The following is a 111,072-nucleotide window of genomic DNA, read 5'->3' as shown; positions in this document are numbered from 1 at the left end:
GCATGATGCCCTCGGCACGGGCGCCCTGGCCGCGCACCAGGGCATCGAAGACCGCATGGTGCTGCAGATGGGCGAAGTTGAAGCGGCGGTATTCGCGCTCGAGATTGTCGGCATCCACCGCCAGGGCGCTCACCGAGGCGAAGGGCAGATGCTCGTGGCGGCCCAGGGCCAGGCCGATGGCCGGATTGCCGCTCGCCGCGACGATGGCCTGGTGGAAGGCCCGGTTGAGATCGTGGTACTCCTCCAGATCCTCCAGCAGCACATGCCCCTTGGCGAACAGCAGATCGCCCCGGCGCAGGCAGTCTTCCAGCCGGGCGCGCGTCGGCGCGTCCAGGCCACGCTCGGCGGCCTGACGCGCGGCCAGGCCCTCCAGCACCCCGCGCACCTCCACGGCGCCCTCCAGATCGGCACCGGTCAGCGCCCGCACCTGATAGCCGCGGGCACCGCTGCGCTCCAACAGGCCTTCCTCGGCCAGGGTGCGCAGGGCCAGGCGCACCGGCATGCGCGACACGGCAAAGCGTTCGGCGGTGGGAATCTCCGCCAGGCGTTCGCCCGCGCCCAGTTCGCCGGACAGGATCATCTGCCGCAGCGCGGCCAGTACCCGCTGTCCCGGCTTGCTCATGGCTGTCCCTCTCCTTCATTGATCTCGGCCAGCAGCCACTGCCGAAAGGCCTGCAGCGACGGCAGCCCCTCGTTGCGCGGCGGATAGACCAGGTAATAGCTGCGGCGACTGACCAGCGCCGGCCCACAGGCCAGCAACTCGCCCTGGGCCAGTTCGTCTTCCACCAGCACCCGCGGCACCAGGCCGATGCCGATGCCGGCGCGTACCGCCTGGATGAGGTGCGAGGTCAGCTCGAAACTCGGCCCCGGCCGCATCGCCCGATGCGGCAGTTCGTGATGCCGGAACCACTCGCCCCAGGCCTGGGGATTGTTGGCCACGCCCAGCAGCAGCTGGTCGGCCAGGGTGGCAGGCGTGGCGTCCGGCAATTCCGCCAGCGTCGCCGGGCTGGCGATCACCACCAGGTGCTCGGCTTGCAGCGGATGGGCACGCAGCCCCGGCCAGTCCCCGCTGCCGACGCTGATGGCGGCATCGATCTCGCTGGCGGCGAAGTCCACCGCCTGGATGCGCGAATGCAGGTGCACCAGCATGCCGGGGTGGGCGGCATAGAAGTCGCCCAGACGCGGCAGCAGCCACTTGGAACCAAAGGTCGGCAGCACCGCCAGGCGCAGGGTGCCCTGGCCGGAGGCGAAGGCCATGGCCTGCAGGGTCGCGCTGCGGATCTGCCCCAGGGCCAGGCCCAGCTCGCGACTGTAGGCGCGACCGACATCGGTAAGGACGATCTGCCGCCCCTCGCGGCGAAACAGCGTCAATCCCAGCAACTGTTCCAGGGCCTGCACCTGGCGACCGACGGCGCTCTGGGTCAGCGACAGCTCCTCGGCCGCCCGGGTATAGCTCTCATGGCGCGCTGCCGCCTCGAAAGCCAGCAGCAGCGACATGGAGGGCGTCAGGCGACGGTGATTCATTCAGGATCTTCCGGCATAGGCGGCGGAATCTTCGGTTGTGGCGCCGCCGCGCTGTGGTGAGAATGCCTACTATAGCCAGAAAAGGTCGACGCCATTCCTTCGCTCGCTGAAGGAAACGGCCGTCCGCCGCCAGAGAGCCCGCCTGATGAACATGATCGCCCGCCTGCCGGCCCCGGCGCCCCTCGCCGCCGCCTACACCGACTTCCTGACCACCCTGGCCGCCAGCGGCTTCCAGGGCGAGATCGCACTGGACCATGCCAGCCGCACGGTCATGGCCACCGACAACTCCATCTACCAGCGCCTGCCCCAGGCGGCGATCTTTCCCAAGGACAGCGCCGACGTCCAGCGCCTGGCCCAGCTGATGGGCGAGTCGCGCTTCCAGGGCGTGGTCCTGACCCCGCGCGGCGGCGGCACCGGCACCAACGGCCAGTCCCTCACCGATGGCATCGTGGTCGACCTCTCCCGCCACCTGAACCAGATCCTCGAGATCAACGTCGCCGAGGGCTGGGTGCGGGTCCAGGCCGGGGTGGTCAAGGACCAGCTCAACGCCGCGCTCCGGCCCCATGGCCTGTTCTTCGCCCCGGAGCTGTCCACCTCCAACCGCGCCACCATCGGCGGCATGATCAACACCGACGCCAGCGGCCAGGGCAGCGTGACCTACGGCAAGACCCGCAACCACGTGCTGGAGCTGGATGCCTACCTGATCGGCGGCGAGCGTTTGCAGAGTCGCCCGGTGGACAGCGCCGAGCTGGACGCCCTCTGTGCTCGCGACGACCGCACCGGCGCCGTCTATCGCTGCGCGCGGGATATCGCCGAGCAGCAGGCCGAACTGATCGAGGCGCGCTTTCCCAAGCTCAATCGCTGCCTGACCGGCTACGACCTGGCGCACCTGATCGAGGCAGACGGCCGCTTCAACCTCAACAGCGTGCTCTGCGGCGCCGAGGGCTCCCTGGCCTTTATCGCCGAGGCCAAACTCAACGTCTTGCCGATTCCCAAGTATTCGGTGCTGGTCAACGTTCGCTACGCCAGCTTCATGGATGCCCTGCGCGACGCACGCGCCCTGATCGAACTCAAGCCGCTATCCATCGAGACGGTGGATTCCAAGGTGCTCCTGCTGGCCATGCAGGACATCGTCTGGCACAGCGTGGCGGAGTATTTCCCCGAAGACGTCGCGCGTCCCACCCTGGGCATCAACCTGGTGGAATTCAGCGGCGACGATCCCGAGGAAGTGGATGCCCGCGTCCAGGGCTTCCTCGAGCACCTGCGCCAGGACCCTACCGTCGAGCGCCTCGGCCACACCCTGGCCGTCGGCCGCAATGCCGTGACCCGGGTCTACACCATGCGCAAGCGCGCGGTGGGCCTGCTCGGCAACGTCCAGGGCGAGATCCGCCCGCAGCCCTTCGTCGAAGACACCGCGGTACCGCCCGAGCGGCTGGCCGACTTCATCGCCGAATTCCGCGCCCTGCTCGACGGCCACAACCTGCAATACGGCATGTTCGGCCACGTCGACGCCGGGGTGCTGCACGTGCGTCCGGCGCTGGATCTCAAGGACCCGCGCCAGGCGGCGCTGGTCCGGCCGATCTCCGACCAGGTGGCCGCCCTGACGCAGAGATACGGCGGCCTGCTCTGGGGCGAACACGGCAAGGGCGTGCGCTCGGAATACGCGCCGGCCTTCTTCGGTGACCTCTACCCGGCCCTGCAGGCGCTCAAGGGCGCCTTCGATCCGCACAACCAGCTCAATCCGGGCAAGATCGCCACCCCGCTCGCCAGCGGCGCCGAGTTGCTCAAGGTCGATGGCGTGACCCTCCGCGGCGAACTGGACCGCACCCTCGACGAGCGCGTCTGGCAGAGCTACGGCACCGCCATGCACTGCAACGGCAACGGCGCCTGCTACAACTACGATCCCGACGACGCCATGTGCCCGTCCTGGAAGGCCACCCGCCAGCGCATCCATTCGCCCAAGGGCCGCGCCGCCCTGATCCGCGAATGGCTGCGCCTGCAGGGCCAGGCCGGCATCGATGTCCTGGCCCCGGCGCCGCGCGGTGCGCTGAACTGGCTCAAGGCCCTGCCGCAGCGCTGGCGCAATGGCCGCCAGGCCGAGGCGGATTTCTCCCACGAGGTCTATGACGCCATGGCCGGCTGCCTGGCGTGCAAGTCCTGCGCGGGCCAGTGCCCGATCAAGGTCAATGTGCCGGAATTCCGCTCGCGCTTTCTCGAACTCTATCACCGCCGCTATCTGCGCCCCGTCCGCGACTACCTGATCGGCTCCCTGGAATTCAGCCTGCCGCTGTTCGCCCGCGCCCCGGGCCTCTACAACGCGGTGATGGGTGCGACGCCGATCCAGCGGCTGTTCGCCGAGCGCATCGGCATGGTCGACAGTCCCCTGCTCAGCCGCTTCGACCTGGTGCCGGTCATGCATCGGTGGCAGGTGCAGATCGCCACGCCGGAGCGGCTGCTGGCGCTGAGCGAGGACGAGCGCGCCAGAACCGTAGTGGTGGTACAGGATGCCTTCACCCGCTACTTCGAGACGCCGCTCACCGCCGCCTTCCTCGAACTGGCGGCCCGGCTGGGCCAGCGGGTGTTCCTTGCGCCCTATCGCGCCAACGGCAAGCCGCTGCAGGTGCAGGGTTTTCTCGGCGCCTTCGAGCGCACCGCACGGCGCAACGCCGCCCAGCTCGCCAGCCTGGCCGGCTTCGGCGTCAAGCTGGTCGGCCTCGATCCGGCCATGACCCTGGTCTATCGCCAGGAATACCCCAAGGTCCCCGGCATCGCCCGGATGCCCGAGGTCCTGCTGCCCCAGGAGTGGCTGCTGCAGGTGCTGCCGAAAGAGCAGAAGGTAGTCGGCGACAAGGTCTATCGCCTGCTCGGCCATTGCACCGAGAAGACCAACGCCCCGGCCAGCGTCAGCCAGTGGCAGCAGGTGTTCGAACGCCTGGGTCTGGGCCTCAAGCCGGAAAGCACCGGCTGCTGCGGCATGTCCGGCACCTATGGTCACGAGGCACGCAACCTGGCGACCTCCAAGGTGATCTACGACCAGTCCTGGGCCCGCGCCCTGGCCGTCCCGGCGGACCAGGGCGAAGCCCTGGCCACCGGCTATTCCTGCCGCAGCCAGGTCAAGCGCATCGACGACCGCCGCCTGCGCCATCCGCTGGAAGCGGTGCTGGATGCGGTGCGGGGCTGAACGCTCCTGCCCTATCCCTGATCGCGGCCATGGGCCGCTCCTACAGCGGTATCCGTGCCTGTAGGAGCGGCCCATGGCCGCGATCAGAACCCTAATGCAGAAGCAGCCATATCGGCGGAGCACCGCGGCCATGATTAATCAGTAGCGTGGAAAACCGCGCAGCGTTTTCCACAGGCATGCGAACAGGCCGAAGGGCAAGAACCCTCGACCCAAGCAAGCTACATAGAGAAGGAAAAACCCGAGAAAGCCCGACCAGAAAAATCGCGCCCAAACGAAAAAGCGGCCACTAGGGCCGCTTCTCGATGGTTACTGGCGTTCAGGACCAGACAACCTTTGAATGGCGCAGCGGACGGGACTCGAACCCGCGACCCCCGGCGTGACAGGCCGGTATTCTAACCGACTGAACTACCGCTGCGCATTACCTCGAGTGGTGGGTGATGACGGGATCGAACCGCCGACCCTCTGCTTGTAAGGCAGATGCTCTCCCAGCTGAGCTAATCACCCGTTTGCTCTCGAAGTGGGGCGCATTCTACGGAGGGGTTTACGACCTGGCAACCCCTTTTTCAAAAAAATTTTCCCAGCACTTCCAAAGGCTTAGCGCTGCCCTCCCGCGCACCTAAGAAAGCGCGCATTCCCGACGACCATCGCGATCCGGGGTTGGCCTCCGGGGCGGGCGACGCGGATAATGCGCGCTTCGTTTTTGGGAGTGACACCATGTGGTTCCGTAATCTGCTCGTCTACCGTCTCACCCAGGAAGTCGCCTTCGAGACCGAAGCCCTCGAAGCCGCCCTCGCCGCCAAGCCGGCTCGTCCCTGCGCCAGCCAGGAATTGTCCACCTATGGATTCGTCGCCCCCTTCGGCAAGGGCCCGGACCTGCCGCTGGTGCACGAAAGCCAGGGCTTTTTCCTGATCGCCGCGCGCAAGGAAGAACGCATCCTGCCCAGCAGCGTGGTCAAGGAAGCCGTGCAGGAAAAGGTCGACGAGATCGAAAACCAGCAGATGCGCAAGGTCTACAAGAAGGAGAAGGAGCAGATCAAGGACGAGATCGTCCAGGCCTTCCTGCCGCGCGCCTTCATCCGGCGCCAGACCACCTATGCCGCCATCGATCCCAAGCAGGGCTGGATCCTGGTCGACGCCTCCAGCGCCAAGCGCGCCGAGGACCTGCTCTCCACCCTGCGCGATGCCCTGGGCTCGCTGCCGGTCCGCCCGCTGGGCGTCAAGCAGGCGCCGATGGCCACCTTCACCGACTGGGTCAAGGCCGGTGACGCCACCCATGGCCTCTACATCCTCGACGAGTGCGAACTGCGCGATGCCGGCGAAGACGGCGGCGTGGTGCGCTGCAAGGGTCAGGACCTGACCAGCGAAGAGATCCAGAACCACCTGGGCGCCGGCAAGCTGGTCACCAAGCTGGCCCTGGCCTGGCAGGACAAGCTGGCCCTGCTGCTGGACGACAAGGTCACCATCAAGCGCCTGAAGTTCGAGGACCTCCTGCAGGACCAGGCCGAACAGGACGGCGGCGAAGACGCCCTCGGCCAGCAGGACGCCAGCTTCGTGCTGATGATGATGACCCTGGCGGAATTCCTGCCACAGCTGATCGAAGCCCTGGGTGGTGAAGAATTGCCACAGGGGCTCTAAGCTCACCTCAAGGCCGGCGCAGACCGGCCTTTTTTCTGCCTATTGAAAAAGGAGTTTGCCATGCGTGCCCTGGCCGCCTTCAGCCGCTTCGTCGGCAATACCTTCGCCTTCTGGGTGCTGCTCGCCGCCCTGCTGGCGTTCTTCGCCCCCGCGGTGTTCAAGCCGCTGAGCGTGGCCATCGTGCCGCTGCTGGGGGTGATCATGTTCGGCATGGGCCTGACGCTCAAGATCGAGGATTTCGCCGCCGTCGGCCGTCACCCCTGGCGGGTGCTGCTGGGCGTGGTAGCCCACTTCGTCATCATGCCGGGGGTGGCCTGGGCGCTCTGTCAGCTGTTCCACCTGCCGCCGGAGATCGCCGTGGGCGTCATCCTGGTCGGCTGCTGCCCCAGCGGCACGGCGTCCAACGTCATGACCTGGCTGGCCAAGGGCGACCTGGCGCTGTCGGTGGCCATCGCCGCGGTGACCACCCTGCTCGCGCCCCTGCTGACCCCGGCGCTGATCTGGCTGCTGGCCTCCACCTGGCTGCCGATCTCCTTTGGCGGGCTGTTCTGGTCGATCCTGCAGGTGGTGCTGCTGCCCATCGCCCTGGGTCTGGTCGCCCAGCGTCTGCTCGGCCAGCGCGTCGGCGCCCTGGTCGAGGTGCTGCCGCTGGCTTCGGTGGTGAGCATCGTGGTGATCGTTGCCGCGGTGGTGGCCGCCAGCCAGGCGCGCATCGCGGAATCCGGGCTGCTGATCATGGCGGTGGTGATCCTGCACAACGGTTTCGGCTTCCTGCTCGGCTATCTCACCGGCAAGTTCTGCAAGCTTCCGGTGGCCCAGCGCAAATCCCTGGCACTGGAAGTCGGCATGCAGAATTCCGGGCTCGGCGCCGCCCTGGCCACGGCGCACTTCTCGCCGCTGGCCGCGGTCCCCAGCGCCCTGTTCAGCGTCTGGCACAACATCTCCGGGGCGCTACTGGCCACCCTCTTCCGCCGCTTCAAGGACGACGACGCGCGTCCCTGAAGTCTCGTGCCACACCTGCCGGAGCAGCGCCTGGCAGGTGTCCTCGGTGAAGGGCTGCGGCCGGGCGATGCCGTAGCCCTGGGCATAGTCGACCCCCAGGGCAGTCAGCGCCGCCACCACCGCCGGGTTCTCGGCGAACTCGGCGATGGTCTTCTTGCCGGTGAGATGGCCCAGCTGATTGATCGCCTCGACCATGGCGCTGTCCACGGCGTCTTCCAGCAGGTGGCGGACAAAGCTGCCGTCGATCTTCAGGTAGTCCACCGGCAGGTGCTTGAGGTAGGTGAAGGACGACATCCCGGCGCCGAAGTCGTCCAGCGAGAATCTCACCCCGAGGCCACGCAATTCGTCCATGAACAACCGCGCCGCATCCAGATTGGCCACGGCGCTGGTCTCGGTGATCTCGAAGCAGATGCGCGCCGGCGCGATCTGCCAGCGCTGCAGCTGCTGCCTGACGAAATCGGCCAGACCCGCCTCGCCCAGCGAGTGCCCGGACAGGTTGATGGCCAGGGTGTCGAGCAACCCGTCGGGCAGCTCGGCGAAGCGCGCCAGGGCCGCGGCGATCACCCAGCGATCCAGATCGGGCATCAGGCCATAACGCTCCGCGGCCGGGATGAAGGCGCCCGGCGCGATCAGCCGCTCGCCCTCTTCCAGTCGCATCAGCACCTCCACGTGGCGATCCGCGACGGTCTCCTGGCCCAGCCCCAGGATCGGCTGGAGATATAGCCGAAACCTGTCCTCGGCCAGCGCCCGGTGCAGGCGCTGCACCCAGGCCATCTCGCCATGGCGCTGATCCAGCTCCACATCGCCCGGGGCAAAGACCTGGATGCGATTGCGCCCCTTGTCCTTGGCCGCGTAGCAGGCCAGATCGGCCAGGCGCAGCGCCTCCTCGGGCGCCAGGGCCTGGCCTCCCAGGTGCACCACGCCGATGCTCAGGCCGACGCGAAAGCCCTGCCCGGCCGCTTCGAATTGCAGGCTACCGACGCAGCAGCGCAGGCGCTCGGCCACGGCCTCGACCTGCGCCGGCGTACGGCTTTCCAGCAGCACGCCGAATTCGTCGCCGCCCAGCCGCGCCAGGCAATCCTCTTCGCCCAGTTGCTGAGCGAGCAATTCGCACAGCTGGCGCAGCAGGCGATCGCCATGGAAATGCCCGGAGGTGTCGTTGACGATCTTGAACTGGTCCAGATCGATGAACAGCAGCGAGGCACAGGCCAGGTCCTCGCGGGCCAGCAGGCGCTCCAGCCGGGTCTCGAACTCGCGGCGATTGAGCAGCCCGGTCAGGGCATCGTGACTGGCCTGCCAGGCCAGATCCTGCAGAAAGGCGCGCTCGCGGGTCTGGTCGTGCATCACCAGCACCACCCCGGTGCCGGACTCGCCCCGCGGCAGGGAGGTCACCGTCAGGGCCACTGGCACCCGGGTACCGTCGATGCGCACCAGCTGATGGGCCAGGGGCTCGTTGCCCGCCAGCCAGTCCTGGCTGCGCAGGCGCTCGGCCAGCGGCTGGGTCGACGCCGGCTGGTCCTCGGTCTGGATGTCGAACAGGTGGGTGACGGGCGTACCCGCCGCCAGCCCCGGCCACGCCAGCAGGCGCTCCGCGGCCGGGTTGTGATAGAGCAGCCGACCCTGGGCATTCAGCGCCAGCACGGCATCGCCGAGGGACGCCAGGATGACCTGGATATGTTCCTTTTCGGCCTGCAGCGCCTGCTCGGAGCGCCAGCGCTGCTGCACCAGGCTGTGCATGCGCCAGATGGCCAGGAGCACCAGCAAGGCGCCGACCAGGACGTTGGCGATGAACAGGGCCGCCACCAGCTGCCGCGACGCCACCCCCAGGCGCTCCGAGAAGGCCACGGTTTCCGGCATCATCCGGTCGTGCAGATCGAGCAGCTGGCGTTTCAGCGGAATCAGCGCCGGTCCTGGTCCCCGCAGCTTGATCAACTCGAAGCCGGTGCGCGCCAGGGCCTGGAATTCGTCCATGTAGGGATCGGTGATCTGCCAGCGGGCGATCACCCCTTCGAAGGGTTCCACATGGCGAGCCATCTGGAAGAGCGCGATGAGGCCGTCGATGTCGTCCGGACTGTTGCCGGCCAGGCGCAGCAGCCGCGCCGCTTCGGCGCGGTCGCCGCCGCTATCGAGTTCCTGCCGCGCCGCCCGGTCGAGGTCGTTGACGCTGATGGACGCGAGGTAGGCGTGATAGAACTCGGGCCGTCCTTCGTCCAGGTAGGCGCCGAGCGCCAGCATGGCGTTGCCGAGGCTCTTGCTCCACAGGCTTTCCGCGGACACATAGGCGCGCACCGTCGACAGCAGTTGCAGGCTGACGATGGCGACCAGCGCCTGGCAGGACAGGATGATGACGAAGGGCCAGACGACCCGCAGCGTGCGCAGCGCAGAGGAAGGCGACAGTGAAGACATACAGCGATCCGCAAAAGGAGACGGGCGAATTCTTGCCATTGAGCAGGCATGTCGGCCGTTTTGCGGAAAACTGTTGGCCCGGGAAGACAGCTACGCTGGACTACCGGCGCCAGATAAGCGACGCAGAGGGGGTGCCGCCCTACCGCTGCCAGCGGCTGCCGACGAACGGTAGTCGAGGAGCCACCGCTAGTTAAAGGACGCCTCCAGGCGCGCCTTGACCTCGGGCCATTCGCGATCGGTGATGCTGTACATCAAGGTGTCGTCCAGACGTCCGTCGGCCAGGCGCCGATGATGGCGCAGCAGGCCTTCGCGGACCGCCCCCAGCTTCTCGATGGCGGCCTGGGACCGGAGATTGGTCGCGGCGGTCTTGAGCTGCACCCGCACCAGCTGCCAGTGCTCGAAGGCATGGCGCAGCATCAGGTACTTGATGTTGCCGTTGAGTCCGCTGCCATGCTGTTCGCTGTCGAGCCAGGTCCAGCCGATCTCGGCGGCGGGCAGCGCCGGCAGGAAGTCGGCGAAACGGGTGGTGCCCACCAGCCGGTCGGCGATGCGCACGGCAAAGGGCAAGGCGCGTCCTTCGCGCTGCTCGGCCAGGGCCTGGCGATACCAGTCCGGACGCAGGGGCCCGCTCAGGTAGTGCAGCGCTTCGCGATTGCGCTCGGCCAGGCTGACCAGCTCCAGCACGTCGCCTTCCGCCAGGGGGTCCAGGCGCAGCGCACCACGTTGCAGGGAAATGGGCTGCGCTTGGAACATGACGGTCTCTCGCTCTTGAATCAGCCCGCCAACCTAACAGGGCCGGCCGCCCGGCTCAACCCACTGGCATCCCCCAACGCACCAGAACTGACGTCTGGCACCCCAAGGTGCGACACTTTGTCCGGGCGCGATGGGCGCCTGGAATGTTTGGAGTCGCCATGTCCCTGCCCAGCGGACTGATCATCACCGTTACCCTCGGCTATCTGGCCCTGCTCTTCGCCATCGCCTTCTATGGCGATCGCCGGCCCCCGCTCAGGCCGCGCCTGCGGGCCTGGGTCTACAGCCTGTCGCTGGCCGTCTACTGCACCAGCTGGACCTTCTTCGGCGCGGTCGGCCAGGCCGCCGACCAGCTCTGGTCCTTTTTGCCCATCTACCTGGGCCCCATCCTTTTCCTGCTGCTGGCGCCGCAGCTGGTCAAGAAGATGGTGCTGATCAGCAAGAAGGAAAACATCACCTCCATCGCCGACTTCATCGCCTCCCGCTATGGCAAGTCGCAGACGCTGGCCATCGTCGTCGCGCTGATCTGCCTGGTCGGCGTCCTGCCCTACCTGGCGCTGCAGCTCAAGGGCATCGTCATCGGCGTCAACCTGCTGACCGGCATCAATGCCGAGTCCCTGAGCACCCGCGCCCAGGACACCGCGCTGTTCGTCTCCCTGGTGCTGGCGGTCTTCGCCATCCTGTTCGGCACCCGCAACCTGGACGTCACCGAGCACCACCGCGGCATGATGCTGGCGATCGCCTTCGAATCCCTGGTCAAGCTCGCCGCCTTCATCGCCGTCGGCCTCTGGGTCACCTATGGCCTGCACGACGGCTTCACCGATCTGCTCACCCGCTCGCAGCAGGCGCCGCAACTGCAGGAATACTGGCGCGAAACCCTGGACTGGCCGGGGCTGCTGATCCAGACCGGCGTGGCCTTCATCGCCGTGATGTGCCTGCCGCGCCAGTTCCACGTCACCGTGGTGGAAAACACCGACACCCGGGACGTCAACCTGGCGCGCTGGGTGTTTCCGCTCTATCTGGCGCTGGCCGCGCTGTTCGTCATCCCCATCGCCCTGGCCGGCCAGTTGCACCTGCCCGGCGGTGTGCTGCCCGACTCCTTCGTCATCAGCCTGCCGCTGGCCCAGGAGCGTCCCTGGCTGGCCCTGCTGGCCTTTCTGGGCGGCGCCTCGGCGGCCACCGGCATGGTGATCGTCGCCTGCGTCGCCCTCTCCACCATGATTTCCAACGACATCGTCCTGCCCTGGCTGCTCAAGCGCCGCGGTCAGGTCGAGAGTCCCCATGCGGTGTTCAGCCACTGGATGCTCACGGTGCGCCGCGCCAGCATCGTGGTCATCCTGGTCCTGGCCTATTGCAGCTATCGCCTGCTGGGCTCCAATGCCAGCCTGGCCACCATCGGCCAGATCGCCTTCGCCGCCATCGCCCAGCTCGGACCGGCCATGGTCGGGGCGCTATTCTGGAAGGCCGCCAATCGCCGCGGTGTCTTTGCCGGTCTCACCGCCGGAGCCCTGCTCTGGGGCTATCTGATGGTGCTGCCGGTGGTGGCCACCAGTCTGCAATGGTCGCTGGAAGCCTTTCCCGGCCTCGCCTGGTTCGAGCAGCCCGCGGGGGAGCGGACGCTGCAACCGACCACCGTCGGCGCCCTGGTCTCCCTGGCCGGCAACTTCCTGCTGTTCGCCCTGGTGTCGCTGCTCTCGCGCACCCGGGTCTCGGAATACTGGCAGGCCGGGCGCTTCATCGCCCAGTACGCCCTGCCCCGACCGCGCAATCGCGCCCTGCTGGCGGTCAAGCTGGAGGACCTGCGGCTGCTGGCCGCCCGGTTCGTCGGCGACGAGCGCGCCCGCCTGAGCTTCAGCCGCTTCGCCGAGCAGAGCGGCCTGACCTATCACCCCGGAATGAACGCCAACAGCGAATGGATCGCCCAGACCGAGCGGCTGCTAGCCGGGGTGATCGGTGCCTCTTCCGCCCGCGCGGTGGTCAAGGCCGCCATCGAAGGCCGCGACATGCAGGTCGACGACGTGGTGCGCATCGCCGACGAAGCTTCGGAGGTGCTGGAATTCAACCGGGCGCTCCTGCAGGGCGCCATCGAGAACATCTCCCAGGGCCTCAGCGTGGTCGACCAGTCGCTGCGCCTGGTGGCCTGGAATCAGCGCTACCTGGAGCTGTTCGACTATCCCGACGGCATGATCCAGGTCGGTCGCCCCATCGCCGAGATCATCCGCTACAACGCCCTGCGCGGCCTCTGTGGCCCGGGCGATCCCGACGAGCACGTGGCGCGCCGGGTGGAGCGGATGCGCCAGGGCATTCCCCACACCTCGGAGCGGACCTTTCCCAATGGCCGGGTGATCGAGCTGATCGGCAGCCCCATGCCCGGCCGCGGCTTCGTGATGAGCTTTACCGACATCACCGCCTTCCGCGAGGCCGAACGCGCCCTGCGCGAAGCCAACGAGGGCCTGGAGCAGCGTGTCGAGGAACGCACCCGCGAACTGTCCCAGCTCAACCAGGCCCTGGAGGAAGCCAAGGCTCACGCCGAAGCGGCCAACCAGTCCAAGAGTCGTTTTCTCACCGCGGTCAGCCATGACCTGATGCAACCCCTGAGCGCCGCGCGGCTGTTCACCGCCGCCCTCGCCCACCAGGACGGCCTGGCCAAGGAAGCCCAGGAACTGGTGCGCAACATGGACAGCGCCCTCAGATCCAGCGAAGACCTGATCGCCGATCTGCTGGACATCTCGCGGCTGGAGAACGGGCGCATCCTGGCGGCGCCGGCGCCCTTCTCCCTGGCCACCCTGTTCGAAGCCCTGGGCGTCGAATTCAAGGCCCTGGCGCAGAACCAGGGCACCAGCCTGCGCATCCGCAGCAGCCGCCTGGTGGTCAACAGCGACAGCAAGCTGCTGCGCCGGGTGCTGCAGAATTTCCTCACCAACGCCCTGAGATACGCCCACGGCCGGGTATTGCTCGGCGTGCGCCGCCAGGGCCAGCACGTGAGCCTGGAAGTCTGGGACAGCGGCCCCGGCATCCCGGCGGACAAGCTCGAGCTGATCTTCGAGGAATTCAAGCGGCTGGACAGCCACCAGACCCGCGCGGAAAAGGGCCTTGGGCTGGGTCTGGCGATCGCCGACCGCCTCTGCCGGGTGCTCGGCCATGAACTCTCGGTACGCTCCTGGCCGGGTCATGGCAGCGTCTTCAGCGTCAAGGTGCCCCTGGCGCCCGCCCTGGCCATCCAGGCCGCAGCCGCCAGCGAGGCGGCCCAGCCCCTGGCCGGCGATCCGGTGCTGTGCATCGACAACGAAGACAGCATCCTGCTCGGCCTGCGCAGCCTGCTGGGCCGCTGGGGTTGCCAGGTCTGGACCGCACGCAGCCGCGAGGAGTGCGCGGCCCTGCTCGCCCAGGGCGTGGTGCCGCGGCTGCTCATCGTCGACTACCACCTGAGCGATGCCGACACCGGCCCGGATGTCGCCGAATGGATTCGCCAGACCCTGGGCCAGGACATCCCCGGCATCGTCATAAGTGCCGATGGCCGCCCGGAATGCCTGGACAAGGTGCGCCAGGCGCGCCTGGACTTCCTGCCCAAGCCGGTGAAGCCGGCTTCACTGCGCGCCCTGCTGAGCCGTCAACTGGCCTTGTCCGGTTGAGCGAAACCGAGGCGGCTGACCACGCTGCCGACCGGTCTTTCGTTCAGCGTCGATTAAGGTTGTCGAGGCCCAGCGAGACGGAACAATCCACAGCTTCTGTTGATAACTTTGTTGAAAACATGGTGGAAAAGAACCCGGAGCCTTGCTCTGCGGGCTCCTCAAACAAGTTGATCATTTTTTAATCACTTTAATAAGTTCAACATAATCAACAACTTAATTTAAATGCAGGATTTCCGGCAGGCAAAACTCCGGGCGAAAGAGGGCTTGACAATCGCTAGCACAACTTGTGCACAACTCCGGATGAAAATGACCAACGGAGACCTGTCAGCCGTCGCACAATTGTCAAGTATTCGTGAAACAAATTTTCGCGCCACCTTGCCGAGGGCAGTAGCCAGAGGCAGCCCGCAGGCTAGAGCCGACAGCCAGGACAGAGGGCAGGCCAAAGGCTAGCCTTGTCCTCTGCCGGTCATCGGGTAGACTGCCTGCTTTTGCTCAGGGCTGTCGTGGCGACGCCCACCCTGTCAATCAGGCATGGACGCGCCAGCCCTTCTGGAATCAGCTCAGTCACATGAACGTCTTCATCGCCGGTCAACACGGCCAACTCTCTCAGGCGCTGCAAAAACTGCTGGCCACCAAGGCCCAGGTAACCGTCATCGGCCGGGCCCAGGTGGATTTCACCCAGCTGGACGCGCTCCATGACCGCGTCCTGGCCGCAAAACCCGATGTCATCATCAATGCCGCCGCCTATACCGCCGTGGACGCCGCCGAGAGCGACGCCGAGACCGCGACCCTGATCAACGAGCGGGTGCCCCAGGTCTTCGCCCGGGCGGCGCAGCAGTTGGGCATCCCCATGGTCCACTACTCCACCGACTACGTCTTCGATGGCACCAGGGAAGGCCGTTACCGGGAAGAGGATCCGACCTGTCCGCTCAATGTCTATGGCCGGACCAAACTGGCTGGCGAGAACGCCGTGCGCGAACACGCCGAACGCCACCTCATCCTGCGCACCAGCTGGGTCTATTCCTGGCAGGGCAACAACTTCCTGCGCACCATGGTGCGGCTGCTCAGCGAGCGCGACGAACTGAACATCGTCGATGACCAAATCGGTGCGCCCACCTGGACCCGGACCATCGCCGACGCCACCGAGCGCCTGCTGGCCCATAGCAACCAGGACGATGGCCTCTGGGGCACCTATCACCTGACGGCCAACGGTACCACCTCCTGGTTCGGCTTCGCCGAGCAGATCGCCCAGCGCCTGCGCGAGACCGGTCAGCTGAAGGCTCGTCTCAATCCGATCCCCAGCAGTTCCTACCCTACCCCGGCGCATCGCCCCATCAATTCGCGGCTATCCACCGAAAAGCTGGCAGCGGTGCTGGGGCAGCCACTACCCGACTGGCAAGTGGCTTTCGCCCAGTGCTGGAGCGAGCGCGAACTTCAGGTGAGCGGCTGAAACGGGCCGTCGGTCATACTTCTGGGATCTCCTCCAGAACTACCCCCGCCCCTGGAAGTCAATGGCACTGACCCCGCTCACGCCAGTCAGGTACGTCATGGACAACCCTTTCCAACTCATCGCCGCGGCTTTCGAGCAAGACTTTCGGGTCAATTTCCGCATCGAACGTCTCGACGGCAGCGTCAGCCTGACGTTGTCCGACGACAGTGGCGTCAAGGTCAAGCGGTTGATCAGCAAGCAGCAATTGCATGACCACACCCGCCTCGCGCGCCTGATCGACAGCATCCGGCTGGGTATCGCTATCGACGAGGGCCATGGCGTCACGGCCCTGCTGGCCGGTGGCACTGGCGGTGCGCCCCGTCTGACCGTCGCGAATTGAGCAGGGATCCGCGCTATGCATACCATGGAAGGCTCCACCCCTCGTCTCTTGCAGGCGGCGAACGGCGCGCCGCTGCTCGACAGTCTGGAAACGGCGGCGCCCGAGCGGCAGCCGGCGCCCACCTCGCTGTATCAGCTGACCTGCGCCCGTCTCGACGAACAGCTGGCACCGCTCAAGGTCTGGCCGACCCTGCCGGATCGTACCGGACGGTTTTCCTTTACCCTGCTGGACAGGTGCGGACGTATCCTCTATCGCTCGCCGACCTTGCGCCAGGCGCTGTATCGGGAAGAGGAGCTGCTCAATGGTGTGATCGCCAATGCGCGGCTGGCTGCCGTGCAGGCCGGACAGGGCTTTCCGTCCTGGGGAGTGGTGGACGTCGCCTGCCCCATGTACCAGCTGCCTGCGACTCAACTTCCCTGCGCGGGATGCCGTCTGCTGAAGTGCAAGAGCTGACGAAGGCGTTGCGGGATTAACGCTAACTACTTGATTGCCATCTTTTAATCTTCAACGTTCGAGACCAACGAATGCCGAGGGCATCCGTACTGCAAGTCTCGCGCTGAAGCTTTGAAGGCGTGGTGTTACTCGGAATATCTCAGCATGTTGGCGCCCGTGGCCCGCAGCACCGCCATGGATTGCGGCGCCAGCGCACCGGCCCGCAGCGACACGTCCTTGCGAACCTCGTCGATCACCGTTTTCAACAGCTGGCTCTCGCCCAGTTGCCGGGCGCTGACCACCCGGTTCACCCGCGCATCGTCACACTGCTGATCCTGCACCGTCAGCACAATACTGCCGTCAGGGCGAGGCGCCGTAACCGAGCATTTATAAGTACTGAAAGCGGCAGTCAGTCTATCTATGGCGTTTTCCATTCTTCCCCCTCTTATTTGTCTAGAAGTGCATGGACGATCAAATACGACGCAACTGACAGTGATAGAAACAGCAAAGTTCTTGCGTCTTACTTGAATAAGACGAGCAATGGCGCTAGCGCCTGATTTTGTGAGCCAGCTCTTCTAATCCGTATTCGGTGTGGAACTTTTGGCGAGGCTGAATCGAAAAGGTATGACCATTCGTCCGCCTCGGGCTGCGTTTCGGGTGCCGTGTCTGGCTACCTTATAAAGGCGCCTGGCTCGCGCCGGGATGGCTCTGGCCGGCGGAACCTTTGCTCCAGGCGCTCACTCGAAAGGGCTGAAACGGATACCCATCGCCTACCAGGAGCGCGCCATGACCGACAAAACCCCTCCCGTGATCAAAGACGAGCTTGCCGCTGACATCGATGAGCAGGCACATAAGCAGAACGCTGACCGGGTCCGTCGTCATCTGGGCGAGGCCGAGCAGGCACTGACCGACGAATTTCACACCCTGCTGGCAGACGCCGAGCAGCTGCTCAAGCACACCGCGAGCATGGCCGGTGAGCAGGCGGACGAGCTGCGCGCCAAGTTGAGTTCCAGCCTCGAACGCTCCCGCGACGTCCTCAAGACCAAGCAGGACGATCTCTATCGCCAGGGCGTCGCGGCCAAGGAGACCACCGAGGAGTACGTGGTCGACAATCCCTTCAAGGCCCTGGGCATCGCTGCCGGCGTTGGCTTCCTGATCGGTCTGCTGGCCTCGCGCCGCTAAACCTGGGGGATTGCCATGGACACCTCCTCTCCTCCACGGGAGCTGCCTGACGAGGCGCCCAAGCCATCGGTCAAGCGTCTCGCCGGCGCGGTGGTAGGGCTACTGCAGAGCCATCTGGAACTGCTGGGCATCGAGGTTCAGGAAGAGAAGGTCCGGACCTTCCAGCTGTTCCTCTTTACCGGGCTGAGTCTGATCTTCGGCTTGCTGGTGCTGGTCGGCGTCTCGGCGGCGGTCATCATCGCCTTCTGGGATACCTATCGCATGGCCGCGACTCTGGGCCTGTGCGCCTTCTATGCCGTGGCGCTGGCGATCTGCATCCTGCGGGCCCTGAGCCTGGTCAAGGGCGCCGCGCCCTTCCATGCCACCCTGGAAGAACTCAACCGCAACCGGGAGCGCCTACTGCCATGAACCAGCCGCTTACCTCTGCCACCAGCCAGGCCAAGCGCAAGGAACTGGTCCGGCTGCGCATGGAGATGTATCGCCAGCAGCTGATCTACAACGCCCAGCCCCTGCACAACCCCATCAGCCTCATCGGCGATCTGGTGCGGCCGAATCGGGACAAGGTCGCCAGCTCGGCGAAGAAGCCGCTGATGCTCGGCGCCACGGTATTCCTGTCGCTGTTCGGCAAACGCCTGGGCGCGGTGGGCCGTCTGGCCCGCATCGGCCTGGCCCTCTATCCGATCGTCAACCGATTGCAGGCTCACCATCGTGAACAACGGCAGGCGGAACACCCGCTGCCACCGCCGCGCTAGGTAGAGAATGGCTCCCTCGGGAGCCATTCTGTCATCTGGCACCCTTATCGCATGGTCAAGCCGAACGCTACTCAAACGATAAGGATAGCCTTGTGTTTTCCGGCCACCCCACTGCCTTCTTCCAACCCTTCATCGACACCGCGACCGGGCGCATCGCCGGCGTCGAAGCCCTGGGGCGCCTGCGCCAGGATGACGGGAGCCATACCTCCGTCGGCCCCCTGTTCGCCGATCCCGGCACCCCGACCCTGGACCTGCTGCACCTCGACCGCAGGCTGCGGGACGATGCGCTGCGGCGCTTCGCCAGCGCACCGGATGACTGGTTTCTCAGCCTCAATCTCTCGCCGCGCTGGATCAGCCAGCTGGAAAGGGGCGCCGAATTGCCCAGCCTGGCGCAGCTGGAGCGCTCCGGTATCGCGCCGAACCGGATCGTCTACGAGATCACCGAGGCCGCTGGCGATCTGCCCAGCCTGACCCAGGCCGTCGCCCGCTATCGCGAACTCGGCATCCGCATCGCCATCGACGATTTCGGTTCCGGCTATTCGCAGCTGGATCGGGTGCTGGATCTGCAGCCGGACATCCTCAAGCTGGACATGCGCCTGTTCCAGGCCGCGGCCCGGGGTGGCACCCGTGGCGATGCGGTCAAGGCCCTGGCGCAGATGGCCGAGAAGACCGGTTGCTGGCTGATCGCCGAGGGCGTGGAGACCGAGACCGAACTCGACTTCGCCCTGGAGTGCGGTGCGCGCTACGTCCAGGGCTTCCTCTTCGCCGAGGCCACCGCCGAGCTGGGCGCCAGCGACAGCCATCAGCAGCGCTTCGCCGCCCTGCGCAGCCGCTTCGTCGATGGCAAGCTGGCCCAGCAGACCCGGCTGCTGGAGCTGCGCCAGCAACTGGCCGACTTCGTCACCCAGCTCAGGCCCTGGGCGGAACACGGCGGCCCCCTGAGCGCCCTGCCCGATCCCCAGGCGTTTCCCGGGCTGCTGCGCATCTACCAGTGCGACCGCACCGGCACCCAGATCACCCCCAACCTGGAATGGAACGGCATGTTCTGGCGCGAGAATCGCCGCTACCTCAACCACAACTGGTCTTGGCGACCCTACTTCTATGCCCTGCTGGCAGAAGGCTGGAACGAGCGGCGCCTGGCGCTTTCGACGGTCTATCGCGATGCCACCACCAACCAGTACTGCCTGACCGCCAGCCAGTTCCTGGAGAGCGGCCAGCGCCTGCTGCTCATCGACCTGGACGCCAGCCAATTGCCGGGCTTTGCCAACTGAGCGGTGATGATCGTATGTTGCCGAGGTCAGAACGCAGAAGCGCCGAACGGCTACCGCCGGCGCTCCCCTTATCGGTGATAGCTCGAGGACGGCCTTGGACTGGCAGACACTTCTTATCCGCGAACGGCTGGGCAAACCCCTGCACAGCCCGGATGAACTGGGGCGCAGCCCCTTTCACAAGGACCACGATCGCATCATCTTTTCCGGCGCCTTCCGCCGGCTGGGGCGCAAGACCCAGGTTCATCCCGTCACCAGCAACGATCACATCCACACCCGCCTGACCCACAGCCTGGAGGTCAGCTGCGTCGGCCGCTCCCTGGGCATGCGCGTGGGCGAGAGTCTGAGGGGCGCCCTGCCCGAGTGGTGCGATCCGAGCGATCTCGGCATGGTGGTGCAATCCGCCTGCCTGGCCCACGATATTGGCAATCCGCCTTTCGGCCACTCCGGCGAAGACGCCATCCGCTACTGGTTCACCCAGGCCGCCGGCCGCGGCTGGCTGGACGACATGAGCGAGGCGGAGCGTCAGGACTTCCTGCATTTCGAAGGCAACGCCCAGGGCTTCCGGGTGCTGACCCAGCTCGAATACCACCAGTTCGACGGCGGCACCCGTCTGACCTACGCCACCCTCGGCACCTACCTCAAGTATCCCTGGACCTCGCGCTATGCCGCGGCGCCTGGCTACAAGAAGCACAAGTTCGGCTGCTACCAGAGCGAGCTGCCGCTGCTGGAGCAGATCGCCGAGAAGCTCGAGCTGCCGCTGCTGGGTCCGGAGCGCTGGGCCCGGCATCCGCTGGTCTACCTCATGGAAGCCGCCGACGACATCTGCTACGGCCTGATCGATCTGGAAGACGGCCTGGAGATGGAGTTGCTGGACTATGCCGAGGTCGAGGCCCTGCTGCTGGGCCTGGTCGGCGACGACCTGCCGGAAACCTATCGCCAGCTCGGCCCCAAGGATTCGCGGCGGCGCAAGCTGGCCATCCTGCGCGGCAAGGCCATCGAGCACCTGACCAACGCCACCGCCCGCGCCTTCGTCGACCAGCAGGACGCCCTGCTCGCCGGCACCCTGGGCGATGACCTGGTCGAGCACATGGCCGGTCCGGCCAAGCTCTGCGTGCAGCGCGCCAAGGCCCTGGCCCGGGAAAAGATCTTCCACGACAAGCGCAAGACCCTGCACGAGATCGGCGCCTACACCACCCTGGAAATCCTGCTCAATGCCTTTTGCGGCGCCGCCCTGGAACAGCACCGCGGACGCGAGCCTTCGTTCAAGAGCCGCCGCATCCTCGACCTGCTGGGCAACAGCGCGCCCGATCCGTCCTGGACGCTGCACCAGGCCTTCATGCGGGTGATCGATTTCATCGCCGGCATGACCGACAGCTACGCCACCGCCATGGCGGCCGAGATGACCGGGCGTTCGAACCCGGTCTAAGGAGCGCCACGATGGCCACCGCACCCCGCACGCGCAAGGGCCCAGGCAGTCGCTGGCTGGCCGCCCAGGGCTGGAAGGCCTTTCCCTTTCAGCGCGAGGTGGCCAAGGCCATCGCCGCCGGCGAATCCGGCCTGCTGCACGCCACCACGGGTTCGGGCAAGACCTACGCCGTCTGGCTGGCCGCCCTGGACGCCTTCGTCGCGCCCAAGCCGATCACCGCCAAGGGCCTGCCCAGCAAGCGCAAGCAGGCGCCACCGCCGCTCACCGTGCTCTGGCTGACGCCTATGCGCGCCCTGGCGGCGGATACCCTGCGCGCCCTGGAGCGACCGGTACTCGAGGAAGAACTGGAGTGGACCCTGGGCCTGCGCACCGGCGACACCGGCAGCAGCGAGCGTGCGCGGCAGAATCGGCGCCTGCCGACGGCGCTGGTCACCACCCCCGAAAGCCTGTCGCTGCTGCTGTCCCGCGAAGACGCCCAGGAGGCCCTGGGCCAGGTTCGGCTGGTGGTCATCGATGAGTGGCACGAATTACTCGGCAACAAGCGTGGCACCCAGACGCAACTGGCCCTGGCCCGCCTGCGCCGCTGGAATCCCGGATTGCAGACCTGGGGCCTGTCGGCCACCCTCGGCAACCAGGCCCATGCGCTGGATGTGCTGCTGGCCGGCGCCCCGGGCCATCTCGTCCAGGGGCGCCAGGACAAGCGCCTGCAGGTGGATACGCTGCTGCCCGAAGGCGGCGTCGAGCGCTTCGCCTGGGCCGGGCACCTGGGCATGCGCCTGCTGCAGCAGGTGATCCGCGAATTGGAGGACAGCCCCACCACCCTGGTCTTCACCAACACCCGCGCCCAGACCGAACTCTGGTACCAGGCCCTGCTGCAGGCGCGCCCGGACTGGGCCGGCCTGATCGCCCTGCACCATGGCTCCATCGAGAAACAGGCCCGTGAGTGGGTGGAAGGCGGTCTCAAGAATGGTCAGCTCAAGGCGGTGATCTGCACCTCCAGCCTCGACCTCGGGGTGGACTTCCTGCCGGTGGAGCGGGTGCTGCAGATCGGCTCGCCCAAGAGCATCGCCCGCCTGCTGCAGCGCGCCGGCCGCAGCGGCCATGCCCCGGGCCGTGCCTCGCGTGCCACCCTGGTACCCACCTACAGCCTCGACCTACTGGATGCGGCGGCCACCCGCCGCGCCATCACCGCGGGCGAGATCGAAGCGCGCACCGCCCCGGTCAAGCCCCTGGATGTCCTGGTGCAGCACCTGGTGACCGTCGCTCTGGGCGGCGGCTTCGAGCCGGATGACCTGCTGCCGGAGATCCGCAGCGCCTGGGCCTATCGCGACCTCAGCGAGGGCGAGTGGATCTGGGCCCTGGCCTTCGTGCGCAACGGCGGCGCCTCGCTGTCGGCCTACCCGGACTATCGCCGCGCCGAGCCCGACGCCGAGGGCATCTGGCGCGTCCCCGACAAGCAGTTGGCCAAGCGGCATCGACTGGGCATCGGCACCATCGTCAGCGAGACCAGCCTCAATGTGCAGTTCTGGTCCAAGGGCGGCGGTGGCAATCGGCTGGGCAACATCGAAGAAGGCTTCATCGCCCGCCTGCGGCCCGGCGATCACTTTCTCTTCGCCGGGCGCACCCTGGAGCTGGTGCGGGTGGAAAACATGACGGTGTACGTGCGCCGCGCCACGGGGCGCAAGGCCGCCATACCGCGCTGGAGCGGCAGTCGCATGCCGCTTTCGGACACCCTGGCCAAGCACGTCCTGGCGCTGCTGGAAGATGCAGAGGCGCAGCGCTACGAAAGCCCGGAGATGCGCCTGCTGCAACCGCTGCTGGACGTGCAGCGCCAGTGGTCGGCGCTACCGAGCGCCCACTACCTGCTCGCCGAGACGCTGGAATCCCGCGAAGGCTCGCACCTGTTCCTCTACCCCTTCGCCGGCCGTCACGCCCATCTGGGGCTGGCCAGCCTGCTGGCCTGGCGGCTGGCGCAGCGGCGGCCCTGCACCTTTTCCATCGCCGTCAACGACTACGGCCTGGAGCTGGTCTCGCCGGTCAGCCTGGACTGGCAGGCGCTGCTCGATGCCAGTCTCTTCACCACCGACAACCTGGTCAGCGACACCCTGGCCAGCCTCAATGCCGCCGAACTCGCCCAGCGCCGCTTTCGCGAGATCGCGCGTATCTCCGGGCTGATCTTTTCCGGCTATCCGGGGGCGCACAAGAGCAATCGCCAGCTACAGGCCAGCAGCAGCCTCTTCTACCAGGTGTTTCGCCAATACGATCCGGACAACCTGCTGCTCGGCCAGGCCCAGACCGAGGTCCTGCGTCAGGAGCTCGATGCCGATCGCCTGCAGCAGACGCTGGTCCGCACCGGCGCCCTGCCGCTGCGCCTGGTGGTCCTGGACCATCCCTCACCCTTCGCCCTGCCGCTCATGGTCGAGCGGTTGCGCGAGAGTCTGAGTTCCGAAAAGCTGGCCGACCGCATAACCCGCCTGGTCGGCGATCTGGAGCGCGAAGCCGGGCCGGACGAGCGGGCGCGCGCCTTCGACCCCGAGTCCCTGGTGCAGCCCAGCCACGACAGCGATCTGACCCCGCGGCGCGGCGCTAGCCAGCGGCGTCCTCGCGTACAGAAATCCGGTCGTCCTCGATAACGATCCGCCCCTGGCGATAGAGATGGCCGATGGCCTTCTTGAAGTTGCCCTTGCTGACACCAAACAGCTGATGGATCAGCGCCGGCGGACTGCTGTCGCTGAGTTCCAGAACCCCACCGCGTGCCTTGGCCAGGCCGATGATCTGTTCGGCGAGATCGCTTCCGGCGGCAGCTCCCTGGGGCTGTAGGGTCAGGCTGATCTTGCCGTCCGCCCGCACCTCGCGAATGAAGCCCCGCTCCCGCTGCCCCAGGCGCAGCGGCTTGAAGGCCTCGTTGCGATGCACCAGGCCCCAGTGCTTGTTGTCGACGATCACCTTGTAGCCCAGGTCGGTCCGCTCGACCACCAGCAGGGGGACCGGCTGACCTACCTTGTAGCGTGGCGGTTCACGATCCAGGTAGCGATCCAGGCGCGCGGTGGCAACGATCCGCCGGGTCCGGGCATCCAGGTGCACATGCACCACGCAATGATCGCCCACCTGCAGCGGACGCTTTTCCTCCGAATGCGGCAGCAGCAGGTCCTTGGGCAGGCCCCAGTCGAGGAAGATCCCCACCCGGCCGACCTCCACCACGCGCAGACTGGCGAAGCCGCCGACCTGCACCTTCGGCTTCTCGGTGGTGGCGATCAGGCGGTCTTCGCTGTCCAGGTAGAGGAAGACGTTGAGCCAGTCGCCCTCGGCGCAGGGTTCGTCGCGAGGCGCATAGCGGCGCGGCAGCAGCACCTCGCCGTCATTGCCGGCATCCAGGAACAGACCGATGGGGGTGTTGCGCAAAATCTGCAAGCTGTTGAAGCGACCCAGCAAGGCCATGAGTGGAGACTCCTGTAGAAAGCGGTGCATTTTACCGCCATCAGCAGAGTCACCGCTTGGTCGCGATCCTTCGTCGCTGAACGGTCGCGAGGCGTGGCTGGCAGCCGAGTGGGTATGAATCTCGACCCGATCGGCCTTGACCACACCGCTCGCCACGCTGCCGTGCGGGAGACCTGACCAGGCTGTTTGAGGTGAAACGCCTCACGGCAGGTGGAGGCGGCGGTCGTCTTGAAGGCGATGCCTGGAGATCGCTTTGGCTCGCCTCAGGCGAGCGTCCGGCTCAGGCAGTAAGGCAGTCGTCTGCGAGGGGAATCTCGATGAACAGACCCACGGTGTCAGCCTCGACCCGCATGGCGGCCACCACCGCATTCAGCAAGAACGGATTGGTCGCCTGTTCGTTGGTCACGATACGCTGGGTCAGCTTGATCGACTGGTGGGCGTGGTAGACGGCTACGAGAATTTCATTGAGGTTCAGGCGACGGAGCTCGACCCGGTATCCGGCGAGTCCGTGGCCCAAGGCGCGTCCTGCGCTTTCAAGCCCATTTTTCACAGTAAGTCCTTGGACCGTTGCGGTCCGGGGTAATGATTCGAACGGAATAATAGCACCAGGCCATTATCCTTATTGCGCAGGCCATCACCGTTTCGCTACCACTTGCCGAAGAGACTGAACGCGCCCATGAACCTGCGCCTGCCGGGTGCTGCCCAGCGCTTCGCGCGGCGCCCCTTTCGTGCCCGGGAAACGATTCAGCACGGTGCCTTTGCCACAATCGACCGGTCCCGGTGCCAGAGCGCGCCACGCCTCCCCCTTTCAACCGCCGTTCGCCCGCTTCAGCCCGCACTTCGACCATGGTCGGTAAAGTCAACATCGAGCTGCTCAAAGGTCTTGTTTTGCGCAAGCCAGTCTGAGACCATCCTTCGCTGTCAGGTGAGGCTGTCTCCACGGAGCGGCTGACCTGTCGAGAACCTGGAGTACATCAGGGCCAGCTTTCGCGGCATGGGTTTCTCCTCGTTTCAAAACTGTCGTCCTTCGCGGACAACAACGTCATCTTATTCAAGGAGAAATCCATGTCTACTCGCCAAACTGGCACCGTCAAGTGGTTCAACGACGAGAAAGGCTTCGGCTTCATCACCCCCCAGAGCGGCCCGGACGTGTTCGTTCACTACCGTTCCATTCAGGGCAACGGCTTCAAGAGCCTGCAAGAAGGCCAGGCTGTTTCCTTCCTGGTCGTGCAAGGCCAGAAAGGCCTGCAGGCCGATGAGGTGCAGGTGATCTAATCACCCGCCTTCTCGAAAAAGCCCAACCCTCGGTTGGGCTTTTTTTTGCGCGGACGTTGGCCCCGCCAGCCTCTGCTATCGCCACTTAGGGATGAGGTGCGTCTCGTGAAAACCTTCGCTGCCCTGCTCTGCCTGCTCCTGCTCGCCGGTTGCGCCGCCTTTCCCGGCGATGAACTCTCTTCCCAGCCGTTCCGCGTGCCCCTGAGCGAGCAACCGCAGCGGCCCAAGGTGCTGGTGGAATTCAACTTCTATCGCGGCACTGTCGAGGACGCCAAGGACGCGACGTCGATCGCCGTCGCCCGCGAAGGCCTGAAGCCCCGGCTGCGCGAGGTCCTGGAACGCTCCAATCTGTTCGACCGCATCACCCTGGTGCCGGAGCCCGGCAGGCCCGACGACGCCCTGCTGCGCCTCAAGCTCTACAACAGCACCTCCTACGCCGCCGCCATCGCCAGTGGCCTGATTACCGGGGCCACCTTCTTTCTCGTCCCGGGTACCGCCAAGGACGACTATGTGCTGACCGCCGAATGGATCGCACCCGGTAGCGGTCCGTCCACCCGGGTGCGCAATGCCAGTTCGGTACGCACCTGGATGGGGGTCTGGTTCCTGCCCCTGGCCGCCAGCCATCAGGCCGGGACCGCCATCGAGGAAACCTTCGCCCGCCAGCTCGGCGACGCCCTGCGCCAGCTGCAGAGCGCCGGCGCCTTCGCCGACCACTCCTCGCCCCAGGGGAACGGCGAAACGCCTGCACCGGTCACACCTTGACCGGCAATCACGTAGACGAGGATCCCATGGCCGAAGAAAAGCGCAAAGCCGACGAACGCGAACTGCCCAAGGACGAAAAGCCCCTGCGCACCGAACACGCCAAGACCGACGACGGGCGCAATCCCCCTTCGCCCAACAGTCCGGACCGCACCAAGGACGCCACGGGCTACAACTGATCCCGACCTTTCCGGAAACGACCGCCACGGCGGTCGTTTCTTTATCTGCGCCCTGCCCCGCGGGGTTGGCTCGCCCCTCCCTCCTTACTGCATAATGCCCACACTCCGACGTCTATCGGCCCCTTTTCTCTTCAACTAGGCCGGTACCCTGCCAAGGTGTGTGTCCCGATGCGAAAGACCTTCCGATCTCTGGGCCTGCTGCTGAGCTGCTGCGCCCTGGGCTTTTCCCTGCCCGTCAGTGCCGATACCTCCTACCTGCCGCCGCGAATCGAAAAGGCGATGCAGACCAACAAGATCCCCGGCAGCGACCTGTCGCTGGTGATGCTGCCCCTCGATGGCCCGGGCGAGAACGACTACTACAACGCCGACGTCTCGGTGAATCCGGCGTCGACCATGAAGCTGATCACCACCTTTGCCGCCCTGGAACTGCTGGGTCCCACCTACCAGTGGAAGACCGAGTTCTATACCGACGGCACCCTCAAGGACGGCATCCTCAACGGCAACCTCTATCTCAAGGGCGGTGGCGATCCCAAGCTGAACATGGAGCGGCTGTGGCTGCTCATGCGTGACCTGCGCGCCAACGGCGTCCTGGAAGTCACCGGTGACCTGGTACTGGATCGCGGTCGCTTCGTGAAGCCCAATCTGCCGGCCTTCAACGACGACGGCGAAGACGAGAACAAGACCTTCCTGGTCGGTCCGGATTCGCTGCTGGTCAATCTCAAGTCGGTGCGCATGGTGGTGCGCTCGGCCGATGGCCGGGTCAGCGTCTCCATGGATCCGCCGCTGACCAACGTCAACATCGACAACCAGATGCGCGCCACCGGCAAGAGCGGTTGCCCGGCCTGGCCGGAGGTGCGCTTCAATCCGGTGCCCCAGGCGGATGGCAGTACCAGCCTGGTGGTCAGTGGCCAGCTGCCGGACGGCTGCAACGCCCAGAGCTATCTGTCGCTGCTCGACCACCCGGCCTATACCGCCGGCGCGGTGCGGGCCATCTGGCAGGAACTGGGCGGCAGCATCAAGGGCCGTACCCGCGAGGGCAGCGTGCCGCGCAATGCCGAGGTGCTGGCGCGGGCCTTCTCGCCCGATGTGGTCGAGATCATTCGCGACATCAACAAGTACAGCAACAACACCATGGCCCAGCAGCTGTTCCTCTCCATCGGGGCGCAATTCCGCACCTCGGCGGATGCGGACGACAGCAAGGCGGCGCTGCGGGTCATCCGCTCGTGGCTGGCGCGCAAGGGCATCAATGCCAGTCACCTGATCATGGAGAACGGCTCGGGGCTGTCGCGCACCGAACGGGTCAGTGCCCGGGAGATGGCCGAGATCCTGCGCGCCGCCTGGCAGAGTCCCTACGGCCCGGAGTTCATCTCTTCGCTGCCGCTGGCGGGCATGGACGGCACCCTGCGCAAGCGCATGAAGAATTCGCCGCTCACCGGTCAGGCGCACATGAAGACCGGCACCCTGAACAACGTACGGGCCCTGGCGGGCTTTGTCCGGGATGCCAATGCGCGCAACTGGGTGGTGGTCGCCATCCTCAACAGCAGCCGCCCCTGGGGCGCTTCGTCGATCCTCGACGAGGTGGTGCTGGACCTCTATCTGCGCAGCCGCCAGGACGGCGCGGTCGCCAACTGACGCGCAAAACAAAACCGGCGTCTGCTCACGCAGACGCCGGTTTTGTTTACAGCACTCGGCAAGGCAGGCCGGAAAGCCGACGTTACCGCGCTGCACCGCATTGGGCAAGAACTTTGTCCAACGCACCTTTGTGGGGCATTTTCAGGCGGCCGTAAGGGCCTAGATCATGCCCAGCAGCAGCAGTACCAGCAGGACGACCAGAATGGCGCCCACGATGCCGGACGGGCCATAGCCCCAGCTGCGCGAATGCGGAAATACCGGAAGTCCGCCGATGAGCAGGACCAGCAGCACCAGAACCAGGATGGTCGAGAGAGTCATCTGCCATTCTCCATGAAGGCCAAGGGTCGACCGCCGCCGTAACAGGATGATACGAAGCGACGGGCTTATTCCATGGACCTGCGCCAGCGGCGGAAAATCCCGACGTCGTCAGCTAACCCTGCCCGCCCTCGCCGCCTCCCAGGTGCCAGCGCACAAAAAAGCCCGGATCAGGGATCCGGGCTTGGTCTTGTCGCAGCTGGCTGTCAGTGGGCCACAGCGCCACTGGCACCCAGGCCGGTCTGGGATCTCACGAACTGCGGATAGAAGCGTGCCCGCTCCTCTTCGGCAGCCGCCGACTTGTCGGTGATGGAGAAGAACCAGATGCCGATGAAGGCCACGGCGATGGAGAACAGCGCCGGGTATTCATAGGGGTAGATCGGCTTGGCATGACCGAGGATGGTCACCCAGATGGTCGGGCCGAGCACCATCAGGGCCACCGCGGTGATCAGGCCGAGCCAGCCACCGATCATGGCGCCCCGGGTGGTCAGACGCTTCCAGTACATCGAGAGCAGCAGGATGGGGAAGTTGCAGCTGGCCGCGATGGAGAAGGCCAGGCCCACCATGAAGGCGATGTTCTGCTTCTCGAAGAGGATGCCCAAGGCGATGGCGACCACACCCAGCGCCACGGTGGTCATCTTGGAAACGCGGATCTCGTCCTTCTCGTTGGCCTTGCCCTTCTTGATCACGCTGGCGTAGAGGTCGTGGGAGACCGCCGAGGCACCGGCCAGGGTCAGACCGGCGACCACCGCCAGGATGGTGGCGAAGGCCACCGCCGAGATGAAGCCGAGGAAGATGCTGCCGCCCACGGCGTTGGCCAGGTGCACCGCCGCCATGTTGTTGCCGCCCAGCAGGGCGCCGGCGGCGTCCTTGAAGGCCGGATTGGTGCTGACCAGCAGGATGGCGCCAAAGCCGATGATGAAGGTCAGGATGTAGAAGTAGCCGATGAAGCCGGTGGCGTAGAACACGCTCTTGCGCGCTTCCTTGGCGTCACTGACGGTGAAGAAGCGCATCAGGATGTGCGGCAGGCCGGCGGTGCCGAACATCAGCGCCAGACCCAGGGAGAAGGCCGAGATCGGATCCTTCACCAGGCCACCGGGGCTCATGATGGCTTCACCCTTGGGATGCACGGCGATGGCTTCGGCGAACAGGCGGTTAAAGTCGAAGCCGACGTGCTTCATCACCATGAAGGCCATGAAGCTGGCACCGGACAGCAGCAGCACGGCCTTGATGATCTGTACCCAGGTGGTGGCCAGCATGCCGCCGAAAAGGACGTAGAGCACCATGAGGATACCCACCAGCACCACGGCCAGGGTGTAGTCCAGGCCGAACAGCAGCTGGATCAGCTTGCCGGCACCGACCATCTGGGCGATCAGATAGAGGGCGACCACCACCAGCGAGCCGCAGGCGGACAGGGTCCGGATGTCCTTCTGCTTGAGGCGATAGGAGGCCACGTCGGCGAAGGTGTACTTGCCGAGGTTGCGCAGGCGCTCGGCGATCAGGAACAGGATGATCGGCCAGCCCACCAGGAAGCCGATGGAGTAGATCAGGCCGTCGTAGCCCGAGGTGAACACCAGGGCGGAAATACCCAGGAAGGAGGCGGCCGACATGTAGTCGCCGGCGATGGCCAGGCCGTTCTGGAACCCGGTGATGCGGCCACCGGCGGCGTAGTAGTCGGCGGCGGAGCGGTTACGCTTGGAAGCCCAGTAGGTGATGCCCAGGGTGGCGCCGACGAAGGCGACGAACATTAGGATGGCGGAGATGTTCAGCGGCTGGCGCTGGACCGCGCCGCTGATGGCATCGGCTGCCCACAGCGAAGGCGAGAGCGCCAGCAGCCCGGCAGCGAGGGAAAGACGTCTCATGGCTGCACCTCCCGGAGAATTTCCGCGTTGAGCCGATCGAACTCGCCATTGGCCCGGCGCACATAGATGCCGGTCAGGACGAAGGCCGAAAGGATCAGACCGACGCCCAGGGGGATGCCCCAGGTCATGGCGGTTTCCGCATGGATACGGGTCGCGAGAACCTTGGGCGCGAAGGCGATCAGGAGGATGAAGGCGGAATAGAGTCCGAGCATGATGGCGGAAAGCGTCCAGGCGAAGCGCCCGCGCTTGGTCACCAGTTCTTGGAAACGCGGACTGGCTTCAATCCGCCGGTAGGTGCTGTCATTCATTATTGTTGTTCCTTACAGCATGACGGGAGCGTCGAGCTCTACTCTAGGCCCGCCCGGTAAGGCTTCCAGACGACTTTAGTCGTACCCCTCCAGACCTCAGTAATCCCAGAGCCGACGCCAGCCCTGCAGCGGGTGGTGACCCTCGCCATCGAGCACCGAAACGCTTGCCGTCATCCCCGCGCTGAGGTGGATATCCGCGGGGACGTCCAGCAGTTCGATGCGCACCGGGATGCGCTGCGCCAGGCGCACCCAGTTGAACGTCGGCTCGACGTTGGCCAGCAGCTGGGTATCGCTGGCCGCGTTGCGATCGGTGATGCCGCTGCTGATGCTCGCCACCCGCCCCTGCAGGGGCGCCGCCTGGTTCATCAGGCGCACCCGTACCGCATCGCCGGGGTGGATGTGGGGAATCTTGGTCTCTTCGAAATAGGCCATGACGTAGAAGGAGCGGGTATCCACCAGGGCCATCACCGCCTGGCCGGTCTGCACATAGTTGCCCTCGGCGAATCTGAGGTTGGTGATCCGCCCTTCCCGCGGCGCCAGCACCCGGCTGCGATCCAGGTTGATCTGGGCCAGGTTCACATCGCTCAGGGCTTCCTGGTACTGGCTGCGGGCGACCGCCACGTTGACCTGGGCGGTCTCGCGATCCTCGGCGCTGATGGCGCTGGTGCCCAGCCGTTGGCGCCGGGCGGCCTCGCTCTCACGCAGGCGCAGCTGCTGCTGGCGCGTCTCGGCCACCGCCTTGGCATGGGCGAGGTTGGCCTGGTAGCGCTGCTGATCGATCTGCAGGAGCAGATCGCCGGGCTTCACCAGCTGGTTGTCCACCACCGCCAGGCGCGTCACCCAGCCCGATACGTCGGGCGCGACCACCACCACATCGGCGCGCACCCGCGCATCGCGCGTCCAGGGCGTATAGAGATAGAAGTGCCACAGCCAGGTGCCGGCCAGGATGGCGAGTAGTACCACGATCAGGGTTATCGCCACACGCAGGGTCTTGTGCATCGCCTTGTCGATCCTCTTGTTATGGGGCTCAGGTGGCCAGCACGGCCACGAGGCCGGCCAGCCACAGCACGAACAGCGCGCAACCGAACAGGGCGCTGTGCCAGAGATGGCGGCCCAGGCCACTGCGCTGCAGCAGCCACAGCGACAGCGCCGTCAGCAGCAGCGCCAGGACGCCATAGACGAACAGCGGCCCCAGGTAGACCCCGCCGATAGCCCATTCATGCAGATTCATCCGCGCCCTCCTCGGCTACCGCCTCTAGACAACAGCTGCGCCAGGTCTGCTGGAGCTGGCCGATGGCGCCGCGCGCCAATCGATGCGGCTCATCGTCCGGCGCCTGGTGCAGCGCCTGCCGCAGACGCTCTGCCGCCGCGTCCAGCGCGCCCGGCCGCAGGTTACCGAAGCCCACCTCCAGCTGGTCGGCGAAGCGGCCGAGAAAGGCGTCCCGCGCCCGGGCCACCTCGCCCTGGGCACCTGCCAGGCAGGCGCGCAGATGCAGCAGCTCGTTACCCAGGTCCAGCGCCAGCAGCCCCTGCTCCCAGCGCCCCCGCTCGCTGGCCGACAGCTGCTCGATATGTCGCGCCAGCAGCAGCAGGCGATCCGCCATGCGCCCGCCGAACCAGGTCTCGGCATTGGCCAGGGGGACCGTGGTCAGGCGCTGCAGGTCGTAGGTGGTGGCCTCGAGGATCCGGCGGCTGGTGCGCCGTGGCGTACGCAGGCTGATCAGCCGGAACATCAGCACGGCCGAACCGACGCCGATCAATAGACTCTGCAACTGGTTGAGCAAGGCGCCCATCTCCACCTGGCCGTGGTTGCTAGGCGAGACCAGCACCAGCAAATGGATGGCGAAGGCCGTCGCCGTCCCCACCACGCCCGGCGGTCCGGCCATTCCCAGGGCGGCAAAGAACAGCGGCACCCCCAGCACCAGGCACAGCAGCGGATAGCCGCTGATCTGCGGCAGCAGCACCTGGCTGACGAGAATCGCGACCGGCGCGGCATAGAGGATGCCCCGCAGGAAGCCGAGGCCGATGGTGGCGGCGTTGTCGCGATTGGCGAACAGGCTGCAGATGACCCCGGCCATGAGCATGGCACCCGGCGCCGAGGGCCAGGCGCTGGCCAGCCAGAAGACGCCCACGACCAGCAGCGCACAGGCGCTGCGCAGGCCGTAGAGCAGTGCCGTCTGCACATCGCGATGACGCGCCAGTGCCGAGGGCGCCACGGCGCTGAGCTGGGCCGTGTGGACGCTGTCCAGGGCGCGACCGGCCAGCAGGATCTTGTCCAGCAGGATGGCGAAACGGGCCAGCAGGTAGCGCTGATCGTTGTCCAGCTCCGGGGCGGTGCCCGCAGCCTCTCTCAGACGCTGCAGGAGGGCCTCCAGGGCAGACGCCTGGGGGTCGGCCAGGGTCGTGAGCAGTTCGTCGCGCCAGGGCTGCAGAGCGGCCCTTCTCGGCTCGTCCAGACCACGCCACTGCCGCATGGCACCACGGGCGGTGCGCAGCAGGCTGAGCAGATCCCGCGAGAGCAGGCGCAACGCCCTGGCGCGTTGCCGGCCGCGCTGACCTTCGAACCAGGCGTGGTCGCGCTGGGCATCCACCGCCACCACCTGGCCAAGCATGGCCAGCAGACCCTGGGTGGCATCCTGGGCCTCGGCCAGCTCCGCCCGCGCCGCAGCCACGCCCTGCTCCCAGGTGCGCCGCGCCTGGGCGGCCAGGTTCTGCTCCACGCGCTGTGGCCAGAACAGCGCGCTGACCGCCGAGGCCACGACGATACCCAGGCAGATCTCGGTGCAGCGAGCCACCGCCTGGTCGAACACGGTCAGCGGATGGGCAATGGCGGGCAGGCCGATGATGGCGACGGTATAGCCGGCCAGCACGAAGCCATAGGCGACATGGTTGCGCAGCAGGGTCGAGGCTGCCGTGCAGAGGGCCATCCAGCCGGCCAGGGCCAGGAGGAACAGCCAGGGCGTCTGGGCGAAGAAGCCCATGAGCACCACCGCCATGCAGGTGCCGGCAATGGTGCCGAGCAGGCGGAACAGGCCCTTGGCCAGCACCATGCCGGACAGCGGCTGGGAGACGATCATCACCGTCATGCAGGCCCAGACCGGTTGTTCGAGGCTGAAACGGAAGGCCAGCCAGAGCGCCAGTCCGGCGGCGAACAGGGTCTTGCCGGCAAAGAGGAGTGCCGCAGGCGTGGGTGCGAGAAAGACCGTCCAGGGTAGGCGCACGTCGGCTCTTGGTGTGCAGGGGGTCCAGCATAGGCCGCGTGGCCCAGGCGAAGTTCCAGGCGGGCGCCCAGACGAAAAAAAGGCGACCCGGGGTCGCCTGAAGTGCCTTGCGTGCTCGAGCGACGACGCTCCGTCGTCACCACTCCCCAGAGACTAGACGAGTTGCGGCCGGCGTTCTTGATCGAGATCAAGTTCGGCTGGATTGTGCCCGGCCATGCCGAGCAGGCGGTCGATCAAGGCGCAATCGGATTCGCGCCGCACCTCGGCGAACAGGGCCGCGGCCTCGGGATAGCTGCGGGTCAGCATGCCCAGCCACTGCTTGAGGCGACCGGGGGCGTAGCGCGGCGCCAGCTTGCGCTGCGCCATGACCCAGAAGCGTTGTACCCGCGGCAGGATCTCGGCCCAGCCCTGCGCCGCGGTCTCCTCTCCGCGTACCGCCGCGGCGATCTGCAGCGCCAGGTCCGGTCGCGAGACCAGGCCGCGCCCCAGCATCACCGAGGCCTGGCCGCTGACGCTGCGGCAACGCCAGTAGTCGTCCAGGGTCCAGATCTCGCCGTTGGCCAGCACCGGAACGGATACCCGGTCGGCCACCCGCGCCACCCATTCCCAGTGCGCCGGCGGCTTGTAGCCCTCGACCTTGGTCCGCGCATGGACCACCAGTTGCGCCGCGCCACCCTCGGCCAGGGCCTCGGCGCAGGCCAGGGCGGCGTTCGGACTGTCGTAGCCCAGGCGCATCTTGGCGGTGACCGGAATGTGCGCCGGCACGGCCTGGCGCACGCTCTCGACGATCCGGTTGAGCAGCTCCGGCTCCTTGAGCAGCACCGCCCCGCCGCGGGACTTGTTGACGGTCTTGGCCGGGCAGCCGAAGTTGAGATCGATCACCGGGGCGCCCAGGGTGCAGGCGAAGGCCGCGTTGTCGGCCAGGCAGGCCGGATCCGAACCCAGCAGCTGCACCCGCATGGGCGTACCCGACGGCGTGCGCGCGCCCTGCTCCAGCTCAGGTGCCAGCTTGGCGAAGGCCGCCGCCGGCAGCAGGCGATCGCAGACACGGATGAATTCGCTCACGCACCAGTCGAGTCCACCGACCTCGGTCAGCAATTCCCGCAGGATGTCGTCGACGAGGCCCTCCATGGGCGCCAGGGCGATCTCCATGCTCAGACGTCCTCGCCAGGTAGTGCCTGGCCATAACCGGCCAGGAATTCGGGTGGCATGCGCCTGGGCTTGCCGGAAGACAGCTCGATGCAGACGAAGGTCGTCCGGGCGCGCAGCAGGGTCACGCCATCGGCGGGACGCTGCAGCTGGAATTGCCGGGTCATGCGCAGACGACGATCCCAGTCCACCAGCCAGGTGCCCAATACCAGCTCATCGTCCTGATAGCCGCTGCTGAGATAGTCGATCTCGTGGCGCACCACGGCCATGGCACGATCCAGCCGCTGGAAGGTGGCGAGATCCAGGCCCAGGGCCGCCGAATGCTGCCAGGCGCACTGTTCGAGCCAGCTGACGTACACGGCGTTGTTGGCATGACCCAGGCCGTCGATGTGCTCGGCACCGATGCGCAGCGGCAGGAGGTGGGGAGTCGGTCTGTCCCACTGCATGAAGATACCCTCTCGCGGGCAAGGTCAAAAGACGCACGGCCTGACCGGACGGAGTCCTGGCCAAGCCAACGGTCGCGGATACTGGCACGAATCCGCAGACAATAAAAAAGGGCCTGCATCGCTGCAGGCCCTTCTTCATGTTTGGCGCACTCGGGAGGATTCGAACCTCCGACCGCTCGGTTCGTAGCCGAGTACTCTATCCAGCTGAGCTACGAGTGCGTTTCGGTGCGTTTAGCCAGAACACCGCTGGTACTGCTGAAGCCAGAGGCTTCGTCGATTTGGCGCACTCGGGAGGATTCGAACCTCCGACCGCTCGGTTCGTAGCCGAGTACTCTATCCAGCTGAGCTACGAGTGCGTTGAAGCTGCGTATTCTAGCTTCCGTTTCTGACGTGTCAAGCAAATTTGCTTGTTTATCAGGTACTTACCAATCGGTCAGTACAGCGGAGCCAGTTTGAAGCAAATGGCGGTGAGGGAGGGATTCGAACCCTCGACACCCTTTTGAGGTGTACTCCCTTAGCAGGGGAGCGCCTTCGGCCACTCGGCCACCTCACCGCAACGGGGCGAAACTATATCGAAGGTTTGCCCGTTTGCAAAGAGAAAAATTCAAAAAAAATCAGTGGTTTGGTTCTTGGTCCTTTTCCTTCTGGATGCGCTGGTAGATTTCCTCGCGATGAACCGCGACTTCCTTGGGCGCATTGACGCCGATGCGGACCTGGTTGCCCTTGACTCCCAGTACCGTCACGGTGACTTCATCACCCACCATCAGGGTCTCACCAACCCGACGAGTCAAAATAAGCATTCCATTCTCCTTAAGCTTTAACTCAGTCTGCACGTATGAACCGAAACGATCCCTGAATGGACCCTCTAGTCGCTATTGACCTCTGTCCATGCAAGTAAAGTTCCGCAGAACCCGCGTCGGATGAGGTCCCTGTGGCAGGAACCTCATCTGGCGGGTCACTCGGCGCCGCGTGCGGGGGCGTCGAGTTCGAAGGCGGTGTGCAGGGCGCGGACGGCGAGTTCGAGGTATTTCTCCTCGATGACCACCGACACCTTGATTTCGGAAGTGGAGATCATCTGGATGTTGATGCTCTCCTTGGCCAAGGCTTCGAACATCTGGCTGGCCACGCCGGCATGGGATCTCATGCCGACGCCAACGATGGAAACCTTGGCGATCTTGGTGTCGCCGACGGACTCCCGAGCGCCGATCTCGACGCCGGTGCGCTTGAGGATCTCCAGGGCGCTCTGGTAGTCGTTGCGGTGCACGGTGAAGGTGAAGTCGGTGGTGTTATCGTGCGCGACGTTCTGCACGATCATGTCGACTTCGATGTTGGCCGCGCTGATCGGGCCGAGGATCTTGAAGGCCACGCCGGGGGTATCCGGCACACCGCGAATGGTCAGCTTGGCTTCGTCACGGTTGAAGGCGATGCCGGAGATGATCGGCTGTTCCATGGATTCCTCTTCATCAAGGGTAATGAGGGTGCCCGGACCCTCCTGAAAGCTGTGCAGCACGCGCAGCGGCACGTTGTACTTGCCGGCGAACTCCACCGAACGGATCTGCAGCACCTTGGAGCCGAGGCTGGCCATTTCCAGCATTTCCTCGAAGGTGATCTTGTCCAGGCGCTGGGCCTGGGGCACCACGCGCGGATCGGTGGTGTAGACGCCGTCGACGTCGGTATAGATCTGGCACTCGTCGGCCTTCAGCGCGGCCGCCAGGGCCACGCCGGTGGTGTCGGAGCCACCACGGCCCAGGGTGGTGATGTTGCCCTGCTCGTCAACGCCCTGGAAGCCGGCCACGACCACCACCTTGCCGGCCTTGAGCTCGGCGCGGATGCGGGCATCGTCGATCTGCTGGATGCGCGCCTTGGTGTGGGCGCTGTCGGTGAGGATACGCACCTGGTTGCCGGTATAGGACACCGCCTGGACGCCGCGCTTGAGCAGCGCCATGGCCAGCAGGCCGATGGTGACCTGCTCGCCGGTGGAGACCATGACATCCAGCTCGCGCGGATCGGGTTGCTCCATGATCTGCTTGGCGAGGCCGATCAGGCGATTGGTCTCGCCACTCATGGCCGATACCACCACCACGATCTGGTCGCCCGCCTCATGGAAGCGTTTCACCTTCTCGGCGACCTGCTCGATACGCTCCACCGTACCCACCGAGGTACCGCCGAATTTCTGTACGATCAATGCCATTGCTTGCTGCCCGTCCGCAGAAAAATCTGATTCAAGTTGTTGAGGGAGGAAGCGGGCCGCCCTCCCCGGCGACCCGCGGCGCTCTTAGAGGCTTTCCTCGGCGTACTGCGCGGCGCAGGCCAGGGCCGCTTCAAGCTGGCTGGCATCGGTGCCGCCGCCCTGAGCCATGTCCGGACGACCGCCGCCCTTGCCACCGACCACGGCCGCGGCGCGCTTCATCAGCTCGCCGGCCTTGAGCCTGGCGGTCAGGTCGGCGGTGACGCCGGCCACCAGCACCACCTTGCCGTCGGCTTCGCCACCGAGCAGGATCATGCCGCTGCCGAGCTTGTTCTTGAGCTGGTCGACCAGCGCCAGCAGCGCCTTGCCGTCGAGACCGTCGAGGCGCGCGGTCAGCACCTTGGCGCCCTTGACGTCCTGCGCCTGGTCCACCAGATCACCAGCCGAGGCACTGGCGGCCTTGGCCTTGAGCTGCTCGATTTCCTTTTCCAGCTGGCGATTGCGCTCGACCAGCGCGGCCAGCTTGTCCAGCACGTTGTCGCGACTGCCCTTGAGCAGGCTGGCGGCTTCGCGCAGCTGCTCTTCGGCGCCGTTGAGGTAGGCCAGGGCCGCGGTGCCGGTGATGGCTTCCACGCGGCGCACGCCGGAGGCCACGCCGCCTTCGCTGACCAGCTTGAGCAGGCCGATGTCGCCGGTCTGGGCGACGTGGGTACCACCGCACAGCTCGACGGAGAATTCACCGCCCATGCCGACCACGCGCACCACGTCGCCGTACTTCTCGCCGAACAGCGCCATGGCGCCGCGGGCCTTGGCCTCGTCGATGGCCATGACCTCGGTGGTCACCGCGCTGTTCTTGCGGATCTCTTCGTTGACGATGGTCTCGATGCGCTTGAGCTCCTCGGGCTTGATGGCCTCGAAGTGGCTGAAGTCGAATCTCAGGCGCTGGTCGTTGACCAGGGAGCCCTTCTGGTGGACATGGTCGCCCAGCACCTGGCGCAGGGCGGCGTGCAGCAAATGGGTACCGGAGTGGTTCAGGGCGATGCCCTGGCGGCGCCCGGCATCGACCTGGGCCATCAGCGCGGTGCCGACATTGAGGCTGCCCTTGGTCACCACGCCGTGGTGCAGGAAGGCCCCCTGGGTCTTGGTGGTGTCGCGCACGGCAAAGCCGACACCGGCGCTTTCCAGGGTACCGGTATCGCCGACCTGGCCACCGGATTCACCATAGAACGGCGTCTGGTCGAGGATGACCACGCCCTCCTCGCCTTCGGCGAGGCTGTCCACCGGCTGGCCGGCGCGGTACAGGGCGACGATGGTGCCCGAGGCGCTGGTGGTGTCGTAGCCGAGGAAGCGGGTCTCGCCCTCGACCTTGACCAGGCTGTTGTAGTCCACGCCGAAGGCGCTGGCGGAGCGGGCGCGCTCGCGCTGGGCTTCCATCTCGCGCTCGAAACCAGCCTCGTCGAGGTTGAGGTTGCGCTCGCGGGCGATGTCGTTGGTCAGGTCGACCGGGAAGCCGTAGGTGTCATAGAGCTTGAACACCACGTCACCGGGAATGGTGTCGCCCTGCAGCTGCGCCAGATCCTGTTCGAGGATCTTCAGGCCCTGCTCCAGGGTCTTGGCGAACTGCTCTTCCTCGGTGCGCAGCACGCGCTCGATGTGCGCCTGCTGCTGGACCAGCTCGGGATAGGCCTGGCCCATCTCGGCCACCAGGGCGGCGACGATCTTGTGGAAGAAGGTGCCCTTGGCGCCCAGCTTGTTGCCGTGGCGGCAGGCGCGACGAATGATGCGACGCAGCACGTAGCCACGGCCTTCGTTGGACGGCAGCACGCCATCGGCGATCAGGAAGCTGCAGGAACGGATGTGGTCGGCCACCACCTTGAGCGAGGGGGCGTCGTCGTTGGCGCAACCGATGGCCTCGGCCGAGGCCGCCAGCAGCTGCTGGAACAGATCGATCTCGTAGTTCGAGTGCACGTGCTGCAGCACGGCGCTCACCCGCTCCAGGCCCATGCCGGTGTCGACGCTGGGCGCCGGCAGCGGATGCAGGACGCCATCGGCGGTGCGGTTGAACTGCATGAAGACGTTGTTCCAGATCTCGATGTAGCGATCGCCGTCTTCTTCCGGCGAGCCGGGCGGGCCGCCCCAGATCTCGGGACCGTGGTCGAAGAAGATCTCGGTGCAGGGGCCGCAGGGACCGGTGTCGCCCATGGTCCAGAAGTTGTCCGAGGCATAGGGCGCGCCCTTGTTGTCGCCGATGCGCACCATCTGCGCCTCGGGCACCCCGACTTCCTTGGTCCAGATGTCGTAGGCCTCGTCATCGGTGGCGTAGACGGTGACCCAGAGCTTTTCCCGGGGCAGACCCAGCCACTGCGGCGAGGTGAGGAATTCCCAGGCGAAGGTGATGGCGTCGCGCTTGAAGTAGTCGCCGAAGCTGAAGTTGCCCAGCATCTCGAAGAAGGTGTGGTGACGCGCCGTGTAGCCGACGTTCTCCAGGTCGTTGTGCTTGCCGCCCGCGCGCACGCACTTCTGGCTGGTGGCGGCGCGGGTGTAGCTGCGCTTTTCCATGCCGAGGAAGCAGTCCTTGAACTGGTTCATCCCGGCGTTGGTGAACAGCAGGGTCGGATCGTTCGCGGGGATCAGCGAACTGGAGGCGACCCGGGTGTGCCCCTTCTCTTCGAAGAAGCGGAGGAAGGCTTCGCGGATTTCGGCGCTTTTCATATTCATTCCAGACAATGGGCTTTTCGACGCGCGTGACGGGCATCCGACTGGATCGCAGACGAGACGAACGGAGCGGGCGCCGCAGACGCGGCACGTGCGGAAAACGGACACGCATGTCTGGGAGTATATCGACGCCTGCGCCCCGGTGTCGCCCCGGTTGCGCAGGAAAAACGTCGTCGGAAGACTTAGCGGCGGCGGTAGGTGGCGAAAGCGGCGATGACCGCCTCGATATCGGCGGCGCTGACGTCCAGATGGGTGACCAGTCGCAGGCGCGGCGCAGGACTGATGCGGATGCCGCGTTCGGCCAGGAAGGCCTGCAGGGCGGGAGCCCCGTCGCCCAGGGCGAGGTAGACCATGTTGGTCTGCACCGGCTCCACCTGATAGCCGAGTTCGGCCAGGGCGGTGCCGAGCTGCGCCGCGTGGGCATGGTCCTCGGCCAGGCGCTCGACCTGGTGGTCGAGGGCATGCAGACCGGCCGCTGCCAGCATGCCGGCCTGGCGCATGCCGCCGCCGACCACCTTGCGCCAGCGGCGCGCCTTGGCGATCAGGGCGGCATCGCCGCAGAGCACCGACCCCACCGGCGCCCCGAGGCCCTTGGACAGACAGACCGAGACCGAATCGAAATGCTGGCTGATCTCGCGCGCCGGTACGCCGAGCTTGACCGCGGCGTTGTACAGCCGCGCGCCGTCCAGATGCAGGGCCAGGCCGTGTTCCCGGGTGAAGGCGCGTGCCGCGGCCAGATAGGTCAGCGGCAGCACCTTGCCGTGCATGGTGTTTTCCAGGGCCAGCAGCCGGGTGCGGGCGAAGTGGAAGTCATCGGCCTTGATGTAGCTGCGCACCAGATCGAGGTCGAGGCTGCCGTCGGCGGTCATCTCTATGGGTTGCGGCTGGATGGAACCGAGCACCGCGGCGCCGCCCCCTTCGTACTTGTAGGTGTGGGCCTGCTGGCCGACCAGGTATTCGTCGCCCCGCTCGCAGTGCGCCAGCAGTCCGAGCAGATTGCTCATGGTGCCGCTGGGCACGAAGAGTCCGGCTTCCAGGCCCAGATCGCCCGCCAGACGCTGTTCCAGGCGGGTGACGGTGGGGTCTTCGCCGTAGACGTCATCGCCCAGCTCGGCGGCCAGCATGGCCTGACGCATGGCCGGGGTGGGCTGGGTGACGGTATCGCTGCGCAGATCGATCATGAGGTCGTTCCTTAGGCAGGGACCACGATGAGTCCGGCCCGCAGGCCAACGGCGACCTTGGGATTGGGAAAGATGATGCGCGCCTCGGCTTCGTCGACGATCCAGCGCTCGCTGCCGTCTTCGGCCAGCAGCGAACCCTGGCGCAGCGGCGAGAAGTTGGCCACGTCGTCGGCCAGGTGCAACTGGAAGCGCGGACTGGACTTGTACACCTGGCGCGCCACGCGGAATCTCAGCAAAGAGGAATCCGGCGGCGGCAGCTCGGCTTCGCGGCCTTCGATCAGCGCCTCGAGCAGCAGCCGCAGGCGACTCAGATCGAGTTCGCTGTTCTCGCCGAAGGGCCGCGCCTGGCCCAGCTCCAGGGTCAGGGCTTCGGCCTGGCACTCGGCATAGGTATAGGCGCTGAAGGTGATGCCCGGCTTGTCGTAGAGCAGCACGGCTTCGATACCGGCGGCTTCGAGACGCTGCAACTCGGCTTCCGAATGCTCGCGCCCGGCGCTCCAGGGATAGAGGGCGAAACGCGGCAGCGCCGAGGCCCGCAGAGCGGTGTGCAGGTCGTAGTGCAGGCGCGCCCGATCCGGCTTGCTGAAGAATTGCGCGGACAGGCGTTCCAGGTCGTTGGCGCGTTGCGCCTCGGGACCTTCGGCCTGAGCATGGCGGCCATTGAACAGGCGATTCAGGTCCTGCTCGACATAGCGGGTGCCGCGGCGCATGGCGTCGGGATTGCCGAACATGAACAACAGGCGGCAGGCGGGACGCAGGGCGCCGCTGGCGATGCCGCCGAGCAACTCGTCGAGCAGCTCCATGGGCGCCGTCTCGTTGCCATGGATGCCCGCCGAGAGCAGCAGGTCCATGCGGTTGTCGCGCGCCACCGGCGGAGTGACTTCCAGCACGCCTTCGGTCAGCCAGTGGAGACGGGTGCCGTCGGCAGTCAGTTGAATCTTCTCGGTCGGCTCGCGGCCGGCCAGGGTCAGGTCCAGCAGGCGGCCAAGCGCCAGCCGATAACGTTCAGATGCAGCCATGCTCTACTCCGCTGAGCGACGTGTCGGAGCTAGATACTCAATGATCGTGGCCGCAACCGCAATCGGCGTCATGCACATGATTCTCATCGCCGTCGTCGGCGAAGGTCTCCAGGGCGATGGACAGGCCCAGGGCATTGAGGGCCTGAGGGCGCAGCACCAGGACCGGGGTCTGCTCTTCGTCATCCTGGGAGTCGGCGAAGATATTGAGGCCACCGGCGCCATCGGCTTCCAGCCAGAGGTCGCGACCGGCCAGGCGGATGGCCAGGCGCTGGACCTGCAGCGTCTGCTGCTCGTCGGCGGTGGGTTCGAGGATGAGATCGAGACGGTTGCTCATGGGGGCTCCGGACGTCAGGGCAATTGAAAGGGATAGACCGAGCCGAGGCCCAGCAACTGGGTCAACTCGTCGAGGGCGGTGCGGACCTCGCCCAGCAACTGGGGATCGGCGAGATCCGTCGGTGCCAGGCGGTCGCGGTAGTGCCGATCCACCCAGTCGAGCAACTGGGCATGCAGCGCCGGGGTGAAGCGCACTCCCGGATTCACCGCGGCCAGCTCCTCAGGGGCGAGCGCCACCCGCAGCCGCAGGCAGGCGGGGCCGCCGCCGTTCTGCATGCTCTGCTTGAGATCGAAGACCTTGACCTCGCCCAGCGGGCCCGCGCCGCTGACCTGGGCCTGCAGATAGTCCCAGACCGCCGGATTCTGCCGGCACTCGTCGGGCACCACCAGCAGCGCGCCCTGCCCCGGCCGATCCAGTAGCTGGCTGTTGAACAGATAGGAGCGCACGGCGTCGCCGACGCTGATCTCGCTGCGACGCACGCAGAGGCGCTGCAGCTGGCCGCCGCGTCGGGCGAGCTTGGCTTGCAATTCGTCCAGCACCCGGTCGCTGTCGAGAAAGGCGTCCTCATGGTGGAACAGCACCTGGGCGTTGCCCACCGAGATGACGTCGTTGTGGAAGACGCCCTGGTCCACCACCGCCGGATTCTGCTGGGCGAAGACCACGCCCTCCTCGCTCAGGCCATGCAGCCGGGCGATGGCCTGGGAGGCTTCCAGGGTCTGGCGCGCCGGATAGCGATGAGGCTCGGGATAGCGCGGATCGAAGGCGCTGCGGCCGAAGACGAAGAACTCCACGCCCGGGGCGCCATGATCGCGACTGAAGCGGGTGTGGTTGGCCGCGCCCTCGTCGCCGAACTGGGCCACCGAGGGCAGCGGCGCATGGTGCTGGAAATGCGCGGAATCGCGAAACATCGCCTGGAGGATGCGCGCTGTTGTGCTGGGTTCGAGGCTGCGGTGGAACTTGCAGGCCAGGTTGGCCGGGGTGAAATGCACGCGGCCATCGCGGGTGTCGGCGCTGGGGCTGACGGTGGCGGCGTTGGCCGTCCACATGGCCGAGGCGGAACTGGCCGACAGGAGCAGCGGCAAGGCTTCGCGTGCGGCGCTTTCCAGTACCTGGGCATCGCTGCCGGCGAATCCCAGACGCCGCAGCGAGGCGATGTCGGGTCTTTCGTGGGGGGCCAGCACGCCCTGTTCGAAGCCCAGCTCCATCAGCGCCTGCATCTTGGCCAGGCCCTGGCGCGCGGCCTCGCGCGGATTCGAGCACTGCTGCTTGCTGGCCTGGGAGGCCACGTTGCCATAGGACAGGCCGGCATAGTTGTGGGTCGGACCGACCAGGCCGTCGAAATTGACCTCTCGAGCAGCAGGGGCGAGTTGACTCATAGCGGTAATCCTGGAGGCAATTGGCTAGGCAGGGTCAGGGCGTCGCTTTCCAGCGAGGCGACCGGGAAGGCGCAGTAGTCCGCGGCGTAGTAGGCGCTGGGGCGGTGGTTGCCCGAGGCACCGACGCCGCCGAAGGGCGCCGCGCTGGCCGCTCCGGTCAGAGGCCGATTCCAGTTGACGATGCCGGCGCGCACGCCCTGCCAGAAACGTTCGTAGAGGGCCGGGTCGTCGGCCAGCAGCCCGGCCGCCAGGCCGAAGCGGGTGGCATTGGCGAGGGCCAGGGCCTGGTCGAAGTCGTCATAGCGCTGGACCTGCAACAGCGGCCCGAAGACCTCTTCGTCGGGCAGGTCGGCGATGCCCGACACCTCGATGATCCCCGGCGTGAGCAGCGCCCGTTGGGCGTCCGGCTGGCGCAGCTCCAGCAGTGCCCGACCGCCCTGCGCCAGACGCTGGGCCTGGCTCCGCAGCAGGGCCTGGGCAGCGGCGAGGGAGATGACGGTGCCCATGAAGGGCGGCGGATCGGCGTCGAAGCGACCGATGCCGAGACCGGCGCTGACGGCCACCAGGCGCGCCAGTAGGGCATCGCCCCAGGCACCCTGGGGCACGAGCAGGCGGCGGGCGCAGGTGCAGCGCTGCCCCGCGGAGAGAAAGGCCGACTGGACGATGGTCACCACGGCGGCGTCCAGATCGGCCACCGGCGCCACCACCAAGGGATTGTTGCCGCCCATCTCCAGGGCCAGCAGTCGCTGCGGACGCTCCGCATTGAGCCGATGCAGCGCCGCTCCGGTGGCGCTGGAGCCGGTGAAGAGGATGCCGTCCAGGCCCGGATGCGCGGCCAGGGCCTCACCGGTGGTCCGACCGCCCTGCACCAGATTGAGTACCCCGGCCGGCAGTCCGGCGGCGATCCAGCACTCCAGGGTCAGAGCGGCAAAACGCGGCGTCAGCTCGCTGGGCTTGAACACCACCGTGTTGCCGGCCAGTAGCGCAGGCACGATATGGCCGTTGGGCAAATGGCCGGGAAAGTTGTAGGGACCGAAGACCGCCAGGACACCATGCGGCCGATGACGGGTGACGCTACGGGCATCCGCCACGCTGGCCGAGCGCTCGCCACTACGGGCCGCCTCGGCCTGGGCGGAGATGGCCACCTTGGCGATCATGCTGCCGAGTTCGGTATCGGCTTCCCACAGCGGCTTGCCGGTTTCCTCGGCGAGGGCCCGGGTCAGCGCGGAGCGGCGTTGTTGCAGCGCCTGGGCAAAGGCCTGCAGGATCTCCAGGCGCGCGGCCTGGCCGCGCCTTTCCCAGGCGGGAAAGGCCTGGCGCGCTGCGGCGATCGCCTGGTCGACGTCCGCTGCATCCGCGGCGGCGCCCTGCCAGAGCTCGGCGCCGTCGTAGGGATCGAGCGAACTGAACACCTCGCCCCTGCCGGGGCGCCACTGTCCCGCTATGTACAGGCTATCCATCGGGTCTCCTCAGGGCATCAGGCGCACGGCGCGCACCTGGGCGCCGGCCATCAACCGCAATTCGCGGGCGGTGGCCAGATCGACCACCAGGGTGCCCGAAGCCAGGCGCGCGCGGGCGCTGGTGATGCGGCAGTCCTGGCACTTGCGGTTGTGGATCAGATAGACCTCGGCGTCATCGCCCGGCGTGCCCACTGCCAGTACCAGGCGCTGGCTGTCGCGGATCGCGCGCACCTTGGCGGTCTCGGCTTCCAGGGTCGGACCGGCATCGAAGATGTCGACGTAGCCCTGGTAGTTGAAGCCCTCGGCCTCCAGCAGGCGGCGGGCGGCCTCGGTATCGGGGTGTACCTTGCCGATCACCTGGCGCGCTTCCGCTGACAGGAAGCAGGTATAGAGCGGGAAGCGCGGCATCAGCTCGGCGATGAAGCCGCGATTGCCGATGCCGGTGAGATAATCCGCCTGGGAGAATTCCATCTTGAAAAAGTGGCGGCCCAGGCCCTCCCAGAACGGCGACTGCCCCTGGTCGTCGGACATGCCGCGCAACTCGGCGATGATGCGTTCGGCGAACAGCTCGCGGAATTCGGCGATGAACAGGAAGCGCGACTTGGACAGCAGGCGCCCGGCCGCGCCGCCGCGGCGATCCGCGCGCAGGAACAGCGAGCAGAGCTCGGAGCTGCCGGTCATGTCGTTGGCCAGGAACAGCGTGGGGATCTGCCGGTGGATGTCCAGTTCGCGCGAGGCGCTCACCGTCAGCCCGACCCGGTAGTTGTACCAGGGCTCGCGCAGACCCAGGGCGGCGGCGATCCCGGCGATGCCGATGACCTCGCCGTCTTCTTCCAGGGCGAAGAGATAGTCCGCATCGGCGGATTCGGCCTGGCGCAGAAAGCTGCGCTCGGCATTTTCCACCCGCTGCGCCAGGCGTTCTTCGCTGGCCGGCAGGGTGGTGAGACCGGCGCCGGCCGCCTGCGCCAGCTGCAGCAGCGCGGGCACATCGGCACGGGTGACGGGACGGACGATCATCGGACCTCCAAAGACGCTAGGGTCGGCTACAGCGCTACCAGACGAACCCGGTCGCCTTCGGCGATCTCCAGGGTGGCGATCTGCTCGGGGGAAAGGACGACGGGCTCGCCAGGCGCCCAGCGCAGCGGCGTGGCCAGTGCCCGGAAGTTTTCCAGGCCGTCGTTGGCGATCAGGAACCAGGGCGCCTCCTCGCCGGCCGGGGCCCCTTCGCTCACCGGCGCCAGGCGGCTCTCGGCGATGGAGCGGATGGCCGTGGTGCGGGCGTGCAGGGTCGGACCGCCATCGAAGATGTCGATGTAGTTGTCGGTCTCGAAGCCCTCGCGGCTGAGGATGTCGAAGGTGATCTGGGCGCGGGGATGCACCTGACCCATGGCCTCCTGGGCGCTGTCGGGCAGCAGGGGTACATAGAGCGGATAGGTGGGCATCAGTTCGGCGAGAAAGGTGCGGCTCTTCTGCCCGGACAGGCGCTCGGCGGCGGCGTAGTCCATATCGAAGAAGTTGCGCCCTACCCCGTTCCAGAACGGCGATTCGCCGTCATCGTCCGCCAGCCCGACGATTTCCACCACCACCGTTTCGGCGAAGCGCGCCGGGTGGGCGGCCATGAACAGCAGGCGGGCACGGGAGTTGAGTTCGGCGTGGGGGGTGTCGAGCAGCGGGCGCTGGACATAGAAGCTGCTGAGCACGCTGTTGCCGGTCAGGTCGTGACAGAGCGACAGCACATGCACCTTGTTGTGGATCTTCAGCTCGCGCGAGGCGTGGATGAATGTCTCGTTGCGAAAGCTGTAGAAGGGCTCGGAGAAACCGGCCGAGGCGACGATGGCCGAACAGCCCAGCAGCTCGCCGCTGGTGGTGTCTTCGAGCACGAAGAAATAGCTCTCCTCGCCATGAAAGCCCACCTCGGCCGCCAGCGACGACTCCGAGGTGCGGATCTTGTCGCGCAACCGCTCGGGGTTGTCGGGCAGCGAGGTGACGCCAACCGGGCTATCCGCGGCGAGCCGCTGGACCAGGGGCAGATCCGCCGCGCGCGCAGGGCGCATTACCAGCATGAGAACTCCTTGTGTACGGATCCATCCCTGGATGCCAGCGGTACGCGTCCCGCGTCCGGAGATTAGCCTTGGGTGAGACGCGCCAGGGCGCGATCCAGGCGGGCCAGGCCTTCGTCGATATCGGTCTCGGAGATGATCAGGCTCGGCGCCATGCGCAGCACGTCGGGACCGGCCTGCAGGATCATCAGACCCTCTTCGTTGGCGGCGGTGACGATGTCCTTGGCGCGCCCCTTCCAGCTGTCGTTGAGCACGGCGCCGATCAGCAGGCCCAGCCCGCGGATCTGCTGGAACAGGCCATAGCGGGCATTGAGCTGCTCCAGACCGGCGACGAAGCGCTGATGACGGGCAGCGACACCGGCCAGGGTTTCCGGGGTGGCGACGATGTCCAGCAGCGCGGCGCCCACGGCGCAGCCCAGCGGGTTGCCGCCATAGGTGCTGCCGTGCACGCCGGCGCTGAAGTGCTGGGCGACCTTCTCGGTGGTCAGCATGGCCGCCAGCGGAAAGCCGCCGCCGATGCTCTTGGCGGTGGTGAGGATGTCCGGTACCACGCCATAGTGCTGGTAGGCGTAGAGATGACCGCTGCGACCGACCCCGCTCTGCACCTCGTCGAAGATCAGCAGGGCGCCATGGGCGTCGCACAGGCGACGCGCGCCCTCCAGGTAGGTCTGGTCGGCCGGCAGCACGCCGCCCTCGCCCTGGATGGGTTCGAGGATGACCGCGCAGGTCTTGTCCGAGACCACGGCTTCGAGAGCGGCCAGGTCGTTGTAGGGCACGTGGCGGATGCCTTCGATCTTGGGACCGAAGCCATCGGAATACTTGGGCTGACCGCCGACGCTGACCGTGAACAGGGTCCGGCCGTGGAAGCTGTTGGTGGCGGCGACGATCTCGTAACGGCTGCCGCCGCTGACGTCATGGCCATAGCGACGGGCCAGCTTGCAGGCCGCCTCGTTGGCTTCGGCGCCGGAGTTGGCGAAGAACACCCGGTCGGCGAAGGTGTGGTCCACCAGCTTGCGCGCCAGGCGCAGGGCAGGCTCATTGGTGTAGATGTTGGAGACGTGCCAGAGCTTGCCGGCCTGATCGGTCAGGGCGTTGATCAGCGCGGGATGGCCATGGCCCAGGGCGCTGACGGCGATACCGCCTGCAAAATCGACGTATTCGCGATCGGCCTGGTCCCAAACGCGGGAGCCCTCTCCTCGCACCGGAATGAACGCGGCGGGGGCGTAGGTCGGGACCATCACCTCATCGAAGGCGGCGCGTTGCACGTTGGGTTGAGAAGCGGACATCGGGGTTCTCCTGCCGATCACGGCGGTGACTGAGGGGGATTGTAGGACGGCCTCCAGGCGCGGCATTGCGCCCAGGCGACAACTATTTACGGGCGAAAACGCAAACGGGCATCCGATTCGCAGTCTAGCGATTCGGACGCCCGTTCTGGAAGGGCATGGACGTACCTTCGGGTACGTCCGGCAGATCAGTTGGGCGCGACGCGGCTGGTGCCGTTGACGGTCAGGATGCGCACCCGCTCGCCCACGCGGAAGATCTCGCCCTTGTTGACCGCCTGCACGTAGGCGCGGGAGCCGCCGTCGTCTTCCTTCACGGTGATCTCGACCCCGTTGGCCTTGGTGAAGCCTTCTTCGGTGGCGGCACCCAGCAGGCCGCCGGCCACTGCACCGATGATGGCGGTGACGAAGCTGCCACGACCGCCGCCGATGGCGCTACCGCCAATGCCACCGACTACGGCACCGGCCCCGGCGCCCACCGGCGACTTGGTGCCCTCGATGGTGACCGGGCGCAGGGCGGTGATGGTACCGGTCCGGACCGTCTGCACCTGCCGCGCCTCATCGCGCGAATAGACGTCGCCGGACTGATCGGAGGCGCAGCCGGCCAGCAGGGCGACGGCGGTCAGGGAGGCGGCGAGCTGAAGGACTCTGTTCATGGGGCAACTCCAAGGGCAGTTGAAAGACACTGGCCGTACCGGGCAGCGGTACTGGCGCAGATCGCTATTATCCTTGACCCAGGGCGTCCGGGGAGGTTTCCGGCGACTGTAACGCCGGTACCTTGCGAACGCCTTAAGGTGCCAGGCGCTGGCGCTGCCACTCGCCTTCCACGCGCCGGTAGTCCAGCCGGTCATGGAGGCGGCTGGAGCGGCCCTGCCAGAATTCGATGCGTTGGGGCCTCAGACGATAACCACCCCAGAACGGCGGGCGGCTCGGCTCACCGTCGGCGAAGCGCTGCTGCACGGCGGCCAGGCGCTGCTCCAGCTCGTGACGATCGGCGATGACCTGGCTTTGCGGCGAGGCCCAGGCACCCAGGCGACTGCCCAGCGGGCGGACCCGGTAGTAGGCGTCGGATTCCTCGGTAGAGACCTGCTCCACCAACCCCTCGATACGCACCTGGCGCTCCAGCGCCGGCCAGAAGAAGGTCATGGCCGCACGGGGTTGCCTGGCCAGCTGCTGGCCCTTGGCGCTGTCGTAGTTGGTGTAGAAGACGAAGCCCTGGGCATCGACGCCCTTGAGCAGCAGCACGCGGCAATGCGGCTGACCCTCGTCATCGACGGTGGCCAGCCAGCAGGCGTTGGCTTCGACGGGAGGCTGCTCGGTGCGCACCGCCTCTTCGAACCACTGCCCGAACAGGGCATAGGGATCCGCGGGTGCCTGGGCTTCGGTCAGGCCGTCGCGGGTGTAGTCGCGACGCATATCGGCGAGGGACGGTGACATGGAGGTCTCCTGCTAGGTCGTTGTCGACCTAGCTTAACCAAGTCCCGCCCCGCTCGCCTGCTTCAGGACAAGCTTTGCGGCTAGCGCGCGGCCAGGGATTGCAGGCTGGCCAGCACGGTGGCGCGCGGCTGGATCAGCACCTCGACGCGGCGGTTGGCGGCGCGGCCGGCGGCGGTGGTGTTGTCGGCACGCGGATGGGCGGCCGCCAGACCCCGCACGATCAGGCGATTGCCGCTGTAGCCACTGAGACGGAAGATCGCCGCCACGGCCTGGGCGCGCTGCAGGCTGATCTTGTCGTTGAGCGCGGCGGCACCGGTGCTGTCGCTGAAGCCGAGCACGATCACGGCGCTGTCTTCATCCACGCTCACCGACTTGGCCGAACGCGACAGCGGGCCGAGCATCACCGGCAGCAGCATCTCGGCGCGATCCGGGTTGAAGGAGCCGTCCACCGGGGTCACCAGCACCAGGGCATCGTCGCGACGCTCGACCTTGACGTTGCTGCCGGCCACGGCGACGCGCAGCTTCTGCTCGTGCTCGTCCAGCCAGGCCTTGCTGACCTTGACCGGTACCGGCTTGAGGACTTCCGCCTTGGCGACGGGCTTCACGTCTTCGCTGCCGAAGGGCCACCACCAGTGACTGCCCTTCTCGCCGGCCGCAGCGGCCTGCTCCGGCTTGGCCGCCGGCGCCTTCGCCGCGACCTTGGTTTCAGCCTTGGGCTCGGCGGCCTTGGCCACCGGCTTGACCGGCTCGGCCGCCTTGTCGCTGCCGCCGAACGGCCACCACCAGTGGCTGCCACTGGTGGCGGTGCTGGCCTGGGCATTGCCCGGCTTGGCGGGGGCGGCGGCCTGGTCGCCATTTCCCTGGAAGGAGCTGCAGGCGGATACGCCCATGCAGAGAATGAGGGTGGTGGATTTGATCAGCTTCATGCAAAGTTTCCCATCGGCGAGCCGGAGGACAGAGTGAATCAATGCCCCGGCCAGAGCCGGCGGCACGAGTGAACTTAAAGTAGTTTCGAGATTGTGGCCGCAAACCTACGCCGGGCAAAGCGGTGGAGTCACGAAATTTGCGTATCCGCCGACCAGTGGCGTGTCTTGAGCCACGCCTCGACCAGATCCATATAGGTCAGGCGACAATCGAGATCCGTGGGCGCAAGGTCGCCCGACCAGCAGGAGGCTTGGGCATGGAAGACTTCATCGATGTCGCGACCCTGAAGGAACTGGCCGCCACCGCTGCAGCCATCACCCAGGCCTGCCATTGCCAGCAGCGGGATCTGTCGGGATGGACAGCCTGGCCAGTGGGTTATCGGGAAGCGGATTTCGCCCGAGTCGGCACCCTGGCGCGCCACGCGCCCGAGGAGTCGACCCTTGCGGAGTATCACCCGACGGGCACTCACTACTGGGCGAGCGCCGCCCCGATCGCGCCGCGCTTCTATCCCTGCAACCAGAGCACACTATGGCGGTGCCTGGGCTGCCAGCGGCTCTACCTGCGACATAACGATGACGGTGCTTACCACGTAGCACCGCGAATCCGGCTGCTGCAGCCGACGCTGATCGTCGATGCCGCCCACGCCGGCGACGGGCGCGACAGCACGGCGATCTGACTACGCCAGTGCCAGCCGGCCTCTGCGCTGAAGCTGCTGCCAGCGGCCTGGCACGACGCTCGTACCGAACTGGTGGTCGCCTCCCCCGTCGCCTGGAGCGACGCCTTCACCCTCGCGGGCGCTCTAGCATGCACCCCCTGGAATTCCTTCGCGTTAGCTGAGGCGCAAACCGGGAATTAAGCCCACAATAGGCACCGCGTATCCCGCGTGCGGGTGTGCGCCCATCAACGGTAGAAAACCTGGTCCCAGCAATACGATGGCTACTACAACTCGAACGGGCGTCGCCTGGTTTGTCGACGGCGCCTACGCCCTGAGCGCCTGGAATGGTTCGGTATATGGCGCCAAATTCGACTATCTCAAACTGCGGCTTTTCATCGAGCAGGATGCGGGCGAACCCATAGGCGACGCCTACTACTTCAACTGCGACAGCGATCCGCCCACCGTCGCCCAGACCAACTTCAACAAGTTTCTCAGCTCGGCCCCACCCAAGGGCGCCGGTCTAAGGGTCAAGCTCTACTGGCTGCAGAGCAAGGCTCACGAGTGGCCTGCCTCCGTGGGTGGCGGGCCGATACTGCACCCGGCGACCGGCGAGCAGTACACCACCAAGAGCCAGAAGGGCGTCGATGTCGGCCTGGCCTTCAACCTGATGCGCTCCCATGCCAAGCGCGGCTGGAAGAAGCTGTACCTGGTCGCGGGTGATGGCGATTTCCACGAGGTGGTGCAGTACCTGGTGGAAAACGAAGGGGTCGAAGTCACGGTGATCGGCGCGCACTTCTCCATCAGCGGCGAGATCGCGCCCTATGTCCGGGTGATCGAATTCAAGGACATCGAGGCGGCCATCGCCCGCTAGCCGCCCGTCGCGAGGTCCTTACAGGCACTCCCCCACCGCGCGCGCCAGGGCCTGGGCGCGCGGATCCATCAGCACATAGGGGCCGAGGGTGTTGGTGACAAAGCCAAAGGCCACCTCGCGCTCCGGATCGGCGAAGCCGGTCGAACCGCCCGCCCCCGGATGGCCAAAGGCCTGGGGGCCTAAGCCGTAGGTGGCATTGGCCTGGTCGTGCTGGTCGAGCATGAAGCCAAGGCCGAAGCGGGTCGGCGTGAGTAGGGTGCGGTCCTCGCCCTGGCTGTGCTCCACCAGGGCCTCGCTAAGCGTCTCCCATTCCAGCAGATCGCCGGCCAGCAGACCGGCATAGAAGCCCGCCAGGCTACGCGCATGGCCATGGCCGTTGGCGGCCGGCTGCTGGAAGCGGCGCCATTCGGCCTTGTTGGTGCTGGTGAGCACCCCGGACGGATTGCCAAAGGCCAGGGTCGGCAGCGCCGCCGGATCGCTCATGGTCGTCTTGAGCAGGCGCTGCGCCGCGGCGTCGCCCAGCACGCCTTTTCCACGCACGATATGGGCGACGCGTTCGTCTTCGCTGGCCGGCAGGCCGATATGGAAATCCAGGTCCAGGCGCCCGGCGGTACGGTCGACGATGGCCTCGCCCGGGCTACGGCCATCAGCGCGCCGGATCAGCTCGCCGAGCAGCCAGCCAAAGGTGATGGGCGCATAGCCATGGGCGGTGCCAGGCGTCCACCAGGGAGCCTCGGCGGCGACCGCGGCGGTCATGGTGTCCCAGTCGTACAGGGCATCCCCCGCCAGGCGTTCGCGCAAGGCGGAAACGCCGGATCTGTGGCTGAGCAACTGCCGCAGGGTGATGTCGGCCTTGCCGGCGGCGGCGAACTCCGGCCAGCGTTCGGCGACCGGCGCATCAAGGGCCAGCTTGCCCTCCTCCACCAGTTGCAGCGCCGCCACCGTGGTGAAGGCCTTGGTGCAGGAGAACAGATTGAGCAGGGTATCGGTATGCCAGGGCGTCTGGCCGTCCTTGTCGGCCATCCCGCCCCAGAGATCCAGCACCGTTTCACCGCCGACCTGGACGCACAGCGCCGCACCGCGGGTCTGACCGGCTGCGAGCAATTCGGCGAAGGCTTCGCGGACGGATTCGAATCTCAGGTCATGGTAGCCGTGGACGGTCATGGGGGCTCCTGGGGGTTTAAGGTGTTTACCGATAGCGCTGACAGGGAGTTTGGATAGGATCGCGGCCATGGGCCGCTCCTACGGTTAGGGTTACCTGTAGGAGCGGCCGCATCGGCGGACCGCCATGGCCACGAATTACTGGATCTCCCGCCGGAACGGCGGTAGCGCATTGAGGATGGCCTTGCCGTAGCGCTGGGTCACCAGGCGGCGATCCAGCAGCGAGATGGTGCCGCTGTCCTGCTCGGTGCGCAGCAGCCGGCCGCAGGCCTGGATCAGGCGCAGCGAGGCGTCGGGCACGGCGATTTCCATAAAGGGATTGCCACCGCGCGCCTCGATCCACTCGGCGAGGGCGGCTTCCACCGGATCGTCGGGCACGGCGAAGGGAATCTTGGCGATGACCACGTGCTCGCAATAGGCGCCGGGCAGGTCGACCCCCTCGGCAAAGCTGGCCAGGCCGAACAGTACGCTGGCCTCGCCGTCGTCGACGCGCTTCCTGTGCTTGTTCAGGGTCTCCTGCTTGGACAGGTTGCCCTGGATCAGCACCCGCTTGCGCCAGTCGCGCTCCAGGCCATCGAAGACGTCCTGCATCTGCCGCCGCGAAGAAAACAGCACCAGGGCGCCACGCGCGCCGTCGAGCATGGCCGGCAATTCGCGAACGATGGCCGCGGTGTGCTCGGCGGCGTTGCGCGGATCGGCCTTGAGATCCGGCACCCGCAGCACCCCGGCCTCGGCATGGCGGAACGGACTGGGCACCACCGCGGTGGCTGCCGACCGCGGCAGCCCGGATCTCATGCGAAAGCGGTCGAAGGTGCCCAGGGCGGTCAGGGTCGCCGAGGTCACCAGGGCGCCATAGGCGACGTTCCACAGGTGGCGGCGCAGCATCTCCGCGGCGAGGATGGGGCTGGCGTTGACCTCGATGTCGTACAGCGAACCCGTTTCGGCGAGGGTCATCCAGCGCGCCATGGGCGGGCTGTCTTCCGGATCCTCGCAGGTAAAGGCCGTCCACAACTCCCAATTGCCCTGGGAACGCGCCAGCAGACTGCCGAACAGCGGATACCACTCCTCGGCCTGGTAGCTGGCCAGGCCGATGCTGGATTCGCCGTCCATGGCCTGCTTGAGCATCTCGGTCAGGCGGGTGAAGAGGTCGGTGAGCTTGGCGAAGCCTTTCTTGAGCTCGATACCCATTTCCCGCAGGTCTTCGGGGATCACCCCGCCGACGAATCTGTGCCGCGGCCGCTCGCGGCCTTCCATGTCCTCACCCGCGCGGAAATCCGCCAGCGCCTCGCAGGCGGTGAACATGAATTGCTGCTGGGTGCGGATCTCCCGCGCCAGTTCCGGCACCTGCTCCACCAGCCGGCCGAGATCGCCCGGCAGAGGGTGCTGGGCAAGGAGCTTGGTGAGGTTCTTGGCGATCTGCTCCAGCCACTCGGCGGTGGATCTCAGCCGGGTGAAATGGGCGAAGTGGCCGATGGCCTTGTCCGGCAGGTGGTGGCCTTCGTCGAACACATAGAGGGTGTCGCGCGGATCGGGCAGGATGGCGCCGCCGCCCAGGGCCAGGTCGGCCAGCACCAGGTCATGGTTGGTGACGATGACATCGACCTTGGTCATGCCTTCGCGGGCCCGGTAGAAGGCGCACTGCTGGAAATTCGGGCAATGGCGATTGGTGCACTGGCTGTGGTCGGTGGTGATGCGCGACCACTGGACGTCCTCGATGGCTTCCGGCCAGCTGTCGCGATCGCCGTCCCAGCGATTGCCGGCCAGGCGCTCGATCATCTTGCCGAACAGTTCGTTGGACGCCTCGTCCACATCGATCTTGAAGCCATCCTCGGCGAACAGCTGGGCCGTGGCGTTCTGCGCCTGGCCCTCCTGAAGCAGCATGTCCAGCTTGGACAGGCACAGGTAGCGACCCCGCCCCTTGGCCAAGGCAAAGCTGAAGGACAGGCCGCTGTTGCGCAGGATGTCCGGCAGATCCTTGTGCACGATCTGCTCCTGCAGCGCCACCGTCGCCGTGGCGATCACCAGGCGCTTGCCGGCCGCCTTGGCCGCGGGAATGGCCGCCAGGGCATAGGCCACGGTCTTGCCGGTCCCGGTGCCCGCCTCCACCGCCACCACGGCGGGCTCGCCTTCGCGATGCCCCTCCTCGTCCTGGGCGATGGCACCCAGGCCCTTGGCGGTCTCCGCGATCATCAGCCGCTGGCCATAGCGTGGCTTGAGCGACTTGGCTTCGAGGAAACGCGTATAGGCGCCCTGGATCTGGGTCTTGAGTTCGGTGCTGAGCATGCCTGGTTCCGGGCGATGGCGAAGCAGCGCCACGTCCGGCGGACGAGCGCTGTATGCATCTACAGTAATGGATCTTGGGCGCTATGATAACGCGCCTGTCGTCAGGATGCGCCCGACGTTGAGGTCGCAGGCCGCTCAGGCCACCGGCAGCTGCGGCGGCAGCCGATGAAAGGCGCCAAAGATCAGCAGGCTCAGGCGGTCGAGCCAGGGATGGCGACGCAGGCGCAGGGCACGACGACTGGCGAAGACTTCACCCAGGTGCAGGAGCAGCAGGGCCAGGGCTACCAGGGCGAGCAATTGGGGGAAAGGACGAGCGAGAGGCAGAGCGATGGCGGCGGCTGCGGCGAGCCAGAACAGCAGGAGAAGAACTTTGCCGGTAAGGGACAGGGTTTTCATGGATTCCAGCAGGAGGACGAGATGGATCGGACCATAACGCCTGGAGCCGGAAAAAGTAAAGGCGGCGGACCGGGGTCCGCCGCCGATGCATCACTCGCGGTCGATCTGGATTTCGACGCGGCGGTTGGTGGCGCGGCCTTCAGCGGTCTCGTTGGTGGCGATCGGCTGACGCTCGCCCATGCCTTTCACGGAGACGATGCTGGCTGCCGGCACACCGGCCTGGATCAGGTAGTTGCTGACCGACTTGGCGCGACGCTCGGACAGACGCTGGTTGTAGGCGTCGGTACCCTTGCTGTCGGTGTGGCCGGTGATCGACAGACGGGTGCTGGCGGCTTCGCCACGCAGACGACCGGCGATACCGTCCAGCTGAGCCCGGTCTTGAGCATCGATGGCGGCGGAGTCGAAGGCGAAGTGCAGATCACGGGCGGTGATCACTTCCTGCTTCGGCAGCGGGGCCGGTGCGGGAGCCGGTGCGGGCGCCGGAGCCGGGGCCGGCGCGGGCTCCATGCGGGCGACCTGTTCGTTGCCCTTGCCATGCACCCAGCAATAGGCGCCGGCGGTGGTACCTATGCCCAGGGCCGCCATGCCGGCGACGTTACCGCTCTGGGTAGCGCCGGCCGCACCGCCGACCAGCGCGCCGACCGCAGCGCAGACCGGCCAATCGGATTTCTGTACGCCGCCCGCACAACCAGCCAGCACGGTGCTTGCCAGGATGAGGGGTAAAGCTGTCCTTGCGATGCTCTTGCTCATGAAGGGGTCTCCTATAGACCAGGTACCGCGAGTTGTGCTCGTCTTTCGTTTTATGGCGCTGTCAGACTAATGGTGGCGTACACATCTTGACAACGCTGGTTGCTTAGTCAATCGCGATTTGATTAGGGTTCCCTTAATGGCAAACATATTCTCGTCCCGTACCCCGCAACAGGCTCTGGCAAGCCTGCTCGAGCATCATCAGCCCAGGCGCCTGCTCTGTGTGGCGCGCGAACCGCTGCCGGCGCTCGCGGCCTATGCCGAGGCCCATCCGCACTGCCAGCTGGTGCAAGCGACGGTGCCTCTGGATGATCCCAGCCTACTGGCCGAACGCTACGATCTGGTGATCGTCGCCGACTGCCTGGAACATCTGCCGCTGCGCCAGGGGCGCGAGTTGCTCGGCGGCTTGCGCAACTTCAACACCTCGCGCCTGGCGGTGCTGGTGGACCTGGCCGCCAGCGAATGGCAGCTGACGGATTTCTACGCCCTGGCCCTGCAGGCCAGCGAGCGCTTCGCCCGCGATGGCCAGGTGGTCACCCTGTTCAGCTATGATCTGCACGACTACAAACAGGTCCCGGACTGGCTCAATGCCAAGTTCTGGGCCAACCCGCAGAATTTCGGCAAGTACTGGTGGTGAGATGCAACCCATGGCCCCCTGCCCCTGTGGCTCGGAACGTCCGCTCGGCGACTGTTGCGGCGTCTTTCATGCCGGCACCCCGGCGCCCGATGCCGAACGCCTGATGCGCTCGCGCTACAGCGCCTATGTGCTGGGGCTGATCGACTATCTAGTGGCCACCACGGTGCCTGCGCAGCAGGAGCAGCTGGACAGGGAAGCCCTGACGGCCTGGAGTCTGGGCAGTCGCTGGCAGGGGTTGCAGGTGCTGGAGCATCGCCCCGAGCCGGGCGATCCTGACCATGCGCGGGTCAGCTTCGTGGCGCGCTGGGAGGATGGCCGCGGCGCCCATCGCCATGAAGAGCGCTCGGGCTTCGTCCAGCGCGAGGGGCGCTGGTACTTTCTCGATCCGACCGTACGCCCGCTGCCGGGTCGCAACGACGCCTGCCTGTGCGGCAGCGGCGCCAAGTTCAAGAAGTGCTGCGCCGGCTTCCTGTAACGCCGGCCGTGCTCACTCCCTGACCAGCGTCAGGTGATCGGTATCCGGGACCGCCACGGGTAGCGGCTCGGAGGCCGGGCCCAGGTCGCTGCCCACCGGCGCCAGACTCAGGTGCGACAGATCGACCCGCGGCGGCGCCACCGGTGCGGCCTCGTCCTGGAGATCGGCGCCCACCGGTGCCAGGCCGAAATCCGGTGCCTGGACATCGACGAAGGCCGCCATCACGGCATCGCGCGGTGCAACCGACAGGGATCCGCGCTCCGCGGACGGTGGCGTGGCGGTCGCCGTGGTGGCCGGGGTCGGTTCCCGCGGCTCGACGGGTGCGGCAGCCGGCTCGACCGTCTCGGCCATGGGCGCCACCTCGACCCGTGCCCCGGCCTGGGCCAGGGTGGCGCGATAGCGCTCGGCGGTGGCGGCGTCGAGGCGATTCTTGATGATCATGCGACGACCGGAAAAGAGCACGGCGATGCGCTGTTCATCCGCCTGAAACAGACGCATCAGATTCTGTCGGGTCTGCTGCGCATCGGCGCCAGCGACCAGCTCGCCCTGGAAGGCGATTTCATAGAGCACGGCGGACATGACGACCTCCTCGGTCACGGCAAGAGCTGCAGGATGCAACGTCGCGCCGGAGGGGTCCAGTCCGCATGGTCGCCTGGCCCAGGCGTTTTTTTGTTAGCCTGTGCCGAAGCGGCCCCGACTTGTGCAGCAATCGGTGCTTGTTAAACTGCGCAGAAAACGGGAGTGCCGCATGCTTCGCCAGGCCTTGTTCATCACCCTGCTCGGCGTCTTGCTGAGCAGCCTTGGCGGTTGTACCTACATCGGGCGCAACTATGAGGAGCCCCAGGTCGAACTGACCGGCGTGGAGCTGATCCGCGCCCGGCTGTGGAGCCAGGACTTCGTGCTGCACTTCCGCGTCCAGAATCCCAACGACAGCGCCCTGCCCGTGCGCAGCCTGGCCTATACCGTCTACCTGAACGATCTGCTGCTGTCCCAGGGGACCGCCAACCTGCATTCGTCGGTGCCGGCCAATGGTCAGCGCAGCTTCTCGGTGCCGGTGCAGACCAATCTGTGGCGCTACGTGAAGGACGTCGGTCGCATGCTGGAAGACCCCAACCAGCCGATCAACTATCGGCTGCGCGGTCGGGTGAAGACCGGCTGGCTGTTCGGGCGCAGTGTCCATTTTTCTCGCCAGGGGCAGTTCGTGCCTGGCGCCTACATCCCGGAGTTATGAGATGAACCAACACGTCCACGGTCCCGATTGCAATCACGACCATGACCACGATCACGGCCATGCCCACCATGTGCACGGCCCGCACTGCAACCATGGCCCGGCCCAGGAGCCGGTGCGCAATCCGCTGAAGGAAGTGGGTCGCAACGATCCCTGCCCGTGCGGCAGCGAGAAGAAATTCAAGAAGTGCCACGGCGCCTGATCGCGCTTTGAGCGACGGGTGAGGCCCTGCCCTCACCCGCTCCGCGACCCTGGCGCGTTACCAGGGCTGTCCGCCGCGCTGCGACTCCAGCCGCCGGATGAATTCCTCCAGCACCAGGGCGTAGAGATCGTCCTTGAGCACCAGGTCCTCGACCCCGCAATCGATGTTGGGGTTGTCGTTGACCTCGATCACCGCCAACTTGTCGCCCGCCTGTTTCAGATCCACGCCATAGAGACCATCGCCGATCAGGTTGGCGGTGCGTACCGCCAGCTCGACCACCGCATGGGGCGCGTCCTGCACCGCCAGGGTGCGGAAATCGCCACTGACCTCGGTGGCGCTGGCGCTGTGGTCATAGATCTGCCAGTGCCCCTTGGACATGAAGTACTGGCAGGCAAAGATCGGCTCCTGGTTGAGCACGCCGATGCGCCAGTCGTATTCCGTATAGAAGAATTCCTGGGCCAGCAGCAGTACCGAACGCTCGAACAACTCGGCGCTGGCCTTGCGCAGCTGCGCGGCGTCCTCGACCTTGATGACGCCACGGGAAAAGGAGCCATCGGGAATCTTCAGCACCAGCGGAAAGCCCAGGCGCTCGCCGAGGCCTTCGAGCTGGCCGGGATTGTCCTTGTAGAGGATCTCGGTCGCCGGCATGTCCAGCTTGTGGGCACGCAGCAGGTCGGCGAGATAGACCTTGTTGGTGCATCTCAGGATGGAGCGTGGATCGTCCATCACGACCAGGCCTTCGCTTTCGGCCTTCTTGGCGAAGCGATAGGTGTGGTGGTCGATGGCGGTGGTCTCGCGGATGAACAGGGCATCGAATTCGCCCAGCCGCGCGTAATCCTTCTTTTCGATCAGCTCCACGTCCAGCCCCAGGTGCTTGCCGACGCGCACAAAGTTCTTCAGTGCCTTGGCATCGGAGGGCGGAAAGGCTTCCTTGGGGTCGTGCAGGATGGCCAGGTCGAAGCGGTACTTCTCACGGCGCCCCGGCTTGAGCCAGACGCGGCGACTGAAGCCGTCGAGGGCGTTGGCGAAGAGGTCTTCCTGCTGCTCGTGCAGCTTGTGGATGCTGCCCAGCTTGAGGCCGCCGATGTGCCAGCCGGCGCGGTCGCGGCGGAATTCCACCAGCAGCAGCGGGCAGGGAAAGGCCTCGAACACCTGGCGCGCCAGGTCCTGCAGGGGGGCGATGTCGGTGTTGCCGAAGTAGAGCGTGAGGGTGAAGCCATCGGCGCTGCCATAGGGATGACCGGCCAGCGCCTTGGTCAGCAGCTTGTCCAGGTCCTCCAGCGCCAGGCCGTAGAGGGACTTGCGCGCCAGTTCGCTGATGGTGCGCACCGAAGGGATGACCTTGTGCCCGCGGGCTTCGGCGAGCAGCGAGCAGTAGTAGCCGTGGCCGAGGTACTTCTGGCTGCGGCACAGGTTGATCACCTGCACGCGTTTGCCATTGTCCTGTTCGTTGGATTGCTCCAGGTATTCCTGGGCGGTGATGACGTCTTCGCTGGGATAGTAGGACGACCAGTCTTCCTTGCGTTCCACGACGATATACAGCTTGCTCACTGGACCTCCTGGTTGCGGGGCGTGGTCCCGGCGGAAACCCGGATGCCGCCGGACCACTCCAACTGTTGTAACGCGGGTGCTATTAACCGTTGCTTAACCATGCCAGGCTGCCCGCTCTGCTCCAGGAGAATCCTTCGCGATGAGTTTCATGCTCAGGCCCGCCGGGCTGGACGATCTGGCGGCGCTGGTCGATCTGGAAGCCCGCTGCTTCAGCTATGACCGCCTTTCCCGGCGCAATTTCCACTACATGCTCACCCGTGCGAACGCGGTCCTGATCCTGGCGGAAAATGACCGCCAGGTGGCCGGCTACGCCCTGGTGCTGTTCCACCAGAACACCTCGCTGGCGCGGCTCTATTCCATCGCCGTCGATCCCGAGGCCCGCGGCCATCGCCTGGGCCAGCGCCTGCTGGAGGCTGCCGAAGCCGAGGCGGTGGAGCGCGATTGCGCCTACCTGCGCCTGGAGGTCCGGCCGGACAACGCCGCCGCCATCGCCCTTTACGAGCGCAACGGCTATCTGCCCTTCGCCACGGTGGAGGACTACTACGAAGACCATAGCCAGGCGCTGCGCTTCGAGAAGCGTATCCGCCAGCCACGCGAAGGCCAGGCCCGCCCGGTGCCCTTCTATCGCCAGACCACCGATTTCACCTGCGGTCCGGCCAGCCTGCTGATGGCCATGGGCGCCCTGCAGCCCGGTCGTCCGCTGGAACGGCGCGAGGAACTGCGGCTGTGGCGCGAGGCCACCACCATCTACATGACCGCGGGCCATGGCGGCTGCGGCCCCCACGGCCTGGCCCTGGCCGCGCTGCGCAGGGGCTTCAAGGTCACGTTGCAGGTCAATACCCGGGGGCCCCTGTTTCTCGACGGCGTACGCAGCGAGGAAAAGAAGGAGGTGATGCGCCTGGTGCACGAGGACTTCAGCGCCGAGGTCAAGCAATCGCCCATCGAGCGCCTCTACCGGACGCGCCTGGACATTGCCCACTGGGTCAACCAGGGCGCCTTTCCGCTGGTGCTGATCAGCTCCTTCCGCCTGACCAAGGCCAAGGGGCCGCACTGGGTGCTGGTCACCGACTGCGACGAGGACTTCGTCTACCTGCACGATCCCGATGTCGATCACAGCCAGCATCGCCGCGAACTGGATTGCCAGCACATCCCCGTGTCCCACGCCGAGTTCGACAAGATGAGTCGCTTCGGCCGCGGCAAGCTGCGCGCGGCGGTGATCCTGCGCACCGGCTGAACCCGGGGTTGTACTGGGCGTCGAACAGGGCCAGGATCAAGGCCAACAAGAACGACGGGGCGGTCCATGAGTCAGTCCTTGCGCAAGCGCAATCCCTCCTACGAATTGATGGAGGACCTGAGCGGTCACTCGGTGATCTACCGGGAGCATGGTTTTCCCTGCCCGCTGGTGCGCTGGCATTTCCACAAGGAATACGAGCTGCACCTGATCGTGGCCAGTTCGGGGACCGCCTTCATCGGCGACTACATCGGCAACTTCTATCCGGGCAGCCTGTTCCTTACCGGGCCGCATCTGCCGCACAACTGGATCAGCCGCGTCGCCGAGGGCGAGGTGGTGGCCAAGCGCGACATGCTCGTCAACTTCACCAACGAGACGGTGGACAACGCCACGGCGGTGTTTCCCGAACTCAGCGGCCTGGCGCCGCTGCTGGAACGCGCCCGCTACGGCATCGAATTCCAGGATCCGCAGCTGATCGCTCGCGCCGAGGCCTTGCTGCAACAGATCTCCGAGAGCGGCGGCGCCACCCGTCTCGGTCATTTCCTGGTACTGATGGAGGCACTGGCCACCTCGGAGCGCTACCAGCTGCTGTCCGGCAGCGTCGAGCCGGCCACGGCCAGCGAACAGGCGGTGGATCGCACCAACCGGGCGCTGAATTTCATCTTCGATCACTACCAGCGTGATTTCACCCAGGAAGAAGTGGCCGAGCATCTGGGCATGACGCCGACCTATTTCTCGCGCTTCTTCCGCCAGGCCACCGGTCGCACCTTCGTCGAATTCGTCAACAGCCTGCGCATCAGCAAGGCCTGCGAGATGCTCTCCCACAGCAGCATGCCGGTCACCGACATCTGCTTCGAAGCCGGCTTCAACAACATCTCCAACTTCAATCGACGCTTCCACCAGCTCAAGGGCATGACCCCACGCCAGTACCGCACCCTGACGGTACAGCGGCTGACCGAGCAGAACGCCTGAACGGCCTGTCGCGTCTCGGTCCTGCGGCGTCGAGCGGGTCTGTGATCAGCAGCCGCCCTTGAGCCCTGCTGTCGTGTGAATGCGACACAGGGTTTATCGCCAGCTTGCGAGCCATTGAACAGACCGGACGCAAAGTTCGGTTATGATCGAACTACCAACCCTTGCCGACTGAGGCCAGTGCCACCATGACCGAATCCTATACCCCCCCACGCGTCTGGACCCCCACCACCTCCGGCGGCAACTTCGCCAGCATCAACCGCCCCATCGCCGGCCCGACCCACGACAAGGAACTGCCGGTCGGCGAGCATCCCTTCCAGCTGTATTCCCTGGGCACGCCCAACGGCATGAAGGTGACCATCCTGCTGGAAGAGCTGCTGGCGGCCGGTCACGCCGACGCCGAATACGACGCCTGGCTGATCCGCATCAGCGAAGGCGAGCAATTTTCCAGCGGCTTCGTCGAGATCAACCCCAACTCCAAGATCCCGGCCCTGGTGGATCGCCGCGGCGCCGAGCCGCTGCGCGTCTTCGAGTCCGGTGCCATCCTGCTCTATCTCGCCGACAGCTTTGGCGCCTTCATCCCGAAGGATCACGCTGGTCGCACCGAGACGCTGAACTGGCTGTTCTGGCAGATGGGCTCGGCGCCCTTCCTGGGTGGCGGCTTCGGGCATTTCTATGCCTATGCGCCGGAAAAGCTCGAATACCCCATCAACCGCTATGCCATGGAAGCCAAGCGCCAACTCGATGTGCTCGATCGCCTGCTGGCCGAGCGCAGCTATGTGGCCGGCGAGGAGTACGGCATCGCCGACATCGCCATCTGGAGCTGGTACGGCAACCTGGTGCTGGGGCAGTTGTACAACGCCGCGGAATTCCTCTCCGTGCAGGACTACAGCCACGTGCAGCGCTGGGCCCAGGCCATCGCCGCCCGGCCGGCGGTGCAGCGCGGTCGGCGTGTCAATCGCACCTGGGGTGAGCCGGGCGAGCAACTGGCCGAGCGGCATTCGGCCAGCGATTTCACCTGATCCGGCAGAGCGGACGGCGGCGGCATGTCTCCGCCGCCGCTAGCGACTCCAGTCCGCGGTCGCGGAGCCGAGTCGTGTCGCGGGGCGTTGCCACTGCAACTCGACCTCGCCGATCCTCAGCGGCGCCCGCAAGCGCAGCGCCGGACCCCAGGCGGTCGGCTCTTGCGTCTCGCTATAGTCGCCCTCCTCCGGCCCTCCATACGCCGGACCACCACTCGCGCCCGGTCGCTCGGTCAGTAGTACGGCGGTACGGGCAAGGGACAGTCGCGCCGTCATAGCTTGCCGCTCCCGCTGACGCAGCGCCAGCCCGCGAAGGGCGGCGGCCGCCATGAGGTAGCCGGTAGCGTGGTCGAGCGCCTGCACCGGCAAGGGCACCGGCTGCTCACCGCCCTGCCAGTCGCGCCCGGCCGCGGCGATACCGCAGGACATCTGCACCAGGCTGTCGTAGCCCCGACGGAGCGCCCAGGGACCGCTCCAGCCATAGGCGCAGAGCGAAATATCGATCAGCCCGGAATTCAGCGCGCGACGTGCAGCGACGCCGTAGCCCAGTCGCTCCAGCGCATCGGCGCGATAGCCGTGGACCAGGATGTCTGCCGAGGTCAGCAGCGCCTCGAATCGCTGGCGATCGGCGGGGCGCCTGAGGTCCAGTCGCGCGCAGCGCTTGCCCAGGGTCACCTCGGGTGCCTGGGCCGGTTCGTCCCAGTCGGGCGGATCGATCCGCAGCACCTCGGCGCCCAGCCCGGCCAGCAGGCGGGTGGCGATCGGCCCGGCGAGGATGCGGGTCAGGTCGAGGACGCGGATGCCCTGCAACGGACGCTGTGGATCGGGCCGCCAATTGCTGGCGATATCCGCGACTGTCCATTCCTGGGCGATCAGCGGTTCGGCGCCAACGGCCTGCCCCTGGGGATGCGCCTGCCACTTCGCCTGGGTGCGCAGCTTCGCCGCGCAGCCGCCCGCCGCGACGATGGCCGTCTCCAGGTCTTCGCCCGACCCGCCCGCCATGGCCTGAGCCACGGCGTCATGGCTATTGGCGCAGCCCAGCACGGCCAGGGCGCGCTCCCGGTGATGGGGCGCATTGGCGTGCAACCGTAGCCAGCCGTCGCGGGTACGGTAGTCGCCGGTGATCGGGTCCCAGACGGCGGGCAATTCCCAGCCCAGGGGACGCAGGGATGTCTTGAACCAGGCCCCGGCCAGGTGCCGGTCCACCTGCACCGGCAATCCGGGGGCTCCTTCGGCCAGCAGGTCGGCGGCGGCCAGGCCGGCGACCCCGATCGCCGCCGTGGCGAGGTCGCTGACCGGAAAGCAGGAGGCCAGGCTATCGTTGCCCCGGACCTGCAGGTTTGCCGCCTGGGCGGCAGACAGATCCAGGGCGGTGACGAGTTCGCCGAGCAGGGATTGAAAGACGGCAGGCATACGGGACGGGTGGGTCAAGGCGCGGTCCTCCGCGGCAGCAGGCAGTGCTCTCACAGTAGCCCTGCTTGCGCGAGCAGGACACCGGCGTTCGTCCGTCTACCGTCCAGCCCGACACGGGGACAAATCGCCCTCTGCCTGGGTCTCCCCTTCATCAGCCCACCTACGCTATCGGGAGACCCCATGACCGAACGACAGCTACTCATCGCCGGCGCCAGCGGCATCATCGGCCAGGCCGTGCTGGAAGCCTTCACCAACGCCGGCTGGTCCATCACCACCGTCGGCCGCTCGCGACAGGCACCTAGTCGCTTTCCGCACCTGACCGCCGACCTGCTGGACCCGGCCAGCCTGGCCGCGGCCAAGGCCGATCTCGCCGGCGTGACCCATCTCTTCTACAGCGCCCTCAAGCCCAACCCCGACCCGGGGGTCGAGGCGGACGAAAACGCCGCCATGCTGGAGAACCTGGTCGCCGCGGTGCGTAGCGCTGGCGCGCCTCTGGCCCGCATCACCTTCGTCCAGGGCGGCAAGATCTATGGCGCCCACCTGGGGGTGTACAAGACTCCAGCCCGTGAGGATGACAGCCGCCACTTCCCACCCAACCTCTATTTCCGCCATGAAGACTTCGTGCGCAGCCTGGAGGCCGACGGCATCCGGTGGACCGCCCTGCGCCCCGACATCGTTATCGGCCACTCGCTGGGCTCGGCCATGAACCTCGGCAACCTGATCGGTCTCTATGGCGCGCTGTGCAAGGCGACCGGTACCGCCATGCAATTCCCCGGAACCGAGCAGGCCTATCGCGGCGCCTTGGTCAACGTCACCGCCGCGCCGCTGCTGGGCGAAGCCGCGGTCTGGGCCGCCGAAGAGGAGCGCGATGGCGCCTTCAACCTCACCAACGGCGATGTCTTTCGCTGGAGTCACGTCTGGCCGCAGCTGGCCGACTGGTTCGGGCAGGACGTCGGTGAGCCGCAACCCATCTCCCTGGCCCAGCGCCTGACCGCGCTGAAGCCGGTCTGGCAGGCGCTGGCGCAAGGGGAAGGACTGGCCGAGGCCGATCCCGAGCGGATCGCGCCCGGGGCCTTCGGCGACTTCATCTTCCATGTCGAGAAGGACGCCATCTTCGATGTGACCAAGGCGCGGCAGGCCGGCTTCGGGCAGATGGTCCTGAGATCGGACGAAGTCCTGCTCGCGCACCTGGAGGACATGCGTCGGCGGCGACTGATTCCCTGAGGCATCCCGCTTCGTCCCGGGTGCGGGAAAACGCCCGGGACGACGTGCGGTCTCAACCCCAACGTCTCGCCATTGGAGTTCTACCTTGTACGCCGACACCCTCACCTGGGGCCATGGCCCCCGCACCTTCGAAGTCTTTCTCGAGCCCACCTGCCCCTTTTCGGTCAAGGCCTTTAACAAGCTCGACGACCTGCTGGCCCAGGCCGGTCCGGACCGCATCACCCTGAAGATCCGCCTGCAATCCCAGCCCTGGCACCTGTTCTCCGGTGTGGTGGTGCGCTGCGTGCTGGCCGCCGCCACCCTCGATGGCGGCAAGGAGAGCGCCAAGGCGGTGCTGGCAGCAGTCGCTGCCCATCGCGAGGAATTCGAGTTCAAGGATCACGCCACCGGACCCAATCGCGACGCCACGCCCAACGACATCATTGCGCGCCTGGAAGGCTACAGCGGCCTGGCCCTGGCCGATGCCTTCGCCAATCCGGACCTGCAGCACGCCATCAAGTGGCACTGCAAGTACGCCCGGCAGAACGGCATCCACGTCTCGCCGACCTTCATGATCGATGGCCTGGTGCAGCCCGACATCAGCAGCGGGGATTCGGTCGCGGACTGGCTCGCGCGGCTGGAGTGAGCGCCGGGGCTCAGGATCGCGAGGAGGCATAGTCCGGTCCCTCGCGCTATGCTCGGCGGCGTCCCCTCGACCCGAGAAAGCCTCGTCATGGCCTGCCCTGCTGGAGCTCCATCCTGGAAGCCCTGAGCGTCTACCTGGGCCTGGCCGCCCTCGCCTTTGGCGCGGCCACCCTGTTGCCCCTGCAATCGGAAGCGGCCCTCGCCGGGCTGCTGCTCACCGAGCGCTATGCCACGCCCCTCCTGCTGCTGGCCGCGACGCTGGGCAATGTCGCCGGCTCGACACTGAACTGGTGGCTGGGCACCCATCTCGAACGCTTTCGCCAACGCCGCTGGTTTCCGCTGTCGCCGGAGCGCCTGGCGCGCATCCAGGCGGCCTACCAGCGTTGGGGCTGGTGGTCGCTGCTGCTCAGTTGGACCCCTGTGATCGGCGATCCCCTGACCCTGGTGGCCGGGGTGATGCGCGAACCCCTGTGGCGCTTTCTAGTGGTGGTGAGCCTGGCCAAGGCCACGCGCTACGTCGTGGTCTGGGGTCTTACCCTGGGCTGGCAGTGATCGAGCCCAGCAGGCAAAGGTCCGGCGGTCCCTGCCATCCAGACCTCTCGATGCGCTACCGAAACATCGAGCGCGCACTCAACCGGCCTGACGGGTCCGCTGGCCCAGCCAGCCCGCCTCGACGGCGGGCAGGTCGGCGCGTGGGATGAGTTGCGCAGGAATGCAGCTGCAGCGCGACAGATTGAAGACCTGGCGGCCCGCGGCGGTCATGACGTCCTGCATGACCTTGAGCCCCGGCAGGATACGGTTGTGCAGATGCTCGTCCAGCCCACAGGGCGATCTCGCGTCCGCGCCGCCTTCGTAGAAGCGTGGGGCCCGGGCATTGAGGTCGACACCGGCCAGATAGATCCTGGTAAAGCCCAGGTGATAGGCCAGTTGCAGGGCGATGAAGGCAACGGTCCGGACATCGAAGATGCCGTAGTCCATGTCCCGGCTGAAGCCGATGTCGCGCGCTCGGCGACTGAGCAGGGTGAGCGTGCGTTCGGCCTGGTCGCGCTCCAGCCCGAGGTAGTGTTCCAGCCGGGTACTGGGGGCTCGTTTCAACGCATGAGCCTTGGCCTGCCGGCTTTCCGCCAGGCTTTCGATCGCCGTCGGCCACAATGCCAGCCGCTGCGCCTGCTCGAGCCCGCATTCATAGAGCTCAGGTTGCTGCTCGGCAAAGCTCAGGTCGCTGCAGACGTAAAAGAGCGGACGGATGCCGCTCCCGCTCAGCTTGGCGATGGCACCGTTCATGGTGATGATCGGCACATCCTGCCAGGCGTCCAGGTTGAGTTCGGCAGCCGAAGGTCCGGAGGCCAGCAGCAGTACCGGGCCCCGTTGACTGTTGCGCAGGGGCGCGAAGTCCTGGCTCACAGCGGCGAACCACCCGGACGCGCGGCATCGAGGACCTTGGACAGGCGGTTTGAAAGCTGCTCGAGTGGCATACCACCAGCTCCCTGTACGGCAATAGCGAAGGTTATTAGTCATACATATTCAACGGTGCCGATAAAAAAGTAACCGGCCAGACTCATGAATGACGCTACCAACGCTACGTTTTGCCGCTTAGGACTCACTTAAGGTGCCTGTACCGAATGTGGTGCCCATAGCAATTAGATGACTTGTTTGTGAGCCAGTAGGAGCCAAGGCGGCCCAGGGCCTGGAACGATCCGAAGATCCGCCCTGCCCCCACCGGCATCGCGGACTACCTATTACCCCTTAGCGGAGATGCCGCTCCTATGCTCAGGAATACCGCGCGGAGAGGCGCCATTCGCGCAGGGCCTCGACCGCTCGCGAATGGCCCTCACCAAGCATGGCAGGGTCACAGGGCTGGAATTTGCCGCCAACCGCACTGTGCCTGCACGAGCGCGGTGGACAGGCGCGAGGACAGACGCCTCGCCGGCAAACTAGGAACCGCGGTAGGTGCTGAAGCCATAGGGGCTGAGCAACAGCGGGATATGGTAGTGCTGCTCCGGCTGGGTGACGTCGAACACCACCGGGATCTCGGGGAAGAAGGCGCTGCGGCCCTGCTGGCGATAGTAGTCGCCGGTCTTGAAGACCACGCGGTATTCCCCCTTCTCGAAGGTCTTTTCCTTCGGGAACAGCGCCGGCACTCGGCCCTGCTCGTTGGTGACCTCTTCCGCCAGCGGCTGCCAGCCCTGCCCCACCTGACGTTCCAGGGTCACATGTACGCCGGCCGACGGCTTGCCGTCTTCCAGGTTGAGCACATGGACACTCAGGGGATTGGGTGCGGCGACCGCGAAGCCGGACAGGGCCAGGCCGGACAACAGAACGAACGTCTTCATGAAAATCTCCTTCAAGGATGAGAGGTGAGGTTGAGGTATTCAGCGGCCGCCAGCGCACAGCGCTCATCCGCCCCGCCACCGCCGGCACCGGCGATGCCCAGGGCGCCGACCAGCTGGTCGCCTTCGTAGAGGGGGATGCCACCGCCCAGCAGCAGCAATTCGGGCAGGGTGACGAGATTGGCCGCGTCCGGGTTCTGCCGGGCACGCTCGGCCAGCGCCTGCGAGGGGGTACGGGTGGACAGCGCGGTGAACGCCTTGCGCCGCGCCGCCTCGGCGTTGTGCGGCCCGACGCGGGTATCGCGTTGCAGGAGGATCAGTTGACCGCTGCGGTCGAGCACCGCCAGCGCGGCGCTGCAGGGCGCGGCCTGTGCCAGTCGCTGCGCGGCAGCAAGGTCGAGATCGGGATGCTGCGGCAGCGCCGCCTGCGCCTGACCGAGCAAGGCAGCGCCCAGCAGCGTGACGGTTAGGGAAGAAAGAAAGCGCGACATGATTGGAGGTCCAGGAGATGACCTCGCCAAATTATCCTGATCGTTCGGTCAGGAACGGGTACTGCGGGATGACAATTTTGTCAGAGGGATCAGCGGGATAGCTTGCCGGACCCAACAGGCACCACTCCTTACCCATAGCTTGAACATTCGTCCCTTCAGACGCGTGAAGGCGCCGCGCCGCCGTTACGTTTATCCGTCTATATTGCCGAGCAACCCGATTCGACCGTTGCCTCGCAAATGGCCTATTGCTTTCCGAAAGCGCACCCGCTCATCGAACGCGCAAAATCGTCAGACCACTATTGATCGATTAGATCAAAACATGCTTTATTGTGATCAGAACAATCACAAGGTAGGCATGACCATGAAATTCCGCGGCATCGTTCCCGCCCTCGTTACCCCTTTTGACGCCCAGCAACGTGTCGATGAAAACGCTTTGCGCGGTTTGATCGAAAACCTGATCGGCGCTGGCGTCCATGGCCTGTTCGTACTGGGCACCAATGGCGAATTCTTCGCGCTCTCCGAAGCCGAGAAGCTGCGTATCGCCGAGCTCACGGTAGACGCCGCGCGTGGCCGGTACCGGTGCCTTCGCCACGCATGAAGTGATCGAACTGAACAAAAAGATGGCGGATCGCGGCGTTGATGCCCTGTCGGTGATCACGCCCTACTTCAATGCCGTCAGCCAGAAAGAGCTGATCACGCATTACGAAGCCATTGGCGACGCCTCCCCGCTGCCGCTCATGCTCTACAACATTCCGGCCAAGACCGGCATGTCGATCGGCATCGGCGCTGTCGCCACTCTGAGCCAGCACCCGCAGATCAAGGGCATCAAGGACAGCGCCGGCAACTTCGACGCCCTGGTGCAGATGATGAAGTACCGCAGCGACGACTTCGCCGTCTTCGCCGGTACCGACTCCCTCATCTACTGGAACCTGCTGGCCGGCGGTGATGGCGCCGTGGCCGCCACCGCCAATGCCGTGCCCCAGGTGGTCATGACCATCTGGAACGCCTTCCAGGCCGACGACCACGCCACCGCCCGCGCCGCCCAGGAAAAGCTGCGGCCGCTGCGCGATGCCTTCGCCCTGGGCACCATGCCGTCGGTGCTTAAAAAGGCCGCCGACCTGCTCAATGTCCCGGTCGGTCCCTGCCGCGCCCCGGTGGCAGCGCTGGACGAAGCCACCGTACACAAGCTGGAAGGCCTGCTGGCCATCTACCGCGACTGATCCGGAGCGCCCATGTCCCTCTATCATTTCCAGACCGTCAAACACCTGGTTCACGGCGCTGGCGCCCTGGATCAGCTCGGCGACAAGCTCGCCCTTCTCGACGTCCCGCTGCGCCGCGTGGTGCTGGTCACCCAGCACGCCATGCACGGCCTGGGCGTGACCGAGCGCGTCAAGGCGCAACTCGCTGCCCGCGACATCGAGGTGGCCGTGATCGACAACGTCGAGATCGAGCCGACCCTGGAGAACATCGAGCGGGTCTTCCGCGAGGAAGTCGAGCCGCGCCAGCCCGATGCGTTGCTCGCCATCGGCGGCGGCTCGGTACTGGACGCCGCCAAGTTGTTCGCGGTCATGCTCACCAACGAGCAGTCGCTAAGGTCCATGCTGGGTATCGACCAGGTGGCCCGCGCCGGGCTGCCCACCGTGCTGGTGCCGACCACTGCCGGCACCGGCTCGGAAGTGACCCCCAATGCCATCGTCACCCTGCCCGACGAAGAGCTGAAGGTGGGCGTGGTCAGCCGCCACCTGCTGCCCGCCCTGGTCCTGCTCGATCCGCTGCTGACCCTGAGCCTGCCCAAGGCCATCACCGCGGCTACCGGGATGGACGCCTTCACCCATTCCCTGGAGTCCTTCATCTCCAACAAGGCCAACCCGGTCAGCGATACCTTCGCCTTGGAGTCCATGCGCCTGATCGCCGGCAGCATCGTCGAGGCCTATCAGCAGCCGGATTCGGTACCGGCCCGCAGCGATATGCTGCTCGGCTCCACCTATGGCGGCGTGGCCCTGACCGCCGCCGGCACGGCCGCCGTGCATGCCCTGGCCTATCCCCTGGGCGGCAAGTTCCATGTCACCCACGGCGTGGCCAACGCCATGCTGCTGCCCCATGTCATGGCCTTCAACCTGGACAGTTGCGCGCCACGCCTGAAGCGCGCCGCCCTGGTCTGCGGCCTGGCCCGCGAGGAGGACAGCGACGAAGCCGCCGCGCACAAACTGATCGAGCAGATCGCCGCCTGGACCGCCACCCTGGAGATCCCACAGGACCTGGCCGCCTTTGGTGTCCGCGAGGAACACCTGCCAGAGATGGCCGTGGCGGCATCCAAGGTCACCCGGCTAATGGTCAACAATCCCAAGCCGCTGAGCCTGGACGACATCCAGGCGCTGTACCGGCGCCTGCTGCCATGACCCGCCTGCTGATCCTGGCCGACGACCTCAGCGGCGCCGCCGACTGCGCCTTGGGTTTCGCCACGACCCAGGCGACCCGGGTACTGCTCGACGCCGAAGCCCTGGATACCCGGGCGCCGGTGACGGCGCTGGATCTGGACAGCCGCCGGCTGGACGCGCGTGCTGCTGCCGGGCGTCACGCAGGATTGCTCGGGCATCCGGCCCTGGCAGGCGCCGCGCTCTACAAGAAGATCGACTCCACCCTGCGCGGCAATGTCGCCGCCGAGGTGGCCGCCCTGGCCCCGCGCGGTCTGGCCCTGGTGGCCCCGGCCTATCCGGCACTGGGCCGCACCACTCGCGGCGGCGTCCAGTACCTGGACGGCGTGCCGGTCGACCAGACCGATGTCTGGCTCAACGAGGAATTGACCGGCAGCGCCGACCTGGTCGCGCAACTCGGCGCCCAGGGCATCAGCTGTGCCCGGCTGGACCTCACGACCCTGCGCCAACCGGTAGCCCTGGCCGCCGCCCTGCGCCGTGCCCTGGACAGTGGTCTGCCGGCGCTGGTCTGTGATGCCGAACGCCAGTCCGATCTGGCAGCCCTGGCGCGAGCTTCCGCACCCCTGGTGCAGCAGCTGTTCTGGGTCGGCTCGGCGGGTCTGGCCGAAGCCTTGCCCGGCGCCCTGGGACTGACCGGTACCAGCGCACCCCGCCCGCGCGGCGACGGGCCGGTGCTGACGGTGGTCGGCAGCATGTCGCGCCACTCCCAAGCCCAGGCCGAATACCTAGTCAACGGTAGTCAGCAACACTGGCAACGCCTGGCACCCGCCTGGCTGCTGGAACCCCAGTGGGCGGCCGAACGCACGACCCTGGCCGCGACCCTGGCCCAGCGCCTGGCCAGCGGCGAAGACATTCTGGTCAGCCTCGACCAGCAAGCCCGCAATCCCAGCCAGGCCATGGCTCTCAGCCAGGCCCTGGCCGAGCTGTTGCAACCGGCCCTGCACGAAGCTGCCGCCCTCATGGCCACCGGCGGCGAGACCGCCCGCGCCCTGCTCGCCAGGGCCGGCATCACCAGCCTGGACCTGCACGGCGCCCTCGCCCCGGGCGTGGCCCTGGCCAGCACCCTCTGGCGCGACCGCTCGCTGAGCGTCGTCACCAAGGCCGGTGGCTTCGGCCAACCGGACACCCTCCTCGACGCCTGGCGCCAGCTCCGCGCCAGCCTACCCGCACAGGCCGCCCCGGCCTCCCTGCACAAGGAAGCCCACCATGTCTGAACGCCCCGTCATCGGCATCACTATGGGCGACGCCAGCGGCGTCGGTCCCGAGATCATCATGAAGTCCCTGGCCCACGCCTCGGTCTACGACAGCTGCCGCCCGCTGGTCATCGGCGACGCCGGTCGCCTGGAGGATGCCAATCGCATCGTCGGCGGTCGCCTGCAGATCAACGCCATCGAGCGGCCCGATCAGGCGCGCTTCCAACCCGGCGTGGTGGATTGCATCGACCTCGGGCTGATTCCCGCCGACCTGCCCTACGGCAAGCTGTCCGCGCTGGCCGGCGACGCCGCCTATCGCTACATCGAACGCACCGTGCAGCTCACCTCTGCGGGCGAACTCGACGCCATCTGCACCGCCCCGCTGAACAAGGAAGCCCTGCACGCGGGCGGCCATATCTTCCCGGGCCACACCGAGCTGCTGGCGCACCTCACCGGCACCGAGGAGGTGTCGATGATGCTGATGACGCCGATCCTCAAGGTCATCCACGTCACCACCCATATCGGCATCATCGATGCCATCGCGCGCATCGAGCCGGGCCTGGTCAAGCGCACCATCGAACGCGCCCACGCCACCCTGCAGCGGGCCGGCATCCAGGATCCGCTGATCGCCGTCTGCGGCATCAACCCGCATGCCGGCGAGAACGGCCTGTTCGGCTACGGCGAGGAAGAAACCAAGATCCAGCCGGCCATCGACGAGCTGCGCGCCCGTGGCTGGCGCGTGGAAGGCCCGTTGCCTGCGGACACACTCTTCTTCCGCGCCGGGCGCGGCGATTTCGACTGCGTGGTGGCCATGTATCACGACCAGGGCCACGGCCCGGTCAAGGTCATGGGCCTGGAAGCGGGCGTCAATGTCACCGTCGGCCTGCCGGTGATCCGCACCTCTGTGGACCACGGCACCGCCTTCGACATCGCCGGCAAGGGCATCGCTGACGAGCGCAGCCTCATCGAGGCGCTGCGCCAGGCCACCGAACTTGCCAGCCGGCATCGCGCCAGCCAGGCCGCCATCGCCTGAGGAACGACCGCTTTTCCCGTAACGCCAGTGCTATCCAACAACAACAACAGGAATCACTCGCATGCAAACCTTCGACGTGCAAAGCACCGCCATCATCATCGGGATGGTGGTGGCCTACATCCTCTTCACCACCTGGCTCAGCATCCGCCTGCGCAGCCGTACCAGCGGCGAGTTCATGGTGGCCGCGCGCAGCATGCCGGCCTTCGTGGTGGGTATCCTGATGATGTCGGAATTCATCGGCGCCAAGTCCACGGTGGGCACCGCCCAGGCGGCCTTCGAGAGTGGTTTCGCCGCCTCTTAGTCGGTGATCGCCGCGGCCATCGGCTTTCCGCTGTTCGGCCTGCTGATGGCACGCAAGCTCTATGCCTCCGGCGAATTCACCATCTCCGGTTTCATCGCGCAGAAGTACGGCCTGTCCACCAAGCTGATGGTGTCGATCATCATGATCTACGCCCTCTTGCTGGTGAACGTGGGCAACTACGTCAGCGGCGCCGCGGCCATCGCCACGGTGCTCAAGATCAACCTGCCCACCGCGGCCTTCATCACGGCCATCGTCAGTACCCTGTACTACGTCTTCGGCGGGCTGAAGAGCGTGGCCTACGTCAGCATCCTGCACACCTCGGTCAAGTATGTGGGCGTGCTGATCGTCCTGGGCGTGGCCCTGCACATGACCGGCGGTTTCACCCCGGTCATGCAGAACATGCCGGAGCACTACTTCACCTGGGACGGCGCCATTGGCGGCAGCAAGATCTTCGCCTGGATCATCGGTACCGTCGGAGCGATCTTCTCCACCCAGTTCATCATCCAGGCGATCTCCTCGACCAAGGATGCGCGCGCCGCGCAACGCTCCACCTTCCATGCCTCGCTGCTGTGCATCCCCATCTCCCTGGCGCTGGGCTTCATCGGGGTCGCGTCCAAATACCTGCATCCGGAGATGAGCAGCCTCTATGCCCTGCCCGTCTTCCTGCAGTCGATGCACCCGGTGCTGGCCGGTGTGGTGACCATTTCCCTGGTCGCCTCCATCTTCGTCAGCGTCAGTACCGTGGCCCTCGCCATCGCCTCGCTGGTGGTCCGCGACTTCTACGTGCCGCTGCGCAAGCCCACGCCCGAGCGTGAATTCAAGGCCACCCGGGTGATCTCGCTGATCATCGGCTTCGTGCCGCTGTTCTTCGTGTTCTTCGTGCCCGAGATCCTCAACCTGTCGTTCTTCACCCGGGCGCTGCGCCTGTCCATCGCGGTGATCGCCATGATCGCCATCTACCTGCCGCTGTTCGCCACCAACCGCGGTGCGACCCTGGGCCTGCTGGCCTCGACCATCACCACCAGCGTCTGGTATCTGCTGGGCAATCCCTATGGCATCGACAACATGTACGTTGCCCTGGCGACGCCCGCCATCGTCGTGGTCATCGAACGTCTCTTCCCCCAGCCCGCCGCCAAAGCCGCTCCTGCCGAGGTCCCCCATGTCCATCACTGAAATCGCCATCGCCGGCCGCCAGGACAGCTTCCTGCCGACGCCCTATCCGCAGAACCACGCCGCCAACCTGCTGGCTCAGCCTGACGGCACCCTGCTGTGCACCTGGTTCGCCGGCACCCAGGAAGGCAAGGCCGACATCTCGGTCCTGCTGAGCCGTCGCGATCCGAAGACCGGCACCTGGAGCGAGCCCGTACAGCTGTCGGACGACCCCACTCGCTCCGAGCAGAATCCCATCCTGTTCCAGGCGCCGAACGGCCCGCTGTGGCTGCTGTGGACGGCCCAGATCGCCGGCAACCAGGACACCGCCATCGTCCGTCGTCGGCTGTCCACGGATGGCGGCTATAGCTGGGGCGCCATCGAGACCCTGATCGACACTCCCGGAACCTTCGTTCGCCAACCGCCGGTGGTGCTCGCCAATGGCGACTGGCTGCTGCCGATCTTCCACTGCATCGCCCGCCCCGGCGAGAAATGGGTGGGCAGCCATGACACCAGTGCCGTGCTGATTTCAGGCGATCAGGGCCGCAGCTGGACCGAACATGCGGTACCGGAAAGCACCGGCTGCGTGCACATGAATATCCAGCGGCTGGGTGACGGCAGCCTGCTGGCGCTGTTCCGCAGTCGCTGGGCCGACTACATCCACGCCAGCCGCTCCCAGGATGGCGGGCGCAGCTGGAGCGCCCCCAGCCCGACGGCCCTACCCAACAATAACTCCTCCATCCAGTTCATCCGCCTCGCCAGCGGCGAACTGGTGGCGGCCTACAACCCCACCAGTGCCGCCGATTACAGCGAACGCCGCGCCTCGCTCTATGACGAGATCGACGACGGCGACAGCCGCGTCGATCCGGTGGCGCGGGACGGTGAGCGGAGCGCCGTCTGGGGCGTGCCGCGCGGGCCCATGAGCCTGGCCGTGTCCACGGACGAGGGTCACAGCTGGCGGCGCCTGGACGTCGAGGCCGGCGATGGCTACTGCCTGACCAACAACTCCACCGAGAAGCTCAATCGCGAGTATTCCTATCCGAGCCTGGTGCAGGCGGCCGACGGGGATGTGCACCTGGCCTTCACCTACTTCCGCCAGCGCATCAAGCACGTCCGCCTGCCCCTGGCCGCGCTGCGTTAGAGGAGACGGCGATGACGACTCGACCTCACGCCTTGGTCACCGGCGTTAGCTCCGGCATCGGCGCGGCCATCACCCAGCGCCTGCTCGCCGAAGGCTGGCGGGTGACCGGCCTCAGCCGCCGCACGCCGGAACAGCCCCATCCGGCGCTGACCTGGATCGGCGTCGACCTGGCCGATGCCCAGGCGCTGGATGCCGTGCTGGCCGACATCGGCCCGCTGGACGCCCTTGTCCACGCCGCCGGCTTCATGCGCACCGCGCCACTGGGCACCCTTGATCCGGCCGACGGCGCGGCCATGTGGCACCTGCACGTCGCCGTGGCCAGTCGGCTGGTGGACCGCCTGATCGAGCGCCTCGCTACGGGTGGTCGCATCGTGCTGATCGGCAGCCGCACCATGCAGGGCGCGGCCGGACGCAGCCAGTACGCTGCCACCAAGGCGGCCCTGGTGGGCCTGGTGCGCTCCTGGGCGCTGGAATCGGCCTCGCGGGGCATCACCGTGAACCTGGTGGCACCCGGGGCGACCGAGACGCCCATGCTGCGTGACCCGGGCCGCGCCGGCACGCCACCGCGGCTGCCCCCGCTGGGTCGCTACGTGCAGCCTGAAGAGGTTGCGGGCCTGACCGCCTTCCTGCTCGGTCCGGATGCCGGCGCCCTCACCGGCCAGACGCTGACGGTCTGCGGTGGCGCGTCGCTGTGATGTGGGGGAAGCGTGACTGCGCTAGAGTAGCGCCGTCTCTCCCGATGGATTCCCCATGAAGGTCGCCAAACGTCGCCAGGCCATCCTCGAACTGGTCCTCGCCGGTCACACCAACGTCGAAACCCTGTGCCGGCATCTGGGGGTGTCGGAAGCCACGGTCCGCCGCGACCTGACCGCCCTCGCGGAAGAAGGCCAGATCCTGCGGACCTATGGCGGCGCGACCCACATCGGTACCCGTGAGCCTGAACCGTCCCTGGAGCAACGCAGCAACCAGTCCGGTCCGGAAAAGGCTCTGCTTGCCCGCGCCGCCCTCGCCCATATCAACGACCACGACACCCTGGTGCTAGACGGCGGCACCACCACCGCCGCCCTGGCCAAGCTGCTCAACGAAAGACGCGGCCTGCACGTCATCACCAACAACCTGCTGGCGGTGCCACTGCTGCGCGATCTGCCGGAAGGCCATGTCACCCTGCTCGGTGGCGACCTGCGGCCCGGCAGCATGTCCACCTTCGGCCCGGCGGCCTTCACCATGCTAGAGCGACTCTCGGCAGACAAGGTCTTCCTCAGCGCCGACGGCGTGGTCGCCGGCCGCGGCCTCTGTGAGGCCAGCACTGAGCAGGCCTACCTCAAGGAATTGATGATCCAACAGGCCGCTGAGGTCTTCGTGCTTGCCGACTCGACCAAGCTGGGCCGGGATCGCCAGCAACACTGGACGCCGCTAAAAACGGACTGGACGCTGATTACCGATGCGACGGCGGGTGAGGTTCTGACGCCGTTCAGGCAGCTGGGATTGGTAAGGGTCGAAGTGGTTTCCTGAGCGCTAACGCGCTGATCTACGCAGGGCCTTGGCGTAAGGATCAGTCGTTAAACGCGGTAGGCGGCTGTGATCCACACACCAGCTTCATTCCAGGCGTGCTTTGGGTGCCACCCCTAAACCGTGTCGCCGGCTCCTGACGCCAAACCTTGGCCGGCGCCTGAGCTGAGTGCATAGAGGCCACCCGCAGCCGATACGGCAATGGTTCGGTATGTGGCCACCGGCGAAGCAGCTGTACTCACACGCCTTCGCCGGCTTGGCTGGGTACCTGCCCTGCACAGCGAAAAGCGCGTTACTTACCCTTGCTCAGCTTCGAAACTAAGTGCGGGCGGGCGACTACGAAAACCTCCCGTCAGCCAAGCCAGATAGAGTCCACCGAGCAGCAGCCAGCTGCAGCCAAGCATGATCGCCAAGCGGTCAAGACTGATCATCAGCCAGAGCGTCGCCAACATACCGATGAGTGGACACAGTAGGTAGAGCACCAGTTGTAGGGGGCCACGCTTCTGCGGCTGGCGTGCGAAGTGAACGATCACTGAGAGGTTCACGAGGCTGAACGCTAGAAAGGCGCCGAAGTTGATGAATGAGGTCGAGGTGGTGACATCGAGCCTCAGGGCCAGCAGCGCCACTACCGCGCAGACCAGGATAGCGCCTACCGGCGTACCGAAGCGCGGGCTCAGGGTGCCCAGTAGCGCCCGGGGCAGCACGCCATCGCGGCCCATGGCGAACATCAGTCACGAGGCGCTGGCCTGCGCCGACAAGCCCGAGGTGAACTGGCCCACGATCAACCCGATCAGGAAGACCGACACAAACAGGTCACCCCCGATATTGCGCGCGATCTCGTAAGCGGCCGCATCGCTGCTTTCAAATAGGGTGGACGGATGGGCCAGCTGAACGAAATAGGCCGTGACCACGAAAATCAGTCCACCGATCAGGGTGATCAGCAGGATCGCCCGAGGAATGGTGCGCTGGGGGTCGCGGGTTTCCTCGGTCAGGGTGCTGACTGCATCAAAGCCCAGGAAGGAGTAACAGGCTACCGCCGCGCCGGCCATCACCAGGGACAGGTTCACGCCCTCGCCCAAGAACGGTTGCAACGACAACAGCGGCTTGCTGGCGTCGCCCAGCACGTAATGCACGCACAGCGCCACGAAAGCCAGCAGTACCAAAAACTGCACCAACATCAGTACGCTGTTGATGCCCTTGGCCAGGTGCAGGCCAAAGATGTTGATCACGCTGGTGACCAGGATGAACGTCAGCACCCAAACTGCCTGGGGTAGCTGCGGGAACGCCGAATGAAGGTAAGCCGCGCCAATCAGCCAGATCGCCATCGGCAGGAAGAGGTAGTCCAGCAACACCGCCCAGCCGGCGATGAACCCGAGGTAATCGCTGATGCTGTGGCGCACATAGCTATAAGCCGATCCGGCTACCGGAAACAGCTTGGCCATGCGCGCGTAGCTCAGCGCGGTGAAGCACATCGCCACCGCAGCGGCCAGGTAAGCCGCTGATACGGCACCGTGGGTAATCTCGGCAAGGATGCCGAACGTGCCGAGTACGATGATCGGCGTCATGTAGGCGATGCCGAACAGCACCACCGCTCCCAGAGAGAGGGATCGTTGCAGACGAGCCATTACTGGTTACTCCCACTTTATAAGTTTTATGGCAGGACCGAGGTCGGCAAAAGTGCGCGGCAAGGCCGCAACGGGCGCGTCTGTGGCGCCCTTCAGAAGGAAAATGTCAGGGGATCAGTAGCTCACGCACGCCATTGGCATGGTCGATACGCGTACCTGGCAGCGTCATGCGGCGCTCTTCCAGGTAGCGATAGTCACGGCGGGCTTCGGCCAAGCGATGAAAGTCCAGGGAGATGGACTGCGCGCAGGGCTCTCGACCGGCTTCCAGCAGCAGGCTGCCGTTGGGGTCGACCACTGCACTGCCACCGGCGAATACCAGACCGTCATCGCCTGCGCCGACCCGGTTGGTCATGACCGCATAGGCCTGGTTTTCCATCGCCCGCGCCATAATCGCGGTTCGGTGCGTCGGCCCGTAGGGGTCCATGTTGCCGTTGGTGACGATCAGCAGCTCTGCGCCAAGCTCACCCAGGGCCCGTGCGCTCTCAGGGAATTCGATGTCGAAGCACACCAGCAAGCCGACCCGTACGCCGTCCAGCAGCGCAGTGGCGTAGCGATCGCCCGGCGCGAACACGCCGCGATCCGACGCCCACAGGTGCGTCTTGCGGTAGGTCAGCACAATGTCCTGCCCGTCCATCAACACAGTGGTGTTATAGAACGTGCCACCGTCGTCTTCTGCAAAACCGATGGCAACAGCCAGCCCACGCGCAGCCGCTGCCTTGCCGATGGCGGTCAGGCTCGGGCCATCCAAAGGCTCAGCCAGGGCCGCAACGTTTTCTGGCGTCGGAAAGCCCGTTAGGTAGGTCTCCGGGAACACCAGCAGGCGAGTGCCCGCCCTGCACGCCGCGATAGCCTGCAGGGCCTGGGCGAGATTATGGGCCGTATTACCATCACGACCGGTGAGCTGAGCGAGTTCAACTTGCATGACGGGGCTCCGTTCCTAGTGTTGCATCACGTGGGGGGCAAACACAGAATGCGAACGCCCCTCCGTCCGAAGTCGAGTATGGAGGCGGAGCCACACAGGCGGAATTACGCACGCGGGGTAACCCCATAGGGGTAGACAGATGACCATGACCTTGCACGACATCGCCTTCCATCAGACCGTGGCCGAACTCATCGAAGCGCTCGAACGCCCGCATTTTTGGCGTGCTATGACCCGCGCGCTGGAGCAGTACGTACATCACGACAGCTGGGTGGCCCTGATCTTTAGCGAGGGACGCCCGCAGGTGTTAGCCGAAAGTCCCGCCGACGACGGTGCACCGGACCGGCTCTTCCAGGACTACCTGCACGGCCTGTACCTGCTCGACCCCTTCTACATCGCCAGTCGCGAGAGCCAGCGGGAAGGTCTCGTGCGCTTGAGCGAAATCGCGCCTGACTGTTTCGAGCAAACGGACTACTACCAGCGCTATTTCAGTTTCAACGTGGTCGCTGACGAGGTGCAATTCAATGTTGCCCTCCCCAGTGCTCGAACGCTGTGTCTGTCACTGGGTTCACGGCAACGGTTTCAACCCGAGCAGATAGCCCTGCTCTCCCTGGTAGCGCCCTGGGTTACGGCACTGGTGCGCCAGCGCCTGCGGTACGAGCCGGAGCCCAGCGAGCCAACAGCCGCTCCCCCTTGGCGGGAGCGCCTTGAACGGATGGCTCGCCAAGTGGAAACGGCGCTGACCGGTCGCGAGTTGGAAGTGGCGCGCCTGGTCCTCAGCGGGTACTCCAGCAAAGAGGTGGCCCGCAAATTAGCCATTTCGGCTGAGACCGTGAAGGTGCATCGCAAGCACGTCTACAGCAAGCTGGGCATCAAGTCGCAGTCGGAGCTGTTCGCGGTGTTCCTGCAGGCTCAGCGCGGATGACGGCAGCAAGCTGGGTAAGCCGGTGACCTAGGCTTCATGGTCTAGACACGCCTATGAGCCATGCCGATGCGGATCTTCATGCGTCTATGCTAGGCGAGTTGCCTGCACCATCGCTCAGGGGTTATTGGACGAGAGGGTCCGCCGAAAACTTTCCGGCTCCCGGTACACCAGCGCTCAAGCGACTACCGTCGAGTAGACACGGCGGTTGGGCCTGGTCGAGCAACCTTGCCAGCCCTAGGCCTCCCCCTTTGCCCGACGAACGTCTTACATCACGCACCCGCTCCAGCGGTCTTCGCAGGTGTGTAGCCAGGTCAGCCGTACCCCACAAACGGGCTCTGCTAAAGGTTTGAGATAAGCGCAGCGTCCCATCGAACGCGAGCCACTGCGCCTGTCTTCACTCTGCCGCCGCGACAATGGCGATCTCGACCAGCAATTCCGGTGCCGCCAGCCTGGATTCCACCGTGGCCCGCGCGGGTGCCTGCCCTTCCGGGGCCCAGGCATCCCATACCTCGTTCATGCCGGCGAAGTTGGCCTGGATGTCCGAGAGCCATACCTGGGCGCTGAGGATGCGCGTTTTGTCCAGGCCGACCTTGGCCAGGTAGTCGTCGATCTTCTGCAACACCTGCGCGGTCTGTCCCTTGATGTCCTGGGTGCGATCATTGGCCGTCTGGCCGCCGACGAAGGTAATACCGCCCTTGTACTGGACGACCCGGCTCATGCGCTGGTTGGTTTCGATACGGGTAATGGGTTGCATATAGGCTCCTTGGGTTGCCTAGAGGGTGAGGAATTTCGGTGGAAGCGCTCGATGGCGAAGGCCGCGAGATCTAGGGGGGAAGACTCGCCCAGCACCAGCTGCGCGACCCGTTGGCCAGTGCCGAGACTCATCTGGAAACCGCTGCCGCAGTAACCGAACGAGTAGATCAGGCCACTGGCGCGACTGCTGCTTGAGATGACGGGCAGATCGTCTTCGGTGAAGGCTTCGATACCGGACCAGGCGCGGTTGATGCCCAAATGCCTGAGGTGCGGAAAGAGATCCGTCACGGTCTGGGCGCTGGTCACGAGCCGAGCGATATCGACCTCGCCGTGGCGGGCATCGAAGTCCAGGGCTCCGATCAACTTGCCGCCAATGACCACCGTGCCGTTGTCGAATTGCTTGAAGGACAGGGCGCGACCGGTGGCGCCAAGCACCTGCCTGCAGAACGGTGCTACTCGATGGGTCACCATCAGCATCAGGCCTTGCGGATAGGTGGGTACCGGCTCGCCCACCTCGGCAGCCAGGCGCCCCGCCCAGGCACCGGCCGTCACCACCAGCTGGTCCGCCGCGAACCGCCCTTGGCGCGTCTCGACCTGCCAGCGCGTGCCTCGCTGGGTGATGGACAGGGCAGGCGTCTGCTCATGCAGCACCACGCCCAGGCGCTCCGCTGCCTGCCGAACCGCCGTCACTACCCGGTAAGGCGTCGCGTAGCCATCGTCCGCCACCCAGATGCCCCCCACCACATGGGGCGTCACCGTCGGCAGGAGTTCGAAGACCTCCTCCCGATCGACGAGCACCTCATGGGTGAAACCGTGCGCCTGGAGGTGGGCGACTCGGTCCCGACATTCCTGCAGCTCCTCGTCGGTTTCGGCCAGCTTGAGCTGGCCGCTGGCGACGAAACTCGCGTCCGTCCCCAGCAGCGCCGGCAGGTTGTGCCAGAGCGCGCGCGACGCCAGCGCCAGGGGGATTTCCGCCAGGTGCCGGCCGAGCGTCCGCACCCCGCCGGCGTTCACGCCAGAGGCATGCCGCCCGGCATAGTCGGCTTCGAGCACGATTACCCGCACGCCGCGCTGCGCGAGATGCCAGGCCGTGCTCAAGCCATGCAGCCCGGCGCCGATGACGATCACGTCCGCCGTCCTGTCAGCCACTGGCGAGTTCTCCCAGGGTGATGGGTTTGATCGGTGGCCGAATGCGGTAGTAACCCACCTCGTCGGGCGTGAGTCCGCGGGACTTGGCGATGATCTCGGTGACGGTCAGTCCACACATGCGTCCCTGGCAGGGCCCCATGCCGCAGCGCCCGAAGGATTTCGCCTGGTTCGGACCACTGCACCCAAGCTCGACGAAGCGCCGGACGTCGCCCGCCGTTACCTCTTCGCAGCGACAGATGGTGACGTCGTCACGCGCGGGAATCCGGTTCTCCTCGCGCGGGCGATACAGGGCATCGAGGAAGGGGCGGATACGCAGGTTGCGCTCCAGCTCGGCGTGCAAGGGAGCGGCCTGGGCATCGCGCTGCGCCGGGGTGATCTGGCCAAGACTACGCGCCAGCCCCAGTGCCGAGAGTTGTCCTTGCAGCGCGGCCGCCTGAGCACCACCGATGCCCGCGCCATCGCCGGCCACCGAGATGAAGGGCACGTCGAGCGCGCCCCACTGATCGGTTTCCGGGACGAAGCACAGCTGCGCGTCATCCCAACGATGCTGGGCCCTGAGCGCCTGGGTGAACTGGATGTTCGGCACCACACCCTGGTGCAGCAGCACGGTGCTGGCCGGCAAGCGATGCGACTGCCCGTCGACGACGAAGCTGAGCGCCTGCGCCTGCCCTTCCCCCTCGACCTGGAGTTGTTCGGCACCGGTGTAGTGCGGGACCTCTCCTTTGCGCAGGGCGCGCAGCAGCGAGACGCCCTTGCGCAGATAGGGCCAGGCCCGCAGCGCCGCCAGCAGGTGCCCACGGGCGCGCCAGTAATCCTCACGGCGACTGGTGTCCACCATGCCCACAATGGGTATACCCGCCCGCAGGTATTGCCAGCCGAGCAGGTAGAGCAGCGGTCCGCACCCGGCCAGCACCACCGGTCCCTGCGGACCGATGCCAGCGGTCTTGAGCAGGATCTGCGCGGCCCCGGCGGTCATCACACCGGGCAGGGTCCAGCCGGGAATGGGAAAGGGTCGCTCCATCGCACCGGTCGCCAGCAGCACGGCCCTGGCGGCGAAGGAACGTACCTGTCCGTTCTTGAGGTAATGCACCTGACGCTCGCGAGTGATCTGCCAGACGGAGGCGCCCGTCTCGTGGCGCACCGCAGTGCTCCTCATGGCCTCCGCCAAGTCGGCGCCAGCCGCATAATCCGGCCCGAGCAGCGTACGCCGTGCCGCTGAGGCGCTGTCGATACCACGATAGATCTGCCCGCCCACCGCCGATTGCTCGTCCAGCAGCACGACGGAGAGTCCCAGGTCTGCCAGGGTGCGGGCCCCGGCCATGCCGGCCGGGCCCGCGCCAATGACGACGACGTCCACAGGTTCGAGATTCATGGCTGCACCTCCATCACCACGGGTTCGGCAGCGGTGAAGGGCAGCTCCCGGGCGCCCTGCTGCGAACGGATACGCATGCCGTCGGCCGCCTCGATCAGGCAGCTCTGGCGACTCGGCACCCCATCGATCTCGACCAGGCATTCGAAGCACACGCCCATCATGCAATAGGGTGCACGGGCTTCACCGCCCACCGGCGAGGTGCGGAACTGCCGTACGCCGGCCAGCAGCAAGGCGGCGGCAACCGTGAGACCGCTCGGTACCTGGAAGGCCTGGTCATCGAAGGTCAGGGTGATGAGGCGGCCGCCTTCGGCGTCCACGCGGCGAAATAAGGAATCAGTGAGCATGGGAAAACACCTCCCCCGTAAGAAAACGTTCGCCGGCGAACACCGCCAGCTCTTCTGGCTGTTCACCGCCCCGAACCCAGGGCGCGATCCGGGTCGCGTGCGCCGCAGCCAGGGTCACACCGCTGTGGCAGGTGACGACGAAGGCACCGGGATGCGAGGCGGACTCCTGATAGATCGGATAACCGTCCGGGCTCATGACGCGCAGGGCGCCCCAGGCCCGCACCAGGCGCACGTCAGCCAGCAGCGGGAAGGTGTTGACCCCACGCTGGGCGATCCTGGCGAGCACGTCGGTGGTGGTGAGGTCGTTGAAGCCGACCTCCTCCATGGAATCGCCAAGCTGCACACTGCCCTCGTCGGTCTGGCGCACATTGATGGTCGGGTAGTCGAGAAAGGGCCGAACCCGCTCACTGACCAATACCTGCCCACGATTTGGCGCGACCGGGGCATGCAGTCCGACCTGCTCCCCCAGCGGCCGATTGCCCAGGCCTGCCGCCAGCACCAGGCGCGGCGCGGTGAAGCGCTGGCCGGGAGTAACCACCGTGAATTCGCCAGGTGCGGAGTCGATCCGCTCGACCGGCATTCGCCCCAGTACCGTCGCCCCGTGGTGCTGGGCTCCCGCATGCAAGGCTCGCAGGAGCTTGAGCGGATTCACGTGGCCATCCATGGGCGTGTAGCTCGCCCCGACGACCTTCGGACCGATACCGGGCAAGCGTGCCCGCAGATCTGCTCGGTCGAGCATCTCGAAGGGGTAATCACCCAGGCCCGCCTGCATACCGGCCAGCCGCGCCTGGCGCTCCGCCAATTCCTGGTCGGAAAAGCACATGTGAAAACCGCCGGGCTGCTTCAGGCGGACATCGACATCCGTCTCCTGCAGCAGGCCTTCGGCCAGCCCGGCCCAGGCCAGCGCGGAGGACCTTGTCCAGCGGGAATATTCGAGGCGGTCGAAGCCCTTGCCCTGCACCCAGACCAGGCCGAAGTTGCCCCGCGAGGCGCGGAAGGCGTCATCGCCCTGGTCGAGCACCAGCGTCTTGGTACCGGCCTTTGCCAGGCCATAGGCGACCGCCATCCCGACCAATCCACCGCCAACCACGATGACCTCTGCCGAGGTGGGTATGCTGCTGTCGTTCATTGCTTCTCTCCGATCAGCACGCGATCCAGGCCAACGAGCCGATCCAGCAGCAGCATCACCGCCAGGGTTCCCAGGATCAGCACCGTAGAGGCCGCCGTGATCAGGGGATCGATGGTCTGGGCGATCTGGTTGTACATGGCGACCGGCAGGGTCGTGGTGCCTGGCGTGGCGACGAAGACCGTCATGGTCAGCTCGTCGAAACTCTGGATGAAGGCGAGCAGCCAGCCACCCACCACGCCGGTGCGGATCCGCGGCAGGATCACCCGCCAGAAGGTCTGCAGCCGATTGGCGCCCAGGGACAGCGCCGCGTGCTCCGCATCGCGCTCGAGGCCGATGGTGGACGCCAGGGTCAGCCGCAAGGCATAGGGCAGCACGACGATGACGTGGGTGATGCTCAGGGCCCACAGCGAGCCGCCCACCTGGGCGAGGGAAAAGAAGCGCAGGAAGGCGATCCCCAGCACCACCGAGGGAATCATCAGCGGCGACATCAGGAAGCCCGTGATCGCCCCGCGGCCGGGAAAGTCGTAGCGACTGATGGCCAGCGCCGCGGGGACCGCTAGCAGGGTGGCGACCGTCGCCGACACCAGGCCCAGCTTGAGCGATAGCCAGAAGGCATCGACCATTTCCTGGTTGGCCCACAGCGCCTGGAACCAGCGCAGCGACAGGCCTCCCGAGGGCAGCGAAATGAAGCCTTCGCCGGTAAAGGACACCGCCATCACCACCACCAGCGGCGCCACGATGAAGGCGATGAAGAGCGTATGAAAGGCAAGGGAGAAGAAACCGTTCCGGTACATGGCGATCACTCGAAGACGTGTTTGAAACGGCGCTCGGCCAGCCGGCTGCAGCCCACCACGATCACCAAGTTGGCGATCAGCAGTAGCACCGCGATGGCGGCGCCCAGCGGCCAGTTCAGCGAACCCAGGAATTCGTCGTAGGCGGCCGTGGCGACCACCTTGAGGCGACGTCCGCCAATGATCGCGGGGGTGGCGAAAGCCGAGGCCGCCAGGGCGAAGACGATGATCGAGCCCGAGAGGATCCCCGGCACGATCTGCGGGAGCACCACCCGCCTGAAGGTCGTCATCCGCGAAGCGCCCAACGACAGGCCGGCCTGCTCCACCTGCAGATCGAGCTTCTGCAGGCTGGCCCAGACGGCGATCACCATGAAGGGCACCAGCACATGGGTCAGCGCCAGCACCACGCCGAACTGGGTGAACATCATGCGGATAGGGAAATCGATGATGCCCAACGCCTGCAACGCCTGGTTGATCAGCCCGTTGTTGCCCAGCAGGATGGCCCATCCCAAGGTGCGCACCACCACCGAGATGAGCAGCGGACCGAGCACCACGAGCAGGAACAGCGACCGCCAGGGTGCTCGCATGCGAGCGATGATGAGCGTCTCCGGCACGCCGATCAGGACCGAGCACACGGTCACGGCGAGCGCCATTCCGCCCGTACGCAAGAAGATCTCGTGGAAATAGTCGTCGCCGAATACCTCCAGGTAGTTGGCGAGCGAGTACACGGGAATGACGCCCTTGGTGTCGCTGAATAGGTTCAACGACAGCATGGCTGTGAGCACCAGGGGCGCCGCCAGCAGGGTCAGGAACACCAGGAGTGCGGGGCCGGTCAGCAGCCAGGGGGCGCTGCCAACGCGCTCGGCATCATAAGTGGCCATGGGACACCTCCCGACCGAGCAGGCGCAGGTCATCGTCCAGCCAGGTCAAGCCCACCTCCTCCCCTTCCAGCGGCGGCGGCGCACCGAGGTTCGGTTGCGTCAGATTCACCGGCCCCAGGGGGCTCTCGACACCGATCAGCCAGAGGTTGCCCAGGAACACACGCATGCGCACCGTGCCGCGCAAGCGCGCTTCGGCCGGATCGGCCAGGCGGATCTTTTCCGGACGCAGGTAGACATTTACATCGCCGTCGAACTGATGCCCTTCATGAGGGATATGCAGCATCAGACCGTCGACCTTGACCTCGTAGCAGCGTGGCTTGCGGTTGTGGACGGCACCGGGGAAGGCATTGGTCTTGCCCAGGAAGCTCGAGGCGAAGGGCGACTGGGGCCGCTCGTAGGTCTCGAACGGCGAGCCGATCTGCACGATGCGCCCGCCGTGCATCACCGCGATACGGTCGCTCATGGTCATCGCCTCCACCTGATCATGAGTGACCAGGATGGTGGTGATACCCAGGTCGCGCTGGATGGCACGCAACTCGATGTGCATGTCCTCGCGCAACTTGGCGTCGAGGTTCGACATGGGCTCGTCCAGCAGCAACAGGTCCGGGCGGATCGCCAGGGCGCGCGCGATGGCCACCCGCTGACGCTGCCCACCGGACAGCGCCTTGGGATAGCGTTCGCCCAGGCCCTGCAGCCGAACCATGTCGAGCGCCGACTTCACCCGCTCTGCCCTTTCGCTGCGTGGCACGCCGCGCATCTCCAGGCCGAAGCTGACGTTCTCGGCCACGGTCATGTGGGGGAACAGCGCATAGCTCTGGAATACCATCCCCAGTCCGCGTTTTTCCGGACGGACATGGGTGATGTCCCGGCCATCCAGCACGATGCGCCCGGCTGTGGGCTGCACGAAGCCGGCAACGCTCTGCAGGGTCGTAGTCTTGCCGCACCCCGAAGGGCCCAAGAGGGAAAGAAATTCGCCTTTCTCTACCGCGAGGTCGAGCCCGGCGATGGCGGTGAAGTCGCCATAAGTTTTGACGAGGCCGTCGAGGATCAGGAAAGCCATGGGCATGCCTCCGGCGATCACGAGGGCGTGATCGCTGTTCGTCCAAGGGAGGTGGGAGCGACCGGCTCATAAGTGGAAACCAGCGGCTCGATCTTTGAGCGAGTTGGAACCGGACGATGGCGAAATGGACGTGAGGGCTTGGCGCTACAACTAGCGGATGGGCAGTCCGGCGGGACCATCCTCTCCACTCGCAATCCCCAGTGCCATTTCATCGCCGTCTGGTCGGTACGCCCTCTACCGCTCGATGGTCCTGTTCCAGCGCGTCGTCCACTCGGAACGCTTCTGGTTGATGGTGTCCCAATCGACCTTGAGCAGGCTGTCGACCTTTTCCTGACCATAGGGCATACGGGCAGCCAGTTCTGGCGGCAGCTCCACGGTGCGATTCACCGGCGCGAAGCCGTTACTTTCGGACTGGATCTTCTGGATTTCTGGCGACAGCACGTAGCGAATGAATTGCTGGGAGAGTTCGGACTGCGCATTCGGCGTAACGGAGCAGGCGGCCACCTGGAGGGCTACGGCACCCTCCTTCGGATAGATGAACTTGAGCGGAAAGCCGGTGTTCTGCAGCGCCACCGCACGGCCACTGCCGTACACCGCCATGACCACATCACCGTTCTGCATCATCCCGTCCATCTCGCCCGGCGCACTCACCCAGGCCAGCACGTTGGGCGCGATCTTCTTCTCGAACACTGCGAAGCCCGGATCGATGTCTTTCTCGCCGCCGCCATTCAGCCGCGCCATCTCGATCAGTGAATGCAGTCCGTAGGTATTGGTGATCGGCGGCATGCCCAGCAGCTGCCGATATTTCGGATCTTCAAGGTCAGTCCAGGACGTCGGGGCCGCCCAACCGCGCTTCTTGAAGGCTTCTTCGTTGTAGCCGATCCCGGTGGCGACCATACCTACCGCAGTCGCCTCGGGACTCAGACGCGCCAGGGGATACAGGTCCTGGTAGACAGGCGCGTCCGTGAGCTTTTCGCAGAACCCCAACTGTAGCGCCTGGTACATGGGGCCGTCGTCCATCATGGCGACGTTGATCTGCTGCCGTCCTTTCTGCGCCTGCAGCTTGGCCAGCGTCTCAGTCGAGTTGCCCGACACATACACGACCTTGACCCCATGCGCCTTTTCGAAAGCGGGAATGACGCGGGTCTTGTACATCTGCTCGGTGGAACCGCCGACGCCGGCGACATACAGCGTCGTTTCGGCGTGAGCAGGAAGCGTCATACCAACGCCCGCTGCGGCCAACAGCAGCGCGGACAGACCCTGACGCAAGGAGATGGATGAGGTACGGGCGAGATACGGACTGGTCACGGGCAATGCTCCCTTTTTTGCGTTGCGGCAGATCGAGAACGTCGTGAGGACACGACCGGAAGATCCAGGCATCCGCCTCCGAGGACATCGCGGTAACCGCCATTCGGAAACGCTTTCTTTTTATGGGGCCATTTGGCTTTTGACCGAGTATTGTCAGCCTAAACCCATAGGGTCAAATACGAAGGTACGGGTTAAGTATTCATATTTGATATGGAGAGCTCTGTTGAATCTCAGACAGATCGAGGCCTTTCGCAGCGTGATGCGTCTAGGCTCCATGACCGCGGCCGCCGAAGCCCTGCACACCTCGCAGCCCAACGTCAGCCGACTGATCGCCCAGCTTGAGTTGAGCACCGGACTCAAACTGTTCGAGCGCGCGGGGGTACGGCTGATACCTACGAAGGAAGGCAGCGCTTTCTTTCAGGAAGTGGAACGGGCCTATGTGGGGCTGGACAGCCTGCGCCAATCGGCCAAGAACATCCGCAACCTGGGTACAGGTCGCCTGCGTATCGCGGCGGTACCCTCGACCGGCCTCACGCTCATCCCGCATGTGATCAAGGACTTCGTCGCAACTCGTCCCGAGCTGACCGTCTCCCTGCACATGAACGCCTCGCCCACCGTGGTGCAGTGGGTGCAGTCTCAATTCTGCGATCTGGGCGTAGTGGTCCAGCCCAGCGACGCCGGTCCTCTGGAAACGCTGCTCATCACCAGGCTCCGCGCCGTCTGCGTCCTACCGCCAGGCCATCGCCTAGCGTCACGAGAGGTTATCAGGGCGCAGGATCTCCACGGCGAGAACTTCGTCTCCCTCTGCCATGGCGACGGCACTCGCGAGCAGATGGACAGGGTCTTCGAGCAGGCCGGCGTCGAACGCAAACTCGCCGTGGAAGGCCAGTACAGCTCCATCACCTGCGAAATGGTCGCCGCCGGCATGGGCGCCGCCCTCATGAGCCCGAACGTTGCTCAGGATTTTCTTCATAAGGACATCACCATCCACCGGTTCGAGCCGGAGCTGTTGTTTCCGGTTTATGTCGTTGCGCCGGCAGGATCTGGCCAGACGCCATTGGCAACGGACTTTATTCAGGCGCTGCGAGGGCATTATGCGAGGCATTTCCGGGGCTAATTCACTGGCTGCTGATGGTCAACAACTCGGCTATGGCGTCATAGTCTTTCGTTGGCGGCGGCGGTTAGTACCCGGTCATGTCCAAGACTCACGCGCCTTCAGATTTCGGCAATGCAAGCATGGAAAATACCTTAGGACTTCGAAGAGTGCGTTTCGGACCCGCCCTGAGTCGACGTCATCTCGTTGTAGCTAGTGCGTAACTCAGAACCATTTAAATCCGTTAGGCATAAAAAACCCAGCCACCTTTCAGTGGCTAGGCTTTCTGTATTTGGTCGAGACAGAGTGATTCGAACACTCGACCCCTTGCACCCCATGTCAGCGGTCGACCTCATAACACATTGATTTAATAGCCTATTTTGAGCGCTCGCTGCAGCCATTGCTCTCCTCTATCCAACGGTTCTCAACGGCTCCCCGCAAAGTCCCTGTGAGCAGAATGCCCCCCAAACACACAGGAGCTCATTTCTGTCCGACAACGGTGTTCCCACATAGCTGGGGTTAATCAACAAAGCTTCTAAAGCTAGCGTGGTACCCAGTCGACTTAAGATAAACGTGCCGGTCTAGATCCTCGCTCAGGATGAAAAGAGACGACCCCTCCCTAAACTGAAACACACGGAAAAATGCTCTTTAAGTCAGACAGCTTCTTTAAGTGGCCAAGCTTATGCAGGCCGCTGTCGATCAGCGAACGAATCACATCCTGAATGTCACTCTGAACTTCCTGCTCGGAGCAAAATTGGCGGATCAACGCTTCGTACGCTTTATCATACTCACCAAATAAGACGTCCCGGTTGATGACGTGGGTTTGCTCGGGCTTGCTCTCGTTAATGGACGCAATGCGCGTGTCTTTGAGGGCCAGTGTGATTGCAATCCGTGCAATTACGTTCGGTGTTAAGCGAATTTTGGTCTGCAGAAACTGCAGTTTGTCCCAGGTTTTCTTACTCAAATGTATGCGCGTTGGAAACATGTCAGCTCGCGTCCCTTATCTTCCAGAAGTATCCTTCACTAGCCCGGGTCGCGCCCTTTTGGGGATCGTATTCGAGCCGATAAGCGCGAGAGATATCCGCCGCAAGATCCTCGTAAAATGACTCGTCGACCTCGGTGTCCGTGGATAGGACAATCATCTGATGACTAGCGGTTGGGAAGTAGCCTTCAATAAGCTTGCCCCGATGACGCGAGTCCAAACGGCCCAGCGGTGTATCAACAATCATCGGCAACTGGCGGCTAGATGTTTTGGCAAGCGCCTCGAGCACCGATATCGCGAAGATCTGCTTTTCACCCGCGGACAGCTCTTCTTTGGCAATAGGGCGCCCCGACTCCGACAGGAGCTGAATTTGAAAGGTCGTCGCGTCAATGCGGATCTGAAGTTGCATGTCGTCTTTGCGGGCCAGCTTGGAAAAACGCTCAGCAAACTGAGCTTCAAGGTCCCGGATCTTCGCTTCTGACGTTTGATCCACGAAATTTTTGAGCAATCCACTAATCTTGCCGATGTAATCCAGCATACGTTTCTGATCGCTAGTTTTGGCCGCGTCTTCGTAAAGACGGTCTAGCTTACGTGCTATCTCGACAGCACCATTAGCAATCTCTCTGCCAGAAGCCTTCAGCTCATCTAGTTTGGCATCCAACCAACCGATTTTTTGCTGCAGGTTTTGTAAGCTCTCGAAATCATCAGCAATCAATCGGTCATCCGGGGCGCGGGCTAGCGCCGCCCCCATCTCATCGAGTGCGGCCTCAACGACTTCCAGGGCCAGAAACATCTGTGCCGAGTCAGTGGCTTGTCTCTGTGCATCTTTAAACATGGACAATAAGCGGCTGGCCTGCAAGGGCGTCACGTCATGCAGTATCTCATCAGGAGTAGTGTTAGTATTTCGCGCAAGAGCAACATCTAACTCCCTAGACACGACTGCCATCGCGTCAGTTGGCAGCGCACCTGAAAGTTGCTTACTAAGTTGCTCAGAGTAGCTACATAGCAGCGCATGTTTCTGATGCGCTGCTTGAGCAAACAAGTCTTGCTCAATTTGAGTTTTGGTTCTCTCGCAAAGGTCTTGGGCCAGGGCCAGAGGGGCAGCATCAGAAATTAGCCCGATTATCTGTGCGATAAGCGCATCTTTTTGACTCTGCAGCCGACCAAGGTCGCTTTCTAGGTCTTTTCGGGACGCTGAAAAATGGCCGCCCCGACCGTCGATGATCTTCTGCAGCTGGGCGATGTCACTCTGCACCTCAGAACGTTGAACCATTACCGCGTTTATATTCTGGCGAACCTGCTCGATCTGGTGGCGCCTTGCCTCTAGCATTGCTTTTTGAGTGTCAATTTCAGCCTGAATTGTTTCGACCGAAGATCGCTTGGTGATGCTGCGCTTGAGAACCGTTAAGTCTCCGGACAGCCGCTCCACGATATCCAGACCTAACAGCTTTTTGATGGACTGCTCAAGCGCGGCACCTCCAGTGTCATCGGCCAGCTCGGCGATCTTCTCGCCGTCAAAGAAGAACAGGTCGGACACGCCGCTAGGGATCAGTTCATTCAGAAAGTTTTGCGCCTGGTCGTAGGACAGGCCTTGAATCACCTGACCATCTTGTAGAACGGTTAACGCTTCCTTAACACCCGTCCTTTTCCGCTCCCACTGACGCTTGACCTGATATTGGTTCTCAGTACCCAGCTTTGCGTAGGCAAAAGTTATCTCGACCGACGCCGTATTCGGCGACCGGTTCGTCTCCTTGGAGTGGTGAATCGACTCGAGCAGATAGTTATCGTAGCGCTTTTGCGAAACGGCAGAGCCGAGTGAAAGGCGCCCGTACAGAGCTAAACGCACTCCAGACAGGATGCTCGTTTTTCCAGCCCCGTTCAAACCGCCAAACAAAATGATCGGCGGTGTTTTGCCACAGCGCTTAACAGGACTCAAGTCAAAGCTGTTGGTACCTTCGTAAACTCGGAAATTGGTCAGAGTCAAATTTTGTATCAGCATCAGTGTAGGAACTCAGCAAATTCATCTTTAACGTCTTCAACGTGAGACCGTTCGTATTTCCGATACTCAGCGTTGCGCGCGTTGATCACAGAGAGTTCCTCCCAATCCCGTTGAAGAAGGGACTCCAACCGCTCTAATATTCCCCTGCGTTTACCAAGACCGGACACTTCCAGTTCCGCCTCCAGCATCTTTCGAATCAATGCTGCAGGCACGCCATAAGCCTCGGAAAGAAGCTCGAGCGTCTGTGAATCAGCTTTTGTAAACGCTCCGGCATCATCCTCAACCCAATCCAGATCTTCGCCATACACCTCGCGATAGATGCCCGGAAGGGAGTCCGCCCAATCCGGCTCGTTGGGGTCCCGCAGCCATTCACGACGAATCATATGTAGTTCCGGCCGCGTGATCAGTTCCATATCACGCCCCTGCTCCTTAATACTTTTCTCGATCGTCAGCAGCTCCCTGAGAAAGTCTCGACGGGTCTGGAGAAGATAAGGGCCGGGAATATGACGAACCTCCTGCACGCTGTCGTCACTGATGTCGCCGGTATTGTAGGAAACACGCCCCGTACGACGGCGGAAGTTACGATAATGATCGGCATTTTCAGGCTGTCTCGAGCGATAAAGTAGATCTCTAAAGTCAAGCAGCGGTCGCATCCAATCGGCACCGGACTCAATCAACCCATGCAGGGCTTTGTCTTCTGTGACCACGGTGCAGGTCCAACAACCGAATCGACTATTACCGCAAGAGGGCGTGCTTTTGTCAATGACTAGCGGGCACTCGCCCTGATTCGAACCTTTGTAAAGCTCAAACAGCAGCTGATTCGATCCGCCCCATGGACAGGGCGAGCTCATCAGATACATCCACACCTCATCCGCCGACCAACTTTCGATGGGCATATAAGTGTATGCGTTTGGTAAAGAGCTGTGCCGGCTCAGCGCAGAACCATCAATCTTGTGTTTGGCTATGACTTGGGCACGCGAGGCACTCTCTTCTGAGCGAGACCCCAGAACCACGACAGCCTCGCCAAACCGAGCCACTTTATCCAGGATGAACCCGCTGACCGGATCGATCTTCATGCGCTCTGTGCACCACCGGAAAGATTGATTGGGCGCCGGGTAGCCCCGGCCCAGCAGATTCACCCAGAAGGTTTGGTCCGTTTTGGGGACAACTTTGTGGGCGCTGATGGGCAGGCCCTCTAGCGTTGCCGACTCATTGATCGTTTCAATGACGGAATTGATCATGTCGACGACTACTGGGGTCTCCACCAAGGTGTCAGAGGAAACCACATAAACGTGCTTGTCTCGCTGCTCAGGGGGAAGCTGCTGCAGGGCGATGTAGACTAGAGACAAGGCGCAGGTCGAGTCTTTACCGCCACTGAATCCAATAATCCAAGGACGCTCGTCCGCCACATAGATAGTTTGGATCTCCCGAACCAGATCAACCAAAGGGCGATGTCCCAAACTCATCTTCCGGATCATTTCCAGATGAGTGGGGAAGGGAAAGGCGCCATTCGTCATTTTTTCAGAGACTCCTCATATTCCTGTTCGGTGGGAGAGAGTGGAATATCCAGCTGCTGTTTGATGTAATTACCGGTGAGGACGACACTGCTGCGCGCCTTACTTATTCTGCCGTGGTGCATGGCTCGCCCCTCCCATTCAGGGTTGGCTCTTGCCCAATCGATGTTTTGCAGCCCCTTAAGAATATTTGCCCAGACACTCTTAGGTCGCGCGATCAAATCGGCACCGATAAATCCCATGGCCTGAAGCATAACTGCATGGGCATGGACGAATTGTTCTCGTAACTCCGCCGTTGCGACCTTCTTATTCAGCGCCAGTTGCCAGTCGGGCATGTTGTTCGCCACTTCATTCCAAAAGGTCGCCGCCAGACCGGTTTCGCACGAATCAATCGGACCATCTTTGCCTTTCGAGAGCAACGCCTTGGAGGCATTTTTAATAGCCGACAAAGTAAAGAGCTTGGTACTGCGATTGGAGATGCTGGATCTCTCCATCTCGGTAAGACGTGAGAAGGCTGAGACGTCCTTGACCATAGTGCGGGCCAATTCTGATAGCGAATCTCGACGGTCATACAGGGTGCTTATGGAGTCACTGGGCCGAACCGCATGCTTGTTCAAATCCGCGAACATTTGCTGGCTGCGCTCCAGGCCCTCATCAATAAAGAAAAGAACGGGAATGTTGTCGTAACCTAGCTCCGGATTCTCTTGGATGGCGTGCTCTATGGCAGCGCGCCGATGCTGCCCATCATTGATGAGAATGCGTGCTTCCATGGGGATCGAAAGAAGCCCCAGACTCTGACCCAGCCCGGTGTCGGCACTGGGTTCAAATTTCACTTTAGCGTCCACGGATGCCGTAATAGCGGAAAGTGTATAATCTCCAGTATTGTCAAGGAGATAACTCACAATATCTGGAACACGGGCTCTGTTCAATGTGCGCTGCGCTCTCAGCTCTGGCGGCACCTCATCTTCGTCAAAGACGAAAATTTTGGGGATCAAACGCATAGGGCACATCGCGATATAGCAAGGTCTTCCCGCCTGCATACCCCGGACAGCAGGAAAGCTGTGAAAAAATTCGCTCATCATTTTGCCTTCCATGCTGGAAGTTAAAAATAAATTGGAAGTTTTTTTATCACATTATGACTTCCATGTCGAGAGTTTTATGGGTAGCAAAGCTGAAGCAGAGGATGCTTAGTAGGCGTGTGACGTCTCTCCTGATTTGAGGAGTGCCCAGCTTTAGAGCCCAGTCCCGGTCCCCAGGAGATTGGACATAAAAAGCGTTTCACTGAAGGGCAAATCATTGGCTTCTTGCGCGAAGCGGAGGGTGGGCTGCCGATCAAACAGCTGTGTCATCGGTGCGGCTTTTCAGAGGACGGCCACTACCTCTGGCGCAGCAAGTTCCGTGGCATGAGGGTGCCAGATTCGAAGCGCCTGAAGGAGTCGGAAAACGAGAACCCCCGCCTGAAGAAATGCTTGCCGAGTTGATGCTGGAGATCGAAGTCACCCACGAGGCGTTGCGCAGAAAGTGGTGAGCGCACCATCCCGTCGAGAGCTGTTGCGCCACACGGCGGCACACGGCTTGAGTGAGCGCCGGGCGCTACGGATGATCTGCATGAGCGCCAGCGCTCTGCGCTACCAACCAAGGCCGGATCACAGCCAGAGCCTGCATGAGCGAACTGTGGCTCTGACCCATCGGTATCGCCGTTATGGTGCAGCGAGGATCTATTTGAAGCTGCGGCAGGCTGTCGAGGTGGTTTACCACAAGCGGGCTGACCGTCTACATGCCGAAGCACGCTTACAGCTCAAAAGGCAAGCGCAAGAAGATCCTGATAGTAGATTGATAGCTGCTGAGGCGTCCACGGGACGCCTATCAGGCTTGGTCGATGAACTATGTGTTTGATCGCACAGCTGAAGGACGTGTCATCAAGAGCCTGGCCTGGTAGACGACGCTACTCACGAGGCTGCTACCATCGTGCCGGATCGATCCATTGGCGGGCACTCTTTGACGCGCACTCTGGATCGTCTAGCTGCTCGTGAGGACTGCCCAAGGCCATCCATACGTACAATGGCAAGGTGTCCTGTGGACGGGCCATATTGACCTGGGCTCATCAGCGTGGAGTGATGTTGTATTTGATTGTGCTAGGCAAGCCCAATCAGAAGGCCTATATAGAATTCTTCAACGGGCACTTTCGTTATGAGTGGCTGAACTACCATTGGTTCACCGGCCTGTCGCACGCCAAGGCGGTGGTTGAGTCCTGGCGAAGGGAGTACAACGAAGAGTGACCCAAGAAAGGACTTGGTGGGCTAACCCCGTCCGCCTATGCCGAGCGCCTGGCCTCAAAAGCCATTACATTGAGCCAGGACTCTAAAGCCAGATGCTACTGAAGACGGGGAAGCGTCGGACCTATTAAAACTGCATTGGCAATCTAATTTTAGAACATCACTAAAATTCTATCCCTTACACGAGAAGTGGCGAAGAAAGGTATCTTTCGAGTAGCCCCTGGGAGGTGCTTTTCCTCCTCCAGGGCTCAGGTCCAGAAACGATTCGACTCTGCCCTGATTAGTGTTACTGTAGCTGACATGAACTGGCCGGCTTCTATCGTACAAATAAATTCGGTCGAATTTCAGATTATTAACAATCCATTGCGTGACTTCCAGCATGTCTTCGTCTTCAATGATAAAGTCGACTGCCGCCCCTTTTCGGTCGCAAATATAGTTTCCTTTTCGATTCTTCTCGTAGCTGGCATGCTGATCTAACCTCGGGGCAATACCTCTGTGTATTTCTTTGGCCAGAGCCTGCGAGCAAAAGCCGTAGGTCAGCTTGATCATCCCGAAATAATCGATAATGGGGTCGAGTAAGTTTATGGCTAAGTCCAGAATCGCGGTGTACGTGTTCGGTTCTTTGGGAATATTATCGAGATTGGCTCGTTGTTGCGTGTCGCCGCAGCGGATGAAGTCTCGATAGGTAAAATTCTCCCCGCAAGGGTCGTCCAGACTTGGTATCGATTGACTTCGCGCAAGTGTAAATCCATCAACTTGGTAGCGGTGTTTCGCCAAGGTTTTCACAAAGTCTTCTGGATTTGGCCCATATCCATCCAGATCGAGAAACCGTAGGTTTGCTAATTCCTCGTCAAACGCCAACTGTTGACCGTAATTATGGAAACTTTCGTTGATGTAGCGACTCTTCAGATAGAGGAATGGCGGGATGTAGGTTTCGCCGTAGTCGAAGAAATCCAGCCGCTGATGCAGCAGATTAATTTTGACCCGCTCGATCATTCGCGGCAGCGGTTTACCATCAAAATCATCGAACTCCATCAGCGTAAGCTTACTCGAGCGAATGTGAATTTTCACCAAGTCGGCGCTGGTAACATCACCGTACAAACTGGTGGCACAGTGCACATAGGTTCTTAGCACCGACGGTAAATGTGAGACCAAGCTGGTGTGCAGTTGTAGCGAATGCCCCTCGATCAACCATCCCAACCCAGACTGTGCCGCAGAGTTACAAGCGGCGTTGATGGCCTCTTTGTCGAAAGCCCTAAGTAGCAAAGCCTCGCCATGTGCTAAGGCGTTGTCGATATCGCCAAAGAAGTGCTTGATGTCTTCTTTGAGAGTGGGTTCGACTGGCCTCCTGGGTCGCTTGCCAGCAAACCGAAGCTTGGCAAAAAACACCGATAAGTCATCGATTCGGGTCTGGCGGGCATGTTCTAACTCGGCGACGCCCTCTTCCCCTTTGAGCTGAATGATCAGCCGCAAGGCCAAGGGCAAGGAGCCCAACTGGGTACGAATCTCATCCAAAATACCCAGCTCTTTGGGTTTTGGTTCTCGCCCCAAACCCAACCATATCGCCCAAAGCGTCTCTAGCAACTGCGCATGGGATTCGTATTTATGCTTCGCCCGCTGGGCGACCCGCGCCTTTTTTTCTTCCAAAGTTAGCGGGGTGTAAATAGGCCGGATGGGTGAACGTCGTTTGGCGACCCGCTGACTGCTGAATCGCTGTTCAGCATCCGAGCTTTTAAAGACGTAGAAGATGCCGGGCGCCACGGGCACCGGCTCGATGCCTAACACCGCTTCCAGGTATTGGGCTAGTTCGACCTGAGAGTAGTATTTTTGAAATGTGTTGCGGGAGGTTAGGACACCGTCCGCATACGGGATGCCGTTGCCGGTGTTCGAATGCACCAACATAGCAGACACCACCAACCATTCCTGAGCTAGCTCAAAGGCGCCTTTAAGGGCTTCATCACGTTGCTGGCGATCCTCAATCACATTGATGACGAAGCCGAGATTCACCACATCAGCTGTGTTTTTGTTGTTGTCGGGGGCGTAATAGGGATCCCAGCCTGAGGCCGTGATGCCGTTATCAGTCAAAAAGCGAACGTCACTGCCCCGTCCACACCCGTAATCGAAGATGGTCTTTTGGCCGTTCAAATAGCCAAGCCGAGCCAAGGTCTGCATGGGCGCCGAAAGGTTGGTGCGCGAGAGTGCAGTGAGGTGGCGTTGAATGATATCTGTGTCAGCCTGCGTGCTAGGGGCCGCCTCACCAAACTCTTCATTGCCAATGGGTAGCAGGTCGTGGCCCTGAATTCGGTAACCTCTCTCGACCAAGACCACAGCCCACTCTCGGGCGAAGCCGATACGACTGGTATCATCAAACAGTCCAATGGCTTCGGCTAGTACGGTTAGTGACGCAAACTCCGCTCGGCGAGGATGATCGGGAGCCAGCAGGAGCTCTTTGCGGTGCAGAACAGGCGGATTAAGGGACTCTCGAAAGGTCCTAAAGATTAGACGTTCCGCGTCCCCGCTTAACGACCAATAGTGGGCTAGGCTAGGGAAAGCGTCCTCAAAAAAAGTAGGGTAATAAAGAAAAGAAACATCCTGGTTGTTGTCGTGTAATTTGACGACATTGAAGTCCTTCTCCGCTTCAACGCCCGCAAGCGAGATGGCTTTTTGGATGGTCTTACGGTGATGTGGCCCCAAGCTCGGCAGCGCCGAGCAATGCACATATAGGTGCTGTCCGACTTTCTTACCAACGAAGGCGGTTCCGTTACCCATATTTGGTCCTCCCGACGGTGGCTCGTTGGCAAGCTAGTACCCCAGGCTCTGAGCCAATGAAATCATTGGATTTAAGGTTTTCGTGTACGCCGCCGTAACCTTTTCCGGATATACCAGCTCGGCGGTGCTGAGACCAAGGCCAACGCTGTAATCTTCAGCCATGACTGTCCACTGTTTTGACGACAGCAGGCGTTGAGCCACTTGAAGAGCCTGGATTTGGACGTTGATAAACGCCTCCACTTGCTCTGGGGTGGGCAGGGTCCTTCCGATGCTGCGGTTAGTCGCTGACTTGGCCGGGATCAGATTCCAGTACTGATCGTGACAGATGAACGACCAAGGCAGGAAGTGGTCCAGATCAAAGGTATCGGGCTGAACTGGATCATTGGCGTAAATGCACGTCAGAGGCAGCTCGGCAAGAAGCTGCTTCCAGACTTTGCGCTGCTTCGTGAGCGACGCCCGTTCGTACGGCGGCGCAATTTTGTCGATAATGGCCGGCGAATTTGGATTGCTCCGCTGCAGGTAGGCTGCCCAATGGTTGAACGCCCAGCCTTTAATGATCGAGAAATTCACCGTCAGGTACTCCATCCAACGCGGGTGGATCTCGATGCGAGCGCCGCCGTTGACGAAGCGATAGAGGGGTGGTTTGTCTGACGTAAACGTAGATTCCGCCAGTTCGCGTATTCGTCTGTCTTTCTTTTGATCAGGAAGGCAGCGCAACGCGTCCGCAAAAAAGGGCGTCAGTAGGCGCTGGGGGACGTACCGTTGGAGGGTCGCCGCGCCAATACGATCGAACTGGCCGGCAAGGGCGTCGCACAGGGCTTGCTGCGCCTCCGATGACGTCACCGCGCGCTCAGACAGATCAAAGTCCAGCTGATCCAGCACCGCACCAACTTGATCCTGCGCCCCAAAGGAAAGTTTGAAGAACCGATGGGGATACCAGCCGAAGCTCAGCAAGCCGGCGGTGATCTCGTCCAACGCAAAGGTTCTGTCGTCATCGAACCGGCGCAACCGGTTTTCGATCAGCTGCAACAGGCCGATAAAGAACAGCAGCTTGTAGGATGCAGTCGTCTTATCGAAGATTGCCGATAGCGCACCTACGTTCAGCGAGGCAGCCGAGGGAGGGATCGCGCTCATGGCCAATACTTCGCTTTGTCCGGAACAACCCAACGTCCCCCGCCTCTTGGGTCCTCGACATCGCCGTTGTACCTGGGAATGACGTGAATGTGCACGTGCGGGACCTTCTGTCCTGCAGCCGCCCCTTCATTGATCCCCACCTTGTAGCCATAGGGAGGATAGAATTGGCCGATAAGGTCCTTAGCCTGATTGATCAAACTGAGCAGATGCCTTTGTTGTTCGGCCGGCACGTCAAACAGGGTTGGGTAATGGCATCGTGGGGTTATTAGTAGATGACTGGGAGAAACCGGGTAACCGTCCGCAAAAATGTTGGCAATGTCGTCGCTGTAGATCAAACGCTCCTGGGGCAGATTGCAAAAAGGGCAATTTTCCTGGTGAGACGCAGCGTGATTGTGGCTGGTTGGGTCTGCCATGATGATTGGATCTTCTTTTTAGTCAACGTCATTCGCACGTCACCAACAAGCCTCACTGCACTCTGCAGTTTTGGAGTCAGAGGCGTCCCTGCCTCCGTACCAACCCCGGAACTTAGGCGCCCAGCGCCGTAATATCATCAATAATTGTGTGCTCGGCCTGCTCATCGAGAATCAGGCTAATGATGGCATTTTGTGCATTCAGCCCCGGGTCGATGATCGTACTTTTGATGATATCCAAACCACCGCAGGCGTATTCCTCGAAAAGCTTGATCTTGGCGTCAAACTTATCGCCCTCAGACTCCAGGTAACCGGAATCCTTATGCTCGAACAGAGCCAGCACGTTCATAAAAGCTTCGTCGTACTCCCCCCGAAACACCGACAAGGGTATGGGCTCGCTGGACTTATCGAACTCCACCGACTTTTTCCTCGAAAAGCCTAGAGCGGCGGCAAATACCATGGCGTCCTTAAAGGAGACGAAGACACCCTTGTCCTTGAGATAGGTTAGGGTCTCGGTATGTTTTGCCGGTTTCCGGACGCGATCAACCATAGAACCCTTCCTCCAACTTTGTGTACTCGAACTTCTCATCCCTGCTTGGGTCAGGCTTATGGTATTTCAGCGTGTATTGCTTACCCAGGCGTTTGGACAACTCGCTCTCAACCTCACCGCGCCACTGAGATTTCGACACCATGACGATGACTTGATCAGCCAAGGCTGGAATGAAGGTTGCCACTTTTTGGCGATACTCGGGATCCAAAGCTCCAAACGGAGAGTCCATCACGATCGGAAAAATTCCGCCTTTCTGAAATACACTCGGTTTACTGGCCCATTCTTTGGCGGTGTTGACGATACTGCTGATGAAACAAAGGCTGGTAATTTGGTTTTCACCGGTGGATTTCTCCAAAACCGGTTGCTTGCCGTGCCCTTCGATATTTTTGAAGATTTTTAGGGTGAAGCCATCATCGATCTCCGCCCAGTAGTCCTTCCTCATGATTTTCCGGAAGGTGTCATCGACCTTTTTCGACAAATCTGAGCGGACCTTATGGGCCATCGCTTCGTGCAATTCGCCAATGGTGTCAGCTACTTCCTTGGCCAGCTGCTTTCGACGCTGACTCAAGTCTGCCTGATTGGTATTGGCCAGCTCTTTCTCAATTTCCTTATCTTTGTCTTTGAGCTGGTCTTCCCAGGCAGATTTTTGATGCTCGCCGATGAGACAGTTGTCGTATAATTGCTTGCTCCTCGTCTTTAATTCCATCCGCCGCGCCTCCAACTTGGCGGAATCTTCTACCCCCTTAATCTCTTCACCCAGCTCATCAATTTTTCCCAGCAGATCCAGTCGTCGGTTGCCCAGGTCAGCTAATCTATTCATCAACTCATTGATGTTGGCGAATAACGCTTTTCGCGCTGCCTGCAAATGGGACATGTCACCAAACAGCGTCATAAATTGTTCTTCAACGCCATTGTCCTTGATAGTGGTTTTGTACGACTTCAGGGTAGTCACACACTCACTACCGGGCTCCAGCGGTTGGCCACAGATGCACTTACCCAGCTCGATCAAATCATCGATAAAAGTAGCTTTTACCTTGCTGGGCATCTCACCCCGAATCCGCATTTCATCAAGATACTGTTTCACCTCCATCAGCTCCGTATCAATAAACGCCAGGAAGCCTCGTTCCGTGACGTTTTTGTTGAGCACGAATGAGGCGTCATCTTTATCTTTTTTGATTTGCTCAAGCTGATTCTCGAGTTCCTCTCGACGCTTTTGCTTTTCAGCAATCGCCTCGATCGAATGCAACCGTTTATCGATATTTTCAATCTCTAGATCAATTTCGCTCAGAGTCTTTTTCCAGCCGCTGATCTCTTCCTCTTTTTTCTGGACTTTATCTGTCAACCTCGATTGCTCATCCAAAAGCGCCGTCATATTGCCAGAGGAACTATCTTTGGCTTCTTTGTTGAAATGTCGGACAACCGAATTCTTTAACTGCTTCTCGGCACGATCCAGAATATTCAAACCCATTAGGGCTTTAATAGCCTCTCTGACCTGAGTGGATGCGCTGTTGTAGGCTAGCTTTTCGATGCGCTCTCCGTTAAAAAAGAAATAGCTGTGCATGTCTTCCGGCAAGATTTGATTTAGCTGACTCCCCGGGTTCGAGGAGCGCCTGGACAGGCCTGCAGAATCAATCAAGGTGAGTGATGGCACAGAGGGACCCAAAGACTCTACATGCAAGCCCTCGCCCTTGGCAAACTTTTGCTCCCGGTGCGCGGTGTAGGTGGCGCCGTCATCATCAAACTCCAAGGTCACCGACATGACGATCGTGCTGTGCTGGGGCGCTTCGGCGATGGCCTTTTCGCTGAGGATATTTTCGTTATTGGTATCAAAGTCGGTGGCTCCGTAGAGCACCCATTTAAAGGCATTCAACAGGGACGTTTTACCAGCACCGTTTTCTCCGTGAATTACGGTGACGCTCGCTTGATCATCGGTGGAAAAACTGATCGAGACTTCGCCATAGAACTGCCGAAAGTTCCTGATAGTTAATTTTTTCAATTTCATGCTTTGACTTCATCCTTAATAACCTGAATGATGCGCTCGCAGAAATCTCGCTCCATTTCCGCCGTAAGAACTCTATAATGCTTGCCTTCCTGGTGAATTTTCAAGACTTTATTGATGACCGATTGAGCTTCTGGGGAAGCCGACTTGATGACCTCAGCGGGAGTCTTCATATTAAGCACCTAACAGTTTCAGTTTCTTTCTTATTTCTCGTAAGGTCGAGAGGGTGTGTCCGTAATTTTCGGAAATCTCGGCAAACTCGACGATTCGCTCAAGTTCACGCTCAACCATATTTTTTTCGATATTGAACGTTTCTTCGTCCTCGCCCAGTTTGTCCAGGGGCGGGATAGCGATAAAGTCGTAGATGGCGGCAAAGCCCTTACCGTCGTACTGACGCAGTACCCGTCCACGTCGTTGAATGAACTGACGCGGGTTGGTCGAGGAGGCCACGATGTAAGCGGTTTTCGTTTGCGGGATGTCGACCCCCTCATCGAGGCACTTAATGGCGACAATGGCGTCAATGTCGCCGGCCTTAAAGCTGCCCAAAATCTCGGCGCGCTGTTCTTTGCTCTCTTCGGCCGTGAACTTAGCCACGCGCCATTGGCAGTCTCTCCCGGCAATCTGAACAATCCGGTCGATATCCCGTTCGCCGTCGTTGATGGCCTCGCTGGAATAGATCAGGGTGTGTTGTCGGTCCTGACTGTCGTTCAGCAGCTGTTTCAGTTTGCGTTTTTTGTCCGCACTGCTGCCGGTGAGCTTGGCGCGTTTGATGAGTTCGAGCTTTAGGCTGGTGGAAAAATCGTCTTTGTCCCCCATAGCCATGAGCCGGGCAATTCTTTTGCTCAACCGGATGTATTCGTCCAGCTCCTCCGGATCCAACTCACAGACGATCGGGTAATAGTTGTACTTGCACAGAAAGCCGGCGTCGATGGCGTCTTTGATGTCAAACTCAATTACAGGCTCGCCGAAGTAGTCAAAGATAGCCTTGGTGCCAAAGGGGTCGTTGTGGCGGATGGGCGTGGCCGACAACCCAATTCTGAATCGCGCCTTTTGGGGAAGCTTCTGGGCAATGTTCTCAGCGCCCATGTTATGCACTTCGTCCGACACCAACAGGAAGTTGGTGCGGACGCCATCTAGGAACGACTGGAACTGGCTGTTCTTGAAGGTGTCATTGACCGCAATGGCCACCAGATGGTCACGGTCCACGGACAACAACTGATTGTAGGCAGACTGCAGCGCACCCAACCATTTGTCTTTGCCCCCGTAGCATTTGATCGCGTCGTAGCCAAAGAACGCCGCTTCGTCCGCCCATTGCTCCGCTAAATGCACGTAGGGGACGGTGATGACGATGATGAGCTTGGCTTGCTGAGTGCGGAAGTAGTCCAACAGCCTAGTGGCCGCGGTCAGGGCGGTGATGGTTTTGCCGGCCCCGGTGGCCATGCAGAACAGCCCTTGCCCATTCTGAGCAAACCAGGCTTTGATGGCTTTTTCTTGGTACCCTCGGATCTGCCCTTCGTCATCTTGAATGGCTTGGGGGATGGCCGGGCGGCCAGATGGCAAGCTGTAGGGGCGAGAGCCAGTTGTGGCATAGGCTTTGATTCTATCCAGCGTCTTTGATGTGGGCGTAAAGGTCAGGAGATTAGGGTCTTTGCCTTGCCAGATGCTCTCAAATTCGTGCTTCTTCTTTTCGCACCGCTGGCGACCTTCCTCGCTGGTCCACGACCGATAGATGTCAATAGTTTCCCAATTGGAAGAGGCTCTGGCGGTCAGATTGTACGAGCCGCTGAAGGCTATATCGTTTCCCGCCTCGTCCGTGAAAATGCCATTTTTCGCATGGTATATCCCACTCAGCTTATTGGTAGGCACCGCCACTTTCAGCTCAACAATACCATCGCGGATCAGCCAAGCCAGCGCTAGACGGGCATCCTCTTTGAGCGCCGAGAACACCTGAGCCACCTCTTCCTCAAAAATCCGCTTGGCCTGAAACTCCTTATCCGCCACGGCTTTCGAATTCACGATGGAGTCTAGGTCCTTTTCCTGCAACTCGTGGCCGACGACCCAACGAGCCTTACCCCGAGATCGGGCGAACTGCGAGATACCCTGAGCGGTGTCCGCAATCCAGCCGGAGGTAAAATACCCTACCCCCACGTCGTAGGTGACGGCACTCTTTAGCACCGGGTCGAAGAAGATCGCGCTGGGGTCTTCGGAAGAGGTGTTGATCGACAGCGGGAGATCGATTTCTTCAAACATACAGATCGAACTCCTTTATCAACGCATCCAGAACGCCCGTATCAACAGACTTTTCCTCCGTATGGTTACGGTAATCCAGTTGGCATAACCTGGTTGGCTCGCCGGTAACATAATAGCGTTCAATCTCCGTATCCGTTCCATCAAAGCGCACATAATCCCGCTCTAAGGTGATGTTCGGGTCCTTCCAAACGACCGAGAGAATGGTACCGAGTGCATACTCTATCCCCGTTGATCGAACACGATTAAAGACCGACGACAACGCAACAGATTCTTTGTAGGCAGCCATTCGGATTGCGATTTGAAGACGGCGGATGTCAACGGGGTCTTTGAACACTCGGTACGCCACATCCCAGCGGCGCTTTTCCGCCGTCAGGTAGACCTCATCACACGCCACCAAGCTGTTTCGGACCGAGCCATTGGTTAGCTCACCTCGGGAGGGACGGAGCAACTCCATGACCTCGGAGATCGAAACCGGTCCGTGGGTTTCGACCAGTTCTGCGATTTCGGTTTCCAGCGGTAAATAATCTCCATAGCTGGGCAGGCCGACCATAAACCCTCGCCCAATTCGGTATCGTCCGTCGTCCTGAAGAATGCCATGCACCAGATAAAAGTTAAAACGAGGTTCTTTCTGTCTGAACTCTGGCCTGATGCGGGAAATGTGTTCGAATATAATTCTCGAACTCACGTAACGACCTTCGCAGAAGATAAACTTGTAAGCTTCGTTTTTGATGTGGTCGATATCGTTAGAATTTAGCTTTAAATCGGCATATAAGGCAAACGTACCTGGGCCGATAATTAATCCATCCGGCAATCGATTCAGGGTTGACCTCAGGGCATGCTCTGTAACCTCTTCCTTGAAAATCGTTTTGTAAAGTCGTGTGGCTTCGCTGGTGTGGAGGGGTTTTCCCGCGGCCGTCAGCACAATTCGGGCACGCTCCGATGCGGAGATAGTGATGATATCAATGTCACCCTCCGCACTCATGGAAAACTTCTTCTGGTGACGGAAAATAAAGTACTCCAACACCGGACGATTCACACCGTCGAGCTCTTTAATCAGAGCTTTACTATCCCCGCCGGGGTAGCGATAAATAAACTTTTCAATGTCGCCGAATAATTGGTCTTGACGCGACGTAAAATCCTTACTGATGATATAATCGCCGTCCCGTGCCAACCACGCATCCCGGCTGGCCGGGACAACTAAGTTTAAGGCCACTTCCAGCTTATGCCTTGAAACACCGTACAAGCGATGTATAACCTCAACGGATAACACCCCTTTTGAGGCTTTGACATATTTTTCGAGGTTTTCGGAGAGATGGAACAGGCCAATGCGATTACTCTTCACGTATTTCGTTAGCGCCTTAGACTCGATTTGCCGGATTCGCTCTCGGGTCACGCCAAAGCGCCGCCCCAGCTCCTCAAGTGTCTGGCCTTCTCGCTCTATTCTCGCCAGCAAAACTTTTGCCTCTCGGTATTCCAAGCCCGACAAGTCATTTGCGAAAAACTCATCGTGGCGGAAGACCTGACTCTTCTTGCTCAATAGGAATCTGTAAAAATCCGAAAGCAATGCAGCAAGCCTCGGTGCGAGCTTAGCGTCGGTGATTATTTTCTCAGACAGCTCATAGATGTCATAACTGATTGAGGTTAACAGTTGATGTAGCGAGGATTTGCGGTAGACTGGGTCCAGTTTATTTCGCAGCGTTCCTTCCTGCTTTGATAGGCCGGGTGCTTTGTTGATGATGTCCGTAACAGTGATGTTGGCATAGCCTTCACTTTCGAGCAGCAACACGAACTCCGAGCTCAAGTCACTCGACTCATACTGAAGCGGTAGACTCTGTAGCTCCGTTTCTGTGAAAGCAAATTCGCTCACAGGTCTGTTTACCAAGGCCTTCAACAGGTCGAGAAATTCGACCACGGATTTCTGACCAAGGCCGGGTAAATTTTGAAGCTCACTCTTCAAAGTGCAAATACTCTTACCATCTAAATCCCCCA

The 111,072-nt window shown here is 63.8% G+C and carries 99 protein-coding genes, 5 tRNA genes and 4 pseudogenes; 41 read left to right on the top strand and 67 right to left on the bottom strand.

The annotated features are described in order from the left end of the window. Both DBY63_RS05340 and DBY63_RS05335 read right to left on the bottom strand, forming a co-directional pair. Positions 1 to 622: GntR family transcriptional regulator (locus DBY63_RS05340; protein WP_146750238.1), on the bottom strand; the 622-nt coding region annotated here is incomplete at its 3' end. After that, positions 619 to 1,524: a LysR substrate-binding domain-containing protein gene (locus DBY63_RS05335; RefSeq protein WP_027596841.1), complete on the bottom strand. Its 906-nt coding sequence runs from the start codon at positions 1,522 to 1,524 to the stop codon at positions 619 to 621. The genes DBY63_RS05340 and DBY63_RS05335, both read right to left, overlap by 4 nt. Before the next feature lie 151 nt (positions 1,525 to 1,675). On the opposite strand from DBY63_RS05335, the gene DBY63_RS05330 reads away from it, so the two are divergent. Continuing rightward, a complete protein-coding gene (locus DBY63_RS05330) occupies positions 1,676 to 4,705 on the top strand; it encodes an FAD-binding and (Fe-S)-binding domain-containing protein (RefSeq protein WP_108581436.1) in 3,030 nt (1,009 codons plus the stop codon). A 338-nt stretch (positions 4,706 to 5,043) separates the two neighbouring features. On the opposite strand, the gene DBY63_RS05325 is transcribed toward DBY63_RS05330, so the two are convergent. Continuing rightward, positions 5,044 to 5,120, bottom strand: a tRNA-Asp gene (locus tag DBY63_RS05325). Positions 5,121 to 5,133: 13 nt separating this feature from the next. Beyond that, a tRNA-Val gene (locus DBY63_RS05320) sits at positions 5,134 to 5,209 on the bottom strand. A 210-nt stretch (positions 5,210 to 5,419) separates the two neighbouring features. Here DBY63_RS05320 and rdgC point away from each other — a divergent pair. Both rdgC and DBY63_RS05310 read left to right on the top strand, forming a co-directional pair. Beyond that, positions 5,420 to 6,340 carry a recombination-associated protein RdgC gene (gene rdgC / locus DBY63_RS05315; RefSeq protein WP_007159072.1) on the top strand — a complete coding sequence of 307 codons (921 nt, stop codon included), beginning with the start codon at positions 5,420 to 5,422 and terminating at the stop codon, positions 6,338 to 6,340. Between the two features lie 60 nt (positions 6,341 to 6,400). Continuing rightward, the gene (locus tag DBY63_RS05310; protein WP_077172238.1) at positions 6,401 to 7,342 is read left to right on the top strand and encodes a bile acid:sodium symporter family protein; all 942 of its coding nucleotides are present in this window, start codon (positions 6,401 to 6,403) and stop codon (positions 7,340 to 7,342) included. Here DBY63_RS05310 and DBY63_RS05305 read toward each other — a convergent pair. Both DBY63_RS05305 and DBY63_RS05300 read right to left on the bottom strand, forming a co-directional pair. Beyond that, positions 7,292 to 9,748, bottom strand: a complete 2,457-nt coding sequence (locus DBY63_RS05305; protein WP_108581425.1) for an EAL domain-containing protein — start codon at positions 9,746 to 9,748, stop codon at positions 7,292 to 7,294. The two genes, DBY63_RS05310 and DBY63_RS05305, sit on opposite strands and share 51 nt — an antisense overlap. A 186-nt stretch (positions 9,749 to 9,934) precedes the next feature. Next, positions 9,935 to 10,501, bottom strand: coding sequence for a GNAT family protein (locus tag DBY63_RS05300; RefSeq protein WP_108581424.1), 567 nt, complete (start codon positions 10,499 to 10,501; stop codon positions 9,935 to 9,937). A gap of 158 nt (positions 10,502 to 10,659) precedes the next feature. Between DBY63_RS05300 and DBY63_RS05295 the strand changes: the two genes are divergently transcribed. The 4 genes from DBY63_RS05295 to DBY63_RS05280 all read left to right on the top strand — a co-directional run bounded on the left by DBY63_RS05295 (position 10,660) and on the right by DBY63_RS05280 (position 16,412). After that, on the top strand, positions 10,660 to 14,130 hold the full coding sequence (locus tag DBY63_RS05295; RefSeq protein WP_108581423.1) for a PAS domain-containing hybrid sensor histidine kinase/response regulator: 3,471 nt from the start codon (positions 10,660 to 10,662) through the stop codon (positions 14,128 to 14,130). A gap of 568 nt (positions 14,131 to 14,698) precedes the next feature. Continuing rightward, on the top strand, positions 14,699 to 15,580 hold the full coding sequence (rfbD, locus tag DBY63_RS05290; RefSeq protein WP_108581422.1) for a dTDP-4-dehydrorhamnose reductase: 882 nt from the start codon (positions 14,699 to 14,701) through the stop codon (positions 15,578 to 15,580). Positions 15,581 to 15,677: 97 nt separating this feature from the next. Further along, positions 15,678 to 15,959, top strand: coding sequence for a DUF3509 domain-containing protein (locus tag DBY63_RS05285; RefSeq protein WP_007159078.1), 282 nt, complete (start codon positions 15,678 to 15,680; stop codon positions 15,957 to 15,959). A 15-nt stretch (positions 15,960 to 15,974) separates the two neighbouring features. Beyond that, complete coding sequence (locus tag DBY63_RS05280) at positions 15,975 to 16,412, top strand: hypothetical protein (RefSeq protein ID WP_108581421.1); 438 nt, start codon at positions 15,975 to 15,977, stop codon at positions 16,410 to 16,412. 125 nt (positions 16,413 to 16,537) lie between these two features. Here the strand turns inward: DBY63_RS05280 and DBY63_RS05275 are convergent, their stop codons facing one another. Next, on the bottom strand, positions 16,538 to 16,825 hold the full coding sequence (locus DBY63_RS05275; protein WP_007159080.1) for a DUF3509 domain-containing protein: 288 nt from the start codon (positions 16,823 to 16,825) through the stop codon (positions 16,538 to 16,540). A 352-nt stretch (positions 16,826 to 17,177) separates the two neighbouring features. On the opposite strand from DBY63_RS05275, the gene DBY63_RS05270 reads away from it, so the two are divergent. The 6 genes from DBY63_RS05270 (at position 17,178) to DBY63_RS05245 (ending at position 23,655) form a co-directional block, all read left to right on the top strand. Beyond that, positions 17,178 to 17,573, top strand: coding sequence for a DUF883 family protein (locus DBY63_RS05270; protein ID WP_037007227.1), 396 nt, complete (start codon positions 17,178 to 17,180; stop codon positions 17,571 to 17,573). A gap of 15 nt (positions 17,574 to 17,588) precedes the next feature. Next, the gene (locus DBY63_RS05265; protein ID WP_037007225.1) at positions 17,589 to 17,981 is read left to right on the top strand and encodes a phage holin family protein; all 393 of its coding nucleotides are present in this window, start codon (positions 17,589 to 17,591) and stop codon (positions 17,979 to 17,981) included. Continuing rightward, complete coding sequence (locus DBY63_RS05260) at positions 17,978 to 18,325, top strand: hypothetical protein (protein ID WP_027596850.1); 348 nt, start codon at positions 17,978 to 17,980, stop codon at positions 18,323 to 18,325. Before DBY63_RS05265 ends, DBY63_RS05260 begins: the two co-directional genes overlap by 4 nt. A 92-nt stretch (positions 18,326 to 18,417) precedes the next feature. Then, a complete protein-coding gene (locus DBY63_RS05255) occupies positions 18,418 to 19,596 on the top strand; it encodes an EAL domain-containing protein (RefSeq protein ID WP_108581420.1) in 1,179 nt (392 codons plus the stop codon). A 94-nt stretch (positions 19,597 to 19,690) separates the two neighbouring features. Beyond that, positions 19,691 to 21,022, top strand: a complete 1,332-nt coding sequence (locus DBY63_RS05250) for a deoxyguanosinetriphosphate triphosphohydrolase (RefSeq protein WP_027596852.1) — start codon at positions 19,691 to 19,693, stop codon at positions 21,020 to 21,022. Positions 21,023 to 21,033: 11 nt separating this feature from the next. Continuing rightward, positions 21,034 to 23,655 carry a ligase-associated DNA damage response DEXH box helicase gene (locus DBY63_RS05245; protein ID WP_108581419.1) on the top strand — a complete coding sequence of 874 codons (2,622 nt, stop codon included), beginning with the start codon at positions 21,034 to 21,036 and terminating at the stop codon, positions 23,653 to 23,655. Here DBY63_RS05245 and DBY63_RS05240 read toward each other — a convergent pair. Together DBY63_RS05240 and DBY63_RS05235 are read right to left on the bottom strand one after the other, a co-directional pair. Further along, the gene (locus DBY63_RS05240; protein ID WP_007159087.1) at positions 23,609 to 24,460 is read right to left on the bottom strand and encodes a S1-like domain-containing RNA-binding protein; all 852 of its coding nucleotides are present in this window, start codon (positions 24,458 to 24,460) and stop codon (positions 23,609 to 23,611) included. The two genes, DBY63_RS05245 and DBY63_RS05240, sit on opposite strands and share 47 nt — an antisense overlap. 280 nt (positions 24,461 to 24,740) lie before the next feature. Next, positions 24,741 to 24,977 (bottom strand): hypothetical protein, encoded by a 237-nt coding sequence (locus tag DBY63_RS05235; RefSeq protein WP_007159088.1) that lies wholly within the window; start codon positions 24,975 to 24,977, stop codon positions 24,741 to 24,743. Between the two features lie 548 nt (positions 24,978 to 25,525). On the opposite strand from DBY63_RS05235, the gene DBY63_RS05230 reads away from it, so the two are divergent. The 4 genes from DBY63_RS05230 (at position 25,526) to dacB (ending at position 28,305) form a co-directional block, all read left to right on the top strand. After that, positions 25,526 to 25,735 carry a cold-shock protein gene (locus DBY63_RS05230; RefSeq protein ID WP_007159089.1) on the top strand — a complete coding sequence of 70 codons (210 nt, stop codon included), beginning with the start codon at positions 25,526 to 25,528 and terminating at the stop codon, positions 25,733 to 25,735. A 105-nt stretch (positions 25,736 to 25,840) separates the two neighbouring features. After that, positions 25,841 to 26,497, top strand: coding sequence for a hypothetical protein (locus DBY63_RS05225; RefSeq protein ID WP_108581418.1), 657 nt, complete (start codon positions 25,841 to 25,843; stop codon positions 26,495 to 26,497). 26 nt (positions 26,498 to 26,523) lie between these two features. Next, positions 26,524 to 26,673, top strand: a complete 150-nt coding sequence (locus DBY63_RS24970) for a hypothetical protein (RefSeq protein WP_007159091.1) — start codon at positions 26,524 to 26,526, stop codon at positions 26,671 to 26,673. A 168-nt stretch (positions 26,674 to 26,841) separates the two neighbouring features. Beyond that, positions 26,842 to 28,305 carry a D-alanyl-D-alanine carboxypeptidase/D-alanyl-D-alanine-endopeptidase gene (gene dacB / locus DBY63_RS05220; RefSeq protein ID WP_007159092.1) on the top strand — a complete coding sequence of 488 codons (1,464 nt, stop codon included), beginning with the start codon at positions 26,842 to 26,844 and terminating at the stop codon, positions 28,303 to 28,305. A 159-nt stretch (positions 28,306 to 28,464) separates the two neighbouring features. Here dacB and DBY63_RS05215 read toward each other — a convergent pair whose 3' ends face one another. The 25 genes from DBY63_RS05215 to DBY63_RS05095 form a co-directional block, all read right to left on the bottom strand. Beyond that, positions 28,465 to 28,623 carry a DUF3309 family protein gene (locus tag DBY63_RS05215; RefSeq protein ID WP_007159093.1) on the bottom strand — a complete coding sequence of 53 codons (159 nt, stop codon included), beginning with the start codon at positions 28,621 to 28,623 and terminating at the stop codon, positions 28,465 to 28,467. A gap of 203 nt (positions 28,624 to 28,826) precedes the next feature. Then, positions 28,827 to 30,482 carry a cation acetate symporter gene (locus DBY63_RS05210; protein WP_037007224.1) on the bottom strand — a complete coding sequence of 552 codons (1,656 nt, stop codon included), beginning with the start codon at positions 30,480 to 30,482 and terminating at the stop codon, positions 28,827 to 28,829. After that, positions 30,479 to 30,790 carry a DUF485 domain-containing protein gene (locus DBY63_RS05205; protein ID WP_027602746.1) on the bottom strand — a complete coding sequence of 104 codons (312 nt, stop codon included), beginning with the start codon at positions 30,788 to 30,790 and terminating at the stop codon, positions 30,479 to 30,481. Before DBY63_RS05205 ends, DBY63_RS05210 begins: the two co-directional genes overlap by 4 nt. Positions 30,791 to 30,886: 96 nt before the next feature. Continuing rightward, positions 30,887 to 31,789 carry an HlyD family secretion protein gene (locus tag DBY63_RS05200; RefSeq protein WP_027596856.1) on the bottom strand — a complete coding sequence of 301 codons (903 nt, stop codon included), beginning with the start codon at positions 31,787 to 31,789 and terminating at the stop codon, positions 30,887 to 30,889. 28 nt (positions 31,790 to 31,817) lie between these two features. Further along, on the bottom strand, positions 31,818 to 32,021 hold the full coding sequence (locus tag DBY63_RS05195) for a DUF1656 domain-containing protein (RefSeq protein WP_042135685.1): 204 nt from the start codon (positions 32,019 to 32,021) through the stop codon (positions 31,818 to 31,820). After that, positions 32,008 to 34,011 carry an FUSC family protein gene (locus DBY63_RS05190; protein ID WP_044342721.1) on the bottom strand — a complete coding sequence of 668 codons (2,004 nt, stop codon included), beginning with the start codon at positions 34,009 to 34,011 and terminating at the stop codon, positions 32,008 to 32,010. The genes DBY63_RS05195 and DBY63_RS05190 overlap by 14 nt, the downstream gene beginning before the upstream one ends. Positions 34,012 to 34,164: 153 nt before the next feature. Then, positions 34,165 to 35,163: a tRNA-dihydrouridine synthase gene (locus DBY63_RS05185; protein WP_027602742.1), complete on the bottom strand. Its 999-nt coding sequence runs from the start codon at positions 35,161 to 35,163 to the stop codon at positions 34,165 to 34,167. 2 nt (positions 35,164 to 35,165) lie between these two features. After that, positions 35,166 to 35,606 (bottom strand): thioesterase family protein, encoded by a 441-nt coding sequence (locus tag DBY63_RS05180; protein WP_007159100.1) that lies wholly within the window; start codon positions 35,604 to 35,606, stop codon positions 35,166 to 35,168. A gap of 142 nt (positions 35,607 to 35,748) precedes the next feature. Continuing rightward, positions 35,749 to 35,825: transfer RNA gene (locus DBY63_RS05175), tRNA-Arg, on the bottom strand. A 60-nt stretch (positions 35,826 to 35,885) separates the two neighbouring features. Then, positions 35,886 to 35,962: transfer RNA gene (locus tag DBY63_RS05170), tRNA-Arg, on the bottom strand. 106 nt (positions 35,963 to 36,068) lie between these two features. Further along, positions 36,069 to 36,159 (bottom strand) — tRNA-Ser (locus DBY63_RS05165). 61 nt (positions 36,160 to 36,220) lie between these two features. After that, the gene (gene csrA, locus DBY63_RS05160; protein WP_007159101.1) at positions 36,221 to 36,406 is read right to left on the bottom strand and encodes a carbon storage regulator CsrA; all 186 of its coding nucleotides are present in this window, start codon (positions 36,404 to 36,406) and stop codon (positions 36,221 to 36,223) included. Between the two features lie 155 nt (positions 36,407 to 36,561). Next, positions 36,562 to 37,797, bottom strand: coding sequence for an aspartate kinase (locus DBY63_RS05155; RefSeq protein WP_007159102.1), 1,236 nt, complete (start codon positions 37,795 to 37,797; stop codon positions 36,562 to 36,564). An 84-nt stretch (positions 37,798 to 37,881) separates the two neighbouring features. Continuing rightward, complete coding sequence (alaS, locus tag DBY63_RS05150) at positions 37,882 to 40,506, bottom strand: alanine--tRNA ligase (protein ID WP_108581417.1); 2,625 nt, start codon at positions 40,504 to 40,506, stop codon at positions 37,882 to 37,884. Between the two features lie 185 nt (positions 40,507 to 40,691). Beyond that, positions 40,692 to 41,690 carry a low-specificity L-threonine aldolase gene (ltaE, locus tag DBY63_RS05145; RefSeq protein WP_108581416.1) on the bottom strand — a complete coding sequence of 333 codons (999 nt, stop codon included), beginning with the start codon at positions 41,688 to 41,690 and terminating at the stop codon, positions 40,692 to 40,694. 11 nt (positions 41,691 to 41,701) lie between these two features. After that, on the bottom strand, positions 41,702 to 42,709 hold the full coding sequence (gene astE / locus DBY63_RS05140; protein ID WP_027602739.1) for a succinylglutamate desuccinylase: 1,008 nt from the start codon (positions 42,707 to 42,709) through the stop codon (positions 41,702 to 41,704). Positions 42,710 to 42,746: 37 nt separating this feature from the next. Then, positions 42,747 to 43,043 (bottom strand): hypothetical protein, encoded by a 297-nt coding sequence (locus tag DBY63_RS05135; protein ID WP_007159106.1) that lies wholly within the window; start codon positions 43,041 to 43,043, stop codon positions 42,747 to 42,749. Positions 43,044 to 43,057: 14 nt separating this feature from the next. Beyond that, on the bottom strand, positions 43,058 to 44,419 hold the full coding sequence (astB, locus tag DBY63_RS05130; protein ID WP_108581415.1) for an N-succinylarginine dihydrolase: 1,362 nt from the start codon (positions 44,417 to 44,419) through the stop codon (positions 43,058 to 43,060). Continuing rightward, the gene (astD, locus tag DBY63_RS05125) at positions 44,416 to 45,879 is read right to left on the bottom strand and encodes a succinylglutamate-semialdehyde dehydrogenase (RefSeq protein WP_108581414.1); all 1,464 of its coding nucleotides are present in this window, start codon (positions 45,877 to 45,879) and stop codon (positions 44,416 to 44,418) included. Before astD ends, astB begins: the two co-directional genes overlap by 4 nt. Positions 45,880 to 45,888: 9 nt before the next feature. Continuing rightward, positions 45,889 to 46,896 carry an arginine N-succinyltransferase gene (astA, locus tag DBY63_RS05120; RefSeq protein ID WP_027602736.1) on the bottom strand — a complete coding sequence of 336 codons (1,008 nt, stop codon included), beginning with the start codon at positions 46,894 to 46,896 and terminating at the stop codon, positions 45,889 to 45,891. Between the two features lie 26 nt (positions 46,897 to 46,922). Further along, positions 46,923 to 47,942 carry an arginine/ornithine succinyltransferase subunit alpha gene (gene aruF, locus DBY63_RS05115; protein ID WP_007159110.1) on the bottom strand — a complete coding sequence of 340 codons (1,020 nt, stop codon included), beginning with the start codon at positions 47,940 to 47,942 and terminating at the stop codon, positions 46,923 to 46,925. Between the two features lie 62 nt (positions 47,943 to 48,004). Next, a complete protein-coding gene (locus DBY63_RS05110; RefSeq protein ID WP_108581413.1) occupies positions 48,005 to 49,225 on the bottom strand; it encodes an aspartate aminotransferase family protein in 1,221 nt (406 codons plus the stop codon). 185 nt (positions 49,226 to 49,410) lie between these two features. Then, complete coding sequence (locus tag DBY63_RS05105) at positions 49,411 to 49,875, bottom strand: membrane protein (RefSeq protein ID WP_007159112.1); 465 nt, start codon at positions 49,873 to 49,875, stop codon at positions 49,411 to 49,413. Positions 49,876 to 50,008: 133 nt separating this feature from the next. Then, positions 50,009 to 50,656: a pyridoxamine 5'-phosphate oxidase gene (gene pdxH, locus DBY63_RS05100; protein ID WP_044342727.1), complete on the bottom strand. Its 648-nt coding sequence runs from the start codon at positions 50,654 to 50,656 to the stop codon at positions 50,009 to 50,011. Positions 50,657 to 50,736: 80 nt separating this feature from the next. Further along, positions 50,737 to 51,582 (bottom strand): OmpA family protein, encoded by an 846-nt coding sequence (locus DBY63_RS05095; protein WP_042135705.1) that lies wholly within the window; start codon positions 51,580 to 51,582, stop codon positions 50,737 to 50,739. A 254-nt stretch (positions 51,583 to 51,836) separates the two neighbouring features. On the opposite strand from DBY63_RS05095, the gene DBY63_RS05090 reads away from it, so the two are divergent. Together DBY63_RS05090 and DBY63_RS05085 are read left to right on the top strand one after the other, a co-directional pair. After that, complete coding sequence (locus DBY63_RS05090; protein ID WP_044342729.1) at positions 51,837 to 52,256, top strand: hypothetical protein; 420 nt, start codon at positions 51,837 to 51,839, stop codon at positions 52,254 to 52,256. A 256-nt stretch (positions 52,257 to 52,512) separates the two neighbouring features. After that, positions 52,513 to 53,106 (top strand): NYN domain-containing protein, encoded by a 594-nt coding sequence (locus DBY63_RS05085; protein ID WP_042135709.1) that lies wholly within the window; start codon positions 52,513 to 52,515, stop codon positions 53,104 to 53,106. 18 nt (positions 53,107 to 53,124) lie between these two features. On the opposite strand, the gene DBY63_RS05080 is transcribed toward DBY63_RS05085, so the two are convergent. From DBY63_RS05080 to DBY63_RS05065, 4 genes are all read right to left on the bottom strand, one after another. Then, positions 53,125 to 54,270, bottom strand: a complete 1,146-nt coding sequence (locus tag DBY63_RS05080) for a serine hydrolase domain-containing protein (RefSeq protein ID WP_108581412.1) — start codon at positions 54,268 to 54,270, stop codon at positions 53,125 to 53,127. A gap of 135 nt (positions 54,271 to 54,405) precedes the next feature. Next, positions 54,406 to 56,550, bottom strand: a complete 2,145-nt coding sequence (gene dinG / locus DBY63_RS05075; RefSeq protein ID WP_027602729.1) for an ATP-dependent DNA helicase DinG — start codon at positions 56,548 to 56,550, stop codon at positions 54,406 to 54,408. A gap of 135 nt (positions 56,551 to 56,685) precedes the next feature. Continuing rightward, positions 56,686 to 56,946: a DUF1145 domain-containing protein gene (locus tag DBY63_RS05070; RefSeq protein ID WP_007159119.1), complete on the bottom strand. Its 261-nt coding sequence runs from the start codon at positions 56,944 to 56,946 to the stop codon at positions 56,686 to 56,688. A 90-nt stretch (positions 56,947 to 57,036) separates the two neighbouring features. Further along, positions 57,037 to 57,696, bottom strand: coding sequence for an OmpA family protein (locus DBY63_RS05065; protein ID WP_007159120.1), 660 nt, complete (start codon positions 57,694 to 57,696; stop codon positions 57,037 to 57,039). A 136-nt stretch (positions 57,697 to 57,832) separates the two neighbouring features. On the opposite strand from DBY63_RS05065, the gene DBY63_RS05060 reads away from it, so the two are divergent. Together DBY63_RS05060 and DBY63_RS05055 are read left to right on the top strand one after the other, a co-directional pair. After that, positions 57,833 to 58,330 carry a DUF6231 family protein gene (locus tag DBY63_RS05060; RefSeq protein ID WP_027602728.1) on the top strand — a complete coding sequence of 166 codons (498 nt, stop codon included), beginning with the start codon at positions 57,833 to 57,835 and terminating at the stop codon, positions 58,328 to 58,330. Position 58,331: 1 nt separating this feature from the next. Continuing rightward, entirely contained in the window at positions 58,332 to 58,805 is a 474-nt protein-coding gene (locus DBY63_RS05055; protein WP_108581411.1) for a YchJ family protein, read from the top strand. 12 nt (positions 58,806 to 58,817) lie between these two features. Here DBY63_RS05055 and DBY63_RS05050 read toward each other — a convergent pair whose 3' ends face one another. Continuing rightward, positions 58,818 to 59,384 carry a hypothetical protein gene (locus tag DBY63_RS05050; RefSeq protein ID WP_108581410.1) on the bottom strand — a complete coding sequence of 189 codons (567 nt, stop codon included), beginning with the start codon at positions 59,382 to 59,384 and terminating at the stop codon, positions 58,818 to 58,820. Positions 59,385 to 59,553: 169 nt separating this feature from the next. Here DBY63_RS05050 and DBY63_RS05045 point away from each other — a divergent pair, with 169 nt between their 5' ends. Both DBY63_RS05045 and DBY63_RS05040 read left to right on the top strand, forming a co-directional pair. Beyond that, entirely contained in the window at positions 59,554 to 60,036 is a 483-nt protein-coding gene (locus DBY63_RS05045) for an LEA type 2 family protein (protein ID WP_027596881.1), read from the top strand. Position 60,037: 1 nt separating this feature from the next. Next, entirely contained in the window at positions 60,038 to 60,235 is a 198-nt protein-coding gene (locus DBY63_RS05040; protein ID WP_007159125.1) for an SEC-C metal-binding domain-containing protein, read from the top strand. A 57-nt stretch (positions 60,236 to 60,292) separates the two neighbouring features. Here the strand turns inward: DBY63_RS05040 and DBY63_RS05035 are convergent, their stop codons facing one another. Continuing rightward, on the bottom strand, positions 60,293 to 61,786 hold the full coding sequence (locus DBY63_RS05035) for a RimK family protein (RefSeq protein WP_027596882.1): 1,494 nt from the start codon (positions 61,784 to 61,786) through the stop codon (positions 60,293 to 60,295). A gap of 139 nt (positions 61,787 to 61,925) precedes the next feature. Here DBY63_RS05035 and DBY63_RS05030 point away from each other — a divergent pair, with 139 nt between their 5' ends. The 3 genes from DBY63_RS05030 (at position 61,926) to yghU (ending at position 65,008) form a co-directional block, all read left to right on the top strand. Further along, the gene (locus DBY63_RS05030) at positions 61,926 to 63,020 is read left to right on the top strand and encodes a GNAT family N-acetyltransferase/peptidase C39 family protein (RefSeq protein ID WP_042135720.1); all 1,095 of its coding nucleotides are present in this window, start codon (positions 61,926 to 61,928) and stop codon (positions 63,018 to 63,020) included. A 66-nt stretch (positions 63,021 to 63,086) separates the two neighbouring features. Beyond that, complete coding sequence (locus DBY63_RS05025; protein WP_027596884.1) at positions 63,087 to 63,989, top strand: AraC family transcriptional regulator; 903 nt, start codon at positions 63,087 to 63,089, stop codon at positions 63,987 to 63,989. A 185-nt stretch (positions 63,990 to 64,174) separates the two neighbouring features. After that, a complete protein-coding gene (yghU, locus tag DBY63_RS05020; RefSeq protein ID WP_108581409.1) occupies positions 64,175 to 65,008 on the top strand; it encodes a glutathione-dependent disulfide-bond oxidoreductase in 834 nt (277 codons plus the stop codon). 39 nt (positions 65,009 to 65,047) lie between these two features. Here the strand turns inward: yghU and DBY63_RS05015 are convergent, their stop codons facing one another. Further along, positions 65,048 to 66,439 carry a CoA transferase gene (locus DBY63_RS05015; RefSeq protein WP_256594352.1) on the bottom strand — a complete coding sequence of 464 codons (1,392 nt, stop codon included), beginning with the start codon at positions 66,437 to 66,439 and terminating at the stop codon, positions 65,048 to 65,050. Between the two features lie 162 nt (positions 66,440 to 66,601). On the opposite strand from DBY63_RS05015, the gene DBY63_RS05010 reads away from it, so the two are divergent. The 3 genes from DBY63_RS05010 (at position 66,602) to DBY63_RS05000 (ending at position 68,821) form a co-directional block, all read left to right on the top strand. Continuing rightward, positions 66,602 to 67,645, top strand: coding sequence for an NAD-dependent epimerase/dehydratase family protein (locus DBY63_RS05010; protein WP_108581407.1), 1,044 nt, complete (start codon positions 66,602 to 66,604; stop codon positions 67,643 to 67,645). An 85-nt stretch (positions 67,646 to 67,730) separates the two neighbouring features. Beyond that, the gene (locus DBY63_RS05005; protein WP_042135727.1) at positions 67,731 to 68,270 is read left to right on the top strand and encodes a thioredoxin domain-containing protein; all 540 of its coding nucleotides are present in this window, start codon (positions 67,731 to 67,733) and stop codon (positions 68,268 to 68,270) included. 113 nt (positions 68,271 to 68,383) lie between these two features. Continuing rightward, on the top strand, positions 68,384 to 68,821 hold the full coding sequence (locus DBY63_RS05000; protein WP_108581406.1) for a YqaA family protein: 438 nt from the start codon (positions 68,384 to 68,386) through the stop codon (positions 68,819 to 68,821). A 78-nt stretch (positions 68,822 to 68,899) separates the two neighbouring features. Here DBY63_RS05000 and DBY63_RS04995 read toward each other — a convergent pair whose 3' ends face one another. The 3 genes from DBY63_RS04995 to DBY63_RS04985 form a co-directional block, all read right to left on the bottom strand. Further along, entirely contained in the window at positions 68,900 to 69,673 is a 774-nt protein-coding gene (locus DBY63_RS04995; protein WP_108581405.1) for a 6-hydroxymethylpterin diphosphokinase MptE-like protein, read from the bottom strand. A gap of 530 nt (positions 69,674 to 70,203) precedes the next feature. After that, positions 70,204 to 70,602: a hydroxyisourate hydrolase gene (uraH, locus tag DBY63_RS04990; RefSeq protein ID WP_027602718.1), complete on the bottom strand. Its 399-nt coding sequence runs from the start codon at positions 70,600 to 70,602 to the stop codon at positions 70,204 to 70,206. 11 nt (positions 70,603 to 70,613) lie between these two features. Beyond that, positions 70,614 to 71,090 (bottom strand): heme-binding protein, encoded by a 477-nt coding sequence (locus DBY63_RS04985; RefSeq protein ID WP_108581404.1) that lies wholly within the window; start codon positions 71,088 to 71,090, stop codon positions 70,614 to 70,616. A 319-nt stretch (positions 71,091 to 71,409) separates the two neighbouring features. Between DBY63_RS04985 and DBY63_RS04980 the strand changes: the two are divergent. The 9 genes and pseudogenes from DBY63_RS04980 (at position 71,410) to DBY63_RS04945 (ending at position 79,854) form a co-directional block, all read left to right on the top strand. Further along, a pseudogene (locus DBY63_RS04980) lies at positions 71,410 to 72,310 on the top strand (dihydrodipicolinate synthase family protein). Between the two features lie 12 nt (positions 72,311 to 72,322). Then, positions 72,323 to 73,489, top strand: a complete 1,167-nt coding sequence (locus DBY63_RS04975; RefSeq protein WP_108581403.1) for an iron-containing alcohol dehydrogenase — start codon at positions 72,323 to 72,325, stop codon at positions 73,487 to 73,489. Then, positions 73,486 to 74,739: a four-carbon acid sugar kinase family protein gene (locus DBY63_RS04970; RefSeq protein ID WP_108581402.1), complete on the top strand. Its 1,254-nt coding sequence runs from the start codon at positions 73,486 to 73,488 to the stop codon at positions 74,737 to 74,739. Before DBY63_RS04975 ends, DBY63_RS04970 begins: the two co-directional genes overlap by 4 nt. Beyond that, complete coding sequence (gene pdxA / locus DBY63_RS04965; RefSeq protein WP_108581401.1) at positions 74,732 to 75,751, top strand: 4-hydroxythreonine-4-phosphate dehydrogenase PdxA; 1,020 nt, start codon at positions 74,732 to 74,734, stop codon at positions 75,749 to 75,751. The genes DBY63_RS04970 and pdxA overlap by 8 nt, the downstream gene beginning before the upstream one ends. Positions 75,752 to 75,812: 61 nt before the next feature. Continuing rightward, positions 75,813 to 76,052 carry a hypothetical protein gene (locus DBY63_RS25155; RefSeq protein WP_256594351.1) on the top strand — a complete coding sequence of 80 codons (240 nt, stop codon included), beginning with the start codon at positions 75,813 to 75,815 and terminating at the stop codon, positions 76,050 to 76,052. 3 nt (positions 76,053 to 76,055) lie between these two features. Beyond that, positions 76,056 to 77,225 carry a sodium:solute symporter family protein gene (locus DBY63_RS04960; RefSeq protein WP_256594350.1) on the top strand — a complete coding sequence of 390 codons (1,170 nt, stop codon included), beginning with the start codon at positions 76,056 to 76,058 and terminating at the stop codon, positions 77,223 to 77,225. Further along, complete coding sequence (locus tag DBY63_RS04955) at positions 77,212 to 78,342, top strand: exo-alpha-sialidase (RefSeq protein ID WP_074584377.1); 1,131 nt, start codon at positions 77,212 to 77,214, stop codon at positions 78,340 to 78,342. The genes DBY63_RS04960 and DBY63_RS04955 overlap by 14 nt, the downstream gene beginning before the upstream one ends. An 11-nt stretch (positions 78,343 to 78,353) precedes the next feature. Continuing rightward, positions 78,354 to 79,037, top strand: a complete 684-nt coding sequence (locus tag DBY63_RS04950) for an SDR family oxidoreductase (protein ID WP_108581400.1) — start codon at positions 78,354 to 78,356, stop codon at positions 79,035 to 79,037. A gap of 55 nt (positions 79,038 to 79,092) precedes the next feature. Continuing rightward, the gene (locus DBY63_RS04945) at positions 79,093 to 79,854 is read left to right on the top strand and encodes a DeoR/GlpR family DNA-binding transcription regulator (RefSeq protein ID WP_074584379.1); all 762 of its coding nucleotides are present in this window, start codon (positions 79,093 to 79,095) and stop codon (positions 79,852 to 79,854) included. Positions 79,855 to 80,147: 293 nt separating this feature from the next. Here the strand turns inward: DBY63_RS04945 and DBY63_RS04940 are convergent. Both DBY63_RS04940 and DBY63_RS04935 read right to left on the bottom strand, forming a co-directional pair. After that, positions 80,148 to 81,476: pseudogene (locus DBY63_RS04940) on the bottom strand (APC family permease). A 106-nt stretch (positions 81,477 to 81,582) separates the two neighbouring features. Next, the gene (locus DBY63_RS04935; protein ID WP_042135754.1) at positions 81,583 to 82,398 is read right to left on the bottom strand and encodes a carbon-nitrogen hydrolase family protein; all 816 of its coding nucleotides are present in this window, start codon (positions 82,396 to 82,398) and stop codon (positions 81,583 to 81,585) included. Positions 82,399 to 82,537: 139 nt separating this feature from the next. Between DBY63_RS04935 and DBY63_RS04930 the strand changes: the two genes are divergently transcribed. After that, positions 82,538 to 83,320, top strand: coding sequence for a LuxR C-terminal-related transcriptional regulator (locus DBY63_RS04930; protein WP_108581399.1), 783 nt, complete (start codon positions 82,538 to 82,540; stop codon positions 83,318 to 83,320). Positions 83,321 to 83,714: 394 nt separating this feature from the next. On the opposite strand, the gene DBY63_RS04925 is transcribed toward DBY63_RS04930, so the two are convergent. From DBY63_RS04925 to DBY63_RS04885, 9 genes are all read right to left on the bottom strand, one after another. Then, entirely contained in the window at positions 83,715 to 84,074 is a 360-nt protein-coding gene (locus DBY63_RS04925) for a RidA family protein (RefSeq protein ID WP_027596893.1), read from the bottom strand. Next, entirely contained in the window at positions 84,035 to 85,201 is a 1,167-nt protein-coding gene (locus DBY63_RS04920) for an FAD-binding oxidoreductase (protein ID WP_256594349.1), read from the bottom strand. The genes DBY63_RS04925 and DBY63_RS04920 overlap by 40 nt, the downstream gene beginning before the upstream one ends. A gap of 13 nt (positions 85,202 to 85,214) precedes the next feature. Next, a complete protein-coding gene (locus tag DBY63_RS04915) occupies positions 85,215 to 86,594 on the bottom strand; it encodes an NAD(P)/FAD-dependent oxidoreductase (RefSeq protein WP_108581397.1) in 1,380 nt (459 codons plus the stop codon). After that, on the bottom strand, positions 86,591 to 86,938 hold the full coding sequence (locus tag DBY63_RS04910) for a (2Fe-2S)-binding protein (RefSeq protein ID WP_108581396.1): 348 nt from the start codon (positions 86,936 to 86,938) through the stop codon (positions 86,591 to 86,593). Before DBY63_RS04910 ends, DBY63_RS04915 begins: the two co-directional genes overlap by 4 nt. Continuing rightward, complete coding sequence (locus tag DBY63_RS04905) at positions 86,928 to 88,067, bottom strand: FAD-dependent oxidoreductase (RefSeq protein ID WP_108581395.1); 1,140 nt, start codon at positions 88,065 to 88,067, stop codon at positions 86,928 to 86,930. The genes DBY63_RS04910 and DBY63_RS04905 overlap by 11 nt, the downstream gene beginning before the upstream one ends. Beyond that, positions 88,064 to 88,861 carry an ABC transporter permease gene (locus DBY63_RS04900; protein WP_042135782.1) on the bottom strand — a complete coding sequence of 266 codons (798 nt, stop codon included), beginning with the start codon at positions 88,859 to 88,861 and terminating at the stop codon, positions 88,064 to 88,066. Before DBY63_RS04900 ends, DBY63_RS04905 begins: the two co-directional genes overlap by 4 nt. Positions 88,862 to 88,866: 5 nt before the next feature. Next, entirely contained in the window at positions 88,867 to 89,739 is an 873-nt protein-coding gene (locus DBY63_RS04895; protein WP_108581394.1) for an ABC transporter permease, read from the bottom strand. Further along, positions 89,726 to 90,799, bottom strand: a complete 1,074-nt coding sequence (locus tag DBY63_RS04890) for an ABC transporter ATP-binding protein (RefSeq protein WP_108581393.1) — start codon at positions 90,797 to 90,799, stop codon at positions 89,726 to 89,728. Before DBY63_RS04890 ends, DBY63_RS04895 begins: the two co-directional genes overlap by 14 nt. A gap of 234 nt (positions 90,800 to 91,033) precedes the next feature. Then, positions 91,034 to 92,107 carry an ABC transporter substrate-binding protein gene (locus tag DBY63_RS04885; protein WP_256594348.1) on the bottom strand — a complete coding sequence of 358 codons (1,074 nt, stop codon included), beginning with the start codon at positions 92,105 to 92,107 and terminating at the stop codon, positions 91,034 to 91,036. Positions 92,108 to 92,330: 223 nt separating this feature from the next. Between DBY63_RS04885 and DBY63_RS04880 the strand changes: the two genes are divergently transcribed. Further along, positions 92,331 to 93,224, top strand: a complete 894-nt coding sequence (locus tag DBY63_RS04880) for a LysR substrate-binding domain-containing protein (protein WP_108581391.1) — start codon at positions 92,331 to 92,333, stop codon at positions 93,222 to 93,224. Positions 93,225 to 93,819: 595 nt separating this feature from the next. Here DBY63_RS04880 and DBY63_RS04875 read toward each other — a convergent pair. The 4 genes from DBY63_RS04875 to dndB are packed head-to-tail and all read right to left on the bottom strand — an operon-like array spanning position 93,820 to position 98,777. Then, complete coding sequence (locus tag DBY63_RS04875) at positions 93,820 to 94,164, bottom strand: DndE family protein (protein WP_158541720.1); 345 nt, start codon at positions 94,162 to 94,164, stop codon at positions 93,820 to 93,822. Between the two features lie 22 nt (positions 94,165 to 94,186). Further along, positions 94,187 to 96,181, bottom strand: a complete 1,995-nt coding sequence (dndD, locus tag DBY63_RS04870; protein WP_108581389.1) for a DNA sulfur modification protein DndD — start codon at positions 96,179 to 96,181, stop codon at positions 94,187 to 94,189. Then, entirely contained in the window at positions 96,181 to 97,698 is a 1,518-nt protein-coding gene (gene dndC / locus DBY63_RS04865; protein WP_108581388.1) for a DNA phosphorothioation system sulfurtransferase DndC, read from the bottom strand. The genes dndD and dndC overlap by 1 nt, the downstream gene beginning before the upstream one ends. After that, positions 97,695 to 98,777 carry a DNA sulfur modification protein DndB gene (gene dndB / locus DBY63_RS04860; protein WP_256594347.1) on the bottom strand — a complete coding sequence of 361 codons (1,083 nt, stop codon included), beginning with the start codon at positions 98,775 to 98,777 and terminating at the stop codon, positions 97,695 to 97,697. The genes dndC and dndB overlap by 4 nt, the downstream gene beginning before the upstream one ends. 177 nt (positions 98,778 to 98,954) lie before the next feature. On the opposite strand from dndB, the pseudogene DBY63_RS04855 reads away from it, so the two are divergent. Continuing rightward, positions 98,955 to 100,060, top strand: a pseudogene (locus DBY63_RS04855) (IS3 family transposase). Positions 100,061 to 100,142: 82 nt separating this feature from the next. Here the strand turns inward: DBY63_RS04855 and DBY63_RS04850 are convergent. The 8 genes and pseudogenes from DBY63_RS04850 to DBY63_RS25150 all read right to left on the bottom strand — a co-directional run. Beyond that, positions 100,143 to 102,740: a DNA phosphorothioation-associated putative methyltransferase gene (locus DBY63_RS04850; RefSeq protein WP_108581387.1), complete on the bottom strand. Its 2,598-nt coding sequence runs from the start codon at positions 102,738 to 102,740 to the stop codon at positions 100,143 to 100,145. 33 nt (positions 102,741 to 102,773) lie between these two features. After that, the gene (locus DBY63_RS04845; RefSeq protein WP_108581386.1) at positions 102,774 to 103,874 is read right to left on the bottom strand and encodes an HNH endonuclease domain-containing protein; all 1,101 of its coding nucleotides are present in this window, start codon (positions 103,872 to 103,874) and stop codon (positions 102,774 to 102,776) included. Then, positions 103,871 to 104,287 (bottom strand): HIT family protein, encoded by a 417-nt coding sequence (locus tag DBY63_RS04840; protein ID WP_108581385.1) that lies wholly within the window; start codon positions 104,285 to 104,287, stop codon positions 103,871 to 103,873. The genes DBY63_RS04845 and DBY63_RS04840 overlap by 4 nt, the downstream gene beginning before the upstream one ends. 112 nt (positions 104,288 to 104,399) lie before the next feature. Continuing rightward, positions 104,400 to 104,834 carry a DNA phosphorothioation-associated protein 4 gene (locus tag DBY63_RS04835; RefSeq protein WP_108581384.1) on the bottom strand — a complete coding sequence of 145 codons (435 nt, stop codon included), beginning with the start codon at positions 104,832 to 104,834 and terminating at the stop codon, positions 104,400 to 104,402. Next, complete coding sequence (locus tag DBY63_RS04830; protein ID WP_108581383.1) at positions 104,827 to 106,836, bottom strand: AAA family ATPase; 2,010 nt, start codon at positions 106,834 to 106,836, stop codon at positions 104,827 to 104,829. Before DBY63_RS04830 ends, DBY63_RS04835 begins: the two co-directional genes overlap by 8 nt. Further along, positions 106,833 to 107,006, bottom strand: a complete 174-nt coding sequence (locus tag DBY63_RS04825) for a DUF1737 domain-containing protein (RefSeq protein ID WP_108581382.1) — start codon at positions 107,004 to 107,006, stop codon at positions 106,833 to 106,835. The genes DBY63_RS04830 and DBY63_RS04825 overlap by 4 nt, the downstream gene beginning before the upstream one ends. Before the next feature lies 1 nt (position 107,007). After that, a complete protein-coding gene (locus DBY63_RS04820; protein ID WP_108581381.1) occupies positions 107,008 to 109,083 on the bottom strand; it encodes a DEAD/DEAH box helicase family protein in 2,076 nt (691 codons plus the stop codon). Between the two features lie 1,345 nt (positions 109,084 to 110,428). Then, positions 110,429 to 110,575, bottom strand: a pseudogene (locus DBY63_RS25150) (sigma factor-like helix-turn-helix DNA-binding protein); the annotation flags it as partial. Positions 110,576 to 111,072: the final 497 nt, after the last annotated feature.

Origin of the sequence: Pseudomonas sp. RIT411 (genome assembly GCF_003057735.2) — a bacterium.
Lineage (GTDB): Bacteria > Pseudomonadota > Gammaproteobacteria > Pseudomonadales > Pseudomonadaceae > Chryseomonas > Chryseomonas oryzihabitans.
The sequence above is the reverse complement of the archived record's forward strand: the minus strand, read 5'-3'. Positions and strand labels throughout refer to the sequence as shown.

Coding starts and splice junctions, on each gene's coding strand:
- DBY63_RS05335 (WP_027596841.1), bottom strand. CDS start 1,524: ATGAATCACCGTCGCCTGACGCCCTCCATGTCGCTGCTGCTGGCTTTC.
- DBY63_RS05330 (WP_108581436.1), top strand. CDS start 1,676: ATGATCGCCCGCCTGCCGGCCCCGGCGCCCCTCGCCGCCGCCTACACC.
- rdgC (WP_007159072.1), top strand. CDS start 5,420: ATGTGGTTCCGTAATCTGCTCGTCTACCGTCTCACCCAGGAAGTCGCC.
- DBY63_RS05310 (WP_077172238.1), top strand. CDS start 6,401: ATGCGTGCCCTGGCCGCCTTCAGCCGCTTCGTCGGCAATACCTTCGCC.
- DBY63_RS05305 (WP_108581425.1), bottom strand. CDS start 9,748: ATGTCTTCACTGTCGCCTTCCTCTGCGCTGCGCACGCTGCGGGTCGTC.
- DBY63_RS05300 (WP_108581424.1), bottom strand. CDS start 10,501: ATGTTCCAAGCGCAGCCCATTTCCCTGCAACGTGGTGCGCTGCGCCTG.
- DBY63_RS05295 (WP_108581423.1), top strand. CDS start 10,660: ATGTCCCTGCCCAGCGGACTGATCATCACCGTTACCCTCGGCTATCTG.
- rfbD (WP_108581422.1), top strand. CDS start 14,699: ATGAACGTCTTCATCGCCGGTCAACACGGCCAACTCTCTCAGGCGCTG.
- DBY63_RS05285 (WP_007159078.1), top strand. CDS start 15,678: ATGGACAACCCTTTCCAACTCATCGCCGCGGCTTTCGAGCAAGACTTT.
- DBY63_RS05280 (WP_108581421.1), top strand. CDS start 15,975: ATGCATACCATGGAAGGCTCCACCCCTCGTCTCTTGCAGGCGGCGAAC.
- DBY63_RS05275 (WP_007159080.1), bottom strand. CDS start 16,825: ATGGAAAACGCCATAGATAGACTGACTGCCGCTTTCAGTACTTATAAA.
- DBY63_RS05270 (WP_037007227.1), top strand. CDS start 17,178: ATGACCGACAAAACCCCTCCCGTGATCAAAGACGAGCTTGCCGCTGAC.
- DBY63_RS05265 (WP_037007225.1), top strand. CDS start 17,589: ATGGACACCTCCTCTCCTCCACGGGAGCTGCCTGACGAGGCGCCCAAG.
- DBY63_RS05260 (WP_027596850.1), top strand. CDS start 17,978: ATGAACCAGCCGCTTACCTCTGCCACCAGCCAGGCCAAGCGCAAGGAA.
- DBY63_RS05245 (WP_108581419.1), top strand. CDS start 21,034: ATGGCCACCGCACCCCGCACGCGCAAGGGCCCAGGCAGTCGCTGGCTG.
- DBY63_RS05240 (WP_007159087.1), bottom strand. CDS start 24,460: ATGGCCTTGCTGGGTCGCTTCAACAGCTTGCAGATTTTGCGCAACACC.
- DBY63_RS05230 (WP_007159089.1), top strand. CDS start 25,526: ATGTCTACTCGCCAAACTGGCACCGTCAAGTGGTTCAACGACGAGAAA.
- DBY63_RS24970 (WP_007159091.1), top strand. CDS start 26,524: ATGGCCGAAGAAAAGCGCAAAGCCGACGAACGCGAACTGCCCAAGGAC.
- dacB (WP_007159092.1), top strand. CDS start 26,842: ATGCGAAAGACCTTCCGATCTCTGGGCCTGCTGCTGAGCTGCTGCGCC.
- DBY63_RS05215 (WP_007159093.1), bottom strand. CDS start 28,623: ATGACTCTCTCGACCATCCTGGTTCTGGTGCTGCTGGTCCTGCTCATC.
- DBY63_RS05210 (WP_037007224.1), bottom strand. CDS start 30,482: ATGAGACGTCTTTCCCTCGCTGCCGGGCTGCTGGCGCTCTCGCCTTCG.
- DBY63_RS05205 (WP_027602746.1), bottom strand. CDS start 30,790: ATGAATGACAGCACCTACCGGCGGATTGAAGCCAGTCCGCGTTTCCAA.
- DBY63_RS05200 (WP_027596856.1), bottom strand. CDS start 31,789: ATGCACAAGACCCTGCGTGTGGCGATAACCCTGATCGTGGTACTACTC.
- DBY63_RS05195 (WP_042135685.1), bottom strand. CDS start 32,021: ATGAATCTGCATGAATGGGCTATCGGCGGGGTCTACCTGGGGCCGCTG.
- DBY63_RS05185 (WP_027602742.1), bottom strand. CDS start 35,163: ATGGAGATCGCCCTGGCGCCCATGGAGGGCCTCGTCGACGACATCCTG.
- DBY63_RS05180 (WP_007159100.1), bottom strand. CDS start 35,606: ATGCAGTGGGACAGACCGACTCCCCACCTCCTGCCGCTGCGCATCGGT.
- csrA (WP_007159101.1), bottom strand. CDS start 36,406: ATGCTTATTTTGACTCGTCGGGTTGGTGAGACCCTGATGGTGGGTGAT.
- DBY63_RS05155 (WP_007159102.1), bottom strand. CDS start 37,797: ATGGCATTGATCGTACAGAAATTCGGCGGTACCTCGGTGGGTACGGTG.
- alaS (WP_108581417.1), bottom strand. CDS start 40,506: ATGAAAAGCGCCGAAATCCGCGAAGCCTTCCTCCGCTTCTTCGAAGAG.
- ltaE (WP_108581416.1), bottom strand. CDS start 41,690: ATGATCGATCTGCGCAGCGATACCGTCACCCAGCCCACCCCGGCCATG.
- astE (WP_027602739.1), bottom strand. CDS start 42,709: ATGGCTGCATCTGAACGTTATCGGCTGGCGCTTGGCCGCCTGCTGGAC.
- DBY63_RS05135 (WP_007159106.1), bottom strand. CDS start 43,043: ATGAGCAACCGTCTCGATCTCATCCTCGAACCCACCGCCGACGAGCAG.
- astB (WP_108581415.1), bottom strand. CDS start 44,419: ATGAGTCAACTCGCCCCTGCTGCTCGAGAGGTCAATTTCGACGGCCTG.
- astD (WP_108581414.1), bottom strand. CDS start 45,879: ATGGATAGCCTGTACATAGCGGGACAGTGGCGCCCCGGCAGGGGCGAG.
- astA (WP_027602736.1), bottom strand. CDS start 46,896: ATGATCGTCCGTCCCGTCACCCGTGCCGATGTGCCCGCGCTGCTGCAG.
- aruF (WP_007159110.1), bottom strand. CDS start 47,942: ATGCTGGTAATGCGCCCTGCGCGCGCGGCGGATCTGCCCCTGGTCCAG.
- DBY63_RS05110 (WP_108581413.1), bottom strand. CDS start 49,225: ATGTCCGCTTCTCAACCCAACGTGCAACGCGCCGCCTTCGATGAGGTG.
- DBY63_RS05105 (WP_007159112.1), bottom strand. CDS start 49,875: ATGAACAGAGTCCTTCAGCTCGCCGCCTCCCTGACCGCCGTCGCCCTG.
- pdxH (WP_044342727.1), bottom strand. CDS start 50,656: ATGTCACCGTCCCTCGCCGATATGCGTCGCGACTACACCCGCGACGGC.
- DBY63_RS05095 (WP_042135705.1), bottom strand. CDS start 51,582: ATGAAGCTGATCAAATCCACCACCCTCATTCTCTGCATGGGCGTATCC.
- DBY63_RS05090 (WP_044342729.1), top strand. CDS start 51,837: ATGGAAGACTTCATCGATGTCGCGACCCTGAAGGAACTGGCCGCCACC.
- DBY63_RS05085 (WP_042135709.1), top strand. CDS start 52,513: ATGGCTACTACAACTCGAACGGGCGTCGCCTGGTTTGTCGACGGCGCC.
- DBY63_RS05080 (WP_108581412.1), bottom strand. CDS start 54,270: ATGACCGTCCACGGCTACCATGACCTGAGATTCGAATCCGTCCGCGAA.
- dinG (WP_027602729.1), bottom strand. CDS start 56,550: ATGCTCAGCACCGAACTCAAGACCCAGATCCAGGGCGCCTATACGCGT.
- DBY63_RS05070 (WP_007159119.1), bottom strand. CDS start 56,946: ATGAAAACCCTGTCCCTTACCGGCAAAGTTCTTCTCCTGCTGTTCTGG.
- DBY63_RS05065 (WP_007159120.1), bottom strand. CDS start 57,696: ATGAGCAAGAGCATCGCAAGGACAGCTTTACCCCTCATCCTGGCAAGC.
- DBY63_RS05060 (WP_027602728.1), top strand. CDS start 57,833: ATGGCAAACATATTCTCGTCCCGTACCCCGCAACAGGCTCTGGCAAGC.
- DBY63_RS05055 (WP_108581411.1), top strand. CDS start 58,332: ATGCAACCCATGGCCCCCTGCCCCTGTGGCTCGGAACGTCCGCTCGGC.
- DBY63_RS05050 (WP_108581410.1), bottom strand. CDS start 59,384: ATGTCCGCCGTGCTCTATGAAATCGCCTTCCAGGGCGAGCTGGTCGCT.
- DBY63_RS05045 (WP_027596881.1), top strand. CDS start 59,554: ATGCTTCGCCAGGCCTTGTTCATCACCCTGCTCGGCGTCTTGCTGAGC.
- DBY63_RS05040 (WP_007159125.1), top strand. CDS start 60,038: ATGAACCAACACGTCCACGGTCCCGATTGCAATCACGACCATGACCAC.
- DBY63_RS05030 (WP_042135720.1), top strand. CDS start 61,926: ATGAGTTTCATGCTCAGGCCCGCCGGGCTGGACGATCTGGCGGCGCTG.
- DBY63_RS05025 (WP_027596884.1), top strand. CDS start 63,087: ATGAGTCAGTCCTTGCGCAAGCGCAATCCCTCCTACGAATTGATGGAG.
- yghU (WP_108581409.1), top strand. CDS start 64,175: ATGACCGAATCCTATACCCCCCCACGCGTCTGGACCCCCACCACCTCC.
- DBY63_RS05010 (WP_108581407.1), top strand. CDS start 66,602: ATGACCGAACGACAGCTACTCATCGCCGGCGCCAGCGGCATCATCGGC.
- uraH (WP_027602718.1), bottom strand. CDS start 70,602: ATGAAGACGTTCGTTCTGTTGTCCGGCCTGGCCCTGTCCGGCTTCGCG.
- DBY63_RS04985 (WP_108581404.1), bottom strand. CDS start 71,090: ATGTCGCGCTTTCTTTCTTCCCTAACCGTCACGCTGCTGGGCGCTGCC.
- DBY63_RS04975 (WP_108581403.1), top strand. CDS start 72,323: ATGTCCCTCTATCATTTCCAGACCGTCAAACACCTGGTTCACGGCGCT.
- DBY63_RS04970 (WP_108581402.1), top strand. CDS start 73,486: ATGACCCGCCTGCTGATCCTGGCCGACGACCTCAGCGGCGCCGCCGAC.
- pdxA (WP_108581401.1), top strand. CDS start 74,732: ATGTCTGAACGCCCCGTCATCGGCATCACTATGGGCGACGCCAGCGGC.
- DBY63_RS25155 (WP_256594351.1), top strand. CDS start 75,813: ATGCAAACCTTCGACGTGCAAAGCACCGCCATCATCATCGGGATGGTG.
- DBY63_RS04955 (WP_074584377.1), top strand. CDS start 77,212: ATGTCCATCACTGAAATCGCCATCGCCGGCCGCCAGGACAGCTTCCTG.
- DBY63_RS04950 (WP_108581400.1), top strand. CDS start 78,354: ATGACGACTCGACCTCACGCCTTGGTCACCGGCGTTAGCTCCGGCATC.
- DBY63_RS04945 (WP_074584379.1), top strand. CDS start 79,093: ATGAAGGTCGCCAAACGTCGCCAGGCCATCCTCGAACTGGTCCTCGCC.
- DBY63_RS04935 (WP_042135754.1), bottom strand. CDS start 82,398: ATGCAAGTTGAACTCGCTCAGCTCACCGGTCGTGATGGTAATACGGCC.
- DBY63_RS04930 (WP_108581399.1), top strand. CDS start 82,538: ATGACCATGACCTTGCACGACATCGCCTTCCATCAGACCGTGGCCGAA.
- DBY63_RS04925 (WP_027596893.1), bottom strand. CDS start 84,074: ATGCAACCCATTACCCGTATCGAAACCAACCAGCGCATGAGCCGGGTC.
- DBY63_RS04915 (WP_108581397.1), bottom strand. CDS start 86,594: ATGAATCTCGAACCTGTGGACGTCGTCGTCATTGGCGCGGGCCCGGCC.
- DBY63_RS04910 (WP_108581396.1), bottom strand. CDS start 86,938: ATGCTCACTGATTCCTTATTTCGCCGCGTGGACGCCGAAGGCGGCCGC.
- DBY63_RS04905 (WP_108581395.1), bottom strand. CDS start 88,067: ATGAACGACAGCAGCATACCCACCTCGGCAGAGGTCATCGTGGTTGGC.
- DBY63_RS04900 (WP_042135782.1), bottom strand. CDS start 88,861: ATGTACCGGAACGGTTTCTTCTCCCTTGCCTTTCATACGCTCTTCATC.
- DBY63_RS04895 (WP_108581394.1), bottom strand. CDS start 89,739: ATGGCCACTTATGATGCCGAGCGCGTTGGCAGCGCCCCCTGGCTGCTG.
- DBY63_RS04890 (WP_108581393.1), bottom strand. CDS start 90,799: ATGGCTTTCCTGATCCTCGACGGCCTCGTCAAAACTTATGGCGACTTC.
- dndD (WP_108581389.1), bottom strand. CDS start 96,181: ATGCTGATACAAAATTTGACTCTGACCAATTTCCGAGTTTACGAAGGT.
- dndC (WP_108581388.1), bottom strand. CDS start 97,698: ATGACGAATGGCGCCTTTCCCTTCCCCACTCATCTGGAAATGATCCGG.
- dndB (WP_256594347.1), bottom strand. CDS start 98,777: ATGATGAGCGAATTTTTTCACAGCTTTCCTGCTGTCCGGGGTATGCAG.
- DBY63_RS04850 (WP_108581387.1), bottom strand. CDS start 102,740: ATGGGTAACGGAACCGCCTTCGTTGGTAAGAAAGTCGGACAGCACCTA.
- DBY63_RS04845 (WP_108581386.1), bottom strand. CDS start 103,874: ATGAGCGCGATCCCTCCCTCGGCTGCCTCGCTGAACGTAGGTGCGCTA.
- DBY63_RS04840 (WP_108581385.1), bottom strand. CDS start 104,287: ATGGCAGACCCAACCAGCCACAATCACGCTGCGTCTCACCAGGAAAAT.
- DBY63_RS04835 (WP_108581384.1), bottom strand. CDS start 104,834: ATGGTTGATCGCGTCCGGAAACCGGCAAAACATACCGAGACCCTAACC.
- DBY63_RS04830 (WP_108581383.1), bottom strand. CDS start 106,836: ATGAAATTGAAAAAATTAACTATCAGGAACTTTCGGCAGTTCTATGGC.
- DBY63_RS04825 (WP_108581382.1), bottom strand. CDS start 107,006: ATGAAGACTCCCGCTGAGGTCATCAAGTCGGCTTCCCCAGAAGCTCAA.
- DBY63_RS04820 (WP_108581381.1), bottom strand. CDS start 109,083: ATGTTTGAAGAAATCGATCTCCCGCTGTCGATCAACACCTCTTCCGAA.